Source organism: Massilia sp. SYSU DXS3249, assembly GCF_053668055.1.
Genome location: NZ_JBSIPX010000002.1, coordinates 1 through 114,793 on the forward strand (window position 1 = coordinate 1; position 114,793 = coordinate 114,793).

The following is a 114,793-nucleotide window of genomic DNA, read 5'->3' on the forward strand; positions in this document are numbered from 1 at the left end:
GGCATCTTCCAGGTCATTTTCTGCGACCGCGAGGTGACGCAAATCGACCTCAAAAGCCGCTAAAATTTAACCCGGCAGTGTTACCTATGTGTCTAGACACCTGTTACCTATGTGTCTGTGCTATACAGTCCTGACTCCACGCGTTTGGAACCCTCGCGCACTCGTACTGCCTGGCCTCAGCATTAGACCAGGTCGTTCAACCACCCCGCCGCGCGTAGCTCTTCGTCAGAATCTCCCACCGATGCCCATCCGGCTCATCCCAATACACATTGCGCCCGCCATGGAAATTGCCGATGTGTCCGTCGTTCGGCCCCTGCGGGCTGGCCCGCCAGCCGATCCCGGCCGCCTCGATGCGCCCGAGGATGGCGTCGAACTCCGCATCGCTCACCCGGAAGCAGAAATGCTCGACCGGGAAGGCTTCGTCGGTGCTGATAAAGTCGAGCGTGAGACCGTCGTTGACGTAGACCGGCGCGAAGACACCAAGCGCCGTCGGTTCCCAGGGCACGTCGAGCAGGCCGGCCAAGAGGCGGGCCGCGGCCACCCGGTCGCGCGCGGAGACGATCACGTGGTCGAGTTCGATCATTGGGCCTCCCCGCCCTCGCGCCGCCTCAGAGGATCAGCCTGCCCTCGATGGAATCGTCCAGCGTCTTGCCAATAGCCGCGCCGACCAGCATCTTGGCGCCGGCCACCGCCTGGCCGTGCTTGTTGTCCCAGTAGTAGCCCCCTTTCGGGATCACTTCCAGGACGGTGATGCGCGGATCGTCCTGGCCTTCGGTAAACCAGGTTTTCAGGGTGAAGTCCCACAACTCCTTGATCTTCGCCTTGTCCTGCGAGACGACCACAGTCGCGTCGAGTTCCATGAAGCCGGCGTGCGTGCTTTCCTGGAAAAACAGTTTGACTTGGGGATTGTTGGCCAGCTCGAGGTTTTTATGGCTGTCGATGGCGCTCATGAACCACAGGTGGCCGGCGTCGTCGGCTTGCAATAGGCTCATCGGCCGCACGCCGCCATCGGCGCCGGTGCCGCCCTCGGTGCAGAAAAAGCAGGTCTTGGCGCTCTCTGCCATTTCCTTGATGCGGGCGCGTGCCTCGGTTCCCTGCAGGTCGCGGCGGTTTTCTTCGGGCTGGTTGCGGTTGATCGAATCCATGGAAGGTCTCCTCGAAGGCCATGTGGCCGGTTCGGTCACTCTACACAGCTGCGCGTGTCCACAGCGCTCCGTATCTTGATGGAATCATTTTGGTGGTCAGATGGAAAAACCATTGGCGGGGCCGGATGGCGCAACGTCGCTGGCCTCGCTGCGGGTGCGCGCATACTCGGGCAAGTCGTCCAGCGTGTGCATCCAGCGCAGCCGTTCCTGCACAAAGGTATGGTCTTGCGGGGGGACGGATTCCGGATCGTCGAGGCTGGCCGTGGCGATGTCGATTTCCTCGGGATAACGGTCGTCCTGGAAGGTCAGCGTGGTGCCGCAGGTCGCGCAAAAGCCGCGCAGCACGTGGGCGCTCGACCGGTAAGTGGCGGGATTGCCGTGCGAGAAACGCAGCGCGGCCATGCCGGCGCTGAACCAGGCCACGGCCGGGGCGCCGGCGATGCGCCGGCAGTCGCGGCAATGGCATAGGGTGCTGTGGTAAGTGTCGCCGTCGACGACGTAGCGAACGGCGCCGCAGTAACAGCCGCCTTGCAGGATCATGGTTGTCCCTCCTTGCCGTGTTGGTCATTGCCAGCATAGGCCAGGGTGGCGGGCGATGCAATCGTCGCGCGCCAATCGGAACGGGGAGATGGGGCTGGCGCTAGCGCAGGCCAAATGGAGCGGCAGAAAAGGGAACTAGCGTCGGAATCGCCAAGGATGTAGGGTGGACTCAGGAGTCCACCCTACATTGTCGAGAAATCCGCCGGCGGCGATTACAGGAACCGATCGAGGATTTTCCTGCTGTGCTTGTCAATCCTGAACATGTCCCGCACCAGGAAGTTGATGCCGTGGTTATCCGCAATCAGCAGCGAGGCCTCGCCCACCCGGCGGATATCCTCGTCCACCTTGAGTACGAATTCGGTGTCCCCACGGTCCGTTTTCACAGTCCAGGTGCAGGGCGTGGCGAAGCTCGACACGCCGCGGATGGTGAGGATCTCGGGAATGAATTCGCGGCCCTCAAGTTCTTCAGTGACCAGCGTACGGATCTGTTCGGGCGCGGTGGCCAGGTCGTCGATCCAGGCGACTTCCTTGCCACCGTCGCGCACCAGGGAGATGCCGCGCGTCGGCGCCTGGATCGGGAAGGCGCGCACCGGGATGACGCCGACGACGTCGACACCGTCCTCGCCCGTGAACACGAGTTTGCCGAAGCTGTCGCGGCGCAGGTTGAATGGGGTGCTCATCAGTCGTCCTTGTCCGTATCGTCCATATCCTGGTCCACGTTGCGCGCCTGCGCTTCGTAGAGCCGATGGTAGGCGCCCTCGCGCGCCATCAGTTCGTCGTGGCTGCCCTCTTCCACCACCACGCCGCGATCGAGCACGACCAGGCGGTCGGCGCGGTGCAATGTCGACAGGCGGTGCGCGATGGCGATCGTGGTGCGGCCCTGCACCAGGTTGTCGAGCGCCTTCTGGATTTCCTTTTCGGTTTCCGAGTCCACCGACGAAGTCGCCTCGTCCATGATCAGGATAGGCGGGTCGATCAGCAGTGCGCGCGCGATGGAGATGCGCTGGCGCTCGCCGCCCGACAGGCCCTGGCCGCGCTCGCCGACCATCGAATCGTAGCCCTGCGGCAGGCGCAGGATGAATTCGTGGGCGTGGGCGGCGCGGGCGGCGGCGATGATGTCTTCGCGCGTCGCGTCCGGCTTGCCGTAGGCGATGTTCTCGGCAATGGTGCCGAAGAACAGGAAGGGTTCCTGCAGCACCAGGCCGATGTTGCGGCGGTAGTCGGCCACGGCAAACGAACGGATGTCGACGCCGTCGAGCAGGATCGCGCCTTCGGCCACGTCGTAGAAGCGGCAGATCAGGTTGACCAGGGTGCTTTTACCGGAACCGCTGTGGCCGACCAGGCCGACCATCTCGCCGGCCTTGATGTTGAGCGAAATGCCGCGATTTACCGCGCGGTTACCGTAGCGGAAGCCGACTTCGCGCAGCTCGATATTGCCCTGCACCTTGGGCACCTTCACCGGGTTGGCCGGGTCCGGCACGCTCGAGACGTGGTCCAGGATGTCGAAGATGCGCTTGGCGGCCGAGGCCGATTTCTGCGTGACCGAGACGATGCGGCTCATCGAATCGAGACGCACATAGAAACGGCCGCTGTAGGCGATGAAGGCGGACAGCGTGCCGACCGTGATCTCGCCGCGCGAGACCTGCCAGATGCCGAAGCACCAGATGACGAGCAGGCCGAGCTCGGTGAGGAAGGACACCGTCGGGGAGAACAGCGACCACACCTTGTTCAGCTTGTCGTTGACGGCCAGGTTGTGTTTATTGGCTTCGCGGAAGCGCACGGCTTCGCGCTTTTCCTGGGCAAAGGCTTTCACCACGCGGATGCCCGGGATGGTATCGGCCAGCACGTTGGTCACCTCGCCCCAGACGCGGTCGATCTTCTCGAAGCCGGTGCGCAGCCGGTCGCGCACGACGTGGATCATCCAGGCGATGAAGGGCAGCGGCACCAGGGTGACGAAGGCCAGCCAGGGGTTAATCGTGAACAGGATCACGCCGGTCATGATGATCATGAGCACGTCGGACAGGAAGTCGAGCAGGTGCAGTGACAGGAAAACGCAGATGCGGTCCGAGCCGCTGCCGATCCTCGACATCAGGTCGCCCGTGCGCTTGCCGCCGAAAAATTCCAGCGACAGTTTGAGCAGGTGTTCATACGTGGTCGAGCGCAAATCCGCGCCCATGCGCTCGGAGACGAGCGCCAGCACATAGGTCTTTGCCCAGCCCAGCGCCCAGGCCAGGATCGCGGCGCCCAGCAGCCCGCTCATGTACAGGTAAACCAGCTTGTTGTCGATCGTCTGGCCGTTCTGGTACGGGATCAGGACGTTGTCCATCAGGGGCATCGTCAGGTAAGGCGGAATCATGTGCGCCGCGGTACTGCCCAGCATCAGCAGGAAACCGAGCAGCAGCTGGCCGCGGTAAGGCATGGCGAAGCGCCACAGCCTGAACAGCGTCCAGGTCGAGGGCGGCGTGTGCACGACCTTGGCGCAGATCGGGCACTCTTCCTGGTCGGGCTCGAGCGGTGCCTTGCAGCTCGGGCAGGTGTGCTGTTCGGGCGGCACGACCGGCAGGCCGGTCTCGACGCTTTTTACCTGGTCGGCAAAGGCGTCGACCACGCGGATCGCGTGCAGGTTCTGGCCCAGCGTGAAACGCCAGCTCGCCAGCAGGCCCTGGTCGTCGACCAGTTCGAGGTGCCCCACGCCGGCATGGTCGTGGTGGCGCAGGTTCAGGCCGGGCCGGAAGGCCCACTCGCGCCAGGCCGATTCGCCCGGGGCGCGCGCCAGCAGGCGGCGGCTTGTCACGACCAGCACGCCTTTGTTGAAACGTAATTTTGCGTCGAGGTCAACCTCCACGCCGGTCAGCGCGTTTTCCCCTGGTGCAAGCTGTTTCCGAACGTCATCGTGCCAGCCTTCCGGCAAGAACCCGGCGGCGAGCGCCAGCGGCGTCGAAGTAGCAAGTTGTTGAGTTGTCATTGAGTTGCTGCCCGCAGTGGGCATGTCTGGGCATGTTCTGGATAGAGGGGGTAACGCGGTGACCGGCTCAGCGGTTTACATGGATTGCAGGAAAACTTTGGTTCCTGCAAGGGGCGGAGCGGTAGTACCGGAACACATTTGGTGGAAATCGTTTCGGCGCTGTAAGCTTCGGCCCGGCAAGTATACAACATGTGCGCTGCATACCGCGTTGGGTGCGGTAGCGCACAGGCAGGCAAACATAGGCAACGCCATCATGGTGAACGAGCGGATACCGGTGGCAAGAAATCATTACATGACAAAGAAGAAAGACATCCAGTTTCTCCGTGTAACTCACCTGCGAGGTCCGAACGTCTGGACCTACCGCCCGGTGATCGAAGCCTGGCTCGACATCGGCGAGCTGGAAGACTTCCCATCGAATAAACTCCCCGGCTTCAACGCACGGCTGACCGCCTGGCTGCCCGGCCTGATCGAGCATCGCTGCGGCGTCGGCGAGCGCGGCGGCTTCCTCGAGCGCCTCGATAGCGGCACCTGGGCCGGCCACATCCTCGAACACATCGTGCTCGAGCTGCAGAACATGGCCGGCATGAAGACCGGCTTCGGCAAGACCCGCTCGACCGGCGAGCACGGCGTCTACAAGATGGCCTTCCGCACCCGCGACGCCGTCGTCGGCCGCGCCGCCCTGGAAGCCGGCCATCGCCTGCTGATGGCCGCGGTCAATGACGAACCCTTCGACATGGACGGCACCGTGGCGCGCCTGACCGAGCTGGTCGACCGCTACTGCCTCGGCCCCTCGACCGCCAACATCGTCGATGCCGCCACCGACCGCCGCATCCCCTCGATCCGCCTCACCGAAGGCAACCTCGTGCAGCTCGGCCACGGAGCCGCGCAGCGCCGCATCTGGACCGCCGAAACCGACCGCACCAGCGCCATCGGCGAATCGATCGCCAGCGACAAGGACCTGACCAAGACCCTGCTCGCCTCCTGCGGCGTGCCGGTACCGGAAGGCACCCTCGTGCGCAGCGCCGAAGCGGCCTGGGAAGAAGCGCAGGACATCGGCCTGCCGGTGGTGGTGAAACCCGTCGACGGCAACCATGGCCGCGGCGTGACGCTGAACCTGATGAGCGAGGCCGACGTGCTGGCCGCCTACGCGATCGCCGCCGAAGCCGGCGACAGCAGCGCCGTGCTGGTCGAGCGCTTCATTCCCGGCAACGAGCACCGCCTGCTGGTCGTCGGCAAGCAGGTCGTGGCCGCCGCGCGCGGCGAGTCGCTCTGGGTGACCGGGGACGGCGTCTCGACCGTCGTGCAGCTGTGCGACACCCAGATCAACACCGACCCGCGCCGCGGCGAGACCGAGGAACACCCGCTCGGCCGCGTCACCCCGCACGACAGCGAGATCCTGCTCGACCTGAAGCGCCAGGGCCTGAGCCCGGAATCGGTTCCGCAGGCCGGACAGAAAGTGCTGATCCAGCTGAACGGCAACGTCTCGGACGACGTCACCGATCTGATCCACCCGGAGGTGGCGCATGTCGCGGCCCTGGCCGCACGCGTGGTCGGCCTGGACATCGCCGGCATCGACCTCGTCTGCGAAGACATCTCGAAGCCGCTTGCCGAGCAGCGCGGCGCGATCATCGAAGTCAATTCGAGTCCGGGCCTGCTGGCCCATATCAAACCGGCCAGCGGCGAGCCGCGCAAGGTCGGCGAAGCCATCGTGCGCCACCTGTTCGCCGACGGCGAGAACGGCCGCATCCCGATCGCCGGCGTCACCGGCACCCTCGGCACCAGCCTGATCACGCGCCTGCTCGGCTGCCTGCTGAATGCCGCCGGCAAGCATGCGGGCGTGGCCAACGGCGAGGGTCTCTACCTCGACGGACGCCAGGTACAAAAAGGCGACTGCACCGGCTTCGCGGCGGGCGAGCGCCTGCTCATCAACCGCAACATGGAAGCGGCCGTGTTCGAATCGAACGCGCGCAGCATCCTGGCCGGCGGCCTGCCCTACGACCGCTGCACGGTGGGCGTGGTGACCGACATGGGCAATCTCGCCGAGGTCGAGGAATTCCACGTGCGCGATGCCGAGGCGCTGGCCAATGTCGTGCGCAGCCAGGTCGACGTCATCCTCTCCGAAGGCGCGGCCGTGCTGAACGCCGCCGATCCGGAAGTGGTGAAGCTGGCCGAGTTCTCCGACGGCCCCGTGATCTTCTACGCGATGGACGAATCGAATCCGGTCATGGCCGGCCACCGTGCGAACGGCGGACGCGTGGTCTTTGCGCGCAACAACCACATCGTGCTGGCCGACGGCGCCGAGGAAACCCTGCTCCTCGACCTCGCGAAGATCAAGCCGGCCACCGTCAAGCATCCGGCCAGCGTGCTCGCCGCGACGGCCGCCGCCTGGGCGCTCGGCCTGCCGCAGGACCTGATCTGCGGCGGCCTGCGCGCTTTCGACGCCACGCCGAAGAAAACGATTTATTGAAAAAGACGCGGCCCGGCTCACCGGGTCCACGGCGCCGCCCCCGCCGCCTCGTGCGGAAGAGCGGCCCTCATTAAGGAATGAAGTTTTATGGAAGTATCTCGCGTACGGGCCTTGCGCGGCCCTAACCTCTGGAGCCACCACACCTCGGTCGAGGCGATCGTCGCCTGCACTCCGGAGGAAGAATCGATCGCCGCCCTGCCCGGCTTCGAGACGCGCCTGCGCTCGCGCTTTCCCCAGCTCGGCCAGTTGCAGCCCCTCGGCCACGAAGAAGACGCGCTCGATCCCGTGCCGCTGGCCGAAGTGCTCGAAATCGTGGCGCTGGCCCTGCAGGCCGAAGCCGGCTGCCCGGTGACCTTTTCGCGCACCACGGCGACGGTCGAACCCGGCATCTACCAGGTCGTGGTCGAGTATTCCGAGGAAGACGTCGGCCGCCTGGCGCTCGACCTGGCGCGCCAGCTGATCGACGCCGCCAGAGACGACGCACCTTTCGACCTGCAGGCCGCCCTCACGCAATTGCGCGACCTCGACGAAGACGTGCGCCTCGGCCCCTCGACCGGCTCGATCGTGCAGGCAGCCATCGAACGCAACATCCCCTACCGCCGCCTCACAGAAGGCAGCCTCGTGATGTTCGGCTGGGGCAGCAAGCAGCGCCGCATCCAGGCCGCCGAGATCGACGCCACCGGCGCGATCGCCGAAACCATCGCCCAGGACAAGGAGCTGACCAAGCGCCTGCTCGACGCTGCCGGCGTGCCGGTGCCGCTCGGCCGCGTCGTGGTCGACCCGGAGGACGCATGGGCCGCCGCCCAGGAGATCGGCCTGCCGGTCGTGATCAAGCCGAAGGACGGCAACCAGGGCAAGGGCGTGACGGTCAACATCACGACCAAGGAGCAGATCGCCGCCGCCTTCCATTCGGCTAGCGAATTCCGCGACGACATCCTGGTCGAGCGCTACCTGCCCGGCCACGACTACCGCCTGCTGGTCATCGGCGACAAGCTGGTGGCCGCCGCGCGCCGCGATCCGCCGAACGTGGTGGGCGACGGCGTGCACACCGTGCGCGAGCTGGTCGACCAGGTCAACCTCGACCCACGCCGCGGCAACGGCCACTCGACCTCGCTGACCAAGATCCGCTTCGACGACATCGCGCTGGGGAGCCTGGCGAAACAGGGTCTGCAGGCCGATTCGGTCCCTGAGAAAGGCCGCCGCGTCATCCTGCGCAACAACGCCAACCTGTCCACCGGCGGCTCGGCCACCGACGTGACCGACGACGTGCATCCGGAAGTGGCCGCGCGCGCGATCGCCGCCGCCCACATGGTCGGCCTGGACATCTGCGGCGTCGACCTGGTCTGCGACAGCGTGCTGAAGCCGATCGAGGAACAGAACGGCGGCATCGTCGAAGTCAACGCCGCGCCCGGCCTGCGGATGCACTTGTCCCCGTCCTTCGGCAAGGGCCGCGACGTCGGCGAAGCGATCGTCGACATGATGTTCAAGGACGGCGACGACGGCCGCATCCCGGTGGTCGCCGTCACCGGCACCAACGGCAAGACGACGACCGTGCGCCTGATCGCCCACCTGATGACGGCCTCGGGCCTGCGCACCGGCATGACGAATACCGACGGCGTCTACATCGAGGGCCGGCGCATCGACAGCGGCGACTGCAGCGGCCCGCGCAGCGCGCGCAACGTGCTGCTGCACCCTGACGTCGACGCGGCCGTGTTCGAGACCGCGCGCGGCGGCCTGCTGCGCGAAGGCCTGGCCTTCGACCGCTGCCAGGTGGCGGTGGTGACCAACATCGGCGCCGGCGACCACCTCGGCCTGAACTACATCACGACGCTGGAAGACCTGGCTGTGCTCAAGCGCGTGATCGTGCAGAACGTGATCGAAGGCGGCATGGCCGTGCTGAACGCGGCCGATCCGGTGGTGGCCGAGATGGCCGGGCACACCCGGGGCGACGTGACCTTCTTCGCCCAGGACGGCGGCCATCCGCTGATGGCCATGCACCGCGCCCAGGGCCGCCGCGTCGTGTACGTGGAAGACGGCTTCCTCGTCTGCGCGCAGGGCAAGAACGAGACCCGCATCACGCTGCAGGAAGTGCCGATCACGCGAGGCGGCGTCATCGGCTTCCAGGTCGAGAACGTGATGGCCTCGGTGGCGGCGGCATGGGCCGTCGGCATCGATTGGGACAAGATCCGCCTCGGCCTGAGGACCTTTGTCGGCGAAAGCGACAACGCGCCGGGCCGCTTCAACGTGTTCGATTACCGCGGCGCGACCCTGATCGCCGACTACGGCCACAACCCGGACGCGATCGCGGCCCTGGTGTCGGCGGTCGAGAACATGCCGGCCAAGCGCCGTTCGGTCGTGATCAGCGGCGCCGGCGACCGCCGCGACCAGGACATCACCCAGCAGACCCAGATCCTGGGCGCTGCGTTCGACGACGTGCTGTTGTACCAGGACCAGTGCCAGCGCGGCCGCCCGGACGGCGAAGTGGTCGCCCTGCTGCGCCAGGGGCTGGACGGCGCCACCCGCACCAGCCATGTCGAGGAGATCAACGGCGAATTCGTCGCGATCGACCGCGCGCTGGCGCGGTTGAGCGAAGGCGATTTGTGCCTGATCCTGATCGACCAGGTGGACGAGGCGCTGGCGCATATCGCCAAGCGGGTCGCCGAAGCCTGATACCCGTAGGGTGGGCGGGTCTCCCGCCCACGCGTTCAATCCACGTACGATATGCCTGCCCGTTTGAACTCGCCCGGTGAATTACTGGGCGCGGCCATGGTGCGAATGATCTGGTACTGGTTGAACGCGTGGACGGGGAACCCGTCCACCCTACGTCCCTCCGCTCGATTTCTCGATTTCTCCCATGCTCGCACCCGAACAATTCCTCGGCTTCCTGCTCGCCGCCATCCTGCTCACCGCCTCCCCCGGCCCGGACAACCTGATGGTCCTCGGCCTGGGCATGTCGAAAGGCCGCAAGCAGGGCATGGTCTTCGGCCTGGGCTGCGCGTTGGGCTGCCTGAGCCACACCTTCCTGGCCGTGATCGGCGTGAGCGCGGTCATTGCCGCCTCCCCTGCCGCGTTCACGGCGCTGCGCGTGGGCGGCGGCCTGTACCTGGTCTGGCTGGGAATCGGGGCGCTGCGCAGCCAGGGCGGGCAGTCCGCGGCCCGCGCGGGCGCGCCGGCGCAGTCTCTGCGCAGCCTCTTCACGAAGGGCCTGCTGGCGAATGCCATCAACCCGAAAGTGGTGCTGTTCTTCCTCTCGCTGCTGCCGCAGTTCGTGATTCCCGCGAACGGCAACGTGCCGGGCCAGATGCTCGCGCTGGGCGTGACCTTCACGCTGCAGGCGGCGATCCTGTTCGGGCTGCTCGGTTATTTCGCCGGCGCGGTGGGCGGCTGGCTGGAACGCAAGCCGGGGGCCGGCAAATGGCTGGACCGGCTGGCCGGCGGCGTGTTCATTGCACTGGGCGTGAAGCTGATCGTGTCGCGCTGATTTCGATATGTCGATGCGGGCACTGGTAACGGGTCGTTACCGTGCGGCTGCGCAATCGATGTACTGCGTGGGCAGAGCCCACCCTACGATTCTCCCTGCTCCGCCTTTCGTAGGGTGGGCTCCGCCCACGCGGACTGACCATTTGTTCAGCCGCACCCTGTCCGCAAACCCTTACATCCGCTCAACGCTGCGCCGGCGCGTCAACGGCGCTCTTCGCGCGCGAGCAGCGCCATCACCTCGCCTGGAACGGCCGGCTTGAGCAGGTGCTCGTCGAACCCGGCCTCCTGCGAGCGGCGGCGGTCTTCCTGGGCGCCCCAGCCCGTCAGCGCGACCAGGCGCACCGCTTCCAGGCCCGGCAGCGCCCGGATCGCGCGCGCGGCGCCGTAGCCGTCGAGGACCGGCATGCCGATGTCGAGGAAGGCGACCTGCGGACGGAACTGCGCTGCCAGTTCCACGGCCTCGGCGCCGTCGTGGGCCACCCGGGTCTGGTGGCCGGCCAGGTGCAGCAGCGCGCACAGCGTGCCGGCGGCGTCGACGTTGTCGTCGGCCACCAGCACGCGCAAGGGTGCAGGCCCCGGGGCCGGGACTGCATCCTCACCGCCCCCGGCCGCATCCCCGGGCTGCGGCGCCTCGCTGTCTGCCCCGAGCGGCAGGCGCACGGTGAAGCGGCTGCCCTGCCCCCGCCCGGCGCTGGCGGCGGTGACGCGACCGCCATGCAGCTGGACCAGGTGGCGCACCAGCGCCAGGCCGATCCCCAGCCCGCCCTTCGAGCGGTCGACGCTGCGCGCCACCTGGGTGAACATGTCGAACACCAGCGGCAGCGATTCGGCCGCGATGCCGATGCCGTCATCAAGCACCTCGATCGCGACTTCCCCGCCCTCGCGCCGCGCGCGCACGGCGATCCGCCCGCCGGGCGGCGTGTACTTGGCCGCGTTCGAGAGCAGGTTGCTGAGCACCTGGCTGATGCGCACGACGTCGATGTCAAGCAGCAGCGGCGCCTCCGGCAAGTCGACCGTCAGCGCGTGGCCGGCCGCCTCGATCAGCGGCAGGCTGGTCTCGATGGCGCTCGCCACCACCGGCTGCAGCGCGACGCGCTCGATCTTCAGGACCACTTTGCCGCTGGAGACGCGCGCGATGTCGAGCAGGTCGTTGATCAGGTGGACCATGTGGCCCACCTGGCGCTCCATCATGGCGCGCACGTTGGCCTGCAGTTCCGGTTTCGCGTGGCCGAGGCGCAGGAGCTCGAGGCCGTTGCGGATCGGCGCCAGCGGATTGCGCAGCTCGTGCGCCAGCGTAGCCAGGAATTCCGATTTGCGGCGGTCGGCCTCCACCAGCGCCTCCGTGGAGCGCACCCGCTCGATGTGGGCCCAGCAGCGTTCCACCACCGCCTCGATCAGCGCCACCTCGGCGTCCAGCCAGGCGCGCGGCTGCTCCTGGTGCACCGCCATCATCGCCACCAGCCTGCCGCCCTTGACCAGCGGGCAGCAGACGATCGCCTTGATGCCGATCGCGTTGAACATTTCGGCGCCGTCTTCCGGTGCCAGTTCGCGGTCGACGTCGCCCACCAGCAGGGTGCGGCCGACGCGCAGGTTCGAGGTGGCGCGCGAGCCGAACAGGTCGAGCGAATACACGCCGGCGGTGCTCAGCGCACCGGCGACGCGCCAGTCGTGGCGGATCGTGAAGCGGTCGTTGTCGGGCTCCACGTCGGCGTAGGCGACGCGGGTCGCTCCCAGGTGCTCGCCCAGCAGGCGCGTCGCTTCCTCCATGATCGCCTTCGGCTCGGCGGCGATGCGGGTCGCTTCGCCGATCTCGTCGAGCAGGCGCAGGCGCTCTTCGACATGGTGCTGTTCGGTGACGTCGACCCCGGTCGCGGCCACATACAGTATGCTGCCGTCGCCGCCGCGAACCGGCGCGAACATGATATCGCTGCGGCGTCCGCCGCCGCCGGCGACGAAGTACGGCAGCGTACGGCGCACGCTGTCGCCGCCGGCCGCCGCCACGATCAGTTCACGCACGGTGGCGGCCAGCGCCGGTGAGGGTTGCCACCAGCCGCAGGTCCAGAACGGCCGCCCGAGCACGTCCTCGCGCGCGAAGCCGGCCTCCTCCAGCGCCACGCGGTTGACCTCGACGACAATGCCCTCCGGCGTCATCAGGGCTGCGTAATTGGTGGCCTGGTCGAAAAAAGCGCGGAACTTGGCATTCGCCTCGGCTGCGGCCAGCGCCTCGCGCGCCGCCAGCCTGGTCTGGTTTTCCGCCTCCTTGCGCTGCGTGATGTCGAGCGTGGCGCCGACGATCCGCCGCGGCCTGCCCGCCCCATCGAAAAACAGGCGGCCGCGCACGCCGATCCAGCGCACGACGCCGTCCTCCAGCCCGACCGCGCGGTATTCTCCCTGGTACCTGGCGTCGGCGGACGGCGCCGCCAGCATCGCCGCGATCTCGCCCTGCACCCGCTCCCGGTCTCCGGGATGGAGTGCGCGGCCCAGGGTGCCGCCATCGACCGGCGCGTCCGGGGACAAGCCGAAATGGGCGCGCGTGCGCGCGCTCCAGGTCACCGCGCCGCTTTCCAGGTCATGCTCGAACAGGCCGAATTCGGCTGCGTCGGCGGCGATCTCGAGGGTCTGCTTGCTGGCCGCCAGTTGCGCCAGCGCGGCGTCGCGCTCGCGCTGGGACACCACCTTGCCGGTGGTCTCGGAGCAGACGCAGAAGACGCCGGCCACGGCGCCCGCCTCGTCGCGGATCGGGCTGGCCGAAAAAGTCGCAAACATCTCCTCCGCGTAGCCATTGCGGTGCAGGACGAAAGGATGGTCCTCGGCCCAGGTGCAGTGGCCGTCGAGGGCCGCGGCCATCATCGGGCCGACGGTTTCCCAGACGTCGGCCCACACTTCGTGGAAGGGCTGGCCCAGGACGCGCTCGGGCGGGTTGGCGCGCGCGCCGAGGATGGCGCGGTAGCTGTCGTTGTACAGCAGGCGCAATTGCGGGCCCCAGGCGACATACATGGGCTGGTTCGATCCAAGCATGATGCCGACCGTGACGCGCAGCGCCGGCGGCCAGCTTGATACCGGCCCGAGGCCGGTGGCGGACCAGTCCAGCGAGCGCACCAATGCGCCCATCTCGCCGCCGCCGGAAGCAAAGGCGAGGTCGGAAGCGGGTGGGGGAAATGGAGCGGGAGTGTCGGGCATCGTGGCAGCTTGGGGAGATTGTAGGCGTGCGGCAAAAAACGTCGCAGGCGAACGATAGCATCTCCGGCAAGCTTGCGTGCGGCAGGCCGCCCGGCTGCCGCTCCGTTTTCAAACCCGGTTTCCAGACTCAGCTGCTACTCAGCTGCTGCTCAGCTTCCGAAATAGCGCAGGTCGAAATCGAGCACCCACTGGACGCGCGAGGGGGACAAGGGCTCGGCGACGAGAGCGTCGCAATCGGCGTGCCAGGACTCGTTGGCGGCGCCTGCCCCGTTGCGGTTGATGCCGACGACGGCGCTGCCCGGCGCGAGCATGCGCAATTGACCGATGAAGTCGCGCGCCGCCCCGGCCTCGGTGCCGGACAGGTTTGTCATGATCACGTCGAAGCGCATCGTTCCCAGTACCTTCAGGGCAGCCTGGGCTTGCGGAACGGTGACGGCGACGTGCCCCATGTCCGCCAGCAGACGGCGGATGCCGACGGGGTCTTGCGCCGACGGATGGATGACCAGGATGGATTTTCGCTGAGTTGGCATACCACTGGGGTTATGCCGGAATCCGGATAAATCAAGGGTAAGCTGCCGTTTTATTTTTGTGCCGTTCCTGCGGGCAGGTTTTCCTTGGAACTACCTTGTCGGCCAAGGGAGACCACCATGCTCAGGCAAAGCTTTCCACGCTGAACGAGCGCAGACGAACCGATCCAGGCTCGCCGGCAAGATGTCATGCGAAATTCGCAATTGTTTGCCCGGTCCATCCGCTTTGCTTCATACTTTCATTCTTCCTGACCGGGCCTGCGCTCGGCGCTGAACAATTGCTTGGAGGACTTGCCGTGCAAGGCATCCCGACTATCCGCTGGCGCTTTTCCCCGCCCCCGCCCCCTGGTGCGCCGCACCGGCCGGAAGCGGACCGGGAAGACACCGGCATCGCAGGCCGGCTGCTGCGCAAGGTGCTCGTGGTCGACGACGAAGAAGACCTGGCCCACCTGGCCGAGATGCTGCTCAGCAGCGAAGGACTGGACGTAGTCGTCGCCAACTCGGCGCTGCGGGCCCTGGAAATCCTCGAGCAGGACAAGGACATCGACGCCGTTTTTTCGGACATCATGATGCCCGGAATGACCGGCCTGCAACTGGCCGACGCTGTCAGGGACATGTATCCCCGCGTCAAAATCGTCCTCACCTCCGGCTACACCCTGCCCGCCCTGCTGGCCGACCGCCAGACCAATTACCTGTTCGCGCCGAAACCCTACCGGATCGACACGGTCATGAAGCTGCTGCGCAGCTGACGCAGCCGCCCTCCCGGGCCTGGTCTCCCTGCGCCAATACGCACCAGCACGCGCCAACACGCGCGAAGCGTGTGCCCCGATGCAAGCCTCATCTATACAATAGGAGCCATGCGCACGCCCCGCGATACGGCCGGCAGCATACGGATGACGCCAGCCGCACCGGGTCGTGTTCCTCGAAGCTTTTTACCAGGGAGATCGTCCATGACACATATCCAGCTGGAACGCCGCAACGACCTCCACCGCGAACACCTGATCGACGTCGGCCTCGGCCTCAAAAAAGCCCACGGCGCCGAGCTCGCGCGCGACTACCTCGAGGAAGTCGCCGTCCCCGAAAAAATCATCCTGCGCATCCTGTCCGGCGCCGGCATCCGCGATACCGCACCCGACGAGGACGATGACGACGACCTGGGCGTGGCCTGGCTGTCGGCCCGCTGAGTTGTATTGATGTCGTCGTTCGCCGGGCAGCGACCCGGCCAGCATCTGCCGCGCCGCCGGCAGGATTGTGGCTTATCGCTTCGTCATCCGCTCCAGCCCAGCCGATGGGGTTAAAATGTCGGTCCTGGCTCGGCCACTGCCCTGCCTTAGCGAACACGACCGAAATGACCACCGTCCCCACCGAAATCAACGCCGCCGCAGCCAAGAGCGGTTCGTCCGAAAAGCACACCCCGATGATGCAGCAGTACCTGCGCATCAAGGCCGATTACCCGACCATGCTGGTGTTCTACCGCATGGGCGACTTCTACGAGCTGTTCCATGAAGACGCCGAGAAGGCCGCGCGCATCCTCGGCATCACGCTGACCGCGCGCGGCGCCTCGAACGGCAATCCGATCAAGATGTGCGGCGTGCCTTTCCATTCGCTCGACGGCTACCTCGGCAAACTCGTCAAGCTGGGCGAATCCTGCGCGATCTGCGAGCAGATCGGCGACCCGGCCACCAGCAAGGGACCGGTCGAGCGCAAGGTGGTGCGCGTGGTGACGCCGGGTACCCTGACCGATTCCGACCTGCTGCCCGAAAAGGCCGAGCGCCCGCTGCTGGCCGTGTGCACGCTCACCAACCGCAAGACCGTGACCATCGGCCTGGCCTGGCTGTCGCTGGCCAGCGGCGCGCTGCGCCTGATAGAATTCTCGGGCGAGGCGGCGGCAAGCGAAGCGCGCCTGGCGCAGGAACTCGAGCGCATCTCCCCGGCCGAAATCCTGCGCGCCGATGGTGGCGACATGAGCGGCGCCCTGTTCGAGGACAGCCCGTTCGCCCACACCCAGCGCGTGCCCGGCTGGCATTTCGACGTGATCAAGGGCCACCGCGCCCTGCTCGACCAGCTGGCCGTCGCCACCCTGACCGGTTTCGGCGCCGACGGGCTGGGCGCCGCCTTCGGTGCGGCCGGCGCGCTGCTGCGCTATGCGCAGTCCACGCAAGGACGCGGCCTGCAGCACGTGAACAGCCTCGCGGTCGAAAGCGAGAACGAATACATCGGCCTGGATGCCGCCACCCGCCGCAACCTGGAACTCACGGAGACCATCCGCGGCCAGGAAGCGCCGACCCTGTTCTCGCTGCTCGACGGCTGCCGCACGGCGATGGGTTCGCGCCTGCTGCGCCACTGGCTGCACCATGCGAAGCGCGACCAGGCTGTGGCGCGCTCCCGTCACGAGGCGATCGAAGCGCTGGCCCAGGGCGAGGCCACACCTGGCTTGTCCAGCACGCTGGCCCAGGTGCCCGACATCGAGCGCATCACCACGCGCATCGCCCTGTCCTCGGCGCGCCCGCGCGACCTGGCCTGCCTGCGCGACGGTTTGAAGCAGCTGCCGACGCTCCGCCAGCAGGTGGCGCGCTGCTTCATCCCGGGCGACTCCTGCCTGCTGCGCGAGCTGCACGACGCGATCGATACGCCCGTGCCCTGCCTGGACCTGCTCACGCGCGCCGTGGCCGAAGAGCCGAGCGCCATGGTGCGCGACGGCGGCGTGTTCGCACGCGGCTTCGACGCCGAACTCGACGAGTTGCGCGCGCTGTCGGAAAACGCGGGCCAGTTCCTGGTCGACCTCGAAACCCGCGAGCGCGCCCGTACCGGGATCGCCAACCTGCGCGTCGAGTACAACAAGGTGCACGGCTTCTATATCGAAGTCACCCACGGCCAGACCGACAAGGTGCCCGACGACTACCGCCGCCGCCAGACACTCAAAAACGCCGAGCGCTACATCACGCCGGAACTGAAGGCCTTCGAGGACAAGGCGCTGTCTGCCCAGGACAAGGCCCTGGTGCGCGAAAAGCAGCTGTACGAAGAACTGCTGGTCTGCCTGGCGCCGCACATCGGCGACCTGCAGCGCATCGCCGCCGGCATCGCCCAGATCGACACCCTGGTCGCCCTGACCAGCCACGCCCTGCAGAACAACTGGTGCGCGCCACAGCTGGTCGATGCGCCCTGCCTCACCATCGTCGAAGGCCGCCATCCGGTGGTGGAAAAGCAGATCGAGCGCTTCATCGCCAACGACTGCAAGCTGTCGAACGAACGGCGCCTGCTGCTCATCACCGGCCCGAACATGGGCGGTAAGTCGACCTTCATGCGCCAGACCGCGCTGATCGTCCTGCTGGCCTATGTCGGCAGCTATGTGCCGGCCGCCAGCGCGACCATCGGCCCGATCGACCGCATCTTCACCCGCATCGGCGCCAACGACGACCTGGCCGGCGGCCGCTCGACCTTTATGGTCGAGATGACCGAATCGGCCGCGATCCTGAACGGCGCCACCGAGCACTCGCTGGTGCTGATGGACGAAGTCGGGCGCGGCACCTCGACCTTCGACGGCCTGGCGCTGGCCTGGGCGATCGCGCGCCACCTGATCGACAACAGCCGCAGCTTCACCCTGTTCGCCACCCACTATTTCGAGCTGACCCAGCTGCCCGAGACCCACCCGAGCGCGGCCAACGTGCACCTGTCGGCGGTCGAGCACAAGGACACCATTGTGTTCCTGCACGCGGTGCAGGACGGCCCGGCCTCGCAAAGCTACGGCCTGCAGGTGGCGCAACTGGCGGGCGTGCCGCCAACGGTGATCAAGGCCGCGCGCAAGCACCTGGCGCGGCTGGAGTCGCAGGCGCTGGACGCGACGCCGCAGCTCGACCTGTTCGCGCTGCCCTGCGACGAGAGCGAGCCGGAAGCGGAGCTTGAGCCGGCAGCCCCGGCGCCTTCGTCCGAGCTGCTCGAGGCGCTGGCCGACATCGACCCGGACGCGCTCACGCCGCGCGAAGCGCTCCAGCGGCTGTACGACCTGAAGCGCCTGGCCGCCTGATGCGCCTGCCCACCGCTACCCTCGCATTCGCCCTCTGCCTGGCATCGCTGCCGGCCACGGCGGCGGGCGACGGCGTGCGCAAGGACGACGACCACCGCTTCGGCGTCATCGGCCACAGCTTCGCCGCGCCGGGCGACGAGCGTTTCAGGAAAGCACTGGCCGAGACGGTGGACAAGTCGATCGCTTTCGTGGTCGTCACCGGCATCAAGTCGTCAAGCGAAACGTGCGGGGACAAGCTCTACCAGGAACGGCGCGCCATCGTGGACAAGGTGAAGCGGCCGGTCATCGTGCTGCCCGCCGGCAGCGACTGGACCGAGTGCCGCAATTCGGCCGGACGCACGAACGCCGTCGAGCGCCTGAACCGGATGCGCGAACTGTTCCATGGCGACCCGAATTCGCTCGGCACGAAGACGCTGCCGCTCACCCGTTTATCGATGAGCCCGCGCTTTCGCAGCTATGCCGAGAACGCGCACTGGAGCGTGGACAAGGTGCTCTACGCCACCGTGAACCTGCCGGCGAATAACAACCACTACCTGGCCGCGGCCGGGCGCAACAGCGAGTACGAAGACCGGCTGGTAGCGAACCGCTTCTGGCTGAACCGCCTCTTCACGCTGGCGCGGCGCGACAAGCTCGATGCGATCGTGCTGTTCTCGGAGGGCGACATCAAGCCCCTGCAACCGGAACCGACGGGCCTGCGCGGCCTGCTGCGGCGGGCGCCGACCACCCAGGACGGTTTTGCCGCCGTGCGCAAGCAGGTGCAGGCGCTGGCGCAGAAGTTCGACGGCAAGGTGCTGCTGGTCGACAGCGAGGCCTTGCCGAAGAAGGCGGAGCCCGTGATCGAATGGCGCGGCAACGTCGGGCACGTGTCGGTTGGCGGCGAGGCGGTCGAGGTGAAGGTGACGCCGGGGGAGAAGGTGTTGTTTACGCTGAAGGACGCGGCCGACTGACGTAGGGTGGACGGCTATACCCGACCCTATGATTATCCTGCGGCATTGATGCCGTCCACCCTACGCGTCCGCAAATTAAAACGGGGACCCGTGGTCCCCGTTCACGCATCAATGCAGCGGCTGGCTACGGAAATGATCGCCCGGCTCGCCGTCGTCGCCGCCTTCGTCTTCACCGTGGTGGTGACCGTGGGCGCCGTGCACGTGGCCGTGGGCGATTTCTTCCGGGGTGGCGGCACGCACGTCGACCACGTTCAGCTCGAAGCGCAGGGCCATGCCGGCCAGCGGGTGGTTACCGTCGAGGACGACCTTGTCGTCGGCGATTTCGGTGACGGTGAAGATCATCGGCTCTTCGTCCGCGGCGCCGTCGGCCATGCCTTCGAACTGCATGCCCACTTCGAGCGGCTCCGGCAGGCGATTGCGCTCTTCGACCTTGACCAGCTCGGCGTCATAGTCGCCGAACGCGTCTTCCGGCTCGACCTGCAGGGTGGTCGAATAGCCGGCTTCCTTGCCGTCGAGTTCTTCTTCGATCTTCGGCAGGGTGTTCTCGTAGCCGCCGTGCAGGTAGACCATCGGCTGCACGCCTTCTTCGATCAGGTTGTTCTGCGCATCCGACAGTTTGTAGTTCACCGTCACGACCGTATTCTGGGCAATCTTCATCGCATTTCCTTTCGTTGTAATGCGCCGATTATAACTCTTGTCACGCGGCTGTCCGCAGTGGTGCCCGCGCAGTGCTCCCCGCCGCAGTGCTCCCGTTATAATGGAGCATGAAAAAATTACAGCTCCTGGGGAATATTACTCCCGCCCAGTTCCTGCGCGACTACTGGCACAAAAAGCCGCTGCTCATCAAGGGCGCCATCCCTGGCTTCAAGCCCCTGCTCAAGCTCGACAAGCTGGCCGAAGCCGCAACGAAAAACCACGTCGAATCGCGCCTCGTGACCCACGCCGATGGCCAGTGGGACATGCAGCACGGCCCGCTCACCGAACTGCCGCCGCGCACCCAGCGCGAGTGGACCCTGCTGGTGCAGGGCGTGAACCTGCTCGACGAGCGCGCCGATGCCCTCCTGCGCGAATTCCGCTTCATCCCCGACGCGCGCCTGGACGACCTGATGGTCAGCTATGCCACCGACGGCGGCGGCGTCGGTCCCCATTTCGATTCCTACGACGTCTTCCTGCTGCAGGCGCAGGGCAAGCGGCGCTGGAAGATCAGCGCCCAGCAGGACCTGTCCCTGGTCGAGGGCCTGCCCCTGAAGATCCTGTCGAACTTCGTGCCGGAAGAAGAATTCGTACTGGAGCCGGGCGACATGCTCTACCTGCCGCCGCACTACGCGCACGACGGCGTGGCCGAAGGCGAGTGCATGACCTACTCGATCGGCTTCCGTTCGCCCTCCTTCCAGGAGCTCGGCGAAGCCTTCCTGCAGTTCATGGCTGACTCGATCGACCTGCCCGGCCGCTATGCCGACCCCGACCTGCAGCCGGCCAAGAACCCGGCCGAGATCCCGCGCGAGATGCTGGCCAACATCACCGAAGAGCTGAACAAGGTGCGCTTCGACGAGGAAGACGTGACCATCTTCTTCGGCGAGTACATGTCCGAGCCCAAGCACAACGTATTCTTCACGCCGCCAGCCAAGCCGCTGACCGTGGGCCGCTTCATGGAGACGGCCGCCAGGAAGGGCCTGAAGCTGTCGCCCAAGACGCTGATGCTGTACCGCGGCAAGCACGTCTTCATCAATGGCGAATCCTTTGCCGTCGGCCGCGCGGACAAGGTCGTGCTAGACGTGCTGGCCAACGAGCGGCGCCTGACGGGCGACGCCCTGGCCCAGGCCTCGGACGACGTACTCGAGGCGCTGTATACCTGGTACTCGGACGGTTGGATCGAACTGGGGTAAAGGGACGATGAGCGAACCGGCACTGGCCCGTTTCAACACGCGGCGCGAGCTCGAAAGCTACTTGCGCGCGCTGCTGGCGCGGGCGCAGGACCGGCTCGACCTGTTCGATCCCGACTTCACGGTGTTCCCGCTGGGCGCCGTCGACGTCGAGGCGGCGCTACGCGCCTTCCTGCGCGCCGGCGGCACCCTGCGCCTGGCCCTGCACGACACGGCCCACATCGAACGCCGTTGCCCGCGCTTCCTGTGGGTGCTGCGCGATTACAGCCACCTGGCGGAATGCCGCCAGACGCCGCGCTCGCTGCGCCACCTGACCGATTCCTTCGCCCTCGCCGACGGCCTGCACGCCGTGCGCCGCTTCCACAGCGCCCACATGCGCGGCGAGGCGGCCTTCGACGCCCCGGCGGCAGTCGAACTGCCCGCGCACCGCTTTGCTGCTCTATGGGAAGAGTCGAAAACAGTCCTGCAAGCAACCCTTACGGGTCTCTAGTTTTGTGCATATACTAACAAGCGGGGCGACTTTCCTGCCCCGGTTGCATCTTGTAACAAAATGAAGCTTATCAAGTCACAAAATACTTCCATTTTGGCATGTGTTTTCTATTGCGATTAGGTAAATTTGGCTATAATATCGGGTTAGGAAGGTTCCGTTGTCTATCAGGCACTGTTACCAGTATGAAAGTACACGAGAATTCCAACGAGCGATAATTACCGGTAATTATTAATCGCAACAATAGTACTTACTTAATTAAGGAAAAAACCATGAAAAAATCCCTGCTGATCGTCTCCCTGATGGCTGTTGCTCTGGCTGCTTGCTCGAAGAAAGAAGAGACCACCACCACCACCACCACCCCAGCTGCTGTTGAAGCACCTGCAACCACCACCACCACCGACACCACCGTCGCTCCAGCAACCACCACCACCACCGACGCTGCTGCTACCCCAGCCGCTGACGCTGCTGCTGCTGCTGCTACCGCTTCGGCTGCTGCCGCTGATGCTGCTTCGGCCGCTTCGACCGCTGCTGACGTCGCTGCTGACGCTGCCAAGAAGTAATCAGGTTTTGCCTGATACGAAGAACCGGCCTGCGGGCCGGTTTTTTTTCGTCCGTAGGGTGGGCATGAATGCCCACCCTACGAAAACGACCGACGTAAAAAAGCCGGCCACGCGGGCCGGCTTTTTCGTTGCCGCTGATGATTACTTCAGCTCGTCGTTCAGCAGCGACAGGATCTTGGTCGCCGTCGGCGAGCTGTCCGGCTTGCCGGCGTTATCCTGGACCGTGACGGTGCTGGTGTTGCCGTTCTCGGCGGCCTTGACCAGCACGCGGTAGCGCTGGGCTTCCTTGGCCTTGTCGGAGTCGCCGAAGCTGAACAGGCGCTTGATGAAGCCTTCCTGGTTCGAGCCGTCCGGATCGACGTAGCGCACGAAATAGACACCCTGCACGCGGTCGCGGTCTTCGACGGTGAAGCCGACGCGGTCGAGCGCCAGGCCGACGCGGCGCCAGGCGCGGTCGAAGCCTTCGTTGACTTCCACGCGGTCGCCGGTCAGCTTGGCCTGCTGCGGGGCCGGCGCGGCGGCTGCGACGGTCGCCTCGGCGGCTTTCACCTCGGCCGGCTCGGTGACGCCGGTCAGGCGCGCCACCAGGCGGCCCAGGAACTGGGCTTCGAGCACCGGGTCGTTCGGGCGCACGGTCCAGACCGTGGTTTCCTTCTGCGCGCCGGTCAGCACCTCTTCGGCGCCGCGGTGGCTGATGTAGATCTCGGTCGAGCCGTCCGGCAGGCGCTCGAGGCGGGTGCGGTACTTGTCGCGCTCGCCGGTCGAGTAGGCACGGTCGAAGACGCGGCCCAGGCTCTTGCGCAGGAAGTCCTGCGGGATCTTCGAACGGTTTTCCGCCCATTCGGTTTCCATGACGCCGGTCGTCTGCGATTCGCTGGCCAGCGTGAAGCCGGCGTCCTGCCAGAACTGGCGCACCTGCGGCCAGAGCTGCTCGGGCGCCTGCTTGACGACGATCCAGCGCTGGTCGCCGGCGCGCTCGACGCGTACGGCGTCGGTCGAGACCGGGCCGATCGGGCCGGAGGCGTTTGCTCCGCCGGCATCGGCCGCCACCGCCGATCCGGCTGCGGCTGCGGCGCCCGGCGCCTGCATGCCGGAAGCGGTGGCCACGCCACGGCCTTCCGGCGCTGCGTAACGGTTGTCTTTCTGGAGCTGGGTCAGGTCCGGCGGCACTTCGAGCGGGGCGGCTTTCTTGGCGCCCTTGTAGTCGACCTTGTCGGATTCGAACACCGTGGTGCAGCCGGCGATGGAGAGCGCCAGTGCGCTCAGGGCGAGGACGCGTACGGCAGGCGAAGTCGTTTTGTTGCTTTTAGTCATATCGTTGCGATTTCAGATCTGGAAAACCAACACCCTTGCGGGACTCAGGATTGCGGAACGAGGCCGGCGTCGCGCAGTGCGGCGCGGACGGTGTCGTGGAAGGCGTTCGACAGCGGCGCCAGCGGCAGGCGCAGGCCGGCCGGCATCTTGCCCATTTCCGCCAGGGCCCACTTGACCGGCACCGGGTTCGGCTCGACGAACAGCTTGGCGTGCAGCTGCAGCACGCTGTTGTTGATCTCGATGGCGCGCGCGATGTCGCCTGCCATAGCGGCCACGCACAGCTCGTGCATGGCGCGCGGGGCGACGTTGGCGGTGACCGAAATATTGCCGGCGCCGCCGCAGAACATCAGCGCCATCGCGGTCGGGTCGTCGCCCGAGTAGACGGCGAAGGACTTGTCGACCATCTTCAGCAGTTCGATGCCGCGCCCGATGTTGCCGGTCGCATCCTTCACGCCGACGATGTTGTCGATCGGCGCCAGGCGCGCGATGGTCTCGTTGCTCATGTCGGCAACCGTGCGGCCCGGCACGTTGTACAGGATGATCGGCAGGTCGACCGCTTCGGCGATCGCCTTGAAGTGGCGGTACATGCCTTCCTGGGTCGGACGGTTATAGTACGGCACCACCTGCAGCGAGGCGTCGGCGCCGACTTCCTTCGCATGGCGGGTCAGCGCGATGGCCTCCGCGGTCGAGTTGCCGCCGCTGCCGGCGATCACCGGGATGCGGCCGGCGGCATGGTCCACCGCCAGCTTGATCAGTTCGCCATGCTCTTCCGGGCTCACCGTCGCCGATTCGCCGGTGGTGCCGACGATGACGATGCCGTCCGTGCCTTCGGCAACATGCCAGTCGATCAGTTTGCGCAGGCTATCCCGGTCGAGACTGCCGTCCTCAAACATCGGTGTGACGATTGCTACAATGCTGCCCTTAATCATAATCAGTGGAACGTGCCGAAAAAGAAAAATCTGATTGTAGCGGATCGCCCGCCGGTATGGTTCATTCCCGGCCAGATAAATGGTCGAGCTTCGCCTCGGTTTGCGCGAAGGCCGGGCCACAGGCGCACAGACGCTGCACCCGCGCCGGCTTCGGTTGGAGCACGACGCCGTCCTCGTAGGCCAGCACCGTCAGGCCGGCGGCCGCCGCCATGTCCAGCAGTTCGCCGGGACGCAGCAGGAAGGCCGGATTCGAAGGCTTGCCGAAGGCTTCATTGCCAAGCGCAAAAGTTTCGTAGATCAGGACGCCGTTTGGCGCCAGGCTGGCGCACAGGCTTGCCAGCAGCGGGCGGTGCAGGTAGTTGGTGACGACGATGCCCGTAAAGCGCCCGGCCTCGAAAGGCCATGGCGCCCCTTCCCGCTCGAGGTCGATTTCCAGTGTCGCGATGCCGGGACCGCTGCTCGCTGCCAGCGCGACCGGGTCGCGGTCGACTGCCGTGACCGCATGGCCGAGCCCGGCGAACAGGCGCGCATGGCGCCCGCTGCCGCAGGCCAGGTCGAGCACCTCGCCGGTCGGGACGAGCGGCGCGAAGCGGCGTACCCAGTGCGAAGGTGCGAGCGTCGGCGCGTGCATCAGCTCAGCAGGAAGGTAAAGGGCGTCGCCACGAGCTGCACCAGCTGGGCGCCCAGCCACATCACCGGCTGCACCCAGAAGGCCAGCACGTTGAAGTACAGCAGCGCGAGCAGGATGAAGAAGCCGTAGGGCTCGATCTTCGCGAACTTGAAGGCGAGGCGGTGCGGCAGCATGCTCGTCACCACGCGCCCGCCGTCGAGCGGCGGCAGCGGGAACAGGTTGAAGGCGAAGATCAGCAGGTTCGTCACCAGTCCGGCCCTGGCCACCGCGTGCGGGAATTCCTCGCTGACGTCGAGCGCGTTCAACAGCACGGCGAATACCAGCCACATCACGGCCATCACGAAGTTGGCGAGCGGGCCGGCCAGCGCCACCCAGGCCATGTCGCGCTTCGGGTTGCGCAGGTTGCCGAACTGGACCGGCACCGGCTTGGCATAGCCGAACACGAAGCCGCTCGTGACGTACAGCGCGATCGGGATGATGATGGTGCCGAACAGGTCGACGTGCACCAGCGGATTGAGCGTCATGCGCCCCTGCGCATAGGCCGTGTTGTCGCCGAAATGGCGGGCGGCGTAGGCGTGGGCGGCTTCGTGCAGGGTAATCGCAAAAAGGACGGGCAGCGCATAGACTGCGATGTTGCGAATGATTTCATCCATAGGGGAAGGATTCTAGCAGAGCCGGGCGCAAGCGCCCGGCGGGTGGGGCAGGCTCGGCCTCAGAGGCCGAATAAAGAGGGGTCGCCGCGTCCTTCGCGCACCAGTACGGGCTCGGGACCGCTGAGGTCGATGACCGTGGTCGGTTCCAGCGTCCCTGCCCCGCCGTCGACCACCAGTTCGATCTGCTTCTCCAGGCGCTCGCGCACCTCGTCCGGGTCCGACAGCATGTGTTCGTCGCCCGGCAATTGCAGCGTGGTGCCGATCAGCGGTTCGCCCAGTTCCTCGAGCAGCGCCAGCGTGATGGCGTTTTCCGGCACGCGCAGCCCAATCGTCTTGCGCGAAGGGTGCGACAGGCGGCGCGGCACCTCCCTCGTCGCTTCCAGGATCACGGTGTAAGGCCCCGGCGTGGTCGCCTTCAGCAGGCGGTACTGGCTGTTGTCGACGCGCGCGTACTGGGCGATCTCGGAGAGGTCGCGGCAGAGCAGCGTCAGGTGGTGCTTGTCGTCGATGCCGCGCACGCGGCGCAGCTTTTCGACGGCGCTTTTATCGTCCAGCTGGCAGACGAGTGCATAGGCCGAGTCGGTCGGCAGCGCGACCACCCCGCCGGCGCGGAGGATCTGCGCTGCCTGCTTGATGAGGCGCGGCTGGGGGTTTTGCGGATGGATCTGGAAGAACTGGCTCATCGGGCACCTTCCTGGCGGAGGGTTTGCAAGGCCGCGATGCGTTCTTCCATCGGCGGGTGGGTCGAGAACAGCGCACCCCAGCCGCCGCCACCGCCGGAGATGCCCGAGGCGCTCATCGACGAGGGCAAGGCGCCCGGCTGCAGGCCGCCCAGGCGGGCCAGCGCGTTCTGCATCGGCACGGTCGAGCCGAGCAGTTGCGCGGAGCCGGCGTCGGCGCGGAATTCGCGCTTGCGCGAGAACCAGGCGACGATGATCGAGGCCACCAGGCCGAACAGGATTTCGCAGACGAAGACGGTGACCATGTAGCCGATGCCGGGCCCGCGGTCGTCGTTACCGCGCAGCAGGACCTTGTCGACGAAGAAGCCGACCACGCGCGCCAGGAACACGACGAAGGTGTTGACCACGCCCTGGATCAGGGTCAGCGTGACCATGTCGCCGTTGGCGATGTGCGCCACTTCGTGGCCCAGCACGGCTTCGACCTCGTCCTGGTTCATGCCCTGCAGCAGGCCGGTCGAGACCGCGACCAGCGCCGAGTTTTTGAATGCGCCGGTGGCGAAGGCGTTCGGCTCGCCATCGTAGACGGCCACTTCCGGCATGCCGATGCCGGCACGGTCGGCCAGGCGGCGCACCGTGTTCACCAGCCAGAGCTCGGTCGAATTCTGCGGATGCTCGATGACGCGCGCGCCGGTCGACCACTTGGCCATCGGTTTGCTCATCAGGAGCGAGATGATCGAGCCGGTGAAGCCGACCACAAGCGAAAACACAGCCAGGGCGCCGACATTGATCCCTTCGGCGCTCACCGCACGTCCGACCCCAAGCAGGTTCAGGACCAGCGTCAGCACCAGCACAACCGCGAGGTTGGTGGCCAGGAACAAGACAATGCGCTTCATGGGGTGCCTCCAGGGCGGAAATGATGTTAACAGGCTGCCAAGATAAGGGTGCCAGTCGGAAAATTCAAGGGTGGAGGGCTTATGGCTGGCTTAAAGCGACGGCGTATATCGCGTAGGGTGGGCGCTCCGTGCCCACGCGAATGCATGCGTCACGTTGGCGCTTTTGAAACCGCGCCCTCCACCCAGCCGATATCGAACAAAAGAATGTCCCGTCAGCGCGCCTTCCGCGTGGGCACGGGGCGCCCACCCTACGAAAGACACAACCCTAAAACCAATCGTGCCAGATGGGCTTGACGCTGGCCGGCAGCGGCGGCAGCTTGTCGAACTCCACCCTCGCCTCGCCCGGCGCATGGAAATCGGTGCCGCGCGAGGCGAGGAAGCCGTAGCGGCGCGCGACTTCGGCGTAGGTGGCGTACTGGTCGGGCGTGTGGCTGCCGGTGACCACCTCGATCGCGTTGCCGCCCAGCTGGCGGAATTCGTCGAACAGCGCGTCCTCGGCCGTCTGCGTGAACTTGTAGCGGCCCGGGTGCGCAATGACGGGGATGCCGCCGGCGCTGCGGATCCAGCCCATCGCCTCCGGCAGCGTGGCCCAGCGGTGCGGCACGTAGCCTGGCTTGCCTTCGGTGAGGAACTTGCGGAAGACTTCGGTCGTCGTATCGCATTTGCCGCACTCGACCAGGTAGCGCGCGAAGTGGGTGCGCGACAGCAGGTCGGGGTTGCCGACGTATTTCAGGGCGCCTTCATAAGCGTCCGGGATGCCAGCCTCTTCCAGCTGGGCGGCGATCTCGCGTCCGCGCGCATCGCGCCCGCTGCGGGTGGCGGCGAGCCCGGCCAGCAGGTCCGGGTTGTCCTCGTCGACCTGAAGGCCGACCAGGTGCACGGTCTGGTTGGCCCAGGTGACGGAAATCTCGACCCCGGCCACGAAGCGCATGCCCTGCTCCTTCGCCGCGGCGCGCGCGCGCTTGATGCCGCCTACCTCGTCGTGGTCGGTCAGCGCCCAGGCATCGACCCCGCCCTTTCGCGCATAGGCGGCCACGGCGGCGGGCGTGAGCACGCCGTCGGAGACGTTCGAGTGACAGTGGAGATCGACTTTCAGCATGGTGCGGGACTCATTTGCAACTAAGCAGTTCCTGGACGAGCGAACATTGTACGCCGCATTCCTGCCGCCAGCGCGGCCGATACCGCTTGCAGCGCCGGCAATGCTAGAGTTCAATTTTCGTCCAGGAAAGGAAACATGAAGACTTACCACGGCAGCTGCCATTGCGGCGCAGTACGCTACGAGGCCGACATCGACCTCGCCCAGGGTACGATCAAATGCAATTGTTCGATCTGCACGAAGATGCGTTTCTGGGCAGCCGTGGTGCCGCCCGCGCGCTTTCGTCTCGTTGCAGGCGCGGATGCGGTCAGCGAATACCGCTTTCATCTGAAGCGCGACGGGCATTGCTTCTGCCGGCATTGCGGGATCAATGTGTGGTCCACGGGCGATGCGCCGAAGACGGGGCCGTTCCATGCGGTGACGGTGGCCAGTTTGGACGATCTGCCTGTGGCGGAGCTGATTGCCGCGCCGGTTCGCTATATTGATGGGCGTAACGACAATTGGGTGACGCCGCCGGATGAGGTGCGGCATCTGTAGGCCATATGCAAATAAGCTTCGCATCCCATGCGTTCCATGCAAATTTCGTTTGCATGATGCACAAGCTGGTTGAACGCGTGGACGGGAAACCCGTCCACCCTACGTAGGGTGGTCGGCTCCACCCGTAAGGCTGCACCTACGTTGCTTGAACGCCGTCCACGCGTTCAACGCACGCCGGCACACCCCGCCACTACTTAACGCCCCAAAAACTCCTCGATCAAGCGCGCCAGCACCTCCGGCTGGTCATGGTGCACCATATGCCCCGCCTCCGGCACGATGTGCTTTTCCACCCGCGCAAAGTGAGAAAGCCTGCGATCGACCTCGGCGCGCATCTCTTCCTGCGGCCCCATCCACTTCCACATCTCCGTCTCGGCCGCTTCGACCCACAGCACCGGCGCCGTGATGCGGCGCCAGGAAGCGATCATCTCGTCGAGGTGGTACAGCAGTGGCCCCGGCATCTTGTGCGCCGGGTCGCCCAGGATTTCGTACTCGCCGGCCTCGTTGCGCGCCGACCAGTGTTCGGCCAGGAAGGCGGCGCGCCCGTCAGGCAGGCGCGGGTTGGTCTTCTGCAGGCGTCCCGCCACCTCTTCCAGGCTGGCGTAGCCGCGCATGACGGGCGGCGTACGCAGCTCGTCCAGCCATTTCGCGATGCGTTTCGGCGCCTGCTCGGGCCTGGCGCCCATCAGCCCGATGCCCTCGAGGTTGATCAATTTACTCACGCGCTCAGGCCGCACACCCGCATACAGGCTGACAATGTTGCCGCCCATGCTGTGGCCGAGCAGGTTGACGGGCACGCCGGGCGAGTAATGGTCGAGCAGGAAATCCAGGTCGGCCAGGTAGTCGTGGAACCAGTAGGTGTCCGAATGACTACGCTCGGACAGGCCGAAGCCGCGCCAGTCGGGTGCGATCACGTGCCAGTCGCCCTGCAGGCAATCATTGATGAACTGGAAGGACGCCGACATGTCCATCCAACCATGGGTCATGAACAGCTTCGGCGCGCCCTCGCGGCCCCAGTGGCGCACGTGGGTGCGCAGGCCACGCACGGTCAGGAATTCGGATCGGGACGGTTTCATAGGGGCTCAGAAAGTAAAAAAGTACGACCGTTCGTAACGGATGATCGAATTATATGCCGATGGTTGAATTCCTGCCGGCCATCCCCATTTGGGTCCCTTGGCGGCGACAGCGAACGCGAGGGCGTAAAATAGCGGTATTCCAACCCTTCCGCGAGCACATCCATGGCGATTTACCAGCTGGGCGAGCATGCGCCCGAGATCGATGCGTCGGCCTTCGTTGCCGATTCGGCCAACCTGATCGGCAAAGTGACCGTCGAGGCGAATGCCTCGGTCTGGTTCGGCGTCACGATTCGTGGCGACAACGAGCGCATCACGATCGGGGAAAACAGCAACGTCCAGGAAGGCACGGTGATGCACACCGACATGGGCTACCCGCTCACGCTCGGCAAAGGCGTCACCGTCGGCCACCAGGCCATGCTGCACGGCTGCACGGTGGGCGACGGTTCGCTCATCGGCATCCAGGCCGTGATCCTGAACGGCGCCAAAATCGGCAAGGGTTGCCTGGTCGGGGCCGGTGCCCTCGTTACTGAAGGCAAAGAGTTCCCCGACAACTCGCTGATACTCGGTACGCCCGCGAAAGTGGTGCGCACCCTCACGGAAGAAGACCTGCTGCGCCTGCAAGGCAATGCCGCCAGTTATGTGGAACGCGGCCAGACATTCAAGGCGCAGCTCAAGAAAATCGGATAGACAATGACAGTAGACACCAAGGACACCCTGCAGAAATTCATCTTCGACAACGCCGCCGTGCGCGGCGAGCTGGTCGAGATTTCCGACACCTGGCGCGAGATCCAGGCCCGCCACGGCTACCCGAAAGCCGTGCGGTCCATCCTCGGCGAGATGGTGGCCGCGGCAGCGCTCATGTCGGCCAACCTGAAATTCAACGGCTCGATCGTGATGCAGATCCACGGTCATGGACCGGTGCGCCTGATGGTGGTCGAGTGCGACGCCGACCTGCGCATCCGCGCGACGGCCAAGCTGGCGCCTGACGCGGAAGTGGCGGACGACGCCACCATGCGCGACCTGCTCGACGTCAACCGCCTCGGCCGCTTCGTGATCACGCTCGACCCGTTGGAAAAGATGCCGGGCCAGCAGCCTTACCAGGGCATCGTGCCGCTCGACGGCGAGGACATGGCGACCGTCATCGAAAACTACATGCTGCGCTCCGAGCAAATGGACACCAAGCTGTGGCTGGCGGCCGACGACCAGGTCTCGCGCGGCATGCTGCTGCAAAAGCTGCCGCGCCACAGCGGCAAGGACGACCAGGTCCAGCAGGCAAGCGCCGAGGAAGACCTGGAAACCTGGAACCGCGCGGTCGTGCTCGGCGGCACGCTCAAGCGCGAGGAACTCCTCACCACCGGCATCGAGACCCTGCTCAACCGCCTGTTCTGGGAAGAGACGATTCGCGTGTTCGACCCGCAGCACCCGCAGTTCCACTGCAGCTGCACGCGCGAAAAAGTCGGCAACATGCTGAAAATGCTGGGCCAGGATGAAGTCGAATCGGCCCTGGCCGACCTCGGCGAACTGGGCATCAACTGCGACTTCTGCGGCAAGCATTACGCCTTCGACAAGGTCGATTGCGCGCAGCTGTTCGCGACGCCGACGACCGCCGATGCGATGGTGCCGGCAGGCGAAGTCAAGCATTGATCGGCTGACTGCGGCAGGCATGGGACGGCGCGTGAATACGCGCCGTTTTTGTTTGTCCCGGATTTGAAACGGGTCGCTGCGCTACAGGTTTTTTCGGCCGGTGCTAAGCTGTTGCATCGTTAGCAGTGTTGCTATTTCCACAAAACACTGCGACTCACAGATGATCAATTTCTACGGGAGAAACGCAATGCACATGGATACCGGAATCAGCACCGAAGACCGCGCCAAGATCGTCGAATCGCTCTCGACCGTACTGGCCGACGCCTACATGCTTTACCTGAAGACGCACAATTTCCACTGGAACGTCACCGGGCCGATGTTCTCGACCCTGCACGTGATGTTCGAGGAACAGTACACCGAGCAGTGGAACGCGCTGGACGACATCGCCGAGCGCATCCGCTCGCTGGGCCACTTCGCGCCGGCCACCTCGCGCCGCTACGCCGAGCTGTCGAACATCAGCGAAGAGCCGGAAGTGCTGTCGGCCAAGGAAATGATCCGCCAGCTGGTCGACGGCAACGAAACCATCGTGCGCACCCTGCGCGCAGGCGTCAAGGTCGCCGACGAGCTCGACGATTTCCCGACCGCCGACATGCTCACGACCCGCATGGAAGTGCACGAGAAGAATGCCTGGATGCTGCGCTCCTTCCTCGAACAGGGCGCCGGATCGATGCAGGGCGACGCTTCGTCGGAGTAAACGGAGCCGACCGTTGACGATGCGCGACACGCCCCGCTCCGCCTTCCCGCATTGCATGGCGCTGCCTACGCGCTGGATGGACAACGACAGCTATGAGCATGTCAACAACGTCAACTACTACAGCTTCTTCGACACCGCGGTCAATCGCTTCCTGATCGACCGCGGCGTGCTCGACATCCACCGGGACGAGATCGTCGGCTTCGTTGTCGAGACGAGCTGTTCCTACTTTAGTTCCATTTCCTTCCCCGACATGGTTCATGTCGGCGTGCGCGTTGCCAAGCTCGGCAATTCCAGCGTGCGCTATGAGCTGGCCCTGTACCGTAACGACGAGCCACTGCCCTCGGCTGCCGGGCACTTCGTGCACGTCTACGTGGATCGGCGCAGCAATACCTCGGTGCCGATTCCTCCGCAGGTGCGAGACGTCCTGCAAGAACTCGCGTCGGCAGCCTGAGCCACCGATTTTCCGCGCGAAGGCAGACTCCGTGAAGCCGAGGGCACAGCACCTGTGCTGCGTCTAAAGTATTGTCGTTCGACCTCACATTTTTCCTGCTCACATCTTGACGCGACATTCTTGAATTAGTGAAACAATGCCCGGAGATCAGCACACGTAACCCGAAGTAAGAGAATATTACTACTGGAACTATGTAAATCGTTTTAACCGTTTGTCGACGGAATTTACAAGTCATGCACGCAAGGTAGACACTGGCGCATCGGACGCCCTGTATTTACATGTGGGCACGCAATTTGCTGAAGAGCTGATGCCTAGTCTGGCATTCAACTCTTGGGAGAGAACCGTGTTACCTATCAAAAAAATAGCTTGTGCAGCTGCAATGGTCGTATGTTCAGCAAGCGCCAGCGCAGTCCCCATCGTGCTCGACTTCGAGGGGATCGGGGAACTGGCGGCGGTCAATCATTTCTACAATGGCGGGACGGATTCTAGCGGCAAGCGTGGCACCAATTACGGAGTCCACTTTTCGAGCACCAGCCTGGCCGTGATCGACAGCGACGCGGGCGGACGCGGCGACATCGCCAACGAACCCTCGGCCAGCACGGTGCTGTTTTTCCTGAGCGGCGGGGCGGCGACGATGAACGTGGCGTCCGGTTTCGACGGCGGCTTCTCGTTTTTCTACAGCAGCAGCGAGAACGGATTCATCAGCGTCTGGGATGGCCTGAACGGTACCGGTAACCTGCTTGCCATGCTGGAACTGCATGACAACAACGACGGCTGCCTCGGCGACCCGAACGGCCTCTACTGCCGCTTTACCAACGTTGGCGTGAGCTTTGCCGGCGTTGCCCGCTCGGTCAACTTCGCTGGCTCCGTGGACAGTATCGCCTTCGACAATATCACGTTCGACAATATTCTCCCCGGCACGCCGATTGATCCGCCGGATGGTCCAACCGATCCGACCGATCCGACCGACCCGACCGACCCGGAAGACCCGACCGAAGTGCCGGAACCGGCCACCCTCGCCCTGTCGGCGCTGGGACTGGCAGGCCTGGCGGCGTCGCGCCGCCGGCGCAAGATGCAATAGGTTAGCGCGCGTGGACTGCGGGCCTGTGCGCCCGCAGTTTTTCTTCGGTGACGTCTTCAACCGCGACGCGCCGCTTCGATCGCGGCCACGTCAATCTTCCCCATCCCCATCATCGCCTCGAAAGCGCGCCTGGCCGCGGCCGGGTCCGGATCGGTGATGGCGTCCGTCAGCACGCGCGGCGTGATCTGCCAGGACAGGCCCCATTTGTCGCGGCACCAGCCGCACACGTTTTCCTGGCCTCCATTGCCGACGATGGCATTCCACAGGCGGTCGGTCTCCGCCTGGTCGTCGGTCGCCACCTGGAAGGAGAAGGCCTCGTTGTGCTGGACGCCGGGTCCACCGTTCAGGCCCAGGCAGGGAATGCCCATCACCGTGAACTCGACCGTCAGCACGTCGCCCTGCTTGCCCGCCGGGTAGTCGCCCGGCGCGCGGTGGACGGCCTTCACTTCGCTGTCGGGAAAGGTCGCGGCATAGAACTGCGCGGCGTCCAATGCCGTGCCGTCGAACCAGAGACACACCGTATTCTTGCTGACCATGTCATTCTCCGATGGTGGAACCACTGCCGCTTGAGACCAGCGGGCCGGCTTACAGTTCGGGCAGGAAGTAATCGAACTCGTAGAAGTGATTGCGCTCTTCGATGCGGATGCGCATGGTGCCGTTGATGCCGGCCAGCTCTCCGGTGCCGGAATCGGGCACGACCGTAATCGACAGCTGCTGCGCCCCGCGCGCCATCGTGCCCGAGTGCTGCAGCACGAAGCCGCCGGTGCGCCCGTGCAGCGTGCCCGTCACCCGCTCGATCGCGACATAGCCGGCCGAGCCTTCGGTGACCGTCAGCGCCGACAGCATTTCGCCGGAACCGCGCCCGTTCAGGTCGCCGTGATACAGCTTGTCGATCGCCATGCGGCCGGTCGTGGCGCCGTTCAGGACAGTGGGCTCGCCTTGCGGGGTGAGGGTAACGTCGAAAGGTCCGGCGGCATGTTGCTGGCTCATGGTGCGCTTCCTTGGTGGTGAAAGATAGCGAACATTCTAGGCGAATCCGGGCCGCAGATCACCGATTATCGGGTTGAGGCAGGTGCAGGCATGGACGGTTGAATTGCGGCAGCCGCGTAGCAGACCCGTAGGGTGGACGGCTACACCCTTCAGCTTGCATGACGCCTGCGTCGACGCCGTCCACGCGTTCAACGCACGGAAGCGTGGCGCGAATCAGTGTCGAGTTGATACAGGCTCTGCTGAACGCGTGGACGGGAAACCCGTCCACCCTACGAATGTCGGCAGCCGCAGCCGCCAACACAGGTTCAGTGCGCGCTACCCGGCATATGCAGGTCAATCACCTTCATCACCGCCAGCGTCGTCCCCATGCTCATCTCGCCGGTCGCAAACGCATGGCGCAACTCCGCCTGCGGCAGGCCGGCGGCAGCGGCAAGGTGGGTCGTGCCTTCGGCCAGCGCGGCGGTGGCGAGCGCCTCGGACAGGATGGCCGGGTCGCCGCTCTCGAAGGCGGCGGCGAGATAGCTGGCCAGCGCCTCGAGTGTGGCCAGTTGCGCGGCAGGGCTTGAGCTCATGGGAATCAGTGGGTCGGTCCGGCGGCGGCAGGCTTGCCGTCCTTGCCCGGTTTCGGCGGCGGTGGCGGCGGCGGCACGGTCATCGACTCCTGCGGCTGCTCGTCCTTGCGCAACACCTGCACGAAGATCTCGTTCTGCTTGATCATGCCCAGCTCCAGGCGCGCGCGCTCCTCGACGGCGCCGGTGCCTTCGCGCAGGTCGCGCACTTCGGAGTCGAGCTTGGCGTTGCGCGCCCTGAGCTGGTCGGTCTTGAGCTGCGCCAGCGCGACCTGGCCGCGCAGGTCGGACACGGCCAGCATGCCGCCCTTCCCCAGCCACAAGGGATACTGGATCAGCAACAGCAAGGCGGCAAGGGCAAGCGTAATCAGGCGCATGGGAGAGAAAAAAGAACGCAGGCCAGTCTTTATCGACCGGCCTGCGGCATTACTTAAGACACGAGAATACTAAACCAACCGAATTATTTCAGGTTGTAGAAGGCATCGCGGCCAGGATAGCTGGCAACATCGCCCAGGTCTTCCTCGATGCGCAGCAGCTGGTTGTACTTGGCCATGCGGTCCGAACGCGACATCGAGCCCGTCTTGATCTGCAGGGCGTTCAGGCCCACGGCGATGTCGGCGATGGTCGAGTCCTCGGTCTCGCCCGAACGGTGCGAGATCACGGCGGTATAGCCGGCGCGCTTGGCCATCTCGATGGCGGCGAAGGTCTCGGTCAGGGTGCCGATCTGGTTGATCTTGATGAGGATCGAGTTGGCGATGCCCTTCTGGATGCCCTCTTTCAGGATCTTGGTGTTGGTGACGAACAGGTCGTCGCCGACCAGCTGCACGCGCTTGCCGAGGGCGGCGGTGAGCGTGGCCCAGCCTTCCCAGTCGCCTTCGTGCATCGCGTCCTCGATCGAGATGATCGGATACTTGTCGCACCAGGTCGAGAGCATGTTGGTGAAGTCGGTGGCGGTGAGCTGCAGGCCTTCGCCTTCCAGGTGGTACTTGCCGTCCTTGTAGAACTCGCTGGCGGCGCAATCGAGGCCGATGGCGATCTGGGTGCCGGCTTCATAGCCCGCCTGCTCGATCGCCTGCATGATCAGCTTGATGGCTTCTTCGTGGCTCGACACCGACGGAGCAAAGCCGCCTTCGTCGCCGACCGCGGTCGACAGGCCCTTCGAGTGCAGGATCTTCTTCAGGGTGTGGAAGACTTCCGCGCCGTAGCGGATCGCTTCCTTGAAGCTTGGCGCGCCGACCGGGATGATCATGAATTCCTGGATGTCCAGGTTGTTGTCGGCGTGTGCGCCGCCGTTGATGACGTTCATCATCGGCACCGGCATCTGCATCGCGCCCGAACCGCCGAAGTAGCGGTACAGCGGCAGGCCGGCTTCCTCGGCGGCGGCTTTCGCGACGGCCATCGAAACGGCCAGCATCGCGTTGGCGCCCAGGCGGCTCTTGTTCTCGGTACCGTCCAGGTCGATCAGGGTGCGGTCCAGGAAAGCCTGTTCGTTGGCGTCCAGGCCCATGATGGCTTCGCTGATTTCCGTGTTGATGTTCTCGCAGGCCTGCAGCACGCCCTTGCCGAAGTAACGCTTGGCGTCGCCGTCGCGCAGTTCGATCGCTTCGCGCGAACCGGTCGACGCGCCCGACGGCACGGCGGCGCGGCCCATCACGCCCGATTCCAGCAGCACGTCGCATTCGACGGTGGGATTGCCGCGCGAGTCAATGATCTCGCGGCCGATGATATCAACGATAGCACTCATGTTCCAAATCTCCGAAGGAAGTAAAAAACCGTCTCGCACATGCAAGTCGAGGCGCCTATTGGGCGCCTCGACTTACAAGTTTAATAATCCAATCAGGCAATTATGCCCTGAAACTGGTTTCCAGGAAGCCCGCACGCTTGACCACACGGTCGAGTTCGACCAGGGTCGTCAGCAATTCCTTCATGCGGCCCAGCGGCACGGCGTTCGGGCCGTCGGACATGGCGTTGGCCGGGTCCGGATGGGTTTCCATGAACAGGCCGGCAACACCGGCCGCGACGGCCGCGCGCGACAGCACCGGAACGTGCTCGCGCTGGCCGCCCGAGGACGTGCCCTGCCCGCCCGGCAGCTGCACCGAGTGGGTGGCGTCGAACACCACCGGGCAGTTCGATTCGCGCATGATGGCGAGCGAGCGCATGTCGGACACCAGGTTGTTGTAGCCGAACGAGGCGCCGCGTTCGCAGGCCATGAAGTTATCTTCGTTCAGGCCGGCTTCGCGCGCGGCGGCGCGCGCCTTGTCGATCACGTTCTTCATGTCGCCAGGCGCCAGGAACTGGCCCTTCTTGATGTTGACCGGCTTGCCCGAACGCGCGCAGGCGTTGATGAAGTCGGTCTGGCGGCAGAGAAAAGCCGGGGTTTGCAGAACGTCGACGACGCTGGCCACGTGCGGGATCATCTCTTCGTCGTGCACGTCGGTCAGCACCGGCACGCCGATCTCGCGGCGCACGTCGGCCAGGATCTCGAGGCCTTTGTCGATACCGGGACCGCGGAAGGTCTTGCCCGACGAGCGGTTGGCCTTGTCGAAAGACGATTTGTAGATGAACGGGATGCCCAGCGCGCTGGTGATCTCTTTCAGGGTGCCGGCCGTGTCGAGCGCCATCTGGCGCGATTCGATCACGCAGGTACCGGCGATCAGGAAGATCGGCTGGTCCTGGCCTACTTCAAAGCCGCAAAGCTTCATGCTGCGTCTCCTTGCAAAGCGGTAGGGGCGTTGGCCGCAGCCGGCGTATTTGCCGACTGGTGCGCCAATGCCGCCTGGATGAACGACGTGAACAGCGGGTGGCCGCTGCGCGGGGTCGACTTGAATTCAGGGTGGAACTGCACGCCCATGTACCACGGGTGCGAATTCGGACCGGTGCGCGGGAGTTCCATGATTTCGCACAGGTCTTCGTTCGGGGTGCGTGCCGCGACGACCAGGCCGGCCGCTTCCACCTTCGGCAGGTAGAAGTTGTTGGCTTCGTAGCGGTGGCGGTGGCGCTCGGTCACGACGCTGCCGTAGATCTCGGCGGCCAGCGTGCCCGGGTTCACCGCGCAGGTCTGGGCGCCCAGGCGCATGGTGCCGCCCAGGTCCGAGTTCTCGTCGCGCTTTTCCACTTTACCGTCGTGGTTCTGCCACTCGTTGATGAGGGCGACCACCGGCTGGTCGGTTTCCAGGTCGAACTCGGTCGAGTTCGCGTTCGGCAGGCCGGCCATGTGGCGCGCGTATTCGATCAGCGCGACCTGCATGCCCAGGCAGATGCCGAGGTACGGGATCTTGTTTTCTCTAGCATAGCGCGCCGCCATGATCTTGCCTTCCACGCCGCGCTTGCCGAAGCCGCCCGGAACGAGGATGGCGTCGTACTTGGCCAGGTGGTCGCAGCCCTTCGATTCGATTTCTTCCGAATCGAGGTACTCGATGTTGACGCGGCTCTCGGTGTGGATGCCGGCGTGGCGCAGCGCTTCGGTCAGCGACTTGTACGATTCCGTCAGGTCGACGTACTTGCCGACCATGCCGATCGTGACTTCGCGCTTCGGGTTTTCCAGCGTGTAGATCAGCTTGGCCCACATCGACAGGTCGGCAGGCGGCGCCTGCAGGTCGAGCGCCTCGAGGATGATGTCGTCCAGGCCCTGCTCGTTCAGCACGGCCGGCACCTTATAGATGGTGTCGACGTCCCAGACCGAGATCACGGCCTGCTCTTCGACGTTGGCGAACAGCGAAATCTTGGCGCGCTCGTCGTCCGGGATGCGGCGGTCGGCGCGGCACAGCAGCGCGTTCGGCGAAATGCCGATCTCGCGCAGCTTCTGCACGCTGTGCTGGGTCGGCTTTGTCTTGAGCTCGCCGGCCGATGCGATGTACGGGACCAGGGTCAGGTGCACGAAGGCGGTCGACTTGCGGCCGGCGCGCAGCGACAGCTGGCGGGCGGCTTCGAGGAAAGGCAGCGACTCGATGTCGCCGACGGTGCCGCCGATTTCGACCAGCGCCACGTCCACGCCTTCCGCGCCGCGCCGGATGTAGTCCTGGATCTCGTTGGTGATGTGCGGGATCACCTGCACGGTCTTGCCGAGGTACTCGCCGCGGCGTTCCTTGCGGATCACCGATTCGTAGATCTGGCCGGTGGTGAAGTTGTTCACCTTCTTCATGCGCGTGCTGATGAAGCGCTCGTAGTGGCCGAGGTCGAGGTCGGTCTCGGCGCCATCGTCGGTGACGAAGACTTCGCCGTGCTGCATCGGGCTCATCGTGCCCGGATCCACGTTGATATAGGGATCGAGCTTGAGCATGGTGACTTTGAGACCGCGCGATTCGAGGATCGCGGCGAGGGAAGCGGCCGCAATCCCCTTACCCAGGGAAGACACGACGCCGCCAGTGACGAATACAAATTTGGTCATTGTGCTGAAGGTGCCGAACGGCACGCGCGGGAAATAGAAATTATACCTTAAAAGGGAGCAAACATCGTGACGACAGGCCCGCGCCCCGGCGAGCGCGGCCGTTTCCATGCCAGGCAGACAACTCCGGTGGCTCCGACTGTTTCGTAAAGACAACATTCAGGGCGCATACAGAAGAGAAGCCTCCAGATGTAGCCGAAGTGCAATTGCAATTGCCCTACATCAAGGCTACATTGGGTTTTTACTTTTTGCACAGGCAGGAACGCGATGGGCTTTTTCAATCACCTCAACATCGGCAAGCGGCTGGCGATCGGCTTCGCGCTGACCCTGGCGACGGCCATCCTCATCGCGGCGGTCGGCATCGCGCGTGTCAACAGCGGCGCCGCCAGCACGGCCCAGGTGCTGGCCGAGCCGCTGGCCAAGGAACGCATGATCACCGAATGGTACATGCAGATTTTCGCGGCCGTGCGCCGTACTGCCGCCATCGTCAAAAGCAGCGACGACGCGCTCGGCCCCTACTTCAAGGACGACGCAGCCCAGACCGGCAAGCGCTCGAGCGAGCTGATGAAGCAGATCGAGCCGCTGATCACGGCAGGCGAGGAAAAAGCCCTGTTCGACCGCATCACCGAACAGCGCAAGGCCTATTCGAGCGCGCGCGACGAAGCCGTCAAGGCCAAGGCCGAGGGCAACCAGGAGCTGGCCACCCGCATCCTCGACGAACGCTTCACGCCGTCCGCCAAGGCCTACCAGGAACTGGTGCAGCAGCTGGTCGCCATGCAGCACGCCAGCATTGCCGCGACCGCGCGCGCGATGGGCGAGCAGGCCGATGACAGCGAAACCCTGATCGGCACCCTTGCCCTGTTCTCGGTGCTGCTCGGCGCCCTGTCCTCCTGGCTGCTCACGCGCGGCATCGTGCGCCCGATCCGCGAAGCGGTCCAGCTGGCCGAAACGGTGGCCAGCGGCGACCTGACCCGCCGCATCGACGCCACCAGCCGCGACGAAACCGGCGCCCTGCTGCGCGCCCTGCGCCACATGAACGACAGCCTGGTGCGCATCGTCACCGAGGTGCGCGGCGGCACCGACACCATCGCCGGCGCATCGGGCGAGATCGCCGCCGGCAACCTCGACCTGTCGCGCCGCACCGAAGAGCAGGCGGCCTCGCTCGAGGAAACCGCCGCCTCGATGGAACAGATCACCGGCACCGTGCGCCAGAACGCCGACAACGCGCGCCAGGCCAACCAGCTCGCGATCACCGCCTCGAACGTCGCCATCGAAGGCGGCGCCGTGGTCGGCCAGGTCATCACGACCATGGGCTCGATCAACGAATCCTCGCGCAAGATCGTCGACATCATCGGCGTCATCGACGGCATCGCCTTCCAGACCAATATCCTGGCGCTGAACGCCGCCGTGGAAGCGGCCCGTGCCGGCGAACAGGGCCGCGGCTTCGCAGTCGTGGCGTCCGAAGTGCGCACGCTGGCCCAGCGCTCGGCCGCGGCCGCCAAGGAAATCAAGACTTTGATCGGCGACTCGGTCGACAAGGTCGACGCCGGCGCGAAGCTGGTCGACCAGGCCGGCGCGACGATGGAACAGGTCGTCGAATCGATCCGCCGCGTGACCGATATCATGGCCGAGATCACCTCGGCCAGCGCCGAGCAGACCAGCGGCATCGAACAGGTGAACCAGGCCATCGCCCAGATGGACGAAGCGACCCAGCAGAACGCCGCATTGGTGGAAGAGTCGGCTGCAGCCGCCGGTTCGATGCAGGACCAGGCGGCGAAGCTGGCGCAGGCGGTTGGCGTGTTCAAGGTTGAGGGTGCGGTTGCAGCGGCGGTTCCTGCCCTCGCCGCCCAGCCGAAGCCGGCGGTACGCAAGGCGAAGCAGGTTGCGGTGCAGCCGAAGGCGGCCAAGCCGGCCCCGGCCCGCGCAGCCGCCGAGCCGGAGTGGGAAGAGTTCTGATCGCTGCCTGATGCCTTCCAGGCCGTTTCGATGCGAATCGAGACGGCCTTTTTTATTGGTGCTGCATGCGTACGAACGCGTGGGGTCGGGACCCCACCCTACGAACCGAGGTATACGTAGGGTGGGGTCCCGACCCCACGCGTTACAACATCACGCGCGAACGCGCCCCGCTCACACCCGCGGGGGCGGCGTCCGCTGCTCCCCGCCCCGCCCCTGCCCCGGCGCGCCCGACACATCCCTCTCCACCCGGGCCAGCGCCTTGGCTGCCGGCCCATGCAACACCTTGCCCTCGGTATCGAAACGCGAGCCGTGGCAGGGGCAATCCCAGGACCGCTCCGCCGAATTCCAGTGCACCACGCAGCCCAGGTGGGTGCAGGTGGCCGAGACCGCGTGCAGGCCGCCGGTCTCGTCGCGGTAGATCGCCAGCTTGTGCATGCCTTCGCGGACGACGGCGCCTTCGCCCGGCGCGATGGCGGCGGCCGACTCGACCTCGCCGCCGGTCAGCCAGTCGCCGTACTGGCCGGCGATGTTGGCCTGCTCGGCGACGAAGTCGCGGATGCCGTGCACCCCCTTGCGCGCCGGATCGTAGATCGCCTCCCAGGGATTGGCGCGGCCGGCGATCAAGTCCGCCACCAGCATCGCGCCCGCCGTGCAGTGGGTCATGCCGTTGCCGGAGTCGCCGGTGATCAGGTAGCGGTGCCTGCCGCCCAGCGGGTCGCGCCCGAGATAGGCCATGCGGTCGTTCGGCTCCATCACCTCGCCCGACCAGCGGTAGGCCACCTCCTGCGCCATCGGGAAGTGCTCGCGCGCCCAGCGCTCGATCTCGTCGTAGCGGTGTTCCGGATGGCTGTCCTGCCCGACCTTGTGATCGGCCCCGCCCACGATCAGCAGATCGTGCGCGGCGCCGTCCATCGCCGGCGTGCCTGCGGCGATGCGAACGTAGTAATACGGGTCGCCCGTGTCCCAGAGCAGGATGCGCGGCACCGTCCCCGGCGGCACCTTCAGCGCGACGACATAGGTGCGGTAGCCGGCCTGCTTGGTGTGCATCACGACCCGGTGGTTAAAGGGCGTGTTGGTCGCCACTACGACGGATCCAGCCCGGATCGTGCCGCGCCCGGTCAGCACCAGCTGGGCGTCGCCCGCCGTCCTGATGTCGTGGGCGGGCGTGCCGCCGTGGATCCGGCCGCCCATGCGAACAAAAGCGTTCGCCAGCCCGGCCAGGTATTTCAGCGGGTGGAACTGGGCCTGGCGCGGATAGCGCACGCAGGCGCCGGTGGGAAAGCGCAGGCCGGGCACGCCGGGCAGCAGCTCGGCCTGCACGCCCGCGCGCACGGCGGCGTCGCGTTCCTTCTCGAAGTCGCGGAAGCGGTCGCCGGGCAGCGCGTACAGGTAGCCGTCGAGTCGCTCGAACTCGCACTCGATGCGTTCGTCGGCGACGATGGACTCGACCATGTTCGTGGCGGCCGCATAGCTGCCCGCCACCAGCCGCGCCGCGTTGGCGCCGAAGGACTGCTCCAGGCCTGCATACCACTCGTCGGGCGGGAAGAAATGGGCCGTGGTGCGGCCGGTCTCGCCGGCCCCGACGCCAAGCGCATCGATCAGGATCACCTCCCTGCCCTCGCGCGCCAGCAGGTAGGCAGTGGTGAGGCCGGCGATGCCGGCGCCGATGACGCACACTTCGGCGCCGGCATCGCCCTGCAGCGGCGGATACTCCGGAACCAAGGCGGTGGCCATCCAGGCCGAGGTCGAACTACCGTTTGTATTGAGCAACATGATTCACCCCTCTCTCTTGTAGATAAAAGGACTAGCCTTGTGCTAACACCGGACGCCAGGCCAGTGTAGTCCCGATCGGGGGCGGCAGGCGCAGTGCAGACGGTGTACCGCGTGGGCCCGAGAGCCCACGCGGTCTCATCGTTCGCGTATCGGCGCCGCCACGCGAAACCGCGAACCTGTAAACGACAACGCCGGCATCACGCCGGCGTCTCTTACTGCTGCCCTCGCATGGAGGGCATCGAACTACATCACTTCTGGCCGGGCTTGAGCAGGTCCAGCAGGATCGCGGTTTCGGCCATGATGAACGAACGCACGGTCGGCTTGAACTCCGGCGCCCACTGCGGCGAGTGGGTGCCCGGCGGGTACTTGCCCGCGGCGCGTGCCGCCGCCAGCTTCTTCGGCTCGACCGCGCCGACGTGCAGCAGGATGGACTTGATGCCGGCCTGGCCGAAGTTGGCGAAGTCTTCCGAGGTCATCTTGGCCGGCATTTCGACCACGTTCTCGGCGCCCAGCGCGGCCTGTACCGCCGGCACGGCGCGTGCGATGAATTCCGGATCGTTGTAGACCGAGTCGGCGCCCGGCACGATCTCGACCACAGGTTCCTTCGGTGCGCCGGCGCCCATCGTCACGCCCTTGACTTCACGCTCGATGCTGGCCAGGACGCGCTTGCGCACTTCCGGCTTGTAGGTACGCACGGTCAGCAGCAACTTGACCTGGTCCGGCACGATGTTGGCCTGGGTGCCGCCCTGGATGCTGCCGACGGTGATCACGACCGGATCGGCCGGGTTGTTCTCGCGCGACACCAGGGTCTGCAGGGCCATCACGACGCGTGCCGACATGACGACCGGGTCACGGGTTTCCTGCGGGGTGGCGCCGTGGCCGCCCTGGCCGTGGATGGTGATGGTGACCGTATCGGCCGAGGCGCGGAAGTGGCCGGCGCGGTAGCCGACCTGGCCTGCCGGCAGCGTGCCTTCGTCGTGCATCGAGATGGCGTAGTCAGGCTTCGGGAAGCGCTTGAGCAGGCCGTCCTTGATCATGGCGGCCGAGCCCTTCAGCGGTTCTTCGGCAGGCTGGCCGACCAGCATCAGGGTGCCGCTCCAGGCCTTGCGGTTTTCCGCCATCAGCTTGGCGGTGGCGTACCAGGCCGACATGTGGACGTCGTGGCCGCAGGCGTGCATCGTCGGCACGGTCTCGCCGGCCGCGTTCTTGGCGGTGGCGGTGCTGGCGAACGGCAGGCCGGTCTTTTCCAGCACCGGCAGTGCGTCGAGTTCGGTGCGCAGCATGGCGATCGGGCCAGGGCCGTTCTTCAGGATCGCAACGATGCCGGTGCCGCCCACGCCAGTGGTCACTTCGAAGCCGAGCGCCTTTACGCGCTCCGCGAGCTTCTTCGCGGTCTGGTGTTCGTTGAAGGCCAGTTCCGGGTTGCGGTGCAGGTCCTGGTAGAGGGCTTCGATCGTCGGGTAATCCTTGTCGAGCTGGGTCTTGAACTCGGGCGGCAGGCCTGCGGCATGGGCCGCGCTGGCGCTGACGACGCCGGCCAGCAGGAGGGATTGCAAGAGTCGGATGGATGATTTCATGATCTTTTTTCGAAGAGCGCAAGGTAGCGCGGGTGAGACAGAATCTAGTTCAGATCCACGAGGGCCGCAAGCCTAACAAAACCATTGCCGCAGCGCAATATTTAACAATTAACGTAGTAAGCCTGACAGCAAAAGTGTCGTAAAAATTTCCCTACGTCATTTTTTTACTGGCAGTAACAGTTGTGGCCGACTTAGAATTCGCTACCTCGCAGGCGTCCCACAGGACGTTTCGCCTGCCGCCGCCCGGCGACCTCCGCTTGCGGCAAGCCCTGTCCAACCCAATCAACCAGAAGGAAATGCCGTAATGGGTTTCATCTCCAACATCAAGATCGGCAAGCGCCTCGGCCTCGGCTTCGCGCTGATCCTGGCCATGACCGTGCTGATCGCCAGCGCCGGCATCTGGCGCCTCAACGAAGTGGCCGATTCCACCCGCACCATGATGGCCGCGCCGCTGACGAAAGAGCGCCTGATCACCGACTGGTACAGCCTGAACTACGCCTCGATCCGCCGCACGGCCGCCATCGTCAAGAGCACCGACCCGGCGCTCGGCCCCTACTTCAAGGAAGACGCCGCCGCCTCGGTCAAGAAGGCCGCCGAGCTGCTCAAGCAGATCGAGCCGCTGATCGCCGGCGAACACGAAAAAGCCCTGTTCGCGAAGATCCTCGAGCAGCGCAAGGCCTACAGCGCCTCGCGCGACGGCGCCGTCAAGGCCAAGGCCGACGGTAACGAGGAAGAAGCCGCGCGCCTGCTCGACCAGGGCTTCACCCCGGCCGCCAGGCTGTACCAGGAACTGCTGCACGAGCTGGTAGTCATGCAGCGCAGCAGCATCGACGCCACCGCCAAGGCGATCGACGCCACGGCCGAGCGCAGCACTACCATCATCGCCGCCCTGACGGCCGCCGCCGTGCTGCTCGGCGCGCTGCTGTCCTGGCTGCTCACTACCGGCATCACCCGTCCGATCCGCGCCGCCCTGGAGCTGGCGGAAACCGTGGCCGGCGGCGACCTGACCCGCTCGATCGACGCCGCCTCGAAAGACGAAACCGGCGCCCTGCTGCGCGCCCTGCGCCACATGAACGACAGCCTGGTCGCCATCGTGACCCAGGTGCGCAACGGCACCGACACCATCGCCACCGGCTCGGCCGAAATCTCGGCCGGCAACCTCGACCTCTCGAGCCGTACCGAACAGCAGGCCGGCGCGCTGGAAGAGACCGCCGCCTCGATGGAAGAACTGACCACGACCGTGCGCCAGAACGCCGACAACGCACGCCAGGCGAACCAGCTGTCGATCACCGCTTCGGAAGTGGCGGCGCAGGGCGGTGCGGTGGTGGGCCAGGTCATCACGACCATGGGTTCGATCAACGAATCCTCGCGCAAGATCGTCGACATCATCGGCGTCATCGACGGCATCGCCTTCCAGACCAATATCCTGGCGCTGAACGCCGCCGTGGAAGCGGCCCGTGCCGGCGAACAGGGCCGCGGCTTTGCGGTCGTGGCGTCCGAAGTGCGCACGCTGGCCCAGCGCTCGGCCGCCGCCGCCAAGGAAATCAAAACCTTGATCGGCGACTCGGTCGACAAGGTCGACATGGGCGCCAAGCTGGTCGACCAGGCCGGCGCGACGATGGAGCAGGTGGTCGAATCGATCCGCCGCGTCACCGACATCATGGCCGAGATCACCCATGCCAGCGCCGAGCAGACCGGCGGCATCGAGCAGGTCAACCAGGCCATCGGCCAGATGGACCAGGTCACCCAGCAGAACGCCGCGCTGGTCGAGGAATCGGCGGCCGCCGCCGCCTCGATGCAGGACCAGGCCGCGAAACTGGCGCAGGTGGTCGGCGTGTTCAAGCTGGCCGGCCCGGCGCTGGCCGCCCCCGCACCGAAGCGCGCGCTGACCCGCCCTGCCCCCGCCCTGCGCGCGGCAAAGCCGGCAGCGCCTGCGCGCCAGGCTGCACGTGCCGAGGCGGATGAGTGGGAAACCTTCTGATCGTCCCCGACGCGTCATGAAAAGCCGCCCGCATTGTCGGGCGGTTTTTTTTGCGGCGTCGTTCCGCTTCGCCGATGGTCATCGGGTCAGACCGCGTGGGCGAAGCCCACCCTACAAGGGCCAACCGTCAGCGGGCCGTTTTTGTAGGGTGGGCGTCATTGAAGCCCCCGGCTTCAATGACTGCCCACGCCGTCCACCCTCCGCACACCGACCGTGGTCACCTTGACCACGCTTTGAAGCCTGCACGCGACACCTGCCCCGTTCCAGGCCATGCGCGTCTTGACGCCCCCCGGCCGCTACGGCAAAGTTGCGCCTTGGCACTACCGAACGCGTAGTGCAGCACCTTCTCCCGTTTCCATGCCCATCGACTACCAGCTCCCCTCGCCCCCGCCCGCGCAGTTACAACAGGTACAAGCCGCCAGCCCGGCCTCCTTCGACGAACAGTACGACAAGGCGCGCACGCTTGCCAACGGCGGCCAGCCGGCGCTGGCCGTCGCCGCCTACAGCGCCCTGCTGGCGCAGTCGCCCGGCAATGCCGACGTGCTGCTGGGCCGCGGGATCGCCTACACGCGCCTGGAACGCTGGGCCGAGGCCCAGGCCGACCTCGAAGCGGCGGCCAAGGCTTCGCCCGAATACGCGGACGTCTGGCAGGCGCTGGGGAACATGCATTACTGGCACGACCAGCCGCAAGCCGCACTGGCCGCCTACAGCCGCCTGGTCGCACTGCGCCCGGCCGATGCGTCGGCCTGGATGGCCCGCGCCCGCGTCCACCGCACCCTCGGCAACACCGCCGAGGCACGCGCCGACCTGGCCCGGGCGCGTGCCGCCGGCGGCAATGCGGCCGAGATCGACGCCGCCGAACTCGCCCTGCAGCCGCAGCCGCAGCCAGATGCACAATCCCGCGCAGCCAACCCGGAAGCGGCGCTGGCCGACGGCTACCGCTGGGCAGCCAGCCTGTCGGGCAGCTGGACTGATGTCGGCAGCGGCCCGCGCTGGAACGACCAGACCGCCAGCGTGCGCCACTACATGAAGCACGGCTCGATCGGCTTCGAGACCCTGCGCGCGCACCGCTTCGACCAGACCGGCCACGCCTGGGCGCTCGACGCCTACGTCGACCTCTGGAACGGCGCCTACGCCAACATCCGCTACCAGCGCGCGCCCGCGGCGCGCCTGTTCCCGGAAAACTCGGGCCGCGTCGAGGTCTACCAGTCGCTGGGCAGCGGCTGGGAAGCCTCGCTCAGCGACGACGTGCTGGGCTTCGACTCGCGCGTGAACATCTATGGCGTCGCGCTCGGCAAATACGCCGGCAACTGGTACGTGCAGCTGCGCCACCAGAACATCGTCACCGAAGACTCGCACAGCAACGGCCAGCGCCTGCTGGCCCGCTACTACTACGCGGGCGACGCCGACAGCTATCTCGAGGCGACCGTCAACCGCGGCCGCAGCGACGACCCGCTCTCGCTGTCCGGCGGGCGTGCCCGCTCCGGCGGCGGCAGCCTGACCTGGGTCCGTTACTGGTCGCGCGACTGGGGCACCAAGGCCGGCGCCAGCTTCTCGCGCGGCGCCAACGACGCCCGCGAACGCGGCGTCTCGGTCGGCCTGTACCGCCGCTGGTAATCCTTCGCTGCTCATCCCTCGCTGCTCATCCCTATGTCCATGACTGCCCGGCTGCGTGCCGCCGGCGCGCACCTGGTGCGCGCCCTCGCTTTTCCCCTGGAAGCCCTGCCGGCGCTGGTGCTGGCCTGGCTCTGCCTGCGCATCGTCGAAGCCATCCACGCGGGCGGCGCCGGCGTGCCGCAATCGACCCTGTTCGGCGCAGGCCTGGGCAACGACCTGCTGTCGCTGCTGCGCTTCGGCTTCGTGTTCCTGCTCGGCGCCCTGCCGCTGGCCCTGGTGCCGTCGCGGCGCTGGCGCACCCTGCTGCTGGGGCTGATCTGGAGCGCGCTGCTGCTGGCCCATGCCGCGCTGCTGCAATACCACTGGGTGTCGGGCGTACCGCTCGGCGCCGACCTGTTCGCCTATTCGCGCAGCGAAGTCGCGGCCACGGTGTCCGGCGGCTGGGCGCTCAGTCCCCTGCTGGGCGTGGGCGCGCTGGCGGCGCTTGCCGTCCTGTGGACCCTGCTGTCGCTGAGCGTGCGCCCCTGGTGGCCGCGCGCCGGCAACGGCGTCGTGCTGGGCTACCTGGCCGCCAGCGTGCTGGCCTTTGCCCTGCTGCCGCAGCGCTTTGCGCCGCCGGTGGCGCGCACCGACGCCGACCTGGCCTACCTCGGCAACAAGACCGCTTACTTCCTCGACAATAACCTTGCGCGCCTGCGCGACCCGTCCGGCGCGGCCGCCGCCGAAGGCCTCAAGGCGCAGGCCCCCTGGCTCGGCGCCGACCCGCGCTACCCCTTCCTGCACGCCGAGCGCACGCCCGACACCCTCGGTCCCCTGTTCGAAGTACGCGCCGAGTCCCCGCCGAACATCGTCTTCATCATCGTCGAAGGCCTGGGGCGCAGCTTCTCCGGCCCCGGCGCCCGCCTGGGCAGTTTCACGCCCTTCCTCGACGAACTGGCCGGGCGCAGCCTGTATTTCGAGAATTTCCTCGCCGGGCAAGGCCGTACCTTCGGCGTGCTGACCACCGTGTTCGGCTCGCTCCCATTCGGGGAAAGCGGCCTGGCGGCGCTGGGCGAACGCCTGCCCCGCCACGATTCGCTGCTGTCGGTGCTGAAAAACCAGGACTACCGCCTGCGCTTCTATTCCGGCTCGAACCTGGAGTTCGACAACGAGGGCGAATTCCTGCGCCGCCAGGGCGTCGACACCCTGGTCAGCGAACCGGACTTCGGCCCGCCCCACCAGCGCAGCAACGACTGGGGCTATGCCGACCGCGACCTGGTCGAGATGGCCCTCGCGCGCGAAGCCAAGGCGCCCGCCGGGCGTTTCGTCAGCATCCTCCAGACCACCAGCATGCACAGCCCCTTCACCTTCCCCGGCAAGGAAGATTACCTGCGCCGCGTGGACGAGCGCATGGCGCAGCTGAAGCTCTCTAGCGCCCCGGTGTACCAGAACGGGCGCGACATTTTCGCCAGCATCCTCTACACCGACGACGCGCTGCGCCTGTATTTCGAGCGCGCCAGGACGCTGCCCGGCTACGACAACACCATCTTCGTCATTACCGGCGACCACCGCCTGCCCGAGCTGCCGATGGACACCCGCATCGAGCGCTACCACGTGCCGCTGATCGTGTATTCGCCGCTGCTGAAGGCGCCGCGCTCCTTCCGCTCGGTGTCCTCGCAGTTCGACATCGCGCCCTCGCTGCTGGCCTTCCTCGCCAAAGGTTATGGATTGAAGACGCCGCGCGACGTGACCTGGATCGGCACGGGCCTCGACACCGAAGCCTCGTTCCGCAACCTGCACGCGATCCCGATGAAGCAGACCAAGAGCGAGATGAGCGACTTCGTCTCCGGCACCGCCTACCTGGCGCAAGGCCAGCTCTACACGCTGGGCGACGGCATGCAAGTCGACCGCAACGCCGACGCCGGCGCCCTGGCGCGGGCGCAAGCCCAGTTCCGCGACTTCCTGAAGGCGAACGCCACGGCGGACCGCGCCGCGGCATTGAGTCCGGCGCAGGGAGCGGTGACGGCTTACGGCGGCGACCGTTCGCTGCGCGTCGTCGCCCTGGCGGCGAGCGCCGGCGACATCGGCGTGAGCAACGTGCGGCGCAAGGCCGGCACAAGCGAGCGGCTGTTCGAGGCGACCTTCACCAACCATGGCGCCACGCGCTCGGCGCCCTTCATGCCGCTGCTGGTGATCGCCAACGAACACGCGCAGGAAGCGGGCGAGACGACCGCCGACGTGCGCACCCTGGAGCCGGGCGAAACGGCGACGGTCGTGTTCCGCCCCGACCTGCGGCGCGTGCCGCCGGGCACCTGGTTCGTGTCGGTGCTGCCATCGCACCCGGAAACCGGCCGCCCGGTCGGCGTCGGCCAATACCGCGTGGAGACCAGCCTGTGAAACGCCTGTTTGCTACGTTGCTGCTCGCCTCGACCTGCCTGCTGGCCCAGGCCGCTGCACCACGCGCGATCTGGACCTGGGAAGAGGATTCGTATGCGATGCTCGAGCAGCCTGCCGCCGCAAGCCGCGCGATCGATTTCCTGAAGTCGAAGTCGGTCGACACCGTCTTCCTGTACGCGGACGCCTTCGGCGGGCGCAACCTGATCGTGTCGCAGCCCCAGCTCTACCGGCGCCTGATCCGGCGCCTGCACGCCTCCGGCCTGCGCGCCTACGCCCTGCTCGGCTCGGGTTACCTGAACACCGAGCGCTACGTGCTGCCGAAGCACCGCGCCGAGGCGCTGGCCATGCTGCAGCGCGTGCTCGACTACAACCGGACGGCCGCGCCCGAGGAACGCTTCGACGGCATCAACGTCGACATCGAGCCGCACATCCTGGCCGAATGGTCGACCCGCAAGATGGCGCTGCTGGCCGAATTCGTCGAGCTGTCGGACGCCTTGATGCGCGCCAAGCGCGGCTTCGAGCAGGCCTCCGGCCAGACCCTGCCGATGGGCCCGGCGATTCCGTTCTGGCTGGACGGCCTGCGCATCGGCTACAAGGGAACCGACAAACCGGTCAGCCAGCACGTGCAGGACCTGTACGACTACGTCGCCCTGATGGACTATCGCGACCGCGCAGCGGGGGGAGATGGCATCGTCAGCCATGCGATGGACGAACTGGTCTATGCCGAGCAGGCCGGCAAGACCGTGCTGATCGGCGTCGAGACGCTGCCGAACGCGATCAAGAAGGTGTCGTTCCACCACCTGAAGGAAGCGGACATGGAGCGCGAACTGGGCCTGACGGAACAGAGCGTGGGCGCGATGAAGCCCTTCGGGGGCTTCGTGATCCATCACTATGGGTCGTACCGCAAATGGCTGGGGCTGCCGTAAGAGCGCCTAACAAAACCTTCACAGCTGCGTTGCAGCTCCTCGCCGTACAGTCGTACTGTCTTCGTCGCTGCGCCTTGCCGTGAAGATTTTGTTAGACGCTCCAAGGCAACCTCGCCGGGCCCGCACCACGGGAGGCGCTACCGCCACCGCACTTCCTGCGTGACCGAAAACAGGTATTGCACTTCCACCACCGTCCCCTCCGGAATACCCTTCGGCTGGGGAAAACGGCGCAGGGCGCGGTCGGCGACGTAACTCAGGGATTTCTCGAAGCCGCCGGCGACGCCGCGCGCCTTGCGGTCGCGCAGCGCGTCGCCATCGACCAGGCCGAGCAACTGAACCTCGTGCGTTTCGCCCTTCTGCAATTCGATGCGCGGGATATCGGCGCGGAAGCGCACGGTGACGTCGCCGCCGGCGCCGAATTCCAGCGCCAGGTCCGGATACTTCACCTCGGCCGCGATGGTCGACATCACGCCGACCAGGTAGTTGCAGATCGTGAGCCGCTCCTGCGGCCAGGCAGCCAGTTCCGCGACGAAGCGGTCAGGGTCGGCCGCAGCCTCGCGGCTCACCTCGCAGGACTTGAGCCGGGCGCCGCGTCCGCTCCGAGCCCACCACAGCGCGGCCGCGACATCGGCGCCGTTGGCGGGATCGGCATAGCCGGCGGCCAGGCGATCGGCGCCCTCGACGATACCGTTCTCGAATGCCTGCGCATAAAAGCCGACCGCCGTGTTCCAGTCCTGGCGCACGCACACGCCATTCTCGTACATGCTCCCTGCAAGCAGCATGATTTCGGGATACCCGTCGTTCAAGCCGCTCTTCAGGCGCTCCACGGCCACGTCGCACTTGCGGGCGCCGATCCAGTGGCGCACCGTGTTGGACGCCTCGCTACCGGCGCGGGTGCCCGACTCAGCCGCACCAGCGGGCAGGCAGAACAGGGAAGACAGCAAGCCCGCAAGTATGCTGCGGGAGGCGATGGAAGATGTAGTCAAGCAAACCTCAGATTGGGAAGTAAGGGCGCAGGCGCACCTGCCCTTGGGCGCGGGCCTGTCCCACCTTCCACGAACCGTCGGTCGCGTGCTGTCAGCCTGGATGGATGCCCGATGCCACAGCCTGTGATTCTACTATTGGCAAATGCATACTAGAAAAAATAAATGCTGGTATGCATCGGGAATCCGGCACCGGGCTCAGTCGGTCACCACATGCCACACGTCCTTGACCTTGTCGCCCTTGCGCTCGCCGGGCTTGGCGTCCTTGGCAAACAGGTAGAGCGGCTTGCCCTTGTAGGCCAGCTGTTTGGTGCCGTCGTCGCGCGTCACGGTCGAGTAAGGCGCGGCGACCCGCTCGCCGGTGACGGGTACCGGCGGCCAATTGACGGCGCACTCGGCGTTGCAGACGCTCTTGCCGGAGCCGGCGGTATCCTTGTCGAAGGTGTAGACCGTCATGCCGGCGGCGTCGACCAATACGCCGTTGATCATCTTCATGCCGGACTGGGCCAGCGCGCCGGAGGCGGCGAACACGAGCACGGCAGCACATACCGCACGAACAGGATGCATCGCTTTCATGGCAATCTCCCAAGGGAACGGTGAAATTCGAGTATAGGCCCGCTCTAGCGGCGCACGGCCTCGTCAAGGCAGGCAGCAGCATAGAAACAACAGTAGAGAGGCACGCCTGATATGCCGCATGCCGCAGGGGCGGCGCGGTATAATGCCGACCTTCTCAAGGGCTTTCATGACCTCCAAGATCCTGATCCTGAACGTGGACGATTACGACCAGGCGCGCTATATCAAAACGCGCCTGTTGCAGAATGCGGGCTTTCTCGTCGAGGAAGCGAGCAACGGCGTCGAGGCGCTGGAAATGGCGGCGCGGCTGCACCCCAGCCTGGTCCTGCTCGACGTGCGCCTGCCCGACATCGACGGGCGCGAAGTCTGCCGCCGCATCAAGGCCGACCCGGCCACCTGCAACATGAACGTCATCCAGACCTCGGCCGCCTTCATCACCGAACAGGATGTGCGCGACGGCCTCGCCAGCGGCGCCGACCGCTACATCACCGTCCCCTTCGAGCCGCAAGACCTGATCGCTGCCGTGCGCGCGGTGCTGCACTGATTTTCCGGCGTCCGCGCCGCTCGCTCGCGCCCTGCTGCCCTCAGCAAAAATCCCGGCTGCTGGTACTGAGTTTGCCCAGCAGGTGCGACATGTCCACCAGCCGCCTGGCCACCAGGTGGCGCACCTGTCCCTGGCTCTGCCAGATGCCGTAGACGCCGAGCAGGTGCGCGCCCAGCACCTCCTTGCGCTGCTTTTCGACCAGGTCCGGCCAGACGATCACGTTGACGTTGCCGGTCTCGTCTTCCAGCGTCACGAACAGCACGCCTTTCGCCGTGCCGGGGCGCTGGCGCACGGTGACGATGCCGCAGCCGCGCGCCAGCTGGCCGTCCTGGTATTCGTTCAGTACCGAGGCCGGCATGAAGCGCTGCGCCAGCAAGGCCTTGCGCAGGAGCGCGAGCGGATGGCGGCCCAGCGTGAGTCCCTGCGCGCGGTAGTCGCCGACGATCTCGTCGCCCTCGGAAGGCGCGGCCAGCGCCGGCATCTCCTCTACCAGGGAGGTCGGGCGCAGCAAGTCCTTGTCGGGCACCGCGCCCACCGCCTGCCACAGGGCTTCCCTGCGGTGGCCGGCGAGCGAGCGCAGGGCGTTGGCGCCGGCCAGCACCTGCAGGTCGCCGCGATCCAGGCCGGCCCTCCTCGCCAGGTCGGCCACGTTCTCGAAAGGCCGGATCGCGCGCGCGTCCTCGATACGCGCGGCCGCCTCCCGGCTCATGCCGCGCTGTAACGATAAGCCAAGCCGCACCGCGGGCTGGCGCGACCGGTCGTCGAGTTCTTCCAGCGTCGATTCCCAGCCGCTGATTGCAATGTCGACAGGGCGCACCTCGATGCCGTGGCGCTGCGCATCCTGCACCAGCTGCGATGGGCTGTAAAAACCCATCGGCTGGCTGTTGAGCAGCGCGCAGAGGAAGGCGGCCGGCTCGTGGCACTTGAGCCAGGAACTGGCGTAGGCCAGCAGGGCGAAGCTGGCCGCGTGCGACTCCGGAAAACCGTACTCTCCGAAGCCCTGGATCTGGCTGAAGATGGCCTCCGCGAATTCGAGCTGATAGCCGCGCTCGAGCATGCCGCGCACGATGCGGTCGTAGTAGTGTTCCAGTCCGCCTTTTCTCTTCCAGGCCGCCATCGCGCGCCGCAGCTGGTCCGCCTCGCCCGGCGTGAAACCGGCGCCGAGGATGGCCACCTGCATCACCTGCTCCTGGAAGATCGGCACCCCGAGCGTGCGTCCCAGCGCGGCCTTCATCTCCTCGCTCGGGTAGACCACCGGTTCCAGGCCCTGGCGCCGGCGCAGGTAGGGGTGCACCATGCCGCCCTGGATCGGGCCGGGACGCACCACCGCCACCTCGATCACGAGGTCGTAGAACACGCGCGGCTTCATCCGCGGCAGCATGCTCATTTGCGCGCGCGATTCGATCTGGAACACGCCCACCGTGTCGGCCGCGCAGATCATGTCGTAGGTCGCTTTGTCGTCTGGCGGGATGTCCTGCATCTCGAACAGATTCCCGTGGCGCAGGCTGACCAGCTCCAGCGCGCGGCGCAGCATCGACAGCATGCCCAGCGCCAGCACGTCGACCTTCATCAGGCCGAGCTCCTCGAGGTCGTTCTTGTCCCACTGGATCACGCTGCGGTCGGCCATGGTCGCGTTCTCGATCGGCACCAGGCGGGAGAGCTTGCCTTGCGCGATGACGAAGCCGCCGGGGTGCTGCGACAGGTGACGGGGGAAGTTCAGCAGCTGGGTGGCGAGGGTCGCCCACTGGCGCGACAGCGGCGCTTCCGGATCGAGGCCGGATTCCTGCAAGCGGTTCAGCAGGTCCGCCTTGCCGTCGAACCAGCGGTGGCTCTTGCAGACCTTCTCGATGATGCCGAGGTCGACGCCGAGTGCGCGGCCGCTGTCGCGCAGCGCGCTCTTCGGGCGGTAGCTGATGACGACCGCCGCCAGCGCGGCCCGGGTGCGGCCGTACTTGTTGTAGATGTACTGGATGACTTCTTCGCGGCGCTGGTGCTCGAAGTCGACGTCGATGTCGGGCGGTTCGTTGCGCTCCTTCGAAATGAATCGTTCGAACAGCAGATTCGCGCGCGCCGGGTCGACCTCGGTGATGCCGAGGCAGTAGCAGACGGCCGAATTGGCCGCCGAGCCGCGTCCCTGGCACAGGATGTTGTTCGAGCGCGCGAAGCGCACGATGTCGTACACGGTCAGGAAGTAATGCTCGTAGCCCATCTCGGCGATCAGCTGGAGCTCGTGCTCGACCTGGGCCTGCACCTTGGCCGGAATCCCTTCGCGGAAGCGGCGGTGCGCGCCGATATAGGTTTCGCTGCGCAGGAAGCTCGCTGCCGTCTGCCCCGGCGGCACGACCTCGTTCGGGTATTCGTAGCGCAGCTCGTCGAGCGAGAAAGTGCATAGCGAAGCGATACGCAGTGTCTCGTTCAGCGCCGCCTTCGAATAGATGTTCGCCAGGCGCAGGCGCGCGCGCAGGTGCTGCTCGGCGTTCTGCGCGAGGCCGTAGCCGCATTCGGCCACCGGCTTGTTCAGGCGCGTGGCGGTGAGCGTGTCCTGAAGGGGTTTGCGCGAGCGCACGTGCATCGTCACATGCCCGAGCGCGACGACCGGCAGCCGGTGCTGCAGGCCCACCTCCTCGATCGTGATCCGGTGCGCATCGTCGAAGGCCCGGTGCAGCAGCACCAGCCCGAGCCAGGCGCGGCCCGGGAACTGCGCCGCCATCCACGCGGCCTGCGCGTGCAGGCGGTCGACGTCCTTCGGTTCGTGGCCCGGATAGGCTGGCAGCAGGATCGCCAGGCAGCCGGGCATGCCCTTCAGGTGGGCGAGGTCTCCCTGCGGGTTGGCGATGTCGCCGGGCGTGAGGAAGTAGGTGCCCTTCTCGCTACGGGTGCGGCCGAGCGTGATGAATTCGGACAGGTTGCCGTAGCCGTTGCGGTTTTGCGCCAGCAGGACCAGCGACAGCGCCGGACTGCCGTCGGGCTGCTTCAGGTGGAAGTGGGCGCCGACAAGGAAAGGCAGCGCCGCCTTCTTCGCCTCGGCATGGGCGCGCACCACGCCGGCCAGCGAGCACTCGTCGGTCAGCGCCAGCGCCGAATACCCCAGCCGCACCGCCCGCTCCACCAGTTCCTCGGCATGCGAGGCGCCTTCGAGGAAGGAGAAATTCGACAGGCAGAACAACTCGGCATAATCAGGAAGATGCGCAGGCAGTCTATCGATCGGTGGCGGGGAGGAAGGCGGCATCGGCACGTTAAAATATGATCAGTTCATCAACTACTGTATAAAAACACAGTATAAGACCGACGAGATCAACTTATCAATCATTTCCATGCGGATACAAGAATTCACCTGTTTTGCTGGCGGTGCGGGCGGCGGCAATCCGGCGCTCGTCGTCGAGGATGGACCGCCCGGCCTCGAGGCGCGACTGGCCTTGGCGCGCGAGCGTGCGCTCACTTGCGTGTTTCTCGATCCGGCCGACGCGCCGGGCATCGCCGCCACGCTCGATTTCGTCTATCCGCACATGCGCAGCCCGCTCTGCCTGCACGCGACGCTGGCGGCGGCCAAGGTCCTGTTTGAACGGCAGGGAACGGCCGCGCCACTGGCGGTGACGACGGCCATGCGCGGCCAGCGCCTCGAACTGACGCAGCTTGGCGAGGACGTGTTCGCCGGGCTGGTGCGGCAGGAGGTGCCGCAGGTGGCGGTCGACCCCGGACTGGCGCAGCGCCTGCTGGCCGCGCCCCATCTTCAACTGGCCAGCGCGCCCTGCATCGCTTCGGTCGGCAGCCCCAAGCTGCTGCTCGAAGTGGCCGACCTGGACACCCTTTACCAGTTGACGCCTGATCTCCCCTCAATCGCCGCCTGGGGCCGGGAGCATGGCGTGAGCGGCTGCTATGCCTGGTGCCGGACGGGCGCAGGCGAATATGAGGGCCGCAATTTCAACCACCTCGACCCGGCGCTGGAAGACAGCGCCACCGGCGTCGCGGCCGGCTCGCTCACCGTCGCACTCGGGTACGGCCTGACGCTGCGGCAGGGACGGGCTGCCGGACGTGACTGCCTGATACGGACGGTGATCGCGGGCGATGCGGTGCGCGTCGGCGGGCGAGTAACCCAGGACTAGATGCTTGGCAAAAACTTGCTTGCCATAAGGGCAATATCGCTCGTACACTGGTTTTATTAGCGCTACGGCACGCTCAGATGCCGCAATTGAGAATGCAATGACACTGATAATTTTCTGGTTGGGCCTTGCCGTCGTTACCGCAATCGTGGCCTCATCAAAAGGTCGCTTTAGTTTCGGCTGGTTTTTCCTAGGCTGCATCTTCCCACTATTTGCACTCCTCCTAGTGGCACTAATGCCATCGATAAAAAAGTCCGACCCGCTTGCACCATCACCTGCCACTCATGTGCGCTGCCCCGACTGCCGCGAATTCGTCTACAAAGATGCATGCAAATGCAAGCACTGTGGCATTACCCTCGTCCCGCAAATCAACTAAGGCGCAACGGGTAACCGGATACATCGGAAAAGGGTCATTAATCACAATTGCGGCAAAAAACGAAAGAACGAAAGAAGATTAATTTGTACGGACCACGGCAAGATGATTCAACAGAACACGCATTACGACACTGTGATTAGGACTTTAAAATGAAGCTAAAATTTGAAAATCTGAGCGATCTCGCCGTGCAGGTCGCGTCAGCATCTTCTCGCGGCTATTCCTTAATTCAGCGCGAGATAAGCCAGGCCGGCGCGTCGGCTTTAGAGGCTAGAAATACTGTTCGGCACACAGTGTCAGAAGCAATTGACCAGATAGACACAGGTAAGGCTGCTGTCCGAGCCAAGGAATTGGCGCAGTCTGCTACGGCTGGAACCCAGAAATTGACGAGTCAGTTTGCAAATATCTCTCGAAAGGCAGATGCCAATCACAAAGAGGTAGCCGATGGGATCGAGACGGTATCGATGGGTCTCGGCATTACAGCCGGCGTCACGGCAGCAGGTGCTGCCATAGCCGCACCAACGGGACTCAGCGCAGTTGGAGTTGCACTTGGAGTAACAAGCGCACCTCTGATCGTTACGGCTGCACCAGTAATAGCAGCGGCTGCAACGACGGTCGGAGTAGTTTCTGGTGGTGCTTATTTTTACTCCAAGTGGCGGTCAAAAAACACTGATGAGTCCAAGGAAAAAATCATTTAGCAATAAGCGCCATTTAGTAATTGCAGTCTCTTAGTGCACATAGCTCGCTCCCTTCAACGGCACTTGCAGTCTTCAAGCTTGCTTGCACAGCTGGAGAAGCTGGATTCACACAGGGGCCGACTCGGGTATCAGGGTCCATCCAAGGGCGCCATGTGCAGGGGCGCCGCCTAAATCGTCCCGGGAGACGAAGTCCTGGTCGGCAAACGTACTGGTGACTGGGCATGCGTCTGGTATCACGATTGGGAAATACTTGGTGGCGGACGATAACGATGAGTGTGGCGGCGCGAATGTCCGGCACACCGGCGTCTACTTCAAATCGTAAAGCCTTTCACGCTGCCTCCATCTGGACGCCCGCCACGCATCCCGGTATAACGTTGCCACTTATCCATTCAACATCGAGGTGATTTTTTGAAGCGACCGACTTATCGAGGACTGCGTATCGCGTCAATCTGCCTGGCCGCATTCGGCTGGCACACCGCCCAGGCGGCCGACGTGATCATTACCGCCGACCGCCTGCTGGACGTGCGCGGCGGGCGGATGATCCAAAACCCGGAAATCCTCGTCCGCGACGGCAAGATCGTCAACGTCGTGCGCGCGGGCGATGCGGCGAAAAACGAGGCCGCCACGCGTATCGCCCTGCCCGGCATGACCCTGGTGCCGGGCCTGATCGACATGCACGTCCACCTCGATTCCGACCCCACCTACGGCGGCTACAGCTACCTCGAATACAACGACCGCTTCTGGTCGGCGCTGAGCGTGGTGCATGCCTCGCGCACCCTGGACGCGGGCTTCACCACGGTGCGCAACGTCGGCGCGCACGAATGGAACGACGTCGGGCTGAGCCAGGCTATTGCGGCCGGCAAGGTGCGCGGGCCGCGCATCATTCCCGCGGCCTGGTCTTTCGGGCCGACCGGCAGCCACTGCGACAGCACCTATTTCCCGCCCTCGATGAACGAGAAAGGGCCGTACAACGCCGACGGACCGGACGAAGTGCGCAAGTCGGTGCGCGAGCTGCGCAAGTACGGCGCCCAGGTCATCAAGGTCTGTGCCACCGGCGGCGTCTTCTCGCGCAATACCGAGCCTGGGCAGCAGCAGATGAACCTGGCCGAGCTGCGCGCGGCCGTCGACGAGGCCAGCCAGTGGGGCCTGCAGGTGGCGGCGCACGCGCATGGCGCGGCCGGCATCAAGGATGCGATCCGCGCCGGCGTCAACACCATCGAGCACGCCAGCCTGATCGACGACGAAGGCATCGCGCTGGCCAAGAAGCACGGCGCCTGGCTGTCGATGGACATCTATAACGGCGATTACACGGCGGCCGAGGGCAAGAAGAACGGCGTGCTGGAAGATAACCTGCGCAAGGACCGCGAAGTGACCGAAGTGCAGCGCCAGAACTTCAGACGCGCGCACGCGGCCGGGGCCAAGATGGTCTACGGGACCGACGCCGGCGTCCACCCGCACGGCAACAACGGCAAGCAGTTCGCAGTCATGGTCAAGTACGGCATGACCCCGCTGCAGGCCATCCAGAGCGCCACCATCAACGCCGCCGAAGCACTGGCGCGCAAGGACGTGGGCGTGGTCGAAGCGGGCCGCTATGCCGACATGGTGGCCGTGCAGGGCGACCCGACCCTCGATGTGCGCCTGCTCGAGGCCCCGGCGGTGGTGATCCAGAGCGGGGTCGTCGTCAAGCGCAACACGCCCTGAGCCTGCCCCGCCCTGCCGGGCGAATCAGGACCCGGTACGGGCGGCCTTCGCCAGGCGATCGGTGCGCTCGGGCACGGGCATCGGCCTGGGCGCCATGGCATCGAGCTGCTCGGGTGCGAACACGATGGTCTGGGCCTGGAAGGCCATGCCGATGCCTGCCGCTTCCAGCCGCTCGTAGATCGCCAGCAGCAGCGCTTCGCGGATGGCGAGGCTGACTTCGAAATCGGGCACGCCGATATACGAAAACACTTCGATATTGAAGGAGCGCTCGACGATTCTCCCCAGCCTCGCCCGGTAGCCTTGCTCGATATGCTCGTGATCGGCAAGCACCTGGAGAACGATCGCGAGCGCTTCCCTGAGCTTGGCGGAGGAGGTCCGGTAGTCCACCGCGATGACGGGGTTGAACAGGTAGCGGTCGCGCGCCGCGAAGTTCTCGATCTGGCGTGCCGACAGGTCGCCGTTCGGGATCGTGACCAGGGTCCGCTCGAGGGTGCGGATGCGGGTCGAGCGCATGCCGATGTCCTCCACCGTGCCGATCAGGTCCCCGACCCGGATGAAGTCGCCCACCTGGGCCGGGCGGTCGGCGATCACGGTGACGCTGCCGACCAGGTTTTCCACCGTCTTCTGCGCGCCCAGGGCCAGCGCGATACCGCCGATGCCGAGCGCCGCGATCCCCGTGGTCATGTCGATGCCGAAGGTGTCGAGGATGCCGATCAGGGAGAAGGCCAGCAGCAGGACCTTGACGGTGCGCCGCAACAGGGTGATGACGGAGACGACCTGGCGCCGCTGGCGCCGCTGCATGCGCGCGATCGCCAGTTCGGCGACCGCGTCGACCAGGCGCAGGCCGAACCAGACGAAGGCGATCACGGAGACGATGCCGGTATAGCGCAGCAGGGTCTGGCGCGCCACGATGGCGACCGGTAGCTGCTGGGCCCAGGGGAAGTACACGCCGACGGCGATGAGCAGGCTCAGTGGCGGCAGGGCCGCCTCGAAGAAGCGGAACAGTCCGTTCGCGGCGGGATCGGCCACCAGGCGCCGCATGATCGCCACCAGCAGCGCCGCCACGATCCACAGGCCGCCGAAAATCATCACGCCCAGCCCGACCAGCATCCCCCAGTCCTGCAGCGGTGCGCCGGCGACCACGAAACCATCCTCCTTGTCCTGTGCAGCCGGGGTGCCCCTGCTCGCCTGCGCGATCTGGCCGGCCGTGTCGCGCGAGATCCGCCACACCTGCTGGCCCTCCTCTTCGCTGCGGGTCAGCAGAACCGGCACCTTCTTGCCGGCGACGGTGATCTGGCCGACATTCTCCTGGTCGAGCGGCAGCTCGTCCTCGATGCTGCCGACGGCGTCGTTCGACATGACCGCATACGGCTTGAGCGAGCCGCCATTGTCCAGCAGGGCCTCGAAGTTGCGGGCCTGGGCCGCGGCGTTGACGCGCTGCCGGCTGCTGCCCAGCGGCAGGTCGAAATACTGGGCGGCGCGGTCGTAGTCGTGCTGGGCCAGGGCCGCGATCAGGCCGGACACCATCGTGCGCGGGGTCTCGCGGCCCAGGGGATCGGGCAGGACGGCCGGCTTGGCAGGAGCGGCTTCCTCCGGCGCGCCCAGCAGGTTGGCGCTTGCCGGCAAGGAAAATGCCAGGGCCAGCAGCAGGAGGATCAGGGATGTGAAGGAGGATAACCGGGTGCGCAACTTGTCTCCTTTGTCGGCGATCGGGTCCCGGCGCGGCAAGGGCGGCAATGCTGCAATGCGCCCCTGCACGACCAGGAGACCAACGAAGCGGCCGCGAGCGGGCCGCCACGAACAAGGAGCAGGAAAGCCGCCGCATCCAGCCGGGATGTGGTCGGATCGGGCAGCCGTACGCTTCGTGCGCGCGACGCTGCCCGGGGGCGGCGCAAGGAGCGCCGAACAGCAAAGTCTAGCATCCGGGCGGCCGCGCCACCGCACGCTTGCGGCCGCCGCCCGGCGCAGGGTTCAGCAATCGGGTCAGCACCCGCTCGGCTTCACCCGTTCCACTTCCAGCCCGAACAGCGGGCGCAGGCGCGTGCCGAGCACGTTGCCGGCGAAGGCGGCGACCAGCCACAGCCAGCCATGCAGGCTGCCCGACAGGATGCCGCTGAAGTAGGCGCCGATGTTGCAGCCGTAGGCCAGGCGCGCGCCGAAGCCGAGCAGCAGGCCGCCGACCACCGCCGCCACCAGCGAGCGCAGCGGCAGGCGCCAGACCGGCGCATAGCGGCCCGCGAGCGCCGCCGCCAGCATCGCGCCGAGCACGATGCCGATGTCCATCACCGAGGTCACGTCACGCGACACCGGCGCCGCCAACGCGGCGGCATTGGCCTTGGTCGACCAGTAGGCCCAGCTCGCGGTGTCGATGCCGACCAGCTGCGCCGCCTTGGCGCCCCACAGCGCGAAGGCCGAGGTCACGCCCCACGGCCGGCCCGACAGCGCCAGCGTGGCGAAATTGAGCAGCACCAGCGCGATGGCGCCGGCCGCCAGCGGCCACGGGCCGCGCAGCCACGGCGAGACCGGCGACGGCTGCACGGGCGCCGCGACCAGGCGGCCATGGCGGCGCTTTTCGACGACGACCGTGACGTACGCGATCAGCGCGAAGATGGCGACATTGAGCAGCAGCGCCGGCGCCAGGCCCAGGGTCTTGACGACGGAGATCGGCGCCAGCTGCGGCAGCGAAGTCCAGAACGGCATGTAAGCGGTGCCGATCAGCGAGCCGGCGATGAAGGCGATCAGCGTGACCACCATGCGCGTGCTGCCGCCGCCGACGGTATAGAGCGTGCCGGAGGCGCAGCCGCCGCCCAGCTGCATGCCGATGCCGAAGATGAAGGCGCCGACGATCACCGAGGTGCCGGCCGGCTGCACCAGGCCCGTGACGGGATTGCCGAACAGGGTGCCGCTGGCGAGTGCCGGGAAGAACAGCGCCACGCCGACGGCGAGCATCAGCATTTGCGCGCGCAGGCCGGCGCCGCGGCCATCGGCGATGAAGACGCGCCAGGCGGAGGTGAAGCCGAAGGCCGCGTGGTACAAGGTCAGGCCGAGCAGCGCGCCGACCACGAACAGGGTGGCGTGCTTGGCGCCGACGGTCTGTGCCAGGTACCAGGCGCCGAGCACGATGAGGAGCAGCGCGACGCCGAGCGGTTTCGGATTGATGTCGGCTTGGCGCGGCAGGGAGGGAGATGCCAGAGTAGTCATATAGCGCGGAGATGAAAGGTATAACCCGCTATTTTCGCGCTTTTTGGTGTTTCTTGCAGGCCGGGCGCTCGTTCCGGAGGCATATCGACGTGCTGCCGTGGCACCGCGTGGGCACAAGTGCCCACCCTACAAGGCCCGTCGTAGGGTGGACACTTGTGTCCACGCGTTTTACGTGTCCACGCCCGCCCGACCGCCGATTTCACCCCAACCGTTGCGTTTCCGTCACATGAGCTTGGGTAATTACACCATATTTGTTTAGCATGCACTTTTCACCATTGGAGAAGTTGCGTGTTCAAACAAAAACAATTGCGCCGTGCCGTGCTGCTCGCCCTCTACGGCGGCGGCGCCCTCGCCTTCGCGCCCGCGGCTGTCGCCCAGACCGCACCCCCCGACACCGCAGAAGCGACCGCCGTCCAGAGCGTGCACGTAGTTGGCACCCGGCGCACGGTCGCGGCATCCGCCACCGACACCCCGGTCCCGGTCGACATCATCCCGATGACCCGCCTGGCGGAACAGGGCAGCCAGTTCGACCTGGCGCAGACGCTGACCAACATCTCGCCCTCGTTCAACTCGACCCGCCAGAGCGGCGCGGACGGCGCGGACCTCGTTGACTCGGCTGCCCTGCGCGGCCTCGGCTCCGACCAGACCCTGGTGCTGGTGAACGGCAAGCGCCGCCACACGACGGCCCTGGTGAACCTGTTCGGCGCGCGCAACCGCGGCAACACCGGCACCGACATGAACGCGATCCCGCTGCTGGCAATCCGCAACGTGCAGGTGCTGCGCGACGGCGCGGCCGCCCAGTACGGCTCGGACGCGATCGCCGGCGTGATGAACATCGAACTCAAGAAAAGCCTGGGCTGCGAGGCGGTGGCGGGCTTCGGCCAGTACAAGGAAGGCGACGGCGAAAACTACCTCGCCTCGGCCTACTGCGGCGTGGCGCTGGCCGGCGGCACCTTCGGCGTGACCGGCGAATACCTCGACCGCGGCCGCTCGAACCGCGCCGAGGAAGGCAATCCGCGCATCATCGGCGACAGCAAGACCGAAAACCAAACCGTTTATATCAATGGCGATATCCCGGTCGGCGCGGGCCGCCTGTACATGACGGCTGGCGTGCAGCGCCGCGACGCCTCGTCGGCGGCCTTTGCGCGCGGCGGCGTCGGTTCCGACGACATCCCGTCGCGCAATTCGGCGGCGATGTACCCGAACGGCTTCGTCCCCTTCATCGACGGCGAACTCGACGACCGCTACGGCACCATCGGCTTCCGCACCAGCTTCGGCGACTGGAACGGCGACTTCTCGCAGACCTACGGCTACAACCGTCTCGACTACACGATCGCCAACACCCTGAACGCTTCGATCGCCAACCGCGACCTGGCAAACGGCGGGCCCGGCATCAGCGCCAGCTCCTTCGGCGCGGGCGGCTTCGCCTTCCGCCAGCTGACCACCAACGCCGACTTCAGCAAATACTACGGCGGCGTCTTCCAGGGCCTGAACGCGGCCTTCGGCTTCGAGCACCGCCGCGAGAACTACAAGATCTTCGCCGGCGAACCCGGTTCCTACATCGACGCCGACGGCGTCGGCGTGGGCGGCAATGCCGGCAGCCAGGGCTTCCCGGGCTTCCAGCCGGGCGACGCCACCGACCGCGACCGCCACAGCACGGCCGCCTACATCGACCTGGAAGCGGACATCACCGACCGTTTCAAGCTGCTCGGCGCCCTGCGCCACGAGCGCTTCTCGGACTTCGGCTCGACCACCGACGGCAAGCTCGCCGCGTCGTATAAGCTGGACGGCAACGTGCTGCTGCGCGGCTCGGCCAGCACCGGCTTCCGCGCCCCGTCGCTGCAACAGGTCTACTTCTCCTCGACCTTCACCGACTTCGTCAACGGCCAGCCGCTCGACGTGGTGCTGGCGCCGAACGGCGGCGCGGTCGCCACCGCGGCCGGCATCCCGCGCCTGACCGAAGAGAAATCGAAGAGCCTGACCCTGGGCGCGACCTGGACGCCGTCGCAGGCGACCTCGGTGACGGCCGACCTGTACCGCATCGACATCGACGACCGCATCGTGCTGTCGGGCCGCTTCGACGCCGAGAACTACCCGGCGCTCGGCGCCACGCTCGAATCGCTCGGCGTGGGCCAGGCCCAGTTCTTCGTCAACTCGATCGACACCCGCACCCAAGGCCTGGACGTGACGATGGCGCACCGCATGCCGGTGGCGGCCGGCCGCCTGAACACCTTCCTCGCGCTGAACTTCAGCAAGACCGAAGTCAAGGGCGTGCATGCGCCGAGCGCGCTGGCCGGCTTCGAGGACGTGCTGCTGTCCGAGCGCGAGCGCCTGTTCATCGAACAGGGCGGTCCGCGCCGCAAGGCCACGCTCGGCTTCGAGTACACGCAAGGGAAATTCGGCACCGACTTCCGCATCATCCACTTCGGTCCGCAGACCCTGGGCACCTTCTCGGGCCCGCCGGTGCCGAACGCGCACTACGAGGCGAAGACCTCGGCCGACCTGTCGTTCAGCTGGTCCTTCAGCGAGCGCACCAGGCTGACCGTGGGCGGCACCAACATCTTCGACGTGACCCCGACCGCGCAGGACCCGAACGAGACCGACAACGGCTTCAAGTACGAGAGCGTGCAGTTCGGCCTGAACGGCGCGGCGTATTTCGCGCGGCTCTGGCACAAGTTCTGACGTAGCGGAATCCGGGCGCCGCGGGCGGCGCCCAAGCTATTCGACCAAACCCGGCATGCAGCGCATGCCGGGTTTTCTTTTTGCGTGCGCGGTGCACGAATTGACAGAATTCATCGTGAAGCTAAAACCCTCGCTTCCTGTCGGCATCTTATAATCAGGAATTACCGAAGATACCGAAAGGGTTTCCATGCAGATCAGCAACAGCTCCTCGCAGCACTTAGCGGACGAGGCTGTCGCCATTCTGGAAAATATTTCGGATGGTTTTTTCTCGGTCGACAAGGAGGGCCGATTCCGCTACGTCAACCGGCAGGCGGAAACGATCCTTGACGTGCGCCGTGCAGACATCCTCGGAAGGAAGATGGACGAGGCCTACCCCGGCCTGCCCGGGACCGCATTCGAAACCGCCTACATCAAGGCGATCCGGGAAAAGGTCGCGACCGAAGTCACCGCTCGCTATCCCGAGCACGACAAATGGTACGAGGTGCGGATCAGCCCGGTCGCGTCCGGCCTGACCTTCTATTTCCGCGACGTGACGGCCGCAGTGAAGACCGAACAGGCGCTGCGCGAAAGCGAACGCCGTTTTCGCATGATGGCGGACTCCATCCCGCAGATCGTCTGGATCGTCGAAGCCTCCGGCCAGGCCGTGTACTTCAACCGCGTCTGGGAAGACTACACAGGGGTCGCGATCGATACCGGGACGCCTGCCGACGTCGCGAGCCAGTTCGTCCATCCCGACGACGGCCCCGCCACGATGGCGGCATGGCGCGAGGCCTACGAGCACGGTGGCAGTTTCCGTGTCGAACACCGGATCCGCTCAAAGGCGGGCGACTACCGCTGGTTCCTGGTGCTGGCCGATCCGTACCGGAACGCGGCCGGCGAACTCGAACGCTGGTTCGGCACCTCGACCGACATCCACGAGCAGAAGCTGGCCAAGATGGCGCTGGAAGCGGCGGAGCGGCGCCAGTCCTTCCAGCTGGCTCTGGCCGACCGCATCCGCCCCCTGGCCGACCCGGAGGAAGTCACCGCCGCTGCCTGCGAGCTGCTCGGGCGCTACCTGGGCGGCAAGCGCGTTGTCTACGGCGAAGCCGACGACACCGGGGCGCACCTGAACCTGAAGCGCGACTGGACCGACGGCAGCCTGGCCTCGATGAGCGGCATGCAGCTGGTGCTCGACGACTTCGGCGCAGCCGTGGCCGACATCGTCCGCGCCGGCCGCAACATCGTGATGGGCGATATCCTGGCCGACGCCGACGCCGCTCCGCATACGGCGGCCTACACAGCCACGGGCATCCGCGCCGCGCTGGCGATCCCGCTCGTCAAGCAAGGGCGTCTGCGGGCGATATTGAACGTGCACGACGGCGAAGTTCATCCGTGGACGCTTGAGCAGATTGCCATGGCCGAAGACATGGTCGACCGTACCTGGGCCGCGGTGGAGAGCGCGCGCGCCCAGGCCGAGCTGCGCGCCGAGCGTGACCAGAGCCAGCAAATCTTCGACGGCATGGCCGAAGGCTTCGCCCTGCTCGACAGCGACTGGACGATCCTGCAGGTGAACGAGATGGGCAGCCGGATGTCGCACCAGGCCCGCGCCGACCTGCTGGGCCGCAGGCTGTGGTCGGCCGTGCCCCACCTGGCCGACGGCCCCGTGGAAACCCTCTACCGGCGCGTGCAATCGCGCCAGCTGGCGGAAACCCTGGAATACAACGAGCCCCTGCCTCCCGGCGCGCCGGCCTGGCGCGAAGTCCGTGCCTATCCGCTGCCCGAAGGCCGGCTGGCCGTGTTTTTCCGCGACATCGGCGAACGCAAGGCGGCCGAGGACAAGCTGCGCGACGCCGACCGCCGCAAGGACGAATTCCTTGCCATGCTGGCGCACGAGCTGCGCAACCCGCTGGCGCCGATCGGCGCCGCCGCGCACCTGCTGCGCCTGGGCCGGCTCGACGAGAACCGCGTGCGCCACACCAGCGAGATCATCGGGCGGCAGGTCGACCACATGACCCACCTGATCAACGACCTGCTCGACGTCTCGCGCGTCACGCGCGGCCTGGTGGAACTGGACAATACCCCGCTCGACATCCGCGACGTCGTCCATGACGCGATCGAGCAGGTGGCGCCGCTGGTCCAGGCCAGGGGCCACCAGCTGCTGTCGCACACGCCGCCGGAGCCGACGCTCGTCATGGGCGACAAGAAGCGGCTGGTGCAGGTCCTCACGAACATCCTCAACAACGCGGCCAAATACACGCCCGAAGGCGGCGAGATCACGCTCGCCGCCGACGTGCGCGCCGGCCAGGTGCTGATCGAGGTGGCCGACAACGGCATCGGCATGACGCCCGACCTGGCCGCGCACGCCTTCGACCTGTTCGCCCAGGCCGAGCGCAGTTCGGACCGTTCCGCCGGAGGACTGGGCCTCGGGCTGGCGCTCGTCAAGAGCCTGGTCGAGCTGCATGGCGGCAGCGTCACCTGCGACAGCGCGGGCCTGGACCAGGGTAGCCGCTTCAGCGTCTGCCTGCCGCGCCTACTCTCGGCATTGGCGACCGGGAAGCCGGGCGCCAATGCTGGCTTAACACAACCGGGCGGCGCCGCACTGCACGTGCTGGTGGTCGACGATAACGTCGACGCCGCCGCGATGCTGGCCCTGGTGCTGGAAAACCTGGGCCACCGGGTCACGGTCGCGCACGACGCGCACGACGCGCTGGCGCACGCACGCACCGATCCGCCCGAGGCCTGCATACTCGACATCGGCCTGCCCGGGATCGACGGCAACGAACTGGCGCAGCGCCTGCATGCGCAGCCGGAAACGGCCGCCACCGTCCTGATCGCCGTGACCGGCTACGGACACGAAAGCGACCGCCGCCAGTCGCTCGCCGCCGGCTTCGCGCACCACCTGGTGAAGCCGGCCGACACGGGGCGGCTTGCCGCCATCCTGGCGGACATCGGCCACGCGTGAGCACGGCGAGTTCTGGCACGCTTCGGAAAACGCTTATTTCGCGCTCCGTCTGTTCGTGTAAAATCTTTGTAGTCAGATGGACAATTCAACCAAAGGATGACCGACATGAAGCTTTTCTCCACCAAATCGCTCGCCATCGCCTTCGCGGCCTCGGTCGTTTCGATGAGCGCCCTGGCCCAGAACTGGCCGACCAAGAACGTGACGGTCGTGGTGCCATGGCCACCGGGCGGCCCGTCGGACATCGCGGCGCGCCCATGGGCCAAGCAGCTGACCGAATCCCTCGGCAAGTCCTTCGTCATCGATAACCGCGCCGGCGGCGGCGGCAACATCGGCACGGCAGCCGTGACCCGCGCCCAGCCGGACGGCCACACCCTGCTCATCACCTCGAGCGCGCCGATCGTCATCAACCCGAGCGTCTACAAGAACATGAGCTTCGATCCGCTGAAGGATCTCGCCCCGATCAGCAACCTGCTGCGCGTGCCGCTGGTGCTGGTGGCCCACCCTTCGGTGCCGGCGAAAAACCTGAAGGAGCTGATCGCCCACATCCAGTCGAAGAAGGGCGATTTCTCGTACGCGTCCTCGGGCCCGGGCACCCCGCAGCACCTGACCGGCGAACTGTTCAACAGCGTGCAGAAGCTGAACATGACGCACGTGCCGTACAAGGGCTCGGCGCCGGCGATTTCCGACCTGCTGGGCGGCCACATCCCGATGATGTTCGACAGCACCATCGCCATCATGCCGCACATTAAGAGCGGCAAGGTGCGCCCGATCGCCATCTCCAGCGCCAAGCGCTCGCCGCTGCTGCCGGACGTGCCGACCTTCGCCGAACTGGGCATTCCGGCCGTCGAATCCTACGCCTGGTACGGCCTGTTCGCCCCGGCCAAGACCCCGGCGCCGGTAATCGCCAAGATCAACGCCGAAACCGTCAAGTTCATGAAGTCGCCGGAATTCGAGAAGATCCGCGCCGAGACCGGTTCGGACTACGTCGCCGACACCCCGGCCAACTTCACCAAGTTCGTCCAGGCCGAATCGGCCAAGTGGTCGAAGGTGGCGAAGCAGAGCGGCGCGACGGTCGATTAAGACGCGCATCGCAGGATGAAAAAGGACTGGCTTGCCAGTCCTTTTTTTATGCGCTCCCGGAGCGTTTTAAGGAAGATGCAGGGACGTAGGGTGGGCTCTCGAGCCCACGCGGTCGTATCCCAGCATTCCACGACATGGCCGGCGATAGCCCTGGCTGGTCAAAGCACGGGCTCCTGGCGGCCGAGCCAACACAGATCACACGGCGATACCGCGTGGGGTCATTGAAGCCGGGGGCTTCAATGACGGTGCCCACCCTACAAAAAAAACGGCAGCCGAAGCTGCCGTTTCTTTCAACTTTCTTCCAGACTGCGGTCACACCACCGTCTCGGTCTTGCCAGCCGCGGTAGTCCCGCCCTTGCCCTCGGCCACACGCCGCTCCCAGTAGTCGGCGCCCTTGATGCCCAGCGCCACCGGGTCGAACTGCGGGTCCTTGCCGGCCGCCTTTTGCGCTTCATAGTCGCGCAGGCACTTGAAGGCGATCTTGTGCAGCAGGACGATCGCGACCAGGTTCAGCCAGGCCATCAGGCCCACGCCGATGTCGCCCAGCGCCCAGGCCAGTTCGGCCGTCTTGACCGTGCCGTACACGGTAGCGGCGATGATGGCCAGCTTCAGCAGGAAGGTCAGCCATGGGCGGCGCGCCGCGCGGTCGATGTAGGAGATGTTGGTCTCGGCGATGTAGTAGTAGGCGACGATGGTGGTGAAGGCGAAGAACAGCAGGGCGACTGCGACGAAGATCGCGCCGAAGCCCGGCATCACGTTTTCCAGCGCCGTCTGCACGTAGCCCGGGCCGCCGGCCACGCCCTGCACGCCGGTGAACAGCGCCTTGCCGTCCGGCCCTTCGACGTTGTACTGGCCGGTGATGAGCAGCATGAAGGCCGTTGCCGAGCACACGAACAGGGTGTCGATGTAGACCGAGAAGCCCTGCACCAGTCCCTGCTTGGCCGGGTGGCTCACTTCGGCCGCCGACGAGGCGTGCGGGCCGGTGCCCTGCCCCGCTTCGTTCGAATACACGCCGCGCTTGACGCCCCACTGGATCGCGAGGCCGAGGATGGCGCCGAAACCGGCGTCCATGCCGAAGGCGGAGCGGAAGATCAGCGAGATCACGCCCGGCAGCTGCTCGAGGTTCAGCAGGATGATGACGAATGCGACCAGGATGTAGCCGAGCGCCATGAAGGGCACCACGAATTCGGCGAAGGTGGCGATGCGCTTGACGCCGCCGAAGATGATGAAGCCGAGTGCGATCGCCAGGCCGGCGGCGGTGACGTTGCGGTCGATGCCCATCGCCGTTTCCAGGCCTTCGGCGATCGAATTGGCCTGCACGCCCGGCAGCAGCAGGCCGGTGGCGAGGATGGTGGCCAGCGCGAAGGTGACGGCATACCACTTCATGCCCAGGCCCTTCTCGATGTAGAAGGCCGGGCCGCCGCGGTACTGCTTGTTGATCTGTTCCTTGTAGACCTGGCCGAGCGTCGATTCGACGAAGGCCGAGCTGGCGCCGAGGAAGGCCACCGCCCACATCCAGAACACGGCGCCCGGACCGCCGAAGGTGATCGCCGTGGCGACGCCGGCGATGTTGCCGGTGCCGACGCGGCCGGCCAGGGTCATGGACAGCGCCTGGAACGAGGACACGCCCTGCTCCGAGCTCTTACCTTCGAACATCAGGCGGATCATTTCCTTCGCGTGGCGCACCTGCAGGAAGCGCGAGCGCAGCGAAAAATACAGGCCCACGCCCAGGCACAGGGCGATCAGGGCCGGACTCCAGATAATGCCGTTAATAGTGGTGACTAACTCGTTCATCTACATCTTCCCCATGCAATGCGGCGGCGACAGGATGTCTGCCTTTCTGGTTTTGAACTTTCGCCGATGAACATGACTCGGCGGGCAAAACAAGAAGATACCCGAAGCCGTAACTGATGACTAACATTTATTGCATGGGGGTGTGTATTTGCCAAGCCGCTAGCCGCGGCGTTGCAGTTCGCCGCTTGCAAACAACTCGATCTTGCGGGTAGGCCCCGACACGATCAGCAGGTCGTTCGGCTGGATGCGGGTATCCGGCAGGGCATGCTGGAAGTCTTCGTTGGCGCGCTTGACGCCGACGACCGTGACGCCGGACTGCGAGCGCACGTGCGACTCGGCCAGGGTCAGGTGGTGGGTGTGCGGCGGTGCGCAGATCTTGGCGATCGCGAAACCGTCCTCGAACTCGATGAAGTCCATCAGGCGCCCGGTGATCAGGTGGGCCACGCGCGCGCCCATGTCAGCTTCCGGATAGATCACGTGGTGGGCGCCGATGCGCTGGGCGATCTGGCCGTGCTCGGGCGTCATCGCCTTGACCCAGATGTCCTTGATGCCGAGCTCCGTCAGCACCATCAGCGTCATCAGGCTGGCGGCCAGGTCGGAGCCGATGCCGACGATCGCGTGCGAGAAGTCGGCCACGCCCAGTTGGAGCATGACGTTCTCGTTGGTCGAATCGGCCTGCACCGCGTGGGTCAGGCGGTCGGCCCAGACTTGCACCAGCTCTTCCTTGTGATCGATCCCCATGACGTCGTGCCCGAGCCGCACCAGCGACTGCGCGACGGCGCCGCCGAAGCGCCCGAGGCCGATGACGACGACGCTGTCGCTGCTGGAGAAGGCGAACTGCTCCGTGAAAATTCTACCCAACAATTGGATGCTCCTCTGGATAACGGTAAGGCATGCGGCGCTCGCCGAGTACGAGCGAGGCGGCAATCGTGATGGTGCCTACCCTGCCGAAAAACATCAACAGTGCCAGTACCATTTGTGCCGACGGCGGCAGCAGGTGCGTGATGCCGGTGGACAGGCCGGTGGTGCCGAAGGCCGAAATGGCCTCGAAGATGATCTGCCCGATCGGGAAATCGGTAACCCGCAGCAGGACGATGGTGCCGAGCGCGACCACCACGCTGCCGAGCACCAGCACCGTGATCGCCTGGCGCTGGGCAGCGGCGCCGACGCGGCGTCCGAATGCTTCGGTATCGGCATGGCCGCGCGCCTCGGCCAGTACCAGCAGGAGCAGCACCATGAAGGTGCCGACCTTGACCCCGCCCGCGGTGCCGGCGCTGCCGCCGCCGATGAACATCAGGAAGTAGTGCAAGGCCCAGCTTTCCTGGGTCAGCGCGCCGATGTCGAGCGTGTTGAAACCGGCGGTGCGCGCCGCCACCGACACGAACAGGCTGTTCAACAGCTTGCCGGCGAGGCTGAACGGTCCGATCGTGCGCGGGTTGCTCCATTCGAGGAGCAGCGTGACCACGAAGCCGCCGGCGAGCAGCAACAGGGTGCCGGTCAGCGTCAGCTTGGTGTGCAGCGACCAGTGGCGCGGATCGCGCCAGCGGTGGCGCAGGTCGTGCAGCACCGGAAAGCCGATGCCGCCGATGACGATCGCCAGCATGATCGGCCCCAGCACCAGGGCGTCGGCCGCATAGCGCACCAGGCCATCCGCATGGATCGAAAAACCGGCGTTATTGAAGGCCGAGACCCCGTGGAACAGTCCCGACCAGAACGCCTCGCCCCATGCGAGGTCGTAAGCGAAGCGCAGGCGCAGGATCAGCAGCGCGGAGATCACGAACTGCACCACCACCGTCACGAACAGCACCACCCTTGCCACGCTGGCGACGTCGCCCAGCGCCAGGGTGCGCGACTCGGTCTGGGTCATGATCCTGGTGCGCAGGCGCGGCGAGCGGTTCACCATCAGGCCGAGCAGCGTGGCGCCCGTCATCATGCCGAAGCCGCCGACCTGGAACAGCAGCATGATGATCCACTGGCCGAAGCCCGACCAGTAGGTGCCGGTATCGACCACGGCCAGCCCGACCACGCAGACCGCCGACACGGCGGTGAACGCGGCCACGTTCCAGGGCGCGCCGCCCTCGCCTGCGTGCGCGATCGGCAGCATCAGCAGCAGCGTGCCGATCAGGATGGCGCCGAGGAAGGCCAGCGTCACCGCACGCGCGGGGTGCAGGATCGCCTTCATGGGCGAGCGGCGCTGCGGCTTCATGTCGTCAGCTTCACGTCTTAGGCTTCCTGCTCCAGGTCCATCGTATCGGTATCCGGGTCGGATTCGAGCGGCGCGCCCATGGTCTTGAGCCAGGCGAAACCGATCACGCCGGCGACCAGGGAGGCCAGCAGGATCGCCATTTTCGATGCATTCACGATGTCGGGCTGGCCGGCGAAGGCGAGGTTGGTGATGAAGATCGACATGGTAAACCCGATCCCCCCCAGCATGCCGGCACCGAGCACGTGGCGCCATGCGAGGTCGAGCGGCAGGCGGCACAGGCCGACGCTCACCGCGATAAAGCTGAACAGGAGGATGCCGACCGGCTTGCCGGCCGCCAGCCCGAGCAGGATGCCGAGGCTGTTGCTCGACAGGAGCTCCGCGGCCCAGCCGGCGCCGATGACGATGCCGGTATTGGCCAGCGCGAAGATCGGCAGGATCAAAAAGGCGACCGGCTTGTGCAGGGCGTCTTCCAGGCGGTGCGAAGGCGATGCGACGTCGTCCTGGGTGGCCGAATAGGGAATCGCAAAGGCCAGCAGCACGCCGGCAATCGTCGCGTGCACGCCGGATTTGAGCATCAGGAACCACATCAGCGCGCCGCCCACGAGGTAAGGCAGCAGGGCCATCACGCGCAGCATCCGCTTCATCAGGAACAGCGCGGCGAACACGCCCAGCGCGGCGGCGAGGTAGGCCAGCGAAAACTGCGCCGTGTAGAAGACGGCGATGACGACGATCGCGGCCAGGTCGTCGATCACGGCCAGCGCGGTCAGGAAGATCTTCAGCGAGGCCGGCACCCGGCTGCCGAGCAGGGCCAGCACGCCCAGCGCAAAGGCGATGTCGGTCGCCATCGGGATGCCGACGCCGGCCTGGGTCGGCGTGCCGCCGTTGAGCAGGAAGTGGATCAGGGCCGGCACCATGACGCCGCCGGCCGCCGCCACGATCGGCAGGATGGCGTGGCGCAGGTCGGACAGTTCACCGTTGTAGAGCTCGCGCTTGAGTTCGAGGCCGATCAGGAGGAAGAACACGGCCATCAGGGCGTCGTTGACCCAGAGCTCCACGCTCAGCCCGGCCAGCGGCAGGTGCCAGAAATGCAGGTAGCCCTCGCCCAACGCCGAGTTGGCAATGAGGAGCGAGGCCAGGGTGCACAGGATCAGGACGATGCCGCCGGCCTTGCCCGACTCCGAGAACTTCTTGAACGTGGCGGAGAGTTTTTTTTCTATGCGCATGCTGCGTCTCCCAAATGTACGGCATGCAGGGAGGACAGGCAGGCCGGCGTGCAGCCGGTGCGAAGGGAATGTGGTGGCAGTGGTATCAAGATCGGGCGTCCATCGGCGTCAAAAAGCAGCGTGGCGGCCCGACCAGCGCTAATCCTGTCGTACCCGAACGGTACGATCACCCTTGCCGAATTATAACGTAGCCCGTCGGCACACCGCGCCGGATAGGCGGGCAAGTGTAACGGAGGGCGTAGGGTGTGCGGCTATACCCGAACAGTGGCGATCACGCTGCGGAGACGCCGCCCACGCGTTCAACCAGCCCATGCTTAATCGCGCAGTATTTCTCGCGTGCATTGAACGCGTGGGCGGCGTCACAGTCGCGGGCTGATCACTCCCTCGGGTATAGCCGCACACCCTACGTTCCTCTGCTAAACGTATGTGGTGATCAGGCCTTAGCCCGCTTTCGCCATTGGAAAACGCACCGTCGCCGCCAGGCCGCCGAGGCGCTCCGACTTGTCCAGATGAAGCTGCGCGCCGTGGCGCTCGGCGATCGCCTTGATGATCGCCAGCCCGAGCCCGCTGCCGGCGGCGTCGCTGCCTGGCACGCGATAAAAGCGGTCGAACACGCGCTCGCGTTCCTCGGGCGGGATGCCGGGCCCGCTGTCCTCGACGCTGACGACGGCCGCGTCCTTCTCCTGGCGTACCGCGATGTCGACCGTGCCGCCCGAGGGCGTGTACTTCACCCCGTTCTCGACCAGGTTGCGCAGCAGGATGTGCAGGGCGTCGGGCTGGCCCTCGATGGCGACCGGGTCGGCATGCTGCAGGCCGAGGTCGACTTCCTTGGCGCCGGCCAGGCCGACCAGGTCGCCGACAGTGCGGCGCGCCAGCTCGGCCAGGTCCACCGGCCGGGTCGCGGCGCCGTTGGCGGCCGAGGCTTCCTGGCGCGCCAGCACCAGCAGCTGCTCGACCAGGCGGGTCGCGCGGTCGATGCCGGCGGTCAGGCGGCCGACCGCCACCTTGCGCGCGTCAGGATCGGCGGCGCGGTCCAGGCTTTGCGCCTGCAGGCGCAGCGCGGCGAGCGGCGTGCGCAGCTCGTGGGCGGCGTCGGCGACGAAATTCTGCTGGGCGTCGAAGGCCGTGCGCACGCGCCCGAACAGCAGGTTCAGTTCATGCACCAGCGGGCGCACTTCGTCGGGCAGGCCGGATTCGGACACCGGCGAGAGGTCGTCGGCCTGGCGCGATGCGACCTGCGAGCGCACGCGCGCCACCGGTTCCAGCGAGCCGCTGACCACCCACCAGACGACGAGCATCAGGATCGGCATCATGACCGCGATCGGCCCGAGCGTGCGCAGCGCCAGGTTGCTGGCCATGTTGCGGCGCACGGCCAGGTCCTGCGCGACCTGCACGGTCTGGCCGCTGGTCTGGATCGAGAACACGCGGTAGGTGGTGCCGTTGGCCCTGACGTTGGAGAAGCCGAGCACGGCGCGCTGCGGCAGGCGCGCGCGCGAAACGGAATGGAAAACCTGGACGCCGTCCGGGGACCACATCTGCACCACCAGGTCGTCGTTGCTCGGGCCGGTATCGACGCGCTCGCGCGCCTCGGTGTTCGACAGCGGCGTGCCCGAGCGCAGCGACAGCGCCATCTGCTGCATGTGGTAGTCGAAGATCTGGTCGGCGTCGTCGAGCGCCGTGTTGTACGCGATCGAGGCTTGCGCCAGCGCCGCCAGCGTGATGGCTGCGAGCAGGAACCAGAGCAGGCGCCCGCGCAGCGAGTGGGTCATCTTCATGCCTTCGGCACCATGTAGCCGACGCCGCGCACGTTCTGGATCAGGTCACTGCCGAGCTTCTTGCGCAGGCCGTGGATGTACACCTCGACCGCATTGCTGCTCACTTCGTCGCGCCAGCTGTAGAGCTTTTCTTCGAGCTGGGCGCGCGACAGCACGGCGCCGGGACGGGCGACCAGGGCTTCGAGCACGGCCCATTCGCGCGCCGACAGCGAGACGGGCGCGCCATCGACCAGGGTTTCGCGGGTGGCGGGGTTGATGGAGATGTTCTTGTATTCGAAGACGGGTTCGGCGCGCCCGGCGGCACGCCGCAGCAGCGCGCGGATGCGGGCCAGCAGTTCGTCGAGGTCGTAGGGTTTCAGGACGTAGTCGTCGGCGCCGGCGTCGAGCCCGGCGATGCGCTGGGCCACCGAATCGCGCGCGGTGGCCACCAGCACCGGGGTGCGGTCCTTGCGGGTGCGCATGGCGCGCAGGACGTCGAGGCCGTCCCTCCTCGGCAGGCCGAGGTCGAGCAGCACCAGGTCGTAGTTCTGGTTCTGCACCAGGGCGGTGTCGGCCATCTCGCCGTCCTTCACCCAATCGACGGCGTAGTGCTCGGCCCGCAGGAGGTCGAGCACCACTTCGCCGATCATCGTATCGTCTTCCACCAGCAGCAGCCGCATGTTGTCCTCTCTAGGCGTTACCCGGCTGCGCTGGCTTCTTAGCCGATCCGCACCGGAATGAAGATTCTGTCACTCCCGCGCTGGATCAGCAAGGCTACCGACTTGGAGGACTTGTTGACCATGTCGCGCACCTGCTCGACGCTGGAGACCGGCTTGCCGTTCACCGACAGCAGCACGTCGCCCGGCTGGATGCCGGCGGCAATCGCCGCGCCGGCCGCATCCTCGACCACGAGGCCGGACGGCAGGCCGCTCTGGCGGCGTTCGACCGGTTCGAGCGGGCGCAGGGCCAGGCCCAGCTTGGCGCCGTTGTCGGACGCAGCCAGTTCCGCGCGCTCGGCGCGTTCCGGCTTGTCGCTGGCGTTGCCGAGGGTCGCGTTGAGGCGCACGATCTTCCCTTCGCGCCAGACGTCGAGCGCGACCTTGTCGCCCGGCTTCGCCACTGCCAGCATGCCCGGCAAATCGCCCGAGCCGATGATGGGCTGGCCGTTCACCTTGCGCACCACGTCGCCCGACTTCAGGCCGGCGCGTTCGGCGGCGCTGCCGCGTTCGACGTTGGCAACCAGGGCGCCTTCCGGCGAATCGAGGTTGAACGAATCGGCGAAGCCCTGGTTCACGTCCTGGATGGTCACGCCGAGTTTCGCGTGCTGCACCTTGCCGGTAGCGATGATCTGATCCTTGATGCGCGCCGCAACGTCGATCGGGATCGCGAACGACAGGCCCTGGTAGCCGCCGGTCATACTGTAGATCTGCGAGTTGATGCCGACCACTTCGCCGCGCGTATTGAACAGCGGGCCGCCCGAGTTGCCGGGGTTGACGGCGACGTCCGTCTGGATGAAGGGCACGTTGCTGTCGTTCTGCAGACTGCGGCCGGTAGCGCTGACGACGCCAGCGGTGACGGTCGACTCCAGGCCGAAGGGGGAGCCGATGGCCAGCACCCATTCGCCGGCCTGCAGCGAGCGCGCGTTCCCGAGCGGGACGGTCGGCAGGTTCCTGGCGTCGATCTTCAGCACGGCGACGTCGGTCGCGGTGTCGGAACCGAGCACCTTGGCGCGGAACTCGCGCCGGTCGGCCAGCTTGACCGTGACTTCGCTGGCGCCGCGCACCACGTGCGCGTTGGTAAGGATGACGCCGTCCGGGCTTACGATGAAGCCCGATCCGGCGCCGGAAATGGGAGCCTCCCGCTGCGGACCGCGGGGGTCCTGGAACTGGCGGAAGAACTCGTAAAGCGGATGGCGCGGGTCCACCTGGGGAACATTGGCCGCGCTGGTCTTGATGCTGCCGCTGACGCGGATGTTGACCACCGCCTTGCCGTTCTGCTTGGCGATGCGGGTGAAGTCCGGCAGGGTGACGGTGCTGGCGGGGGCGCCGGCGGCCGCTGGAGGAGCGGTGACCGGCGCAGGCGCAGGCGCCGCGGCAACGGCCTGCGCTGCCTGGGCAGTGGCGTTGTTATGGTTGACTGTAATCGCACCGACCGCGCCGCCGATAACGCCCGCGGCGCAGAGCGCCAGCGTGAGACGTTTTGCGGTGATGGCGGTGACTGCACCTTCGTTTTGCATGGACGTGCTCCTGGTTTAAAGGGTTGGTCGATACCGACGTTTCAATGCGGAGTATCGATGTAAGTAGTGTCGCCGATCTGTCTTAGATGGTGCTTAAAACTCATCCTTAAGGGCTGCTTAACGCCGTCGTTGCGTAGGGTGGACGGGTTCCCCGTCCACGCGTTCAACGGACCCGTGACCTGTCGCAGCGGATCACATGCCGGTTGGACGCGTGGACGGCGGAGCCGTCCACCCTACGGACAAATTTGTCCGGGCTGCGCGCCCCGCCCAGGCGTAAAAAAGGGCACCCTGACTGCGGGCACCCTCTTTCGTTACTGCCTGTGGATCGTTACGCAGCCTGGCGCTGTTCGATTTGCTGGACGTTGTCGACCGTGCCGTTCGCATCGCCAATGGCGATCTTGCGTGGCTTCAGCGCTTCAGGCACTTCGCGCACCAGGTCGATGGTCAGCATGCCGTTGTCGAAGGACGCGGTGGTGACCTTCACGTGGTTCGCCAGCTGGAAGCGCTGTTCGAAGTCGCGGGCGGCGATGCCGCGGTGCAGGTAGGTACGCTCGGTGGCGTCTTTCTGCTTGCGGCCGGTCACGTGCAGGGTGTCGCGCTCGGAGACGATTTCCACTTCATCGCGGGAAAAGCCTGCGAGGGCCATCACGATGCGGTATTTGTCTTCGGCGAGCAGCTCGACGTTGTACGGCGGATAGCTCGGCTGCGACTCGGCGCGTTGCTCGAGCAGGCTGGCCAGGCGGTCGAAACCGATGGCGGAACGATACAGGGGAGTCAGATCGAAAGTACGCATGATAAATATCCTTTTAAGGTTAAGCGATAAGTTGACGGACCTCATCGTGAGCATCCGTTGGGACCAATCTAATGCCACCCCAAGCCGTTTTCAAGGGATACGAAATACGGATTTTTAGCTAGTTTTGCAAATTTTATTTGCATCGATGTTTCCGAACTTTTCCATACTTTTACGCAACTACCTGCGTGCTACACTCGACCGGTTTGGTCGCCTCGATCGTTACTTACACTGCCTACAAGATGAGCCTTCACGCCCCGTTCTCCGTCGCCGCGAAATCGGCCTCCGCCCTCGTCCTCGCGCTTGCCCTGGCCTTCCCGGCGCAGGCCGCCGTGCCCGCCCCGGTCGACCAGCCCTACCCCGGCACCATCGTGCTGAAGGTCGATGCGACCAACCTCTCGCAGCAGATTTTCCGCATGCGCATGACGGTGCCGGTCAAGCCTGGCCCGATGACCTTCCTGTACCCGCAGTGGCTGCCGGCGAACCACGGCCCGAGCGGTCCGCTGACGCAACTGGCCGGCCTGAAATTCACGGCCAACGGCAAGCCGGTGGCATGGACGCGCGACCCGGTCGAGGTCTTCGCCTTCCACGTGACCGTGCCCGAAGGCGTGACGACCCTGGAAGCCGAATACCAGTTCCTGTCGCCGCTCGATGCGAGCCAGGGCCGCATTGTCATGACCGACGACATCCTCGGCCTGCAATGGCCGTCGGTGACGCTCTACCCGGCCGGCTACGTGGCGCGCCGCATCACGGTGCAGCCTTCGCTGACGCTGCCCGCCGGCTGGCAGTACGGCACCGCGCTGGAGACCGCCGAGCGCAAGGCCGACGAGGTCCAGTTCAAGCCGCACGACCTGGAAACCCTGATCGACTCGCCGCTCTTCGCGGGCCGGCATTTCAAGCAGTTCGACCTCGATCCGGGCGCCAAGGTGCGCGTCTCGCTGAACGTCGTGGCGGACAATCCGGAGAGCCTGGAAGCCAAGCCCGAGCAGATCGCCGCGCACCGCGCGATGGTCGACCAGGCCTTAAAACTCTTCGGTTCGCACCACTACCGGCACTACGACTTCCTGCTCGCGCTGTCGGACGAATTCGGCGGCATCGGCCGCGAGCACCACCAGTCGAGCGAGAACGGCGTCAAGCCGGGCTACTTCACCGACTGGGCGCGCTCGGAGGCGGGACGCGACCTGCTGCCGCACGAGTACACCCACTCGTGGAACGGCAAGTTCCGCCGCCCGGCCGGACAGAACGTCCCGAACTTCAACACCCCGCTGCAAAACAGCCTGCTGTGGGTCTATGAGGGCCAGACCCAGTACTGGGGCAGCATCCTCGGCGCCCGTTCCGGCCTGGTTTCGCAGGCGAGCGCGCGCGACGCGCTGGCCAGCACCGCGGCCCGCTACGACAACACCGGCGGGCGCGCCTGGCGCGCGGTGCAGGACACCGTGAACGACCCGATCATCCAGGCCCGCCGGGCGCTCGCCTGGGGCAACTGGCAGCGCAGCGAGGACTACTACTCGGAAGGCGCCCTGATCTGGCTCGACGTCGACACCAAGATCCGCGAACTGTCCGGCGACAAGCGCTCGCTCGACAACTTCGCGCGAGCCTTCTATGGCATCGACAACGGCAGCATGCTGCCCGCCTTCTACACCTTCGAGGACGTGGTCGCCGCGCTCGACAAGGTGCAGAAATTCGACTGGGCGCCCTTCCTGCGCACGCGCCTGGAAGGCAACGGCCCCGGCGCCCCACTCGACGGCATCAAACGCGCCGGCTGGAAGCTGGTCTACACCGACACCCCGACCGACTACGTCAAGGCGGCCGAGGAGCGCAGCAAGTCGGTCGACCTGAGCTATTCGCTGGGCTTCTCGGCGGGCGCCGACGGTGCGGTGCGCGGCCTGATCTGGGACGGTGTCGCTTTCCGCGCCGGCCTGGCCGGCAACACGACCATCGTCGCGGTGAACAACAAGGTGTACAAGCCGGAGGTGCTGAAGGCAGCCGTCAAGGCGACGAAGAACGGCAAGGCGCCGATCGAGCTGCTGGTCAAGAAGGGCAACAACCTGCGCACGATCTCGCTCGACTACCAGGGCGGCCTGCGCTATCCGCGCCTGGAGCGGATTCCGGGGACGCCGGATCGGCTGGAGGCGATTTACAAGGCGCTGAAATAGAAGCTCCGATAAACCTACTACGCGTCGGAGTATTGGCCTGCGATGCTCGCTGTACCACCGTACAGCTGCGCTTCTCGGCCAACACTCCTTCCGCTCGCTACGGTTTCTCGAAGCTTCTTATTTCGGGTATGCTGAAGCCATGACTACCGATACCGACATTGAACTGTCCGGCCCGTTCAAGGCCAGCGACAGCACCGGCCGTTCCCACGACGTCAAGGCGATCCGCATTTTCGACGAGGGCTACGGGATCATCGACGTGTACGTGGACTTCGCCGCGCCCATCGACGCCGGCCTCTACAAGGACAGCGTGCTGGTGAAGCAGATCATCGACCGCCTGCGCGCGCTCGGGTACAAGGGGCCGGATTTCGGCCACAGCGACCCGGGCCTGCAGGAGCGCAAGCTGATCGTGCTCGAGGCGCCGGAAGAGTTCGCGGCCTTTGCCAAGAGCCGTGGGTGGAAGAACCTGGCTGAAGAGTTCGACGAGTAATTTGTAGGGTGGTCGGCTCCACCCTGACGTGGGCGTTCTCGATGCTCATGCGCCGCCCACGCGTTCAACTCACGCATGCACCGACGCGAGATCTCATGGGCCGGTTGAACGCGTGGACGGCATCATAGCCGCGGGATCCTTCACGCAAGGGTGTAGCCGTCCACCCTACGTGTCTACGCGTCGATATACCGCGCACTCCACGCCGCGATCATCGCGGCCACCTGCGCCGCATCTTCCCTGCTTGTGACCAGATGATCGACCCCGTCGAGCGACACGAAGCTCTTCGGAAACCGCGCCATCTCGAATATCCGCAGCGCATTCTCCATCTCGACGGTATCGTCGCCCGGCGCATGCATCACCATCAGCGCGCGGTCCAGCTGCGCAATCCGTTCGGCCAATTGATGCTGCGTCGCATCCTCGACAAACTGCTGTCGAATATTGAAGTTGCGCCCCGCCAGCTTCACCCGCGCCTCGCCAAGCTGGGCGATGGTGTCGAGGTGCTCGTGCAGCAGGGCATTGACCACGTAATGCGGGTCGCTCGGCGAGGCGATCGTCACCACCGCCTTCGATTCGGGAATCCGGTGCGCCGCCGCCAGCACGGCCGTGCCGCCCATGCTGTGCCCGACCAGCAGGCGCGGCGCCGCGAACTTCTCGCGGAGAAACGCCGCGGCCGCCACCAGGTCTTCCACGTTCGACGAGAAATTGGTATCGCCAAACTCCCCCGCGCTCGCGCCCAGGCCCGCGAAATCGAAGCGCAGCATGCCGACGCCATGCGCCGCCAGCCCCTGCGAAATGCGGTTCGCCGCCAGCACGTCCTTGCTGCAGGTGAAGCAGTGGGCGAAGACGCCGTAGGCGCGCGGCAGGCCGTCTGGCAGGTCGAGCTTGCCCGAGAGTTTCCCGTGCGGCCCCTGGAACTCGACGCGTTCGGTCAGCATGACTATCCCCTGTTTTCAAGAAGGCGCTACTCTGCACCGGATCGGGCATGCGTGCAAGGAAACGCCGCGCGCCGCCAGGTGCTACCTATGTCTCTCGACAGTGTTACCTATGTCTCTAGACAGGTGCTACTCATGTCTCTCGACAGAGTTACCCATGTCCCTAGCCAGGTGTTACCTATGTCCCTAGCCAAGGTGTTACCCATGTCCCTAGCCAAGGCGTTACCTATGTCCCTAGCCAAGGTATCGCCACTGTCCCCAAACAGGGGCAGTCACGTGCTTGCCAGCGGTGCTTGAACGCGTGGGCAGAATCTGCCCACCCTACGTTCGACGCGGCGTCACCCAAACAAGCCATGCAAGAACCAGCGCGGATTCGCATCCTCCCCCGCCCCCACGATGCGCTCGCGATACACCCAGTACAGCGTGTGATCCTGTCCCTCGGCAATGAAATAATCGCGCGTCTGCGTCTCGCTCCACCAGCCCGCTTCGATGCGCTCCGGCGCCGACGCCATTTTTAGGGGCGAGCCGTAGAAGGGACGGTGGTTGCGCATCAGCAGGGCGATCGGCTTGGCCAGGATCCAGGTCGGGCGCGGCAGGCTTTGCACGTCGGGCGGCATCTGCGCCGAGCGCACGGCTTCGCGTACGGTTTGCTGCACCGGCACCCAGGTATTGGCGACCTCGGGCCGGTAGTCGGCCTGCGGCAGGGCTTGCAGCACATTGTCCGGGCCGAGGCGGGCCACCAGCAGCTCGAGCATGCGCACCCGGTCTTCCTCGGTGCCGCCGGGCTCGGGAAACAGCGATTCGCTCGGCGGCGCCATCGGCTGCAATTGCGCCGCATCCAGGGCGAGGCCGATCACCGGGGCTTCGAGCACGAGTTTTGCGAGGCGCTCGCGCAGCAGGCGCACCAGGTGTTCGTCGCGCCAGGTCGGTTCGCCCAGCGCGATCTCGACCGGGGTAGGAGGCCGCGCTACCCTGCCCCGCTCGTGTTCGAGCAGGAGCGTGATACGCTCGACCGCGAGCTGGCGGGCGCACAGCCAGCCGGTCAGCTGCTGCACGAGGCGTTCGGCACCCATCAGGCATTCCTCGGCGTTTTCCAGACGGTCGAAGAGTTCGATCTTCGCGTGGAAGGTCGTGGGCGCCTCGATCCATTCGAAGAGTTCGGGCGCCATGCCGTAGGCGGCGTCGAGCAGGTCGAGCAGCGGGCGGCCGCAGCGGCGTTGCAGGCCCGGCCGCGGCAGGCGCCGCAGCGCGCCCAGGTCGGCGCAGCCGATGCCCTCGAACCAGGCGGCAAAGGCGCGCGCCGGCGGCGGCAATGTAGCCGGCAGACGGTCGAGGCGGCGCGTGAGCGAAGCGATGGTGAGCACGCGCCCGGCGCGGCGCCGCGCCAGCAGCCAGGTGCCGCGCGCGGTCGGCGCGCAGCTGAGGAAGCCGGAGAAGCCGAGCGCGCGCAGGCTGGCGCGCACGCGCCGGCACAGCGCGCGGATGCCGCCGAACAGGCGCAGGCTGGCGCCGATGTCGATCAGCAGCGTGGACTCTTCGGCTTGCGCGACCTGCGGCGTGTACTGCAGCAGCGCCATCGCCACTGCATGCAGGGCCTCGGCTTCGCGCTCCGGCGAACGCTCGACGATGCGCGCCTCGGGCATCAGCATCAACACCCCGCCGCGGCGCATACCGGGCTGGATGCCGGCCGCGCGCGCGGCCGGGGACGCGGCCAGCACGCGCTCGTGCTCGAGTACGACGCAGCCCGCGTCAGTTGACCAGTTCGGGCTGAAGACCTCGAGCGGTAACTGGGGCAGGTACAGGCCGATCCACAGGCGCATGGCGTTGAAGTAAAGGAGGAGTGAGAGGCAGGAACAGCGGCGCATCGCGCTGCGGTCCCCGGCGTTTGACGAAGCCGATGTCGAGCCCGCCCGGCGCCGGACGCAGCGACAGGCGCAGCGGCGCCGGCGAGGCATCCTGGGCGCTGGCGAGCGGGCGCATCATGAAGAACAGGGTTTCGCCGCATTGCGCCGCCAGGTGCAGGCGGCGCAGGCTCTCGCCGCGTGCATGGTTGGCCCAGAACAGCAGCTGTAGATAATGAATAAAAACTTCACTGGCTGAATAAAATCTTCATCAATCGAATAAAGTTTCCATTTCCTCCCCACCTGAGTATTCATACGCGGGCGTCATTGAGACTACAGGAATGGCAAAGCAGTTGAACATGGGAAGCAGTATTTCCACGGGGCTTGCAAGCGTCTAGCAAACTTGTGGCGATTCACTCCTGCGTGAGGCCGACACAGCGATGTATCGCGCCAAGGCCACCGGGCGCAACCGCGTCGCGTTTTTCGAAATATCCATGCAGGATGAAGTCGAGGAACGCCTGTCCATTGAACGGGACCTCGCGCTAGCCATCGCCGCGGGTCAGCTGGAAATGTTCATGCAGCCCCAAGTCAATGCCGACGGCAAGACCGTTGGCGTGAACTGCGTGACCTTCAAGCAGATCACGGTGTTCAGCCGGTTTTCGTCCTCCTTGCAATTCGCACCCGACTTCAAGGAACTCAGGATGACGCATAAAGACGTGGGCGAGGTCGCACAGATCGATACCGCAACTCTGCAAGTTAAGGGCGTGTTCGATACCTGCATGATCACCCATCATCGGCTTCGCCAAGGCAGTGTCGGGCACGCTCGCCTATATCACAATCGTTGGCGAGAATGCGGTCAAGGTCTATACGCTTGACGCCGTATCAAAAAAGTTGCCATTGTCCCGGTTGCCGCACTACCGCACGGCATCTGAGCTTCGGGTGGCAGCATTCGCATGTACATCAGCCCGGAAAACAGCGACGCGGTGAATATGATTGATACCGCATGTAATGAGGAGTAGGATTGGAAAGGTCGGGCGTTCGCCGAAGCAATAGTTTAAAAAATCCAAAGGAGACAACGATGTCGCACATACTGGAAAATGCCGACCGGCCGAACCCCATCACCGACCCAAACCGTCGCCGTCTGCTGGCAGGTGGCACTGCTGCCATGGCAGCAGCAGGGTTAGCCGGATTTACCAGATCTGCAATGGCACAGGCGGTGGCAGATACTGCTATTGCAGCAAAACCGTTACCAGCGTATGTCAACTGGAAAAACCCGGAATCGATGATCGTGCATACCGCCAGCACGCTGGAGACGAAGCGCAGCGCGTTCGGTACAAGTATCATAACTCCGGCCAGCCAGCTCTACATCCGCAATAACCTGCCGGCGCCCGATGCATCGGTTGTCGCCGACCGCGACGGCTGGCAAGTAGCGATCGAGGGCGTAAAGAATCCCCGCACATTGAGTGTGAAGGATTTGAAATCGATGGGCCTGGAGACAATGGCGATGGTACTGCAATGCTCAGGCAATGGCCGTGGCCTGTTCCCGAACAAGCCGAGCGGCACTCCCTGGCAGGTTGGCGCTGCGGGCTGCGTGGTTTGGAGCGGTGTGCCGGTGCGCGTCCTGACGGAAGCGCTCGGCGGAATTATCGACGGCATGCAGTATATGACTGGTACTGGTGGAGAGAAATTGCCGGAGGGTTTGGACCCGAAAAGCGTGATTGTTGAGCGGTCGGTACCCGCGAAGGCCATGGCTGACGCCATGCTGGCCTGGGAAATGAATGGCGAGCCGATTCCCCTCGCGCATGGTGGGCCGCTGCGTTTAATCGTGCCCGGCTACACCGGTGTCAACAACATCAAGTACATCAAGAGGCTGGCGTTTACGGCAGCCCAAACTGATGCTGCCATCCAGAAGACCGGCTACCGCATCTCACCACCGGGACAGAAGGGCGACCCGAGCCATCCTTCGGTATGGGAGATGTCACCGAAATCATGGATCAACTCGCCGGCGCCCGAAACTGGTGCGGTATCGGCCGGAAGGGCACAGATCAAGGGCGTGGCGTTTGGTGGACTGAATGCGGTGAAGTCAGTCGAGGTATCAGTCGACGGTGGCAAGACGTGGAAGACGGCGCGCCTGGTAGGGCCGGATCTGGGCCGCTATGCATGGCGCCAGTTCGTTTTGCCGGTGAAGCTTGAGCCCGGTACCTACACCATCGCCTGCGTCGTGACTGATTCACGGGGCAATCGCCAGCCAGAGGGCCGTGTGGAAAACACCGGTGGCTACAACAATAACAGCTGGCGCGATCACGCGCTGACCATTACCGTCGTTTAAGGGATATCCATGTATTCGTCGATTACACGCATGGCCACGTCCGCCGCAATTGCAGCAGCACTTGTCGGCTCGCCAGCTTTCGCGCAGGACAAATTAGAGGCTGGCAGAACGCTGTTCAACAAGACGGCCGTGCCAGCGTGCGCGGTGTGCCATGCACTAAAGAATGCTGGCGCGGAGGGTGCCATCGGGCCTAGTTTGGATGAACTGAAGCCTGACGCAACAAGGGTGGAAAAGGCGGTTCGCAACGGTATCGGCCAAATGCCTGCGTTTAAGAATTTGACCGACGAGCAGATCAAGTTGCTCGGACAGTACGTGGCTACCGTTACCGCGGCAGGGAAGTAACGCGGGTTCCGTGACCATTGGGCGGACTCGAAATTGCGTAGTTTTACGCATACTTATTCTTTGATTCTTCACCTGATTTCTGACATAAAACATTTTTGTGATTAAGCTTTGCCATAGGCGTCCAACGGGTTTTGAGTCTTACGACTGACCTGCGACGGCCAATAGGGCTTCAAGAGGAGTCAGCGGGCTCACAAAACGTAGATGACGATCGTTACCGCCAATTGCTTTTGGCGTCGACTGACGGTGCCGAAGTAGGGCCCCTCCTAATCTAGACCGTCCAGCTTGAGTAGGCTCCGCGACATCCATTTCGCCTGACGCAGAAGCAGATGAACGGACCCCTAATCGCCGGGCAGGAATGAATTGCAGTGTCGCTGTGCTTTGGACATCGGCCTCGCTAACCGCTAGCACGGCCCTACCTGCACATCTCCTTGTTCCAACCAGATGAGCAAAGAGTCAGGCGCCCTAAACGCTGCGTTTTACTCTTCCCAGTTAATCGTTCAATACTTCGTTTTTGCTGGCACACTCATCTCGCTAGTGTACCTGCGCTAACTCACTACGACTATCGTCGACGCTCCCTAGCTAAAATTCCCTTTAGCAAGCGGTCACCATTGCTTTGCTTTCCTGCGCCGTATGTGGCGCAGGAAAGCACGGCATGCTGGCAGGAGAGAAGCGGAACATGCTGATTCCCGTTCTTTAATTTCACTATCCTTGCCGCGGCTTGCCGGCTTATTGCATGCTCATCAGCACCGCTTTGCCCGGATCTGCGGGCACATCGCCTTCCATGACTAGAATGCGGCTGGCCGTGCCCTGCTTGGCGGAAAGGCTTCCGACGACTTCGCGCATTGGGCCGATGGCCGTGCCATTGGCCATGCCTTTCGGATTTGTCCTAAAACTGGCTACCGGCGTCGCCTGGCCGCTGGCGTACACCTTGTACACAGTTTCCGGCTTGAGCTTGTGCAGCGTTACCTCTAGCGCATCGGTAACACCCAAGTTGCGTGCCACGACCGATCCCGTTGCATCGCCGCTGCCCGCTTTAAGCGCGATGTTGAGTGGCTCGCTATTCGCGCGCGGACTGAGGTTGGCCTTGCCCCCCCCGTCGGGTGCTGCCTTCGAAACATAGACCAGTGCCTGTGGCGCTTGTCCAACCGGCACGCGCGCGATGACCTTGTTGCTGGCGCTGTCGATGACGTCAACCGCGTCGCCATTCTCGAGGCCGACGTAGAGACGGCTACTATCATCCGAGCTCCAGATTCCGTGAGGCAGCGCGCCAGTGGGGATGCTCGCCACCAGTGTCGGCGCGTTGCCGGTAGTGAAGACCTTAACGACGTTTTCGCCGCCCACCGTTACGTAGGCATGCGTGCCGCTGGCGGTCTTGACGAAGGCCAGGTGATTGGTGATGAAGCCGGTGTCGATCACGCCTTTGACAGCAAGCGTAGCGGTGTCAATGCGGGTGACCTTGCCGACGTCCTTATGGGTCATCCAGACTTCTTTGTTGTCCGGAGTGAACTGCAGGAAGGGTGAGAACGGGCTCGTCACCGGAATGCGCTTGACGACCTTGTGCGACTTGACGTCGATGACGTCGACGGTCGGGTTGAAGCTCGACACTACGAACGCGAGCTTACCGTTCGGATGGAACAGCACCATCCCGGGTCCGCCAGTTGTTTGGATACGGCGCTTTTCCTTGAACGTGGCTGGGTCGATCACCGAGATGTAGTCTTCGCCGCGCACCACGACCCAGACCTCACGCCCGTCGGCCGTGAAGAAACCCTCGTGCGGCGAGCGGCCGATGTAGGTCACGCCCTTGACCTTGTTGGTCGCGGTGTCGATGAAGGTGACTGAATTGGAGCCATTGGACACGACGAGCAGTGTCTTGTGGTCAGGCGAGAAGCCCAGCCCGTGCACGTTGATCTCGCCCTTATACAGTGGCGAGAGCACGTCGGGGCGCTGGTTGCCCAAGCGGATCTGGCCCAGCAGGGTATTCGTGGACGGGTCTATGACCGAGACAGTATTGCTGTTCTGGTCCGCGGTGTAGACACGATCCTGGGGGCCGGGAAGCGCGTATGCGGGCGTTGCCAGCGCGACGAGAGAAGCGAGGGCAATAGCAATTGAGGCGCTTGTGCTCGCTCGGCGGATTTCATTGGTGTACATGTGAGTCCTTTTCGGTGGAGGTCTTTTGCGGCTTGCTACGGGAGGCCTGGTAGCGTTGTAGCCAGGCCTGCATGATCTTGATTTCGTTTTGCTGTTCGACAATAATTCCTTGGGCCAGGTTACGAAGTCCTGGATCTTTGCTATGCACCAGGATGGCTTTGGCCATGTCGATGGCGCCTTGGTGATGCGGAATCATCATCGTGACGAAGTCGTGCTCTGGAACCCCATTGGTATTCGCGCGCCGCATGCCCTGGTCCATAATCGCCATGGCGTCGCCCGCCAGCGCCGCGTAGGGCCTGTCGCTACTGGCGACGAAGTAAGGTGGTGCGCTCCCACCATGATTGTGAAGTGGCGCTGGCTGGCCCTGAGCCGCCGCCGCAGTGCTCCAGAGTACTGCGGTAAACAGTTGCGAGAATTTCATACGGGTGTCTCCAGTTGTTCGTAGACGGCGCTTGCCACCCGCGCTAGTTCTCCCTTGTCGATGCCGGCAGAGAGCGCATAGCCAAATTTGCCGTCGATCCAGTAGAAGACGTTGACGGGACCTTCTGCAGCAAAACGGAAGCCCGTATCGCGGTTGTGCGCCTGTTCGTTAGAAACATACAGCGTGAGGCGCTGGCCAGTGCGGTCATGGTACATAAACTGGGCCACCGGGCCGCTGGTACCAGGCAACAGGCGTCCGCCGATGAGCTCGTAGCCCAGCTTGCCGAGACGCGGTGGATGAATCTTGCTGCCAAGCCGTTTCGATAGCCATGCGACCAACTGATCTTCCTGTTCTGCGCCGATTTCAACCGGGCGACGCACGTCGGGGCTGTACACCACATGAGCAACAGCGGCCTGATGCGCCAATCCCCTGGCTGGCTGGCTGAAGGCGGGACGGGTGTAATCGGACGCGAGCCGCGGGTCGTGGTCGGTTGCGCCGCGCAGTCCCCAGCCCGCGCCGCCGCCGAGGACGGCTATAGCCAGCCCCGCGGCCAGGTTTTGCCACCGCCACTGCCACCCAAGGCGCACTGGCGCACTAACGCGCGACGGCACGATTTCCTCGAGCACTGGATCGAACATGGCGTGCAGGGCTGCGTTCTGGGCCGCGTAGACTTGCAGCCGATCTGCTTCATCCGGGTGCGCTGCAAGATAGGCTTCGACTTCGGCCATGCGGGCAGAAGGGAGGCGGCCATCGACATAGGAGTGCAGGTCGGCTTCAGTAATGGGGAAGATACTCATTTGACGACTTTCAGGGCAACGACGGGGGCACGGCCTTCCATCAATACACGCAGTTTCTCGCGGGCGCGCGACAGCCGCGACATAACGGTCCCGACCGGGAGGCCCAGGGTCAGCGCCACGTCCTCATAGCGCATTTCTTCGAGTCCAACCAGCAGCAGAATCTCCCTATGCTCCTCCGGCAGCAGGCGCAACGCGGCGTCCAGGTCGCGCAGCTCGAGGCCGGCAGAGGCGCGTTCCGGCCCAGCGGTCTGGGGTGTCTCGTCGTCCAACGGTTCGGTTGGCACTTTGCGCCGCCGCCCCTGGTCGATACGCACGTTATGCATGATCGAGAACAGCCAGGCCCGCATGTCGCTGCCCGGCTGCCACGCAGCGAGCTGGGCCCAGCCACGTTCCACCGTGTCCTGCACCAGGTCGTCGGCGTCGGCGCGATCCCCGGCCAAGGCGCGGGCATAGCGCCGCAGCCTCGGGATACAGGCTAGGAGCTGCTCGCCGGCGTCAGGTGGCAAGGTTCGCATCGTTTCGTGGATCAGTTGGCCGCCGGCTTGGGATCGACCTGCCAGGTTTCGTTCACAAGCTTGCCGTCGCGGTAGGTCAGCACGTAGCGTACCTTGACCTGGATTTTCCCGTCGAAGCGTACGGTGGCAACCACTGTGGCGCCCTTCGGGTTGGCCGTTTCGTCGATGCCCATGACGGTCACGCGGGCCGGCCCGGCGGCAGCGCCGAACTTGTCCCAGACCGCGCCGATGGCTGCCGGGCCGGTGTAGATGCCGTCTAGAGGGCCACCGACCCAGGTCAAGCGGGCGTCGTCGGCATAGTCGCGCACAATGGCGGCACGCTCGCCCGCACCGACTGCTGCAATATGGGCTTGGGCGGCGTCGAGGGCCGGTCCGGCGAAGGCCGGATGTGCGACACCAGCAGTGATGGCAAGCAGAAGGGCAAGAGGTGAAGTTTTCATGATGGCTCTCTAGTGTGGTGTGAGGGAACGAACTGTTCCTACATGGGTGAACGGATCTGCAGCTCCTTTATTCCATTCCGGAGCAATTATTTTTTTCGGCTGCCCATCAGAGCAGCAGCCTGCCGTGGTTTCACTTGTACGAATTATGTTTTCGAACGTCGCGGTGGGACGGCTGGGTAGCGCTACGCAGCATAGAAACGTGCGCGCTGCAAGGTTAAGCTGCCTTGTAGGTAGGGTGCACAGGCGCACCGAAGACACCACTACCAGCACCAACTCCAAAGCAGTATCGCTGCTTAGGGCATGACAGACCCAGTTATCGCGTCCCAGACCATTGCAGCATTCCTCCATGCTCTGGAAGAAATGACGACACACAACTCGCCGCATGCTCTGGTCAAGGGAGCTACGAAGGACGCAGGCGAACAGAACCCCAAGTATCGGCAGCGTCGGCTTCTTACATTTCACACTGCAATTCGATAGCGCTAATTTGACTATGACTATCCAAATAGCCCGTGGAGGAACCAGCGTGGTTCTGGATCCTCGCCTGCTCCGGTGACTCGCTCCCGATAAACCCAGTACAAAGCGTGTTCTTGGCCTTCTGCAATCCAGTAATCTCTAGCAGCCGTATCTCCCCACCATCCTGCTTCTACGCGCTCTGGGCCTGACACCATTCTCAGTGGAGACCCGTAGAACGGCCTATGGTTTCGGACAAGCAGCGGAATTGGACTAACCAGCAGCCAGGTCGGTTGCAGCATGCTACTCAGATTTGGCGGAAGCTGGCCGGCAACTACCGCTTCCCGAACCTTCTCATGAATAGGAACCCACGCGTTAGCGACCTCGGGCCGATAATCAGCCACTGGCCGCACCTGACGAACCTTGTCCTTCCCAAGGCGTGCTACCAGCAGCTCGATCATGCGCACCTGGTCTTCCTCCGTGCCACCTGGCTCCGGGAAAAGCGACTCGGTCGGAGGCTCCATTGGCTGCAGCTGGATTGTCTGGAGCACCAATCCGATTACTGGAGCGTCCAGTACCAGTTTCCCGAGTCGCTCCTTCAGCAACCGCACAATGTGATCACTATGCCAAACCGGTTCAGCCAGCAGGATCTCAACTTCGGTCGGCGCCCGCGCAACACGACCGCGTTCGTGTTCGTGTTCAAGCTTGAGCGTAACGCCCTTTACTGCAAGCTGCATTGCACATAACCAACCGATTAGCTGCAAAACCAGGCGCTGCGCGCCGGCTAGCAATAGATCAGCATTTTCGATGCGATCAAAAAATTCCATTCGTGCGTCGAATTTTGTAGGCGCCTCGACCCATTCGAAGACCTCTGGAAGGCTGCCGAATGCGGAATCAAGGAAATCGAGTAATGCGCGGCCACATCTCCGTTGAAGACCAGGTCGCGGCAGCCGTTGCAAGTCACCGATCGTATCGCAGCCAATTCCTTCAAACCAGCTACTGTAGGGCCTTGCCGCTGGCACAACCATTACAGGAAGACGATACAACGCACGCCCTGATGACTGTTGCTTCAGAACACTGCCGCCGCCGGTTCGCGCGAGCATCCACGCTGCCCGAGCAGTAGGAGCACAGCTCAATTTTCCCGTGAACCCCAGACTACGAAGATCGGCACGAACGCGTCTACATACTGATCGGATACCACCGAACAGCCGCAAGCTGGCACCGATATCGAGTAGCAGCGTTGACTCTTCCGCGAGCGTCACTTGGGGCGTGTATTGCAGCATTGCCATCGCAACGGCCCGTAGTGCAGCGTCTTCACGTGCTGCCGTACGTTCGTGGATACGTGCATCGGGAGCCAGCATTAACACGCCACCGCGGCGCATCGCAGGTTTGATGCCGACCATTCGCGCGCTGCACGACATCGTTAGAACCTTCTCTCGCTCAAGGACAACTGTAATGCTGTCACTCGACCAGTTCGGTTCGAAGACCTCGAGCGGGAGCTGGGGTAGATGTAATCCGATCCACAGGCGCATGGCGATGAACAAAGGAGGGAGACAAGGGTAGGAACAGTGCAGTTTCGCGCTGTGGCCCACGACGTTTTAAGAAATCAATCTCGACACCGCCTCGCGCCGGCCGAACCCCTAGCCGAAGCAGTGCGGGTGAGGGATCTTGCGCTGCGGCGATCGGGCGGAACAAAAAGAATAGGCTCTCTCCGTCTGAAGCCGCTAAACACAAACGTCGTAGGCTCTCGTTTCGAACATGGCCAGGCCAAAACAAAAGCGCATGACACCCGCCGCTTCGGAGGACTTGTTCTGCAGCCCAGAGGGCGTCAGCTGTACGATCAGGTTGAACCCACGTGACTTGAGACGGGTTCAAGCCCATCGCAGCCAGGGCAATCGAATTTGGGACATGTGGCGGTTGAATGAGCATTACCCGGCGTTTCCCGGCCGCTGCCAGTGCAGGCTGTAGAAGCCTTAGTTCGCCTGTCCCGGGTTGACGCAAATGGAGCTCAACCATGCTACTAATCGGCCACCCTCCTCCTGGTAACTGGTCAGATAACACAGGAAACCCAGTGTCAACACAACGTGTGCTTGCATGACCGAGCTGCGAAGCACGCCATAACGACGGATGAATCGACTCCGGTGTCGAATGGCTCGTAGTCAACATACCACCTCCTCAGTACTGTATGCCCATACAGTACTTGGTTCATACGCTTTTAGCAAGGTGTCTACACTTCAACCGAGCGGCTGAAGCCGATATTACGTAAAGAAAAGACCCATTGTATCCACTTGGCAACAATTTAGGTGTCTAAAGATTAACTATTCGCTCAAGTACCCACTCGCAAGCAGGTCTACCTGCCAGCCTACGTCTACAAGAATCATCTATACAACCGTTAGATCTTCATACGCCAACAAGCCATCGATGTTCAACCTTCACAACATTGAAAAAACTAGTTGGGCAGCTATTATTTAAATACCTAGCATGCTTAACCCAAGCCCTACAACGAATCTTTAAAAATCAAAATTTTCCTAAATAGGAACAGTTCATTTAGGAAGTATAGTCGGACGGCAATTTATCACCTAAACACGCGACAAGGATGCGAGACAAATGTCGAGGAAACGATATACGCGCAACGAGTCAGACATCCAAGAACTGCTGAGACGCGGGCGGGGGAAAGGGGTCAGGGAAAATTACCTCCCATACTTATTCGTTCGTGATGTTCCCAGTTCCGGCCGATCACATCGGATATACGGACGACGCAGTGGACGCGTACATCATCTTTTGTCCGACATAGAATATGCCCATTATTTGACCTTTGACAGCGACAACGCGGTTGCAGACATTAGAGAGCAATTCGCATTAGACCGAACAGAAACGATCAGAATAGCATCGACTCTCGGATTCAGGCACCCTAGAGATCCACGGAGCGATACAAATTTAGTTATGACTACAGACTTGGTCGTGACATACAAACGCAATTCGGTATACGCCGACACAGCTTTTTCAATAAAGCCAGCATCTCAATTATCTAATCGCAGAGTATGCGAAAAACTAAGGATCGAGGAAACCTATTGGACAGAAAAGAACGTTTCCTTCCGAATACTAACTGAGCAAGATATTCCACTCCATTTAAAACGTAACCTGCAATGGCTGAGGCAATATCAAAACCTGCATCTTTTCGCAGAGCCGTCTCCAGGGCATTATAAAGATTTAGCTGAGCACTTACTAATATGCCTTTCGCACCTAAATATACCAGGCATAACACTTTGCGAAGTCTGCAAATTGCTCGATGAACATCTTGCATATGAAACTGGCTCGCATTTGATGATAGCTCGACACATGCTCTCGACACGCATATTTATAACAGAACTAAATCGTGAGCAATTATGGAATACTCCAATTTCAGAAATTAAAATAAATAGCTGTCTTCGAGCAGAGAATTAATCAATGGACGCTTTAATAAGGAACACTGTATTCAAGCTCTCATCTACCGGCGAACTTCGTCGTGTTCTGTACGTCTCGAGCGAAAAGGACTATATCGTTACTATAGTACTTAGCGGTCGCCGCCGATCTCCATCTATACATAAGTACGATGAATGGATGAGCATGATAACCAACGGCTCACTTGCGGTTTGCGAGGATCCGTATCTAGATCTTCCATTCAACCATGCACTAACTGCATCAATGAAATCGCGACAAGCAAAAGCTTGGGCGGCAATCGAACCTATAGTCAGAGACGTCCCTGCTATCTTCGATTCACATTACCGTAATCAACAAATTACTATTCGTGCAAAAGAGGTTGAGTGCCACAATGATAGTATTCGAGACTGGCTAAACGAATACTGGCAACAGGGATGTACCCCATCAGTACTTCTCGGCAGAAGAAATAACTGCGGAGCTCCCGGCAGAATAAAGCCAACAAGAACCACGTCAGGCACTGATAACAATCAACACAGCATCCTAGAAATTAAACGCGGTGCTCCCCGTTCGATAACCGCCGGAGTGGGATTAAACATATCCGAAGAGCATCGTCGATTGATATGCATAGCGACCAATGTCTTTTATAAGAAGAATAAAAAAGCGACCTTGAAATATGCATATCTAAAAATGATTCGTCAGTATTACCCTGATAGTATCCGGATTAATGAAAACAAAAAAATCGAAATAATACTTCCGGATACTGTACCAACATACCAACAATTCATATATTGGCACAACAAAGAAAATTCAAAATACGATGAAATTCGAGCTAGAGAAGGCAAACTACATTTCGAAAAGACACTACGCCCCCTACTGGGAAATAGCACATTTGAGTCGATTGGCCCAGGTTATCGCTATCAAATCGACGCGACAATTGCAGATGTCTATTTAATCTCTAGAATAGACCGCAGTACGATCATCGGACGCCCTGTGATGTATGTTGTTATCGACGTCTGGTCACGATTAATCGTCGGACTATATATAGGCATAGAAAATGCCTCATGGACCACAGCCATGATGGCGATCCACAACGTAACATTAAACAAAGTCGACTATTGTGCAAAGTTCGATATAGATATTCAACCATATGAATGGCCAGACACTTCGCTTCCGAGTGTTTTACTGGGCGACCGCGGTGAAATGCTTTCCAAACAATCCGATAGATTGGCCGAACTACTGGGCATTGAAGTTGAAAACACACCGCCATACAGAGCAGATTGGAAAGGAATAGTCGAGCGGCAATTTCGACTGCTTCCAGCGAAGTTCGCTGCTGACGTTAAGGGTTATGTCCAGAAAGACTTTAATCAGAGAACAGGGCCAGATTATCGCCTAGACGCCTGCCTGAACCTTCACGAATTTACAAAAATAGCCATACATTGCGTACTTGAGCATAACGCTACTCCAGTTGGCGGATATCCTTTGGAGAATGTGATGATAGCCGAAAAAGTTCCTGCCATTCCCAATGAATTATGGGCATGGGGGATAAAAAACCGGATGGGAACATTAGTACGCCATTCTGAGAATAGGCTCCTGTTCGCCCTTTTACCTACAGCCGAAGCCAGTGTTACCCCCAAAGGCATTTATTTTCTTGGAAGAAATTACTATGCCTCTGCATTAGACAAGCAGGAATGGCTCAGTAAAGCACGACATAAAGGCCGTTACAAAGTCGTTATTTCATATCACCCACATAACTTGGACATAATATTGCTTCACAACCCAGCCCATCGAGACCGGTTCACGTCATGCACACTCCTGAGCAACGACAGTTCGGACCACAATCTATATATCGAAGAGCTTGTGGCAAGATTGGCGAAAAGCGCCAAGACGACTGCAAGCAGGGTATTTGAAACAGTAAGCATACAGATGACGCATCAAAAGGCTGTAGAAGATATCGCAGCATTTGCGAACGCAGAAAAAGAAAAAGAAAAAGAAAAAGACACGTTTTTACCGCAGCAGAGCAAGAAGTCGAGAATTTCGAACATTCGTACTTATAGAGCAGTCGAAAAGGTTCTGCACAGAGTTATAGATAGGGGCTTAAAATCTAAGACATCGCCAGAGCCGTGTGCAGAAGAAGAGTCGGCATCAATAAAACCAGCCCGCATTAAGCCCTTCGCGCGAATTCCTATATTCTCACGTGACGACAAACAGGCGAAATAAAATCATCTAAACGCACGAGTAGGTGGACCAGCGATTGTCTTTAGAATTTATGATTAAATTGCCATTACATATCCAATGACCAGTCAACATATCTTTGACCACAGGCCAAATGATTCAAGACATGCCGATGACACAGCGAACGTCGGGGCCAAATGTGTTATTGCCCAGTATACTCGAAGCGAAATTCCTGAGTATATAGGAAACGTATTTATTGAAGCCTTAGGTCCGATACCATCGAGTCACCAACTCGCTACTTTGATGACCAATCACCCTCCATACGACCCGCTTGATCGGGAAAAACCCGATCATATACGTAAGCACCTAATGTTGAGGCTTAAGCGCTTTTACGAACCGCTCACGGAGCAAAATTCGATTGCTCAAACACTCGGAGAAATGGTGCGTAGTGGGTATATAAACCGGAACCCGTCTACTCCGCAGTTTAAAAGATTTTTACAACAATCGTATCTACAACGCCAAAACCTTGATATTGTCGAGCAAATACCTGACATTGAGCCGATGTGCGACTCATACGCAGTTATCGGTGTGTCCGGAGTCGGAAAGTCGCGATTGACGCGCCGAGGACTTTCTCAATTCCCATCATTAATCTGGCATCCAGCACTGAGGATATACCAGATACCTTACATTATTGTTGAGTGTCCTTACAATGGTACCGTACGACAGCTGGCGATGAATTTCTTTAACGAACTCGACAAAATCGCTAGTACCTCCTACGAAATCCGGTTTACAAAACGGAAGATGACGGTCGAGGACTTGATAAGAGAAATTAATGCAGCAGCCCATCTTTTCGGAATCGGTTTGATCGTGATTGATGAGATTCAACATGCTAAAGCAGCTTCAGGTACAGCTGGCGAAACGAGATTCTTGAACTTCCTAGTTAGATTTGTAAATACATCGATAGCACCTGTAGTACTTATCGGCACAATGTCTAGCCTTGAAATGCTTCAATCAGACTTTCGACAGGCTAGGCGTACTATCGGTGCTTTATTACGTAATCATCAAAAAGACGACGAGTGGAACCATTTCTTGGAAAGCATGTGGGTCTATCAGTGGACAAGAATTCCCACACCACTTACAGAAGAGCTGAACAACGCAATGTATGAACGGACCCAGGGCGTCCTAGACCTAGCAGTAAAGCTCTATCAATATGTGCAACGTCGAGCGATCGACTGTCAAATTGAGAAAATTTCGGTCGACATGATACACGTGGTTGCCGATGAAGATCTTACCCGTGTAGCGCCTATGGTCGAAGCGTTAGCTTCAGGGGACTACCCAAAACTGGCTCGTTACGGAGACTTAACGATGCCTGAATTCGACAGTGCAAAGTTTCCCACTACCTCTGGCATGCCTAGCACCGGAAACTTGCAGCAATTACTCATGGCTTTAAAAAACTAAACAAATCATTCCGTCCCATGAATGTCTGATAGCGATACTCATCGTTTACGTCGACGAATACAGTCTAAAACCTTCACAACCCGTGGAAAAATGCTATGGGAATCGGCTACTTTCCCGCGCTTTATCCGGACGAATTGCTCAGCAGCGCGGTTGCTCGGTATCGAATCCACACAATGGCAAGCTTTGATGCGCATGTGAATAAAGAGCTTTACGGTAGGCCACAATTTCACACATCCACTGCACTACCACGAGGGCTTAAAGCGCTTCACACGCTTATTGAACCTTTTATAGGTCTTTCATTAGACGAATTGGTTAATCGCGCCACTCTTTACCCATACTACTTTGCCTTAACTAATAAAGAAGTTAGCACCCGTATACTAAGCAAAATGCTACAAAAGCGCGCAGGTCAGCGTGGGCAACACCGTGTTGGAGGAACAGAGCCGTCGGTAACTAGGGTAAAGCTATGCCCGAGCTGTTTAGACGAGGATATTGCGTATTTTGGTGAGGGGTACTGGCACAGGACGCATCAGATCAGCTGCGTACATTTCTGTGAAAAACATGCTACTGAACTCATTGAGGCGATAATACCCAACGGCCCTAGAAAATCCATCCCAGCCTTGACGCCTCATGTCGCAGCGCAGCGTTATCTTCCGATCCTTACTGAACGAACCAGGCAAAGGCTCATCGAAGTATCACGCTTAGCCAGTCAATATTTGCACCAATCGATAATTTACGATCCAACCGTATCCAGGAAATCACCTCCAAAAGCATTTCGAGATTTATATGAGCTTGGACAGCACTTAAATACGGTAAACATAAGACGAGACTATTTAAATTACTTCGGGGAGCAATCCCTTGAAATACTGGACATTCCACTCAATCCAAATGCGAATCTCGATTACATTAGAGACATTTTCAATCGTCGCTGGACAACGACTAAGCGTCTCGCAATGGAACTGTTTCATCAAGAGTTTGTTATTCCACACAGCGCCCGTGTAATAAGCAGACGTTATGCGCAAGAAAAATTAAGTATTCGCACATGGAAGTGTCAAAATCCTGCAGCACCGCATTTCGGTCAACGCGTAATTACAGATGTTCGCTTGGTGAAGGGGTTTGAGAAAAACCGCGGCATTGTGTTCAGATGCACTTGTGGCTATCACTTCTATATCCGCTCAAACACTTGGAATTTCGGTAGTGAGCCCACGGTAAAAAAGGTTTTCGAATTCGGAGATATTTTCATTAACACTGTGCGCGAATTAGCCAGCCAAGGCGTTAGAAACCCGGAGATCGCACGGCGACTTAACATTTCATCGAATATTGTGAAGAACATCTGCGACCCAAGCTATGATTTGCGGCTGACGCGCAGGCATGGCATAGAGGAGGCAAGATTTGCAAGTCGTCTGAAAAGCACGCAGTATGTAGCAAAAAAGCGAGGGGATTTAATCGACAGTTCCTCTGACGATGCGATGGCCGCGTTGATTGATGAAGCTGCAAAAAAGCTGCTTACGCAGAGCCCACCGATGCAAGCTACTGCCAGCCGCATTCTTGAGTTAGCCGGTATCGGTACGCTACGCCTATTCAACAAACCCTATTGTCTCGCCGCCATTTCTGCGGTCCAGCGTCATACTGAGACTGCGTCTACCTTCCGATCACGTCAAGCCGAGTCGAGGTGCAATGCCATAGGTCAATCAGAACAGTGATCATTTTTTTCATTTACTGAATTAATAAAAACAGCTCATCAAGTATCGGACGGTGAAATTTTTGCCATTTAAGGTTTTCACTTTCGGACGTCTTGCGCCTCTAGTGCGTCCAGATATTCGTGAGAATTTTTTTCATTTGCTACAGCAGCGCCCCGCAACTGCCGCTGCGCAGCACCTGCTCGGCCGCCCACAGCGCATCCGCCCCGCGCTCGGCGCGCAGCCAGATCAGCTGGGACGGCGGCACGCCGAGCGCGGCCAGGGCGAGGGCCTGCGGCGGATGAGGCGGCTGCAGCAGCACGATGCGGCGCGCGGCGGCGGCGGCCAGCGCCGGGCGCAGCAGGCGCATTTCGCCGATGCCCGGCTGCTGCAGGAGCAGGTCGATGAGGGTGCCGGTCGGCCAGCCGCCTCCGGGCAACTGCTTCGACAAGGCCGGATGCCCGCTGTCGACACAGCGCGTGCCCGCATGCGCCAGCTGCGAAGCGCGCCAGAGTGAAGGGTGCAAATCCTCCGGTGCGGAAATGGGTTCTGAACAAGACATAATCGGCGCGCATTGCTCGGGCAATGCAAAAGTACTGGATGTTTATACAGTACTCGTTTGTTCAGCTTTTGGCAAGATGTGGCCAGTTTGAACACACGCAAGCTTGAGGCCCCACCGAGGTCTTTCTTGCATCCGGGACAACCTTCCTCGTACACTGCGCCTTGACCAGGCCAGCTGTTCGGCCACAACCATTTGGCACATTGTTGTCATTCACAGGAGAGCGCAACATGAACATTCCTTTCTCGGGCGGGTGCGCATGCGGAGCGGTCCGCTACACCGGCGCGCGCGAGCCCATCGCCATGATCAACTGCCATTGCACGGACTGCCAGCTCTCGAGCGGCGCGCCTTTCGCGTCGGGCATCGTCGTCATGACTGCCGACCTCGAGATCAGCGGTACGCCGAAGACCTACGCGGTGCGCGCCAGCAGCGGCGGCCTCGCCACGCGCAGTTTTTGCGCCGATTGCGGCACGCCCCTGTTCACGCAAAGCGACGCCAATGCGCACTTCACGTCCATCCGCTTTCCTTCGCTGGACGATGCGTCGACCTTCAAGCCCATGCTCGACATCTACACCGCCAATGCGCAAGCGTGGGTTTGCCTCGATCCGGCCATTCCCCATTTCCCCCAGTCGCCCCAGCAGGCGCCGGTACCGGAAGCCTGAGCGGGCGGAACACGGGGGCGGCTTGCTGTATCATCCCGCTCCTGAAAACGAAAGCCGCACATGCTCATCATCACCATCAAGCAGGGCAAGGAAAAAAGCATCCTTGCCGGGGACCCGTGGATCTATGTCTCGGCCATCGAGAAGGTCGAGGGCAAGCCCCAGGAGCGCAACAAGCCGGGCGCCACGGCAATCGTGCAGTCTTCCAGCCGCCGCTTCCTGGCCCGCGCCGCCTACAACGCCAAGTCGCAGATCGCCGCCCGCATCTGGACCCTGCGCGAGGACGAGCCGGTCGACCACGCGATGATGAAGCGGCGCGTGCAGGCCGCCGTGGCGCGCCGTGCCGATGCCCTGCGCAACGCCGATCCGCAGGCACTGGTGCAGCTGGTCGACGGCGAACAGGACGCCCTCCCCGGCCTGCTGGTGCACAGTTATGGCTGCACTGAGGGCTATCTGGTCTGCCAGTTCAATGCCGGCGGCGTCGAGATGTGGAAGGTGCCCATCGTGCAGGCGCTGCTCGCCGCCACCGGCTGCCGCAACGTCTACGAGCGCTGCGACCAGCTGCTGCGCAAGGGAGAAGGACTGCACGTGCTGTCGCGCGCCCTGGTCGGCGACGAGCCGCCCCAGCGCCTGATGGTGCGCGAGGGCGGCAGGCTGGCGCCGATGGACATCCGCACCGGCTTCACCTATCCACGCTAAGCGCTGAGTTACAAGGCCGGGATCAGCACCTTGTCAATAACATGGATCACGCCATTGCTGGCCCTGACGTCGACCGCGACGATGCTGGCCGGGACCGCCGTCGTATCGCGGATGGTCGGCGGCGTGCCCGCCGTGAACACCAGGTTTTGCGCGGCCACCGTGGCGACGGGCGTTCCGAACGGGATTTGCGTCGAGAGCACCTGGCCGGGTACGACGTGATAGGTCAGCACCGTGCGCAGCTGGGGCACGCTCAGGTTTTGCGGTGCGGCGGCAAAGGCCGCATTCGTGGGCGCGAAGACCGTGAAGGGACCGCTGCCGCCCAGGGTGCCTTGCAGGTCGGCGGCGACGACCGCAGTCACGAGCGAACTGAAGAGCGGATTGGCCTGGGCCATCTGCACGACGGTCAGCACGCCCGGCGGCACCAGCACCTTGTCGATCACGTGGACGACGCCGTTGCTGGCCATGACGTCCGGGGTCGTGACGGTGGCCGTCGTGAGGGCGGCGTCGGTGATTTTCACGCCGCTGGCGAAATCGAAGCGCAGGCTGGCCGCCATGCCGCCGAACGAGTACGTGGTCGCCTGGGTCGCCCCGCCCGCACGCAGGTCGGCAGCCGGCTTTTTGCTACCCAGCACATGGTAGGTCAGGATGCTTTGCAGCGCGCTGGCGGGCAAGGCGTTGACCATCGCCGCCGCATCGGCAAAGCCCAGCCGTCTCGCCAGGTCGGTAAAGGCCTGGTCGGTCGGCGCGAAGACCGTCAATTGGGCATTCGGATCGCCGAGCGTGCCGGCGATGCCGGCCTTGGTCGATGCCGTCAGCAGCGCATTGAAACCCTGGTCCCTGGCCACCTCGGCGATCGTCGGCATCGGCGGATCGTCGTCGTCGCTGCTTCCGCAGCCAGCCAGCGTCGTCGCCAGCGCGACGACGGCCAGTCCGAACTTCAAGAAATGTCGTACTTTCATGTGGCTCTCCGAATGGGTTGATTGATCGTGCGCCGACCCGGCCTTGTCCTCGGATACCCGTGCCTGGCCTGCCAAATATACGCACGGCGTCCCGGAACAAGAAGGCGCGCACGCTACAAAAGCGGGTCAATCCAGGGTCGCCGGCAATATGAATCTCGCACCGGTAGCGCCTGTCGAACCTGCTATATTTCTCCTGCCCTTACCGCACGCCGATCCGCGCAGCTTTCGCCGGCGCACAACCCTGGAGAACCACGATGCGCCCCGCACTCTTCCTCGCCGCCTGTGCCTTCCTCCTCCCTCTAGCTGCATGGAGCGCTAGTTCGGCGACGACGGCGGCGGCGGCGGCGGCGGTGCCGGCACCGGTCGAGCGGCTGGTGCGGAATGGGATGGCGGAGCGCGGGGTACAGGGGCTGGCACTGGCCGTGATCGAGGACGGCCGGGTCGCCTACACCGGCAGCTGGGGCCTGCGCAACGCCGCCGGTCAGCCGCTGACGCCGGAGACGGTGATGTACGGCGCTTCGCTGACCAAGATGGTGTTCGCCTACACGGTCATGCAACTGGTGCAGGAGAAAAAACTGGACCTGGACCAGTCCATCTCGCGCTACCTGCCCAGGCCCCTGCCCGACTACGCCAACGAGGCGGGCTACGCCCCCTGGCAGCACCTCGCCGGCGACGAGCGCTGGCGCAAGCTGACGCCGCGGATGCTGCTCACCCATTCCTCGGGCTTCGCCAACTTCGCCTTCGTCGAACCCGACGGCAGGCTGCGCTTTCATTTCGAGCCGGGCTCGCGCTACGCCTATTCCGGCGAGGGCCTGATCCTGCTCCAGTTCGTCCTCGAGCGCGGCCTGGGATTGCAGCTCGGCGCCGAGATGCAGCGCAGGGTATTCGACCGTTTCGGCATGCGCAGCACCAGCATGACCTGGCGCCCGGATTTTGCCGCCAACCTCGCGGACGGCTGGAATGCCGAAGGCAAAACGGAGCCCCACGACCAGCGCAGCCGGGTGCGCGCCGCCGGCTCCATGGACACGACGATCCAGGACATGGCCCGCTTCGCGGCCGGCTTCATGCGCGCCGAAGGGATCGACCCGGCGGCGCGCGCCGACATGCTGCGGCCCCAGCTGGCGATCGGTACGGCGACGCAATTCCCCAGCCTGCAAGCCGAACTGCCGCCGGCAGAGCGGCATCCGACCCTGGCGGCCGGGCTGGGCGTCATCACGTTTTCCGGCCCCCAGGGCAAGGGATTCTTCAAGGGCGGACACAACGACACGACCGGCAACATGCTGGTCTGCCTGGAACAAGGGCGCCGCTGCGTGGTCCTGCTCGCCAACGATGTCCGGGCCGAGGCGCTGTTTCCCGCCATCGTGCGGCAGCTGCTGGGCGAGACCGGCCTGCCCTGGGCCTGGGAATACGGTGCCATGGCACAGGCCCCTGCCAGATAAGCAGCCCTGGCAAGCCGTCGCGCCGCGTGCTTGTTCCTGGCAAAAGGTGAAATAATGCTGGTTCATTCATTATCCAACCAGCAATGACACCACTTTTTTCCGGAATTCGCGCATGACCACCATCCAGCTGGTCGGCGCCATCCTGTTCGCCTGCGCCCTCGTCCACACTTTCTCGGCCAAGGGCTTCGAGAAACTCGCGGACCGTTATCCCCGCCATGAAGGCCTGTTCCACCTGCTGGGCGAAGTCGAGGCCGTGTTCGGTTTCTGGGCCTTCGTCCTGATCGTGGCCATGGCCTTCCTCGCCGGCGGCGACGCCGCCATCGATTACGCCGAGTCGCGCCAGTTCACCGAACCCCTGTTCGTGTTCACCGTCATGGTGATCGCCGCGTCCAGGCCCATCCTCGACGCCGTGCGCTCGCTGCTGCGCACCCTGGCGCGGCTGGCGCCGGTGCGCACCGAAGTGGCCCTGGCCTGGCTCGGCCTGGCTTTTGTCCCCCTCTGCGGCTCCCTGATCACCGAGCCGGCCGCGATGACGCTGGCCGCGCTGATGCTCGCGCCCCAGGTGTTCCGCCCGGGCATACCGGAAGCGCTGAAGTACGGCGCGCTGGGCGTGCTGTTCGTGAACGTCTCGATCGGCGGCACCCTTACCTCCTACGCGGCGCCGCCGGTGCTGATGGTGGCCGGCACCTGGGGCTGGGACAGCGCCTACATGTTCACCCACTTCGGCTGGCGCGCCGCCGTGGCCGTCATAATCAACGCGACCGTCATTACGCTGCTGCTGCGGCCGCACCTGAAGCCGGCCACCGCCGACGACACCACCACGGTGCCGCTCAAGGTGTCGGTCATCCACCTGGCCTTCCTCGCCGCCGTGGTGCTGCTGGCGCACCACCCGGTGCTCTTCCTCGGCCTGTTCCTGCTCTTCCTCGGCTTTACCCAGGCTTACCAGCGCCACCAGGATCCGCTGATCCTGAAGGAAGGCCTGCTGGTCGGCTTCTTCCTCGCCGGCCTCGTGGTGCTGGGCGGGATGCAGCAATGGTGGCTGCAGCCGATCGTCTCCAGCCTGGGGCCAACCGCCCTGTTCTTCGGCGCGCTGGGCCTGACCGCCATCACCGACAATGCCGCCCTCACCTACCTCGGTTCGCTGATCGCGGGGCTGTCCGAGCAGGCCAAGTACATGCTGGTCGCCGGCGCGGTCGCCGGCGGGGGCCTGACCGTGATCGCCAACGCGCCCAACCCGGCCGGGGCGGCGTTGCTGAGGCGCGGCTTCGAGGACGAATCGATCGGCACCCTGGGCCTGCTCGGCGGCGCACTCGGGCCGACGATCGTGGCCGCCATCTTATTTTTGATCTAAGGAAGCGAACATGGACGAGACCCTATTGATCGGCAAGACGGGCACCATCGAGCGTTGCTGCCGCCGCGCCCGCGAAGAGTACGAGAAGGATCCGACGACTTTTGTCGGCGACCTGACGCGCCAGGATGCGGCGACCCTGAACGTGCTGCGCGCCTGGGAAGCAGCGGTCGAGATGGGCGACCACGTGATCGCCGAAGCCGGGCTCGGGGTGCCGCAGGACGAACGCGAAGTCATCACCCTGCTGGCCGAGAACGGCTGGATCGAGCCCACGCTGGCCGAGGACCTGAAGCGTACCGGCGAATTCTGCCGCGCCGAATGGGACCACCAGGCCGCGCCCCTGCCGGCCCTGGTGACCATCCTCAAGCGCGGGCTGGACGATTTCGGGGCCTACAGCCAGGCCTTATTGGCCGGCGCCGCGGCATCGTAAAAAAGCGTCAGATAAACAGCTTGTCCCGCGCCGCGGTGCTGATCGCCACGGTCGCCGGATGGCTCATGCGGCGCTCGGTCGTGATCGCATAGACCTCCTCGACCACGCCGCTGACCTGGCCCAGCGCGACCACCTGGTATTGGCCGCTCACCTGCGACGCGATGGCCGCCGGCGCGAAAAACACGCCCGCACCGGACTGGCCGAACGCTTTCATCATGGCGCTGTCGTCGAACTCCCCCACCACGTTCGGATGCACCTCGTTGTGCTCCAGCCAGCGCAAGAGGCGCTGGTGGATCGCAAAATCCTCTCCCGGCAACAGCAACGGCGCGTTATGCAGGCAGGCCGGGAAATCCCCGCCCAATTGCTCGGCCAGCGCCGGCGTGGCGAAGGCCGTCATCGGGCTTTCCCCGAGCAGGTGGTTATAGGCACGTACGCTGAAGTGGGCAGGGATGGGCCGGTCGGCGATGACCAGGTCGAGCCGGTGGACCGCCAGGTCCGCCACCAGGCTGTCGAGCCGGCCCTCACGGCAAATCAGCTTGACCGGTTCGCGCAGCTTGAGGGCCGGCTCCAGCAGGTGGCAGGCGATGAGCTTCGACACCGAATCGGCGCAACCGACGCGAAATGAGATCGTCGTGGCGAAGGTCTTGTCGCGTACGAGTTCGAGCAGCTCGTCGCCGGTATTGAAGATGTCTTCGGCATAGCTCACGATCCGGCGGCCGGTATCGGTCAACTCGAGGTTGCGCCCGGAGCGGCGAAACAGTTCCACCCCGAGGGTGTCGGCGAATTCGGTCAGCTGTCCGGAGATCGATTGCGGCGTCAGGTGGAGCTGCGCGGCTGCCTTGGCGATGCTGCCGGTTTTCGCCACCATCCAGAAATAACGCAGGTGCTTGTAGTTGAGTGAAGACACGGTCAGGCTCCATACATCGAAAAAGTCGAATCGAGATGCAACTATAATCGATTTGTACGATGTGTCGAGCGACCTTATAGTGAAGCTTCATTTCAACGGGAGAACTACCATGCGTATGACCATCCAGACCAGCGGCTTCGACATGACCAGCGCCCTGCGCGCCTACACCGAGCAACGCCTGGCGACCGCGCTGGGCTGGGCGCGGGAGCACATGCGCAAGCTGGTCGTCTGGCTTTCCGATATCAACGGTCCGCGCGGCGGCGTCGACAAGCGCTGCAAGATCCAGGTCCAGCTTGCCGGCGGCCGCGAAATCATCATCGACGACGTCGAAGCCGACCTGTACGCGGCCATCGACCGCGCCGCGGACCGCGCCGACCGCGCGGTGGTCAGGCAGGTCGAGCGCACGCGCCACTTCGCCCATACCCGGCTGCCGGCCAAGGGAACGGCGCCCGAGGCCGAGGACGACGATGCGCAGGACCGCCTCTTCACCCACTAATGCACTGGAGCCTTGAATGAATGGTTTGGAAAGTATTGCAAGCGGCCCCATGTGGGCTGCGTTTGTCGGCTTCGTCGTGATCATGCTTGCCCTCGACTTGTTCGTCTTCGGGGGCAACAAGGCGCATAAGGTCAGCGTCAAGGAAGCCGGCATCTGGTCCCTGGTCTGGGTCAGCCTGGCGCTGCTGTTCAACGGCGGCCTGTGGTGGTACCTGAAGGGGACGGTCGGGGCCGAGATCGCCGACCAGAAGGCGCTCGAGTTTTTCTCGGGCTACCTGATCGAGAAAGCCCTGTCGGTCGATAACGTCTTCGTGTTCCTGCTGATCTTCACCGCCTTCCAGGTGCCCCAGCAATACCAGCGCCGGGTTCTGATCTACGGCGTACTGGGCGCCATCGTGATGCGCGCCATCATGATCAGCGCGGGCGCATGGGTCGTGAGCGAATTCAGCTGGGTGCTCTACCTGTTCGGCGCATTCCTGCTGTACACCGGCCTGCGCATGCTGGTGGCCGTCGACAAGGAACCGGATGTGGCAAACAATCCCGTGCTGCGTTTCGCACGCAAGCATTTGAAGGTGGCCGAAGGCGACCACGGGGAGAAGTTCTTTGTCACCAAAGGCGGTATGCGTTACGTGACGCCGCTGTTCCTCGTCCTGATCCTGATCGAGGTGACGGACCTGGTGTTCGCGGTGGACTCGATCCCGGCCATTTTCGCCATCACGACGGACCCGTTCATCGTGTTCACGTCGAACATGTTCGCGATCCTGGGCCTGCGCGCACTGTATTTCCTGCTCGTGGACGTGGCTGACCGCTTCCACCTGCTCAAGTACGGCCTGGCGATGGTGTTGACCTTCATCGGTACCAAGATGCTGATCATGCCGTGGTACCACGTGCCGGTGCAGGCTTCGCTGACGGTGGTGGCGGTGCTGATTGCAGGCAGCTGTATCGCCAGCCTGTTCATCACGCAGAAGGATGGCGGCAAGCAGTCGTAAAAGCCGCTTGAGTTGGAACGCCGCTTCGATGCACATCGGAGCGGCGTTTTTTTGTCCGGGTTCTGCCGGCGTTCGAAACCGGCTCTTTATTGCCCGCCCAGCAGCTCCTGCACCAAGCGCGCCATCTCATCCAGGCGATAAGGTTTCTGCAGCAGCGGCACGCGGCGGAAGATGTCCTCGTCCCCGACGTCGCCCGGATAGCCGGACGCGAACAGCACTTTCGCCGCCGGCAGGTGCTCGGCAGCGGCCAGCGCCAGGTCCTGGCCGCGCGTCGTCCCCGGCATCACGATGTCGGTGAACAGCAGGTCGATCGGCAGCTTCCGGCGGATCAGGGCCAGCGCGCTCTCGCCGTCCGCCGCTTCGAGCACGCACAAGCCCAGCTTGCGCAGGATTTCGACGCTGGCCGCGCGCACCAAGGCCTCGTCCTCGACGACCAGGACGGTATGGACGGGTGCCGCGGGAGCGTGTGCCGGCAGAGCGCCTTCGGCCAGCGGGAAGGACAGCGTCACGCACGTCCCCTCCCCCGGGGTGCTGGACAATTCGATATGGCCGCCGCTCTGCTTGACGAAACCGAAGGCCAGGCTCAGCCCGACGCCGGCGCGGCGGCTGCCGGCCTTGGTCGAGAAGAAGGGTTCGAAGGCGCGCCGCTGCACCTCCCGCGTCATGCCGGCGCCGTTATCGCGCAGGCGGATGCGCAGGCAGGGAGTCCCCTCGGTGCCGGGCATGCTGCCCGGCCCTGCCTCGATCGACAGCATACCGCCCGGTTCCATCGCCTCGGCCGCATTGCGCGCCAGGTGCAGCATGGTGTTCCTGAATTCGGCCTGGTCGAGCGACACCAGGGTCTCGGCGCCGTCGACCGACAGGTTCAGGGCGCGTCCTTCCAGCGCTTGCTGCAGGTCGCCTTCCATCCCGCGCAGCAGCGCGTCGATCCGGACCGTGGCCGGCTGCAGGCGCTGGCGCCGCGCGAAGGCCAGCAGCTGGGTCGCCAGGCCGGCGCCGCGGCGGATGCCTTCGGCCGCCGCATCGAGGCGGCGTACCGTCGGCTCGTGGGTCCGGTGCGCCACCCTCAGCAACTGCAAATGTCCGCCGATCAGCTGCAGCACGTCGTTGACGTCCTGCGCGATGCCGCCGGTGAGCTGGCCGAGCGCTTCCATCTTCTGCGCCTCGTGCAGCGAGGCCTGGGCCGCGGCCAGTTCGCGCGTGCGCTGCAGCAGGGCGGCCTGGCTGTCGTCCAGCGCGCGCCGCGCCTGGTCGCGCTCGACGATGGTGCGGTAGGCGCGCGAATGCGCCCGCGCCCGCGCCGCCAGCTCGATCCGGTCCGGCCATTTGACGAGGTAATCCATGGCCCCGGCCGCGAAGCCCTCGGCCTTGGTGTGCGGGTTGTCGTTCGAGGAGACCATGATGACCGGCACATCCGCGAGACGGGGGTGCTCTTTCAGCGCGCGGATCACCTCCAGCCCGCCGATCATCGGCATGTGCAGGTCGACCAGGATCACGGTCGGCGCGCAGGCCTCGGCCACCGGAATCGCCCGGGCCGGGTCGTCCAGGTAGTCGATGTGGATGCCGGGCTCGCCGGCGAGCATGCCCTGCACGAGGTCGGCATTGAAGGGCTGGTCGTCGATCAGCAGGAGGCGGGTGTCGGTGGTCTGGTTGGGCATCGGATGCGTCGTCGGGAAGGGGATCAGCCGCACAGGGCCGGAGGCGTCGGCGCCGCCAGGTCGTCGATGCTCAGCTGCAGCTGCAGCAGGTCGTAGGGCTTCGGCAGCAGCGTGATGCCGCTTCCTTCGGGCAGGGCGATGCTGCCGCCCTCGCCCGAGGCCAGGATCACCTTCAGCGACGGGCGCAGGGCCAGCGCCCTGGTCGCCAGTTCGATGCCGGACATGCCGGGCAGGTTCAGGTCGGTGAAGAGGAGATCGATCTCGCGCTCCTGCAGCAGCGCCAGCGCATGTTCGGCGGAGGCGCTGCCGCTTGCCGCGTGCCCCAGCGCGACGAGCAGCTCGCAGGCCAGTTCGCGCGTGTCGGCATCGTCCTCGACGACCAGGATGGTGCGCCCGTCCGGCGCATCCGGGATGGCGGGCGCGGGGGCCGTCGACGGCATCGACGACATCGGGGCTGGAGCGGCCTCCTCCCCGGCCGTGTCGACACCGCCACTGCCCAGGCACTGGCGCACGGCCTGCGCGAGCTGGGCGCGGCTGTAGGGCTTGGGCAGCAGCTCGATGCCGGCCTCGACGGCACCGTCGCCCAGGTGCCCCGAGGTCAGCAGGATACGGGTGGCGGGCGCCAGCGCGCGGCACTGTCCCACCAGGGCGGCGCCATCGACCGCGCCCGGCATCGACAGGTCGGTGAACAGCAGGTCCACCGCCGCGCCGCGCAGGATCGCGAGCGCCTGCTCGCCGTCGCCGGCGCCCAGCACCCGGTAGCCCAGCCCCGCCAGGATCTCGGTGGTGGACGCGACCACGGCCGCATCGTCGTCGACCACGAGGACGGTTTCGCCGGCACCATGCACGCTGACGCCGGCGCCGCCCTCGTGCTGCTGCGCTTCGCCATGCGCGCGCGGCAGGTAGATGCGGATCGTGGTGCCTTGGCCGGCGCGGCTCTCGATGCGGATCTCGCCGCCGCTCTGCTTGACGAAGCCGTACACCATGCTCATGCCCAGGCCGGTGCCCTTGCCCGGCGCCTTGGTGGTGTAGAAGGGATCGAAGATCTTGGCCAGCACCTCGGGCGGCATGCCGCAGCCGGTATCGGTGATCGCCAGGCAGACGTGCTCGCCACCCGGCGTGCCGTCGAGACGCGCATTGGACAGGGCGATCGCCAGCCGGCCCTCGCCCGCCATGGCGTCGCGCGCGTTGATGGCCATGTTCAGGATGGCGTTCTCGAGCTGGTTGCGGTCGACCTCGGCGTTCCACAGCTCGGGGGCGCTGTCCAGCGCGACCTCGATGCGGTCGCCCAGCGCGCGCGCCAGCAGCGACGCCATGTCGGCCAGCAGCGCGCCGAGGTGGGTCGCGACCGGCAGCAGGGGCTGGCGCCGCGCGAACGCGAGCAGCTGGAACGACAGCTTCGATCCGCGTTCGACGGCGGCCACCGCGCTGGCCAGGCGTGCGGCCAGGACGCTGTTCACGCCGTCGAGCTCCATCAGCTGCAGGTTGCTCGAAATGATTTGCAGGACGTTGTTGAAATCGTGGGCGACCCCGCTTGCCAGCTGGCCGACCGCTTCCATCTTCTGCGCCTGGCGCAGCGCTTCCTCGACCTTGAAACGCTCGGTTTCCTCGAGCGCGACCTGGCGTTCCAGCGCGCCGTTCAGTGCGCGCAACGCGCTCTCGGCCTGGCGCAGGTTGTCCTCGGTGCGCTTGCGCTCGGTGATGTCGAAAGCCACGCCGAGGTAGCGCTGCACGCCTTCCACGGTCGAGGCCACAGGCTGGCCGCGGCGCGCGATCCAGCGCCGCTCGCCGGTGTCGGCGCGGATGATGACGAACTCGGAGTAGGCGATCGGATTGGCTTCGCTGTCGAGCCGTGCCGGCCCCGCCAGGTGCGCGTAGGCGGGGTCGACGTGGCGCACCAGCAGGGCGGCGTCGATGTGGGTGTCGGGCGCGAAGCCCCACAGGCGGCGATAGGCGTCGGAGACGACGACTTCGCCCGTTGCCGGATACCACTCGAAGGTGCCGATCTCGCCCGCTTCCTGGGCCACGCGCAGGCGTTCCTCGGTCAGCGCGTGGTCGGTGACGTCGACTCCTTCCACAAAAATGCCGTAGACGTTTCCGGCGCCATCCCTGAGCGGCTGGTAGACGAAATCGATGATGCGGCGCACCGATGGGC

The 114,793-nt window shown here is 64.3% G+C and carries 95 protein-coding genes and 2 pseudogenes (1 of these 97 cut by a window edge); 44 read left to right on the top strand and 53 right to left on the bottom strand.

Annotation, left to right across the window (positions count from 1 at the left end):
• Window positions 1–196 precede the first annotated feature (196 nt).
• The 5 genes from ACWCIA_RS02280 to ACWCIA_RS02300 form a co-directional block, all read right to left on the bottom strand.
• On the bottom strand, window positions 197–583 hold the full coding sequence (locus ACWCIA_RS02280) for a VOC family protein (protein WP_454160587.1): 387 nt from the start codon (window positions 581–583) through the stop codon (window positions 197–199).
• A 25-nt stretch (window positions 584–608) separates the two neighbouring features.
• Window positions 609–1,145 carry a pyridoxamine 5'-phosphate oxidase family protein gene (locus tag ACWCIA_RS02285; RefSeq protein WP_454160589.1) on the bottom strand — a complete coding sequence of 179 codons (537 nt, stop codon included), beginning with the start codon at window positions 1,143–1,145 and terminating at the stop codon, window positions 609–611.
• 96 nt (window positions 1,146–1,241) lie between these two features.
• Complete coding sequence (locus ACWCIA_RS02290) at window positions 1,242–1,685, bottom strand: GFA family protein (protein WP_454160591.1); 444 nt, start codon at window positions 1,683–1,685, stop codon at window positions 1,242–1,244.
• Window positions 1,686–1,897: 212 nt separating this feature from the next.
• Window positions 1,898–2,365 carry a cyanophycin metabolism-associated DUF1854 family protein gene (locus tag ACWCIA_RS02295; protein ID WP_454160593.1) on the bottom strand — a complete coding sequence of 156 codons (468 nt, stop codon included), beginning with the start codon at window positions 2,363–2,365 and terminating at the stop codon, window positions 1,898–1,900.
• Window positions 2,365–4,650 (bottom strand): cyanophycin metabolism-associated ABC transporter, encoded by a 2,286-nt coding sequence (locus ACWCIA_RS02300; protein WP_454160595.1) that lies wholly within the window; start codon window positions 4,648–4,650, stop codon window positions 2,365–2,367. Before ACWCIA_RS02300 ends, ACWCIA_RS02295 begins: the two co-directional genes overlap by 1 nt.
• 292 nt (window positions 4,651–4,942) lie before the next feature.
• Between ACWCIA_RS02300 and ACWCIA_RS02305 the strand changes: the two genes are divergently transcribed.
• The 3 genes from ACWCIA_RS02305 to ACWCIA_RS02315 all read left to right on the top strand — a co-directional run bounded on the left by ACWCIA_RS02305 (window position 4,943) and on the right by ACWCIA_RS02315 (window position 10,598).
• On the top strand, window positions 4,943–7,117 hold the full coding sequence (locus ACWCIA_RS02305) for a cyanophycin synthetase (RefSeq protein ID WP_454160596.1): 2,175 nt from the start codon (window positions 4,943–4,945) through the stop codon (window positions 7,115–7,117).
• Window positions 7,118–7,204: 87 nt separating this feature from the next.
• Complete coding sequence (cphA, locus tag ACWCIA_RS02310; protein WP_454160598.1) at window positions 7,205–9,787, top strand: cyanophycin synthetase; 2,583 nt, start codon at window positions 7,205–7,207, stop codon at window positions 9,785–9,787.
• A 184-nt stretch (window positions 9,788–9,971) separates the two neighbouring features.
• Window positions 9,972–10,598, top strand: coding sequence for a LysE family translocator (locus ACWCIA_RS02315; protein WP_454160600.1), 627 nt, complete (start codon window positions 9,972–9,974; stop codon window positions 10,596–10,598).
• A 200-nt stretch (window positions 10,599–10,798) separates the two neighbouring features.
• Here the strand turns inward: ACWCIA_RS02315 and ACWCIA_RS02320 are convergent, their stop codons facing one another.
• Together ACWCIA_RS02320 and ACWCIA_RS02325 are read right to left on the bottom strand one after the other, a co-directional pair.
• Window positions 10,799–13,777, bottom strand: coding sequence for an ATP-binding protein (locus ACWCIA_RS02320; RefSeq protein WP_454160602.1), 2,979 nt, complete (start codon window positions 13,775–13,777; stop codon window positions 10,799–10,801).
• Window positions 13,778–13,926: 149 nt separating this feature from the next.
• Window positions 13,927–14,307 carry a hypothetical protein gene (locus ACWCIA_RS02325; RefSeq protein WP_454160604.1) on the bottom strand — a complete coding sequence of 127 codons (381 nt, stop codon included), beginning with the start codon at window positions 14,305–14,307 and terminating at the stop codon, window positions 13,927–13,929.
• Window positions 14,308–14,600: 293 nt separating this feature from the next.
• Here ACWCIA_RS02325 and ACWCIA_RS02330 point away from each other — a divergent pair, with 293 nt between their 5' ends.
• The 4 genes from ACWCIA_RS02330 to ACWCIA_RS02345 all read left to right on the top strand — a co-directional run bounded on the left by ACWCIA_RS02330 (window position 14,601) and on the right by ACWCIA_RS02345 (window position 19,275).
• Window positions 14,601–15,053 (top strand): response regulator, encoded by a 453-nt coding sequence (locus tag ACWCIA_RS02330; protein ID WP_454160606.1) that lies wholly within the window; start codon window positions 14,601–14,603, stop codon window positions 15,051–15,053.
• Window positions 15,054–15,254: 201 nt separating this feature from the next.
• Window positions 15,255–15,488: a hypothetical protein gene (locus ACWCIA_RS02335; protein ID WP_454160608.1), complete on the top strand. Its 234-nt coding sequence runs from the start codon at window positions 15,255–15,257 to the stop codon at window positions 15,486–15,488.
• A gap of 164 nt (window positions 15,489–15,652) precedes the next feature.
• Entirely contained in the window at window positions 15,653–18,328 is a 2,676-nt protein-coding gene (gene mutS, locus ACWCIA_RS02340) for a DNA mismatch repair protein MutS (RefSeq protein WP_454160610.1), read from the top strand.
• Entirely contained in the window at window positions 18,328–19,275 is a 948-nt protein-coding gene (locus ACWCIA_RS02345) for a hypothetical protein (protein ID WP_454160612.1), read from the top strand. The genes mutS and ACWCIA_RS02345 overlap by 1 nt, the downstream gene beginning before the upstream one ends.
• A 108-nt stretch (window positions 19,276–19,383) precedes the next feature.
• Here the strand turns inward: ACWCIA_RS02345 and ACWCIA_RS02350 are convergent, their stop codons facing one another.
• On the bottom strand, window positions 19,384–19,932 hold the full coding sequence (locus ACWCIA_RS02350) for an FKBP-type peptidyl-prolyl cis-trans isomerase (protein ID WP_454160614.1): 549 nt from the start codon (window positions 19,930–19,932) through the stop codon (window positions 19,384–19,386).
• A gap of 107 nt (window positions 19,933–20,039) precedes the next feature.
• On the opposite strand from ACWCIA_RS02350, the gene ACWCIA_RS02355 reads away from it, so the two are divergent.
• The 3 genes from ACWCIA_RS02355 (at window position 20,040) to ACWCIA_RS02365 (ending at window position 22,208) form a co-directional block, all read left to right on the top strand.
• Window positions 20,040–21,161, top strand: coding sequence for a JmjC domain-containing protein (locus ACWCIA_RS02355; RefSeq protein ID WP_454160616.1), 1,122 nt, complete (start codon window positions 20,040–20,042; stop codon window positions 21,159–21,161).
• A gap of 7 nt (window positions 21,162–21,168) precedes the next feature.
• Window positions 21,169–21,648 carry a DUF7931 domain-containing protein gene (locus ACWCIA_RS02360; RefSeq protein WP_454160618.1) on the top strand — a complete coding sequence of 160 codons (480 nt, stop codon included), beginning with the start codon at window positions 21,169–21,171 and terminating at the stop codon, window positions 21,646–21,648.
• Between the two features lie 269 nt (window positions 21,649–21,917).
• Window positions 21,918–22,208 (top strand): hypothetical protein, encoded by a 291-nt coding sequence (locus tag ACWCIA_RS02365; protein WP_454160620.1) that lies wholly within the window; start codon window positions 21,918–21,920, stop codon window positions 22,206–22,208.
• A 141-nt stretch (window positions 22,209–22,349) separates the two neighbouring features.
• Here ACWCIA_RS02365 and bamC read toward each other — a convergent pair whose 3' ends face one another.
• The 7 genes from bamC to ACWCIA_RS02400 all read right to left on the bottom strand — a co-directional run bounded on the left by bamC (window position 22,350) and on the right by ACWCIA_RS02400 (window position 28,407).
• Window positions 22,350–23,522: an outer membrane protein assembly factor BamC gene (bamC, locus tag ACWCIA_RS02370; protein ID WP_454160622.1), complete on the bottom strand. Its 1,173-nt coding sequence runs from the start codon at window positions 23,520–23,522 to the stop codon at window positions 22,350–22,352.
• A gap of 44 nt (window positions 23,523–23,566) precedes the next feature.
• Window positions 23,567–24,451, bottom strand: coding sequence for a 4-hydroxy-tetrahydrodipicolinate synthase (dapA, locus tag ACWCIA_RS02375; protein ID WP_454160624.1), 885 nt, complete (start codon window positions 24,449–24,451; stop codon window positions 23,567–23,569).
• Between the two features lie 61 nt (window positions 24,452–24,512).
• A complete protein-coding gene (locus tag ACWCIA_RS02380) occupies window positions 24,513–25,082 on the bottom strand; it encodes a class I SAM-dependent methyltransferase (RefSeq protein ID WP_454160626.1) in 570 nt (189 codons plus the stop codon).
• A complete protein-coding gene (locus tag ACWCIA_RS02385; RefSeq protein WP_454160628.1) occupies window positions 25,082–25,735 on the bottom strand; it encodes a site-2 protease family protein in 654 nt (217 codons plus the stop codon). Before ACWCIA_RS02385 ends, ACWCIA_RS02380 begins: the two co-directional genes overlap by 1 nt.
• A gap of 59 nt (window positions 25,736–25,794) precedes the next feature.
• Entirely contained in the window at window positions 25,795–26,418 is a 624-nt protein-coding gene (locus ACWCIA_RS02390; protein WP_454160630.1) for an L-threonylcarbamoyladenylate synthase, read from the bottom strand.
• The gene (gene htpX / locus ACWCIA_RS02395; protein WP_454160631.1) at window positions 26,415–27,308 is read right to left on the bottom strand and encodes a protease HtpX; all 894 of its coding nucleotides are present in this window, start codon (window positions 27,306–27,308) and stop codon (window positions 26,415–26,417) included. Before htpX ends, ACWCIA_RS02390 begins: the two co-directional genes overlap by 4 nt.
• 265 nt (window positions 27,309–27,573) lie before the next feature.
• Window positions 27,574–28,407 carry a 3',5'-nucleoside bisphosphate phosphatase gene (locus ACWCIA_RS02400; RefSeq protein WP_454160633.1) on the bottom strand — a complete coding sequence of 278 codons (834 nt, stop codon included), beginning with the start codon at window positions 28,405–28,407 and terminating at the stop codon, window positions 27,574–27,576.
• Window positions 28,408–28,542: 135 nt separating this feature from the next.
• Here ACWCIA_RS02400 and ACWCIA_RS02405 point away from each other — a divergent pair, with 135 nt between their 5' ends.
• The gene (locus tag ACWCIA_RS02405; RefSeq protein WP_454160635.1) at window positions 28,543–28,941 is read left to right on the top strand and encodes a GFA family protein; all 399 of its coding nucleotides are present in this window, start codon (window positions 28,543–28,545) and stop codon (window positions 28,939–28,941) included.
• Window positions 28,942–29,135: 194 nt separating this feature from the next.
• Here the strand turns inward: ACWCIA_RS02405 and ACWCIA_RS02410 are convergent, their stop codons facing one another.
• Entirely contained in the window at window positions 29,136–30,014 is an 879-nt protein-coding gene (locus ACWCIA_RS02410) for an alpha/beta fold hydrolase (protein WP_454160637.1), read from the bottom strand.
• Window positions 30,015–30,176: 162 nt separating this feature from the next.
• On the opposite strand from ACWCIA_RS02410, the gene ACWCIA_RS02415 reads away from it, so the two are divergent.
• From ACWCIA_RS02415 to ACWCIA_RS02435, 5 genes are all read left to right on the top strand, one after another.
• Complete coding sequence (locus ACWCIA_RS02415; protein WP_454160639.1) at window positions 30,177–30,701, top strand: gamma carbonic anhydrase family protein; 525 nt, start codon at window positions 30,177–30,179, stop codon at window positions 30,699–30,701.
• A gap of 3 nt (window positions 30,702–30,704) precedes the next feature.
• On the top strand, window positions 30,705–31,658 hold the full coding sequence (hslO, locus tag ACWCIA_RS02420) for an Hsp33 family molecular chaperone HslO (protein ID WP_454160640.1): 954 nt from the start codon (window positions 30,705–30,707) through the stop codon (window positions 31,656–31,658).
• A gap of 187 nt (window positions 31,659–31,845) precedes the next feature.
• A complete protein-coding gene (locus tag ACWCIA_RS02425; RefSeq protein ID WP_454160642.1) occupies window positions 31,846–32,352 on the top strand; it encodes a Dps family protein in 507 nt (168 codons plus the stop codon).
• 19 nt (window positions 32,353–32,371) lie between these two features.
• Window positions 32,372–32,803, top strand: coding sequence for an acyl-CoA thioesterase (locus ACWCIA_RS02430; protein WP_454161244.1), 432 nt, complete (start codon window positions 32,372–32,374; stop codon window positions 32,801–32,803).
• A 379-nt stretch (window positions 32,804–33,182) separates the two neighbouring features.
• Complete coding sequence (locus ACWCIA_RS02435; RefSeq protein ID WP_454160644.1) at window positions 33,183–33,884, top strand: PEP-CTERM sorting domain-containing protein; 702 nt, start codon at window positions 33,183–33,185, stop codon at window positions 33,882–33,884.
• A gap of 56 nt (window positions 33,885–33,940) precedes the next feature.
• On the opposite strand, the gene ACWCIA_RS02440 is transcribed toward ACWCIA_RS02435, so the two are convergent.
• The 7 genes from ACWCIA_RS02440 to ACWCIA_RS02470 form a co-directional block, all read right to left on the bottom strand.
• The gene (locus ACWCIA_RS02440) at window positions 33,941–34,420 is read right to left on the bottom strand and encodes a VOC family protein (RefSeq protein ID WP_454160646.1); all 480 of its coding nucleotides are present in this window, start codon (window positions 34,418–34,420) and stop codon (window positions 33,941–33,943) included.
• A gap of 49 nt (window positions 34,421–34,469) precedes the next feature.
• On the bottom strand, window positions 34,470–34,874 hold the full coding sequence (locus ACWCIA_RS02445) for a DUF3224 domain-containing protein (RefSeq protein ID WP_454160648.1): 405 nt from the start codon (window positions 34,872–34,874) through the stop codon (window positions 34,470–34,472).
• A gap of 305 nt (window positions 34,875–35,179) precedes the next feature.
• Window positions 35,180–35,446, bottom strand: coding sequence for a hypothetical protein (locus ACWCIA_RS02450; RefSeq protein WP_454160650.1), 267 nt, complete (start codon window positions 35,444–35,446; stop codon window positions 35,180–35,182).
• Window positions 35,447–35,451: 5 nt separating this feature from the next.
• Window positions 35,452–35,820 carry a cell division protein FtsB gene (gene ftsB / locus ACWCIA_RS02455; RefSeq protein ID WP_454160652.1) on the bottom strand — a complete coding sequence of 123 codons (369 nt, stop codon included), beginning with the start codon at window positions 35,818–35,820 and terminating at the stop codon, window positions 35,452–35,454.
• Between the two features lie 83 nt (window positions 35,821–35,903).
• Window positions 35,904–37,187, bottom strand: coding sequence for a phosphopyruvate hydratase (gene eno, locus ACWCIA_RS02460; protein ID WP_454160654.1), 1,284 nt, complete (start codon window positions 37,185–37,187; stop codon window positions 35,904–35,906).
• A gap of 100 nt (window positions 37,188–37,287) precedes the next feature.
• Window positions 37,288–38,145 (bottom strand): 3-deoxy-8-phosphooctulonate synthase, encoded by an 858-nt coding sequence (kdsA, locus tag ACWCIA_RS02465; RefSeq protein ID WP_454160656.1) that lies wholly within the window; start codon window positions 38,143–38,145, stop codon window positions 37,288–37,290.
• Window positions 38,142–39,830: a CTP synthase gene (locus tag ACWCIA_RS02470; RefSeq protein WP_454160658.1), complete on the bottom strand. Its 1,689-nt coding sequence runs from the start codon at window positions 39,828–39,830 to the stop codon at window positions 38,142–38,144. Before ACWCIA_RS02470 ends, kdsA begins: the two co-directional genes overlap by 4 nt.
• Window positions 39,831–40,094: 264 nt before the next feature.
• On the opposite strand from ACWCIA_RS02470, the gene ACWCIA_RS02475 reads away from it, so the two are divergent.
• Window positions 40,095–41,783 carry a methyl-accepting chemotaxis protein gene (locus tag ACWCIA_RS02475; RefSeq protein WP_454160660.1) on the top strand — a complete coding sequence of 563 codons (1,689 nt, stop codon included), beginning with the start codon at window positions 40,095–40,097 and terminating at the stop codon, window positions 41,781–41,783.
• A gap of 171 nt (window positions 41,784–41,954) precedes the next feature.
• Here the strand turns inward: ACWCIA_RS02475 and ACWCIA_RS02480 are convergent, their stop codons facing one another.
• Entirely contained in the window at window positions 41,955–43,556 is a 1,602-nt protein-coding gene (locus tag ACWCIA_RS02480) for an FAD-dependent oxidoreductase (protein ID WP_454160661.1), read from the bottom strand.
• A 248-nt stretch (window positions 43,557–43,804) separates the two neighbouring features.
• Entirely contained in the window at window positions 43,805–45,133 is a 1,329-nt protein-coding gene (locus ACWCIA_RS02485) for an amidohydrolase (protein WP_454160663.1), read from the bottom strand.
• A gap of 304 nt (window positions 45,134–45,437) precedes the next feature.
• On the opposite strand from ACWCIA_RS02485, the gene ACWCIA_RS02490 reads away from it, so the two are divergent.
• The 4 genes from ACWCIA_RS02490 (at window position 45,438) to ACWCIA_RS02505 (ending at window position 52,033) form a co-directional block, all read left to right on the top strand.
• Window positions 45,438–47,114, top strand: coding sequence for a methyl-accepting chemotaxis protein (locus ACWCIA_RS02490; RefSeq protein WP_454160664.1), 1,677 nt, complete (start codon window positions 45,438–45,440; stop codon window positions 47,112–47,114).
• Between the two features lie 357 nt (window positions 47,115–47,471).
• Window positions 47,472–48,731, top strand: coding sequence for a YaiO family outer membrane beta-barrel protein (locus ACWCIA_RS02495; RefSeq protein WP_454160666.1), 1,260 nt, complete (start codon window positions 47,472–47,474; stop codon window positions 48,729–48,731).
• A 33-nt stretch (window positions 48,732–48,764) separates the two neighbouring features.
• Complete coding sequence (locus ACWCIA_RS02500) at window positions 48,765–51,107, top strand: LTA synthase family protein (protein WP_454160670.1); 2,343 nt, start codon at window positions 48,765–48,767, stop codon at window positions 51,105–51,107.
• Window positions 51,104–52,033 carry a hypothetical protein gene (locus tag ACWCIA_RS02505; RefSeq protein WP_454160672.1) on the top strand — a complete coding sequence of 310 codons (930 nt, stop codon included), beginning with the start codon at window positions 51,104–51,106 and terminating at the stop codon, window positions 52,031–52,033. The genes ACWCIA_RS02500 and ACWCIA_RS02505 overlap by 4 nt, the downstream gene beginning before the upstream one ends.
• A gap of 137 nt (window positions 52,034–52,170) precedes the next feature.
• Here the strand turns inward: ACWCIA_RS02505 and ACWCIA_RS02510 are convergent, their stop codons facing one another.
• Both ACWCIA_RS02510 and ACWCIA_RS02515 read right to left on the bottom strand, forming a co-directional pair.
• On the bottom strand, window positions 52,171–53,019 hold the full coding sequence (locus ACWCIA_RS02510; RefSeq protein WP_454160674.1) for a hypothetical protein: 849 nt from the start codon (window positions 53,017–53,019) through the stop codon (window positions 52,171–52,173).
• A 195-nt stretch (window positions 53,020–53,214) separates the two neighbouring features.
• Window positions 53,215–53,592, bottom strand: a complete 378-nt coding sequence (locus ACWCIA_RS02515; protein ID WP_454160675.1) for a COG4315 family predicted lipoprotein — start codon at window positions 53,590–53,592, stop codon at window positions 53,215–53,217.
• Window positions 53,593–53,758: 166 nt separating this feature from the next.
• Between ACWCIA_RS02515 and ACWCIA_RS02520 the strand changes: the two genes are divergently transcribed.
• Window positions 53,759–54,133 (top strand): response regulator, encoded by a 375-nt coding sequence (locus ACWCIA_RS02520; protein ID WP_454160677.1) that lies wholly within the window; start codon window positions 53,759–53,761, stop codon window positions 54,131–54,133.
• A gap of 40 nt (window positions 54,134–54,173) precedes the next feature.
• On the opposite strand, the gene ACWCIA_RS02525 is transcribed toward ACWCIA_RS02520, so the two are convergent.
• Entirely contained in the window at window positions 54,174–57,362 is a 3,189-nt protein-coding gene (locus ACWCIA_RS02525; protein ID WP_454160679.1) for an error-prone DNA polymerase, read from the bottom strand.
• A gap of 85 nt (window positions 57,363–57,447) precedes the next feature.
• On the opposite strand from ACWCIA_RS02525, the gene ACWCIA_RS02530 reads away from it, so the two are divergent.
• From ACWCIA_RS02530 to ACWCIA_RS02540, 3 genes are all read left to right on the top strand, one after another.
• Window positions 57,448–58,236: a PhzF family phenazine biosynthesis protein gene (locus ACWCIA_RS02530; protein WP_454160681.1), complete on the top strand. Its 789-nt coding sequence runs from the start codon at window positions 57,448–57,450 to the stop codon at window positions 58,234–58,236.
• 522 nt (window positions 58,237–58,758) lie between these two features.
• Window positions 58,759–59,304, top strand: a complete 546-nt coding sequence (locus ACWCIA_RS02535; RefSeq protein ID WP_454160683.1) for a hypothetical protein — start codon at window positions 58,759–58,761, stop codon at window positions 59,302–59,304.
• 408 nt (window positions 59,305–59,712) lie between these two features.
• Entirely contained in the window at window positions 59,713–61,005 is a 1,293-nt protein-coding gene (locus ACWCIA_RS02540; protein WP_454160685.1) for a Xaa-Pro dipeptidase, read from the top strand.
• A 24-nt stretch (window positions 61,006–61,029) separates the two neighbouring features.
• On the opposite strand, the gene ACWCIA_RS02545 is transcribed toward ACWCIA_RS02540, so the two are convergent.
• Window positions 61,030–62,694 (bottom strand): mechanosensitive ion channel family protein, encoded by a 1,665-nt coding sequence (locus ACWCIA_RS02545; protein WP_454160687.1) that lies wholly within the window; start codon window positions 62,692–62,694, stop codon window positions 61,030–61,032.
• Between the two features lie 294 nt (window positions 62,695–62,988).
• A complete protein-coding gene (locus tag ACWCIA_RS02550; protein ID WP_454160689.1) occupies window positions 62,989–64,206 on the bottom strand; it encodes a YeeE/YedE family protein in 1,218 nt (405 codons plus the stop codon).
• A 288-nt stretch (window positions 64,207–64,494) separates the two neighbouring features.
• On the opposite strand from ACWCIA_RS02550, the gene ACWCIA_RS02555 reads away from it, so the two are divergent.
• The 3 genes from ACWCIA_RS02555 (at window position 64,495) to ACWCIA_RS02565 (ending at window position 70,909) form a co-directional block, all read left to right on the top strand.
• Complete coding sequence (locus ACWCIA_RS02555; RefSeq protein ID WP_454160690.1) at window positions 64,495–66,888, top strand: TonB-dependent receptor plug domain-containing protein; 2,394 nt, start codon at window positions 64,495–64,497, stop codon at window positions 66,886–66,888.
• Between the two features lie 187 nt (window positions 66,889–67,075).
• A complete protein-coding gene (locus tag ACWCIA_RS02560; RefSeq protein WP_454160692.1) occupies window positions 67,076–69,829 on the top strand; it encodes a PAS domain-containing protein in 2,754 nt (917 codons plus the stop codon).
• A 105-nt stretch (window positions 69,830–69,934) separates the two neighbouring features.
• Window positions 69,935–70,909 (top strand): Bug family tripartite tricarboxylate transporter substrate binding protein, encoded by a 975-nt coding sequence (locus tag ACWCIA_RS02565; RefSeq protein ID WP_454160694.1) that lies wholly within the window; start codon window positions 69,935–69,937, stop codon window positions 70,907–70,909.
• 312 nt (window positions 70,910–71,221) lie between these two features.
• Here ACWCIA_RS02565 and ACWCIA_RS02570 read toward each other — a convergent pair whose 3' ends face one another.
• The 8 genes from ACWCIA_RS02570 to ACWCIA_RS02605 form a co-directional block, all read right to left on the bottom strand.
• Complete coding sequence (locus ACWCIA_RS02570) at window positions 71,222–72,703, bottom strand: alanine/glycine:cation symporter family protein (RefSeq protein WP_454160696.1); 1,482 nt, start codon at window positions 72,701–72,703, stop codon at window positions 71,222–71,224.
• Window positions 72,704–72,862: 159 nt separating this feature from the next.
• Window positions 72,863–73,567: a potassium channel family protein gene (locus ACWCIA_RS02575; RefSeq protein WP_454160698.1), complete on the bottom strand. Its 705-nt coding sequence runs from the start codon at window positions 73,565–73,567 to the stop codon at window positions 72,863–72,865.
• The gene (locus ACWCIA_RS02580) at window positions 73,557–74,909 is read right to left on the bottom strand and encodes a TrkH family potassium uptake protein (RefSeq protein ID WP_454160699.1); all 1,353 of its coding nucleotides are present in this window, start codon (window positions 74,907–74,909) and stop codon (window positions 73,557–73,559) included. Before ACWCIA_RS02580 ends, ACWCIA_RS02575 begins: the two co-directional genes overlap by 11 nt.
• A gap of 17 nt (window positions 74,910–74,926) precedes the next feature.
• Window positions 74,927–76,132 carry a Na+/H+ antiporter NhaA gene (gene nhaA / locus ACWCIA_RS02585; RefSeq protein ID WP_454160701.1) on the bottom strand — a complete coding sequence of 402 codons (1,206 nt, stop codon included), beginning with the start codon at window positions 76,130–76,132 and terminating at the stop codon, window positions 74,927–74,929.
• A gap of 440 nt (window positions 76,133–76,572) precedes the next feature.
• Complete coding sequence (locus ACWCIA_RS02590; protein WP_454160702.1) at window positions 76,573–77,907, bottom strand: ATP-binding protein; 1,335 nt, start codon at window positions 77,905–77,907, stop codon at window positions 76,573–76,575.
• Window positions 77,904–78,566 carry a response regulator gene (locus ACWCIA_RS02595; RefSeq protein WP_454160704.1) on the bottom strand — a complete coding sequence of 221 codons (663 nt, stop codon included), beginning with the start codon at window positions 78,564–78,566 and terminating at the stop codon, window positions 77,904–77,906. Before ACWCIA_RS02595 ends, ACWCIA_RS02590 begins: the two co-directional genes overlap by 4 nt.
• Window positions 78,567–78,604: 38 nt before the next feature.
• Complete coding sequence (locus tag ACWCIA_RS02600) at window positions 78,605–80,122, bottom strand: Do family serine endopeptidase (RefSeq protein ID WP_454160706.1); 1,518 nt, start codon at window positions 80,120–80,122, stop codon at window positions 78,605–78,607.
• A 328-nt stretch (window positions 80,123–80,450) separates the two neighbouring features.
• A complete protein-coding gene (locus ACWCIA_RS02605; RefSeq protein WP_454160708.1) occupies window positions 80,451–80,915 on the bottom strand; it encodes an Hsp20 family protein in 465 nt (154 codons plus the stop codon).
• A gap of 239 nt (window positions 80,916–81,154) precedes the next feature.
• On the opposite strand from ACWCIA_RS02605, the gene ACWCIA_RS02610 reads away from it, so the two are divergent.
• Both ACWCIA_RS02610 and ACWCIA_RS02615 read left to right on the top strand, forming a co-directional pair.
• Entirely contained in the window at window positions 81,155–83,068 is a 1,914-nt protein-coding gene (locus tag ACWCIA_RS02610; protein WP_454160709.1) for a M61 family metallopeptidase, read from the top strand.
• Window positions 83,069–83,207: 139 nt separating this feature from the next.
• On the top strand, window positions 83,208–83,555 hold the full coding sequence (locus ACWCIA_RS02615; protein ID WP_454160711.1) for a hypothetical protein: 348 nt from the start codon (window positions 83,208–83,210) through the stop codon (window positions 83,553–83,555).
• Between the two features lie 173 nt (window positions 83,556–83,728).
• Here the strand turns inward: ACWCIA_RS02615 and ACWCIA_RS02620 are convergent, their stop codons facing one another.
• From ACWCIA_RS02620 to ACWCIA_RS02630, 3 genes and pseudogenes are all read right to left on the bottom strand, one after another.
• Window positions 83,729–84,490, bottom strand: a complete 762-nt coding sequence (locus ACWCIA_RS02620; RefSeq protein ID WP_454160712.1) for an alpha/beta hydrolase family protein — start codon at window positions 84,488–84,490, stop codon at window positions 83,729–83,731.
• Window positions 84,491–84,825: 335 nt separating this feature from the next.
• On the bottom strand, window positions 84,826–86,307 hold the full coding sequence (locus tag ACWCIA_RS02625) for a Y-family DNA polymerase (RefSeq protein ID WP_454160714.1): 1,482 nt from the start codon (window positions 86,305–86,307) through the stop codon (window positions 84,826–84,828).
• Window positions 86,237–86,554: pseudogene (locus ACWCIA_RS02630) on the bottom strand (translesion DNA synthesis-associated protein ImuA); the annotation flags it as partial. The pseudogene ACWCIA_RS02630 and the gene ACWCIA_RS02625, both read right to left, overlap by 71 nt.
• A gap of 214 nt (window positions 86,555–86,768) precedes the next feature.
• Here ACWCIA_RS02630 and ACWCIA_RS02635 point away from each other — a divergent pair.
• The 3 genes from ACWCIA_RS02635 to sorU all read left to right on the top strand — a co-directional run bounded on the left by ACWCIA_RS02635 (window position 86,769) and on the right by sorU (window position 88,999).
• Window positions 86,769–87,203, top strand: a complete 435-nt coding sequence (locus ACWCIA_RS02635) for a hypothetical protein (protein WP_454160715.1) — start codon at window positions 86,769–86,771, stop codon at window positions 87,201–87,203.
• Window positions 87,204–87,406: 203 nt separating this feature from the next.
• Complete coding sequence (sorT, locus tag ACWCIA_RS02640) at window positions 87,407–88,657, top strand: SorT family sulfite dehydrogenase catalytic subunit (RefSeq protein WP_454160717.1); 1,251 nt, start codon at window positions 87,407–87,409, stop codon at window positions 88,655–88,657.
• Window positions 88,658–88,666: 9 nt separating this feature from the next.
• Window positions 88,667–88,999 carry a SorU family sulfite dehydrogenase c-type cytochrome subunit gene (gene sorU / locus ACWCIA_RS02645; protein WP_259213790.1) on the top strand — a complete coding sequence of 111 codons (333 nt, stop codon included), beginning with the start codon at window positions 88,667–88,669 and terminating at the stop codon, window positions 88,997–88,999.
• 726 nt (window positions 89,000–89,725) lie between these two features.
• On the opposite strand, the gene ACWCIA_RS02650 is transcribed toward sorU, so the two are convergent.
• The 7 genes from ACWCIA_RS02650 to imuA all read right to left on the bottom strand — a co-directional run bounded on the left by ACWCIA_RS02650 (window position 89,726) and on the right by imuA (window position 95,936).
• A complete protein-coding gene (locus ACWCIA_RS02650) occupies window positions 89,726–91,147 on the bottom strand; it encodes a YncE family protein (protein WP_454160719.1) in 1,422 nt (473 codons plus the stop codon).
• Window positions 91,134–91,568, bottom strand: coding sequence for a DUF305 domain-containing protein (locus tag ACWCIA_RS02655; protein ID WP_454160720.1), 435 nt, complete (start codon window positions 91,566–91,568; stop codon window positions 91,134–91,136). The genes ACWCIA_RS02650 and ACWCIA_RS02655 overlap by 14 nt, the downstream gene beginning before the upstream one ends.
• Window positions 91,565–92,365: an anti-sigma factor family protein gene (locus tag ACWCIA_RS02660; protein ID WP_454160721.1), complete on the bottom strand. Its 801-nt coding sequence runs from the start codon at window positions 92,363–92,365 to the stop codon at window positions 91,565–91,567. The genes ACWCIA_RS02655 and ACWCIA_RS02660 overlap by 4 nt, the downstream gene beginning before the upstream one ends.
• Window positions 92,362–92,880, bottom strand: coding sequence for an RNA polymerase sigma factor (locus ACWCIA_RS02665; protein ID WP_454160722.1), 519 nt, complete (start codon window positions 92,878–92,880; stop codon window positions 92,362–92,364). The genes ACWCIA_RS02660 and ACWCIA_RS02665 overlap by 4 nt, the downstream gene beginning before the upstream one ends.
• Before the next feature lie 11 nt (window positions 92,881–92,891).
• A complete protein-coding gene (locus ACWCIA_RS02670) occupies window positions 92,892–93,320 on the bottom strand; it encodes a nuclear transport factor 2 family protein (RefSeq protein ID WP_454160724.1) in 429 nt (142 codons plus the stop codon).
• A 494-nt stretch (window positions 93,321–93,814) separates the two neighbouring features.
• Complete coding sequence (locus tag ACWCIA_RS02675) at window positions 93,815–95,302, bottom strand: Y-family DNA polymerase (protein ID WP_454160726.1); 1,488 nt, start codon at window positions 95,300–95,302, stop codon at window positions 93,815–93,817.
• Window positions 95,232–95,936, bottom strand: a complete 705-nt coding sequence (imuA, locus tag ACWCIA_RS02680; RefSeq protein ID WP_454160727.1) for a translesion DNA synthesis-associated protein ImuA — start codon at window positions 95,934–95,936, stop codon at window positions 95,232–95,234. The genes ACWCIA_RS02675 and imuA overlap by 71 nt, the downstream gene beginning before the upstream one ends.
• 441 nt (window positions 95,937–96,377) lie before the next feature.
• Between imuA and ACWCIA_RS02685 the strand changes: the two genes are divergently transcribed.
• The 4 genes from ACWCIA_RS02685 (at window position 96,378) to ACWCIA_RS02700 (ending at window position 102,520) form a co-directional block, all read left to right on the top strand.
• Complete coding sequence (locus ACWCIA_RS02685; protein WP_454160728.1) at window positions 96,378–97,214, top strand: TnsA endonuclease N-terminal domain-containing protein; 837 nt, start codon at window positions 96,378–96,380, stop codon at window positions 97,212–97,214.
• Window positions 97,215–97,370: 156 nt separating this feature from the next.
• Window positions 97,371–99,407 (top strand): Mu transposase C-terminal domain-containing protein, encoded by a 2,037-nt coding sequence (locus ACWCIA_RS02690; protein ID WP_454160729.1) that lies wholly within the window; start codon window positions 97,371–97,373, stop codon window positions 99,405–99,407.
• Between the two features lie 75 nt (window positions 99,408–99,482).
• Window positions 99,483–100,820 carry an ATP-binding protein gene (locus ACWCIA_RS02695; protein WP_454160731.1) on the top strand — a complete coding sequence of 446 codons (1,338 nt, stop codon included), beginning with the start codon at window positions 99,483–99,485 and terminating at the stop codon, window positions 100,818–100,820.
• A gap of 95 nt (window positions 100,821–100,915) precedes the next feature.
• The gene (locus tag ACWCIA_RS02700) at window positions 100,916–102,520 is read left to right on the top strand and encodes a TnsD family Tn7-like transposition protein (RefSeq protein ID WP_454160733.1); all 1,605 of its coding nucleotides are present in this window, start codon (window positions 100,916–100,918) and stop codon (window positions 102,518–102,520) included.
• A 142-nt stretch (window positions 102,521–102,662) separates the two neighbouring features.
• Here ACWCIA_RS02700 and ACWCIA_RS02705 read toward each other — a convergent pair.
• Window positions 102,663–103,058, bottom strand: a pseudogene (locus ACWCIA_RS02705) (translesion DNA synthesis-associated protein ImuA); the annotation flags it as partial.
• Window positions 103,059–103,285: 227 nt separating this feature from the next.
• On the opposite strand from ACWCIA_RS02705, the gene ACWCIA_RS02710 reads away from it, so the two are divergent.
• The gene (locus ACWCIA_RS02710; RefSeq protein ID WP_454160735.1) at window positions 103,286–103,717 is read left to right on the top strand and encodes a GFA family protein; all 432 of its coding nucleotides are present in this window, start codon (window positions 103,286–103,288) and stop codon (window positions 103,715–103,717) included.
• Between the two features lie 60 nt (window positions 103,718–103,777).
• On the top strand, window positions 103,778–104,413 hold the full coding sequence (locus ACWCIA_RS02715) for an SAM-dependent methyltransferase (RefSeq protein ID WP_454160737.1): 636 nt from the start codon (window positions 103,778–103,780) through the stop codon (window positions 104,411–104,413).
• A gap of 8 nt (window positions 104,414–104,421) precedes the next feature.
• Here ACWCIA_RS02715 and ACWCIA_RS02720 read toward each other — a convergent pair whose 3' ends face one another.
• On the bottom strand, window positions 104,422–105,372 hold the full coding sequence (locus ACWCIA_RS02720) for a fasciclin domain-containing protein (protein ID WP_454160739.1): 951 nt from the start codon (window positions 105,370–105,372) through the stop codon (window positions 104,422–104,424).
• Between the two features lie 254 nt (window positions 105,373–105,626).
• Here ACWCIA_RS02720 and ACWCIA_RS02725 point away from each other — a divergent pair, with 254 nt between their 5' ends.
• From ACWCIA_RS02725 to hepT, 3 genes are all read left to right on the top strand, one after another.
• Window positions 105,627–106,811, top strand: a complete 1,185-nt coding sequence (locus ACWCIA_RS02725) for a serine hydrolase domain-containing protein (protein WP_454160741.1) — start codon at window positions 105,627–105,629, stop codon at window positions 106,809–106,811.
• 112 nt (window positions 106,812–106,923) lie between these two features.
• Window positions 106,924–108,162 carry a putative Na+/H+ antiporter gene (locus ACWCIA_RS02730; protein ID WP_454160743.1) on the top strand — a complete coding sequence of 413 codons (1,239 nt, stop codon included), beginning with the start codon at window positions 106,924–106,926 and terminating at the stop codon, window positions 108,160–108,162.
• Between the two features lie 10 nt (window positions 108,163–108,172).
• A complete protein-coding gene (hepT, locus tag ACWCIA_RS02735; protein ID WP_454160745.1) occupies window positions 108,173–108,589 on the top strand; it encodes a type VII toxin-antitoxin system HepT family RNase toxin in 417 nt (138 codons plus the stop codon).
• Between the two features lie 7 nt (window positions 108,590–108,596).
• Here hepT and nhaR read toward each other — a convergent pair whose 3' ends face one another.
• A complete protein-coding gene (nhaR, locus tag ACWCIA_RS02740; RefSeq protein ID WP_454160747.1) occupies window positions 108,597–109,496 on the bottom strand; it encodes a transcriptional activator NhaR in 900 nt (299 codons plus the stop codon).
• A 109-nt stretch (window positions 109,497–109,605) separates the two neighbouring features.
• Between nhaR and ACWCIA_RS02745 the strand changes: the two genes are divergently transcribed.
• On the top strand, window positions 109,606–109,992 hold the full coding sequence (locus ACWCIA_RS02745) for an HPF/RaiA family ribosome-associated protein (RefSeq protein WP_454160749.1): 387 nt from the start codon (window positions 109,606–109,608) through the stop codon (window positions 109,990–109,992).
• A 16-nt stretch (window positions 109,993–110,008) separates the two neighbouring features.
• Window positions 110,009–110,980: a TerC family protein gene (locus tag ACWCIA_RS02750; RefSeq protein ID WP_454160751.1), complete on the top strand. Its 972-nt coding sequence runs from the start codon at window positions 110,009–110,011 to the stop codon at window positions 110,978–110,980.
• Between the two features lie 86 nt (window positions 110,981–111,066).
• On the opposite strand, the gene ACWCIA_RS02755 is transcribed toward ACWCIA_RS02750, so the two are convergent.
• Entirely contained in the window at window positions 111,067–112,638 is a 1,572-nt protein-coding gene (locus tag ACWCIA_RS02755) for a response regulator (RefSeq protein ID WP_454160753.1), read from the bottom strand.
• 23 nt (window positions 112,639–112,661) lie between these two features.
• A protein-coding gene (locus ACWCIA_RS02760) for a response regulator (RefSeq protein WP_454160754.1) crosses the window boundary here: on the bottom strand, window positions 112,662–114,793 show its 3' portion. The gene runs 835 nt beyond the window's last position; the window shows 2,132 of its 2,967 coding nt (coding positions 836–2,967); its start codon lies off the right edge, out of view; the stop codon is at window positions 112,662–112,664.

What these genes read in the sequence shown, in the direction of transcription:
- ACWCIA_RS02280 (WP_454160587.1), bottom strand. Translation starts at nt 583, where the DNA reads ATGATCGAACTCGACCACGTGATCGTCTCCGCGCGCGACCGGGTGGCC.
- ACWCIA_RS02285 (WP_454160589.1), bottom strand. Translation starts at nt 1,145, where the DNA reads ATGGATTCGATCAACCGCAACCAGCCCGAAGAAAACCGCCGCGACCTG.
- ACWCIA_RS02290 (WP_454160591.1), bottom strand. Translation starts at nt 1,685, where the DNA reads ATGATCCTGCAAGGCGGCTGTTACTGCGGCGCCGTTCGCTACGTCGTC.
- ACWCIA_RS02295 (WP_454160593.1), bottom strand. Translation starts at nt 2,365, where the DNA reads ATGAGCACCCCATTCAACCTGCGCCGCGACAGCTTCGGCAAACTCGTG.
- ACWCIA_RS02300 (WP_454160595.1), bottom strand. Translation starts at nt 4,650, where the DNA reads ATGACAACTCAACAACTTGCTACTTCGACGCCGCTGGCGCTCGCCGCC.
- ACWCIA_RS02305 (WP_454160596.1), top strand. Translation starts at nt 4,943, where the DNA reads ATGACAAAGAAGAAAGACATCCAGTTTCTCCGTGTAACTCACCTGCGA.
- cphA (WP_454160598.1), top strand. Translation starts at nt 7,205, where the DNA reads ATGGAAGTATCTCGCGTACGGGCCTTGCGCGGCCCTAACCTCTGGAGC.
- ACWCIA_RS02315 (WP_454160600.1), top strand. Translation starts at nt 9,972, where the DNA reads ATGCTCGCACCCGAACAATTCCTCGGCTTCCTGCTCGCCGCCATCCTG.
- ACWCIA_RS02320 (WP_454160602.1), bottom strand. Translation starts at nt 13,777, where the DNA reads ATGCCCGACACTCCCGCTCCATTTCCCCCACCCGCTTCCGACCTCGCC.
- ACWCIA_RS02325 (WP_454160604.1), bottom strand. Translation starts at nt 14,307, where the DNA reads ATGCCAACTCAGCGAAAATCCATCCTGGTCATCCATCCGTCGGCGCAA.
- ACWCIA_RS02335 (WP_454160608.1), top strand. Translation starts at nt 15,255, where the DNA reads ATGACACATATCCAGCTGGAACGCCGCAACGACCTCCACCGCGAACAC.
- mutS (WP_454160610.1), top strand. Translation starts at nt 15,653, where the DNA reads ATGACCACCGTCCCCACCGAAATCAACGCCGCCGCAGCCAAGAGCGGT.
- ACWCIA_RS02345 (WP_454160612.1), top strand. Translation starts at nt 18,328, where the DNA reads ATGCGCCTGCCCACCGCTACCCTCGCATTCGCCCTCTGCCTGGCATCG.
- ACWCIA_RS02350 (WP_454160614.1), bottom strand. Translation starts at nt 19,932, where the DNA reads ATGAAGATTGCCCAGAATACGGTCGTGACGGTGAACTACAAACTGTCG.
- ACWCIA_RS02355 (WP_454160616.1), top strand. Translation starts at nt 20,040, where the DNA reads ATGAAAAAATTACAGCTCCTGGGGAATATTACTCCCGCCCAGTTCCTG.
- ACWCIA_RS02360 (WP_454160618.1), top strand. Translation starts at nt 21,169, where the DNA reads ATGAGCGAACCGGCACTGGCCCGTTTCAACACGCGGCGCGAGCTCGAA.
- ACWCIA_RS02365 (WP_454160620.1), top strand. Translation starts at nt 21,918, where the DNA reads ATGAAAAAATCCCTGCTGATCGTCTCCCTGATGGCTGTTGCTCTGGCT.
- bamC (WP_454160622.1), bottom strand. Translation starts at nt 23,522, where the DNA reads ATGACTAAAAGCAACAAAACGACTTCGCCTGCCGTACGCGTCCTCGCC.
- dapA (WP_454160624.1), bottom strand. Translation starts at nt 24,451, where the DNA reads ATGATTAAGGGCAGCATTGTAGCAATCGTCACACCGATGTTTGAGGAC.
- ACWCIA_RS02380 (WP_454160626.1), bottom strand. Translation starts at nt 25,082, where the DNA reads ATGCACGCGCCGACGCTCGCACCTTCGCACTGGGTACGCCGCTTCGCG.
- ACWCIA_RS02385 (WP_454160628.1), bottom strand. Translation starts at nt 25,735, where the DNA reads ATGGATGAAATCATTCGCAACATCGCAGTCTATGCGCTGCCCGTCCTT.
- ACWCIA_RS02390 (WP_454160630.1), bottom strand. Translation starts at nt 26,418, where the DNA reads ATGAGCCAGTTCTTCCAGATCCATCCGCAAAACCCCCAGCCGCGCCTC.
- htpX (WP_454160631.1), bottom strand. Translation starts at nt 27,308, where the DNA reads ATGAAGCGCATTGTCTTGTTCCTGGCCACCAACCTCGCGGTTGTGCTG.
- ACWCIA_RS02400 (WP_454160633.1), bottom strand. Translation starts at nt 28,407, where the DNA reads ATGCTGAAAGTCGATCTCCACTGTCACTCGAACGTCTCCGACGGCGTG.
- ACWCIA_RS02405 (WP_454160635.1), top strand. Translation starts at nt 28,543, where the DNA reads ATGAAGACTTACCACGGCAGCTGCCATTGCGGCGCAGTACGCTACGAG.
- ACWCIA_RS02410 (WP_454160637.1), bottom strand. Translation starts at nt 30,014, where the DNA reads ATGAAACCGTCCCGATCCGAATTCCTGACCGTGCGTGGCCTGCGCACC.
- ACWCIA_RS02415 (WP_454160639.1), top strand. Translation starts at nt 30,177, where the DNA reads ATGGCGATTTACCAGCTGGGCGAGCATGCGCCCGAGATCGATGCGTCG.
- hslO (WP_454160640.1), top strand. Translation starts at nt 30,705, where the DNA reads ATGACAGTAGACACCAAGGACACCCTGCAGAAATTCATCTTCGACAAC.
- ACWCIA_RS02425 (WP_454160642.1), top strand. Translation starts at nt 31,846, where the DNA reads ATGCACATGGATACCGGAATCAGCACCGAAGACCGCGCCAAGATCGTC.
- ACWCIA_RS02430 (WP_454161244.1), top strand. Translation starts at nt 32,372, where the DNA reads ATGCGCGACACGCCCCGCTCCGCCTTCCCGCATTGCATGGCGCTGCCT.
- ACWCIA_RS02435 (WP_454160644.1), top strand. Translation starts at nt 33,183, where the DNA reads ATGGTCGTATGTTCAGCAAGCGCCAGCGCAGTCCCCATCGTGCTCGAC.
- ACWCIA_RS02440 (WP_454160646.1), bottom strand. Translation starts at nt 34,420, where the DNA reads ATGGTCAGCAAGAATACGGTGTGTCTCTGGTTCGACGGCACGGCATTG.
- ACWCIA_RS02445 (WP_454160648.1), bottom strand. Translation starts at nt 34,874, where the DNA reads ATGAGCCAGCAACATGCCGCCGGACCTTTCGACGTTACCCTCACCCCG.
- ACWCIA_RS02450 (WP_454160650.1), bottom strand. Translation starts at nt 35,446, where the DNA reads ATGAGCTCAAGCCCTGCCGCGCAACTGGCCACACTCGAGGCGCTGGCC.
- ftsB (WP_454160652.1), bottom strand. Translation starts at nt 35,820, where the DNA reads ATGCGCCTGATTACGCTTGCCCTTGCCGCCTTGCTGTTGCTGATCCAG.
- eno (WP_454160654.1), bottom strand. Translation starts at nt 37,187, where the DNA reads ATGAGTGCTATCGTTGATATCATCGGCCGCGAGATCATTGACTCGCGC.
- kdsA (WP_454160656.1), bottom strand. Translation starts at nt 38,145, where the DNA reads ATGAAGCTTTGCGGCTTTGAAGTAGGCCAGGACCAGCCGATCTTCCTG.
- ACWCIA_RS02470 (WP_454160658.1), bottom strand. Translation starts at nt 39,830, where the DNA reads ATGACCAAATTTGTATTCGTCACTGGCGGCGTCGTGTCTTCCCTGGGT.
- ACWCIA_RS02475 (WP_454160660.1), top strand. Translation starts at nt 40,095, where the DNA reads ATGGGCTTTTTCAATCACCTCAACATCGGCAAGCGGCTGGCGATCGGC.
- ACWCIA_RS02480 (WP_454160661.1), bottom strand. Translation starts at nt 43,556, where the DNA reads ATGTTGCTCAATACAAACGGTAGTTCGACCTCGGCCTGGATGGCCACC.
- ACWCIA_RS02485 (WP_454160663.1), bottom strand. Translation starts at nt 45,133, where the DNA reads ATGAAATCATCCATCCGACTCTTGCAATCCCTCCTGCTGGCCGGCGTC.
- ACWCIA_RS02490 (WP_454160664.1), top strand. Translation starts at nt 45,438, where the DNA reads ATGGGTTTCATCTCCAACATCAAGATCGGCAAGCGCCTCGGCCTCGGC.
- ACWCIA_RS02495 (WP_454160666.1), top strand. Translation starts at nt 47,472, where the DNA reads ATGCCCATCGACTACCAGCTCCCCTCGCCCCCGCCCGCGCAGTTACAA.
- ACWCIA_RS02500 (WP_454160670.1), top strand. Translation starts at nt 48,765, where the DNA reads ATGTCCATGACTGCCCGGCTGCGTGCCGCCGGCGCGCACCTGGTGCGC.
- ACWCIA_RS02515 (WP_454160675.1), bottom strand. Translation starts at nt 53,592, where the DNA reads ATGAAAGCGATGCATCCTGTTCGTGCGGTATGTGCTGCCGTGCTCGTG.
- ACWCIA_RS02520 (WP_454160677.1), top strand. Translation starts at nt 53,759, where the DNA reads ATGACCTCCAAGATCCTGATCCTGAACGTGGACGATTACGACCAGGCG.
- ACWCIA_RS02525 (WP_454160679.1), bottom strand. Translation starts at nt 57,362, where the DNA reads ATGCCGCCTTCCTCCCCGCCACCGATCGATAGACTGCCTGCGCATCTT.
- ACWCIA_RS02530 (WP_454160681.1), top strand. Translation starts at nt 57,448, where the DNA reads ATGCGGATACAAGAATTCACCTGTTTTGCTGGCGGTGCGGGCGGCGGC.
- ACWCIA_RS02535 (WP_454160683.1), top strand. Translation starts at nt 58,759, where the DNA reads ATGAAGCTAAAATTTGAAAATCTGAGCGATCTCGCCGTGCAGGTCGCG.
- ACWCIA_RS02550 (WP_454160689.1), bottom strand. Translation starts at nt 64,206, where the DNA reads ATGACTACTCTGGCATCTCCCTCCCTGCCGCGCCAAGCCGACATCAAT.
- ACWCIA_RS02560 (WP_454160692.1), top strand. Translation starts at nt 67,076, where the DNA reads ATGCAGATCAGCAACAGCTCCTCGCAGCACTTAGCGGACGAGGCTGTC.
- ACWCIA_RS02565 (WP_454160694.1), top strand. Translation starts at nt 69,935, where the DNA reads ATGAAGCTTTTCTCCACCAAATCGCTCGCCATCGCCTTCGCGGCCTCG.
- ACWCIA_RS02570 (WP_454160696.1), bottom strand. Translation starts at nt 72,703, where the DNA reads ATGAACGAGTTAGTCACCACTATTAACGGCATTATCTGGAGTCCGGCC.
- ACWCIA_RS02580 (WP_454160699.1), bottom strand. Translation starts at nt 74,909, where the DNA reads ATGAAGCCGCAGCGCCGCTCGCCCATGAAGGCGATCCTGCACCCCGCG.
- nhaA (WP_454160701.1), bottom strand. Translation starts at nt 76,132, where the DNA reads ATGCGCATAGAAAAAAAACTCTCCGCCACGTTCAAGAAGTTCTCGGAG.
- ACWCIA_RS02590 (WP_454160702.1), bottom strand. Translation starts at nt 77,907, where the DNA reads ATGAAGATGACCCACTCGCTGCGCGGGCGCCTGCTCTGGTTCCTGCTC.
- ACWCIA_RS02595 (WP_454160704.1), bottom strand. Translation starts at nt 78,566, where the DNA reads ATGCGGCTGCTGCTGGTGGAAGACGATACGATGATCGGCGAAGTGGTG.
- ACWCIA_RS02600 (WP_454160706.1), bottom strand. Translation starts at nt 80,122, where the DNA reads ATGCAAAACGAAGGTGCAGTCACCGCCATCACCGCAAAACGTCTCACG.
- ACWCIA_RS02605 (WP_454160708.1), bottom strand. Translation starts at nt 80,915, where the DNA reads ATGCGTACTTTCGATCTGACTCCCCTGTATCGTTCCGCCATCGGTTTC.
- ACWCIA_RS02610 (WP_454160709.1), top strand. Translation starts at nt 81,155, where the DNA reads ATGAGCCTTCACGCCCCGTTCTCCGTCGCCGCGAAATCGGCCTCCGCC.
- ACWCIA_RS02615 (WP_454160711.1), top strand. Translation starts at nt 83,208, where the DNA reads ATGACTACCGATACCGACATTGAACTGTCCGGCCCGTTCAAGGCCAGC.
- ACWCIA_RS02620 (WP_454160712.1), bottom strand. Translation starts at nt 84,490, where the DNA reads ATGCTGACCGAACGCGTCGAGTTCCAGGGGCCGCACGGGAAACTCTCG.
- ACWCIA_RS02625 (WP_454160714.1), bottom strand. Translation starts at nt 86,307, where the DNA reads ATGCGCCTGTGGATCGGCCTGTACCTGCCCCAGTTACCGCTCGAGGTC.
- ACWCIA_RS02635 (WP_454160715.1), top strand. Translation starts at nt 86,769, where the DNA reads ATGTATCGCGCCAAGGCCACCGGGCGCAACCGCGTCGCGTTTTTCGAA.
- sorT (WP_454160717.1), top strand. Translation starts at nt 87,407, where the DNA reads ATGTCGCACATACTGGAAAATGCCGACCGGCCGAACCCCATCACCGAC.
- sorU (WP_259213790.1), top strand. Translation starts at nt 88,667, where the DNA reads ATGTATTCGTCGATTACACGCATGGCCACGTCCGCCGCAATTGCAGCA.
- ACWCIA_RS02650 (WP_454160719.1), bottom strand. Translation starts at nt 91,147, where the DNA reads ATGTACACCAATGAAATCCGCCGAGCGAGCACAAGCGCCTCAATTGCT.
- ACWCIA_RS02655 (WP_454160720.1), bottom strand. Translation starts at nt 91,568, where the DNA reads ATGAAATTCTCGCAACTGTTTACCGCAGTACTCTGGAGCACTGCGGCG.
- ACWCIA_RS02660 (WP_454160721.1), bottom strand. Translation starts at nt 92,365, where the DNA reads ATGAGTATCTTCCCCATTACTGAAGCCGACCTGCACTCCTATGTCGAT.
- ACWCIA_RS02665 (WP_454160722.1), bottom strand. Translation starts at nt 92,880, where the DNA reads ATGCGAACCTTGCCACCTGACGCCGGCGAGCAGCTCCTAGCCTGTATC.
- ACWCIA_RS02670 (WP_454160724.1), bottom strand. Translation starts at nt 93,320, where the DNA reads ATGAAAACTTCACCTCTTGCCCTTCTGCTTGCCATCACTGCTGGTGTC.
- ACWCIA_RS02675 (WP_454160726.1), bottom strand. Translation starts at nt 95,302, where the DNA reads ATGCGCCTGTGGATCGGATTACATCTACCCCAGCTCCCGCTCGAGGTC.
- imuA (WP_454160727.1), bottom strand. Translation starts at nt 95,936, where the DNA reads ATGTTGACTACGAGCCATTCGACACCGGAGTCGATTCATCCGTCGTTA.
- ACWCIA_RS02685 (WP_454160728.1), top strand. Translation starts at nt 96,378, where the DNA reads ATGTCGAGGAAACGATATACGCGCAACGAGTCAGACATCCAAGAACTG.
- ACWCIA_RS02690 (WP_454160729.1), top strand. Translation starts at nt 97,371, where the DNA reads ATGAGCATGATAACCAACGGCTCACTTGCGGTTTGCGAGGATCCGTAT.
- ACWCIA_RS02695 (WP_454160731.1), top strand. Translation starts at nt 99,483, where the DNA reads ATGACCAGTCAACATATCTTTGACCACAGGCCAAATGATTCAAGACAT.
- ACWCIA_RS02700 (WP_454160733.1), top strand. Translation starts at nt 100,916, where the DNA reads ATGGGAATCGGCTACTTTCCCGCGCTTTATCCGGACGAATTGCTCAGC.
- ACWCIA_RS02710 (WP_454160735.1), top strand. Translation starts at nt 103,286, where the DNA reads ATGAACATTCCTTTCTCGGGCGGGTGCGCATGCGGAGCGGTCCGCTAC.
- ACWCIA_RS02715 (WP_454160737.1), top strand. Translation starts at nt 103,778, where the DNA reads ATGCTCATCATCACCATCAAGCAGGGCAAGGAAAAAAGCATCCTTGCC.
- ACWCIA_RS02720 (WP_454160739.1), bottom strand. Translation starts at nt 105,372, where the DNA reads ATGAAAGTACGACATTTCTTGAAGTTCGGACTGGCCGTCGTCGCGCTG.
- ACWCIA_RS02725 (WP_454160741.1), top strand. Translation starts at nt 105,627, where the DNA reads ATGCGCCCCGCACTCTTCCTCGCCGCCTGTGCCTTCCTCCTCCCTCTA.
- ACWCIA_RS02730 (WP_454160743.1), top strand. Translation starts at nt 106,924, where the DNA reads ATGACCACCATCCAGCTGGTCGGCGCCATCCTGTTCGCCTGCGCCCTC.
- hepT (WP_454160745.1), top strand. Translation starts at nt 108,173, where the DNA reads ATGGACGAGACCCTATTGATCGGCAAGACGGGCACCATCGAGCGTTGC.
- ACWCIA_RS02745 (WP_454160749.1), top strand. Translation starts at nt 109,606, where the DNA reads ATGCGTATGACCATCCAGACCAGCGGCTTCGACATGACCAGCGCCCTG.
- ACWCIA_RS02750 (WP_454160751.1), top strand. Translation starts at nt 110,009, where the DNA reads ATGAATGGTTTGGAAAGTATTGCAAGCGGCCCCATGTGGGCTGCGTTT.
- ACWCIA_RS02755 (WP_454160753.1), bottom strand. Translation starts at nt 112,638, where the DNA reads ATGCCCAACCAGACCACCGACACCCGCCTCCTGCTGATCGACGACCAG.